Source organism: Methylobacterium oryzisoli, from assembly GCF_046557895.1.
Taxonomy (GTDB): Bacteria; Pseudomonadota; Alphaproteobacteria; order Rhizobiales; family Beijerinckiaceae; genus Methylobacterium; species Methylobacterium oryzisoli.
Window position 1 is genome coordinate 1 of sequence record NZ_JBKIBX010000007.1, and the last position, 113,542, is coordinate 113,542.

At 71.2% G+C, this 113,542-nt stretch carries 84 protein-coding genes and 2 tRNA genes; 59 read left to right on the forward strand and 27 right to left on the reverse strand.

The features are described 5' to 3' along the window. Nucleotides 1–302: 302 nt before the first annotated feature. From ACKUB9_RS08910 to ACKUB9_RS08920, 3 genes are read left to right on the forward strand one after another with little or no spacing between them, the layout of a single operon-like run. The gene (locus tag ACKUB9_RS08910; protein ID WP_407520891.1) at nucleotides 303–2,540 is read left to right on the forward strand and encodes a type I secretion system permease/ATPase; all 2,238 of its coding nucleotides are present in this window, start codon (nucleotides 303–305) and stop codon (nucleotides 2,538–2,540) included. A 5-nt stretch (nucleotides 2,541–2,545) separates the two neighbouring features. Beyond that, a complete protein-coding gene (locus ACKUB9_RS08915) occupies nucleotides 2,546–4,111 on the forward strand; it encodes an HlyD family type I secretion periplasmic adaptor subunit (RefSeq protein ID WP_407521228.1) in 1,566 nt (521 codons plus the stop codon). 37 nt (nucleotides 4,112–4,148) lie between these two features. After that, nucleotides 4,149–5,387 carry a glycosyltransferase family 4 protein gene (locus tag ACKUB9_RS08920; protein ID WP_407520893.1) on the forward strand — a complete coding sequence of 413 codons (1,239 nt, stop codon included), beginning with the start codon at nucleotides 4,149–4,151 and terminating at the stop codon, nucleotides 5,385–5,387. A gap of 61 nt (nucleotides 5,388–5,448) precedes the next feature. Here ACKUB9_RS08920 and ACKUB9_RS08925 read toward each other — a convergent pair whose 3' ends face one another. Then, nucleotides 5,449–5,781, reverse strand: a complete 333-nt coding sequence (locus ACKUB9_RS08925; protein ID WP_407520895.1) for a hypothetical protein — start codon at nucleotides 5,779–5,781, stop codon at nucleotides 5,449–5,451. 284 nt (nucleotides 5,782–6,065) lie between these two features. Here ACKUB9_RS08925 and ACKUB9_RS08930 point away from each other — a divergent pair, with 284 nt between their 5' ends. From ACKUB9_RS08930 to uraH, 9 genes are all read left to right on the forward strand, one after another. Further along, nucleotides 6,066–6,467 carry an NUDIX domain-containing protein gene (locus ACKUB9_RS08930; protein ID WP_407520897.1) on the forward strand — a complete coding sequence of 134 codons (402 nt, stop codon included), beginning with the start codon at nucleotides 6,066–6,068 and terminating at the stop codon, nucleotides 6,465–6,467. Nucleotides 6,468–6,728: 261 nt separating this feature from the next. After that, the gene (locus ACKUB9_RS08935; RefSeq protein ID WP_407520899.1) at nucleotides 6,729–7,214 is read left to right on the forward strand and encodes a Ros/MucR family transcriptional regulator; all 486 of its coding nucleotides are present in this window, start codon (nucleotides 6,729–6,731) and stop codon (nucleotides 7,212–7,214) included. Nucleotides 7,215–7,563: 349 nt separating this feature from the next. After that, a complete protein-coding gene (locus ACKUB9_RS08940; RefSeq protein WP_407521230.1) occupies nucleotides 7,564–8,250 on the forward strand; it encodes a winged helix-turn-helix domain-containing protein in 687 nt (228 codons plus the stop codon). Nucleotides 8,251–8,276: 26 nt separating this feature from the next. Continuing rightward, nucleotides 8,277–9,665 (forward strand): sensor histidine kinase, encoded by a 1,389-nt coding sequence (locus ACKUB9_RS08945; RefSeq protein WP_407521232.1) that lies wholly within the window; start codon nucleotides 8,277–8,279, stop codon nucleotides 9,663–9,665. Between the two features lie 100 nt (nucleotides 9,666–9,765). After that, nucleotides 9,766–12,705 (forward strand): bifunctional [glutamine synthetase] adenylyltransferase/[glutamine synthetase]-adenylyl-L-tyrosine phosphorylase, encoded by a 2,940-nt coding sequence (locus ACKUB9_RS08950; RefSeq protein ID WP_407520901.1) that lies wholly within the window; start codon nucleotides 9,766–9,768, stop codon nucleotides 12,703–12,705. 246 nt (nucleotides 12,706–12,951) lie between these two features. Next, on the forward strand, nucleotides 12,952–13,227 hold the full coding sequence (locus ACKUB9_RS08955; protein WP_407520903.1) for a hypothetical protein: 276 nt from the start codon (nucleotides 12,952–12,954) through the stop codon (nucleotides 13,225–13,227). Between the two features lie 229 nt (nucleotides 13,228–13,456). Continuing rightward, entirely contained in the window at nucleotides 13,457–14,857 is a 1,401-nt protein-coding gene (locus ACKUB9_RS08960) for a nucleobase:cation symporter-2 family protein (RefSeq protein WP_407520905.1), read from the forward strand. 33 nt (nucleotides 14,858–14,890) lie between these two features. Beyond that, a complete protein-coding gene (gene pucL, locus ACKUB9_RS08965; protein ID WP_407520907.1) occupies nucleotides 14,891–15,727 on the forward strand; it encodes a factor-independent urate hydroxylase in 837 nt (278 codons plus the stop codon). After that, entirely contained in the window at nucleotides 15,724–16,554 is an 831-nt protein-coding gene (uraH, locus tag ACKUB9_RS08970) for a hydroxyisourate hydrolase (protein WP_407520909.1), read from the forward strand. The genes pucL and uraH overlap by 4 nt, the downstream gene beginning before the upstream one ends. A 60-nt stretch (nucleotides 16,555–16,614) precedes the next feature. On the opposite strand, the gene trhA is transcribed toward uraH, so the two are convergent. Together trhA and ACKUB9_RS08980 are read right to left on the reverse strand one after the other, a co-directional pair. Beyond that, nucleotides 16,615–17,313, reverse strand: a complete 699-nt coding sequence (gene trhA, locus ACKUB9_RS08975) for a PAQR family membrane homeostasis protein TrhA (RefSeq protein ID WP_407520911.1) — start codon at nucleotides 17,311–17,313, stop codon at nucleotides 16,615–16,617. A gap of 107 nt (nucleotides 17,314–17,420) precedes the next feature. Beyond that, nucleotides 17,421–18,497: a COX15/CtaA family protein gene (locus ACKUB9_RS08980; RefSeq protein ID WP_407520913.1), complete on the reverse strand. Its 1,077-nt coding sequence runs from the start codon at nucleotides 18,495–18,497 to the stop codon at nucleotides 17,421–17,423. Nucleotides 18,498–18,688: 191 nt separating this feature from the next. Here ACKUB9_RS08980 and ACKUB9_RS08985 point away from each other — a divergent pair, with 191 nt between their 5' ends. Further along, the gene (locus tag ACKUB9_RS08985) at nucleotides 18,689–18,904 is read left to right on the forward strand and encodes a DUF2842 domain-containing protein (protein WP_407520915.1); all 216 of its coding nucleotides are present in this window, start codon (nucleotides 18,689–18,691) and stop codon (nucleotides 18,902–18,904) included. A gap of 109 nt (nucleotides 18,905–19,013) precedes the next feature. After that, nucleotides 19,014–19,373 (forward strand): hypothetical protein, encoded by a 360-nt coding sequence (locus tag ACKUB9_RS08990; RefSeq protein WP_407520917.1) that lies wholly within the window; start codon nucleotides 19,014–19,016, stop codon nucleotides 19,371–19,373. Nucleotides 19,374–19,382: 9 nt separating this feature from the next. Here the strand turns inward: ACKUB9_RS08990 and ACKUB9_RS08995 are convergent, their stop codons facing one another. Further along, nucleotides 19,383–20,435 carry a polysaccharide deacetylase family protein gene (locus ACKUB9_RS08995; protein WP_407520919.1) on the reverse strand — a complete coding sequence of 351 codons (1,053 nt, stop codon included), beginning with the start codon at nucleotides 20,433–20,435 and terminating at the stop codon, nucleotides 19,383–19,385. A 180-nt stretch (nucleotides 20,436–20,615) separates the two neighbouring features. Here ACKUB9_RS08995 and ACKUB9_RS09000 point away from each other — a divergent pair, with 180 nt between their 5' ends. Then, nucleotides 20,616–21,812, forward strand: coding sequence for a GNAT family N-acetyltransferase (locus tag ACKUB9_RS09000; protein ID WP_407520921.1), 1,197 nt, complete (start codon nucleotides 20,616–20,618; stop codon nucleotides 21,810–21,812). An 18-nt stretch (nucleotides 21,813–21,830) separates the two neighbouring features. On the opposite strand, the gene ACKUB9_RS09005 is transcribed toward ACKUB9_RS09000, so the two are convergent. Next, a complete protein-coding gene (locus tag ACKUB9_RS09005; protein WP_407520923.1) occupies nucleotides 21,831–24,215 on the reverse strand; it encodes a GumC family protein in 2,385 nt (794 codons plus the stop codon). A 181-nt stretch (nucleotides 24,216–24,396) separates the two neighbouring features. On the opposite strand from ACKUB9_RS09005, the gene ACKUB9_RS09010 reads away from it, so the two are divergent. Next, the gene (locus ACKUB9_RS09010; RefSeq protein ID WP_407520925.1) at nucleotides 24,397–24,969 is read left to right on the forward strand and encodes a polysaccharide biosynthesis/export family protein; all 573 of its coding nucleotides are present in this window, start codon (nucleotides 24,397–24,399) and stop codon (nucleotides 24,967–24,969) included. 48 nt (nucleotides 24,970–25,017) lie between these two features. On the opposite strand, the gene mdeB is transcribed toward ACKUB9_RS09010, so the two are convergent. The 7 genes from mdeB to ispG all read right to left on the reverse strand — a co-directional run bounded on the left by mdeB (nucleotide 25,018) and on the right by ispG (nucleotide 35,295). Continuing rightward, nucleotides 25,018–27,708, reverse strand: a complete 2,691-nt coding sequence (mdeB, locus tag ACKUB9_RS09015) for an alpha-ketoglutarate dehydrogenase (RefSeq protein ID WP_407520927.1) — start codon at nucleotides 27,706–27,708, stop codon at nucleotides 25,018–25,020. 277 nt (nucleotides 27,709–27,985) lie between these two features. After that, on the reverse strand, nucleotides 27,986–29,176 hold the full coding sequence (locus tag ACKUB9_RS09020) for a patatin-like phospholipase family protein (RefSeq protein WP_407520929.1): 1,191 nt from the start codon (nucleotides 29,174–29,176) through the stop codon (nucleotides 27,986–27,988). A 138-nt stretch (nucleotides 29,177–29,314) separates the two neighbouring features. Beyond that, nucleotides 29,315–29,620, reverse strand: coding sequence for a hypothetical protein (locus ACKUB9_RS09025; RefSeq protein ID WP_407520931.1), 306 nt, complete (start codon nucleotides 29,618–29,620; stop codon nucleotides 29,315–29,317). A 140-nt stretch (nucleotides 29,621–29,760) separates the two neighbouring features. Further along, the gene (locus ACKUB9_RS09030) at nucleotides 29,761–30,690 is read right to left on the reverse strand and encodes a prephenate/arogenate dehydrogenase family protein (RefSeq protein ID WP_407520933.1); all 930 of its coding nucleotides are present in this window, start codon (nucleotides 30,688–30,690) and stop codon (nucleotides 29,761–29,763) included. Further along, a complete protein-coding gene (hisC, locus tag ACKUB9_RS09035; protein WP_407520935.1) occupies nucleotides 30,683–31,795 on the reverse strand; it encodes a histidinol-phosphate transaminase in 1,113 nt (370 codons plus the stop codon). Before hisC ends, ACKUB9_RS09030 begins: the two co-directional genes overlap by 8 nt. 68 nt (nucleotides 31,796–31,863) lie before the next feature. Continuing rightward, nucleotides 31,864–33,834, reverse strand: a complete 1,971-nt coding sequence (locus ACKUB9_RS09040; protein ID WP_407520937.1) for a potassium transporter Kup — start codon at nucleotides 33,832–33,834, stop codon at nucleotides 31,864–31,866. Between the two features lie 171 nt (nucleotides 33,835–34,005). Continuing rightward, nucleotides 34,006–35,295 carry a flavodoxin-dependent (E)-4-hydroxy-3-methylbut-2-enyl-diphosphate synthase gene (ispG, locus tag ACKUB9_RS09045; RefSeq protein ID WP_407520939.1) on the reverse strand — a complete coding sequence of 430 codons (1,290 nt, stop codon included), beginning with the start codon at nucleotides 35,293–35,295 and terminating at the stop codon, nucleotides 34,006–34,008. A gap of 269 nt (nucleotides 35,296–35,564) precedes the next feature. Here ispG and ACKUB9_RS09050 point away from each other — a divergent pair, with 269 nt between their 5' ends. Beyond that, a complete protein-coding gene (locus tag ACKUB9_RS09050) occupies nucleotides 35,565–36,662 on the forward strand; it encodes a patatin-like phospholipase family protein (RefSeq protein WP_407521234.1) in 1,098 nt (365 codons plus the stop codon). A gap of 319 nt (nucleotides 36,663–36,981) precedes the next feature. Beyond that, nucleotides 36,982–38,022 (forward strand): class I SAM-dependent methyltransferase, encoded by a 1,041-nt coding sequence (locus ACKUB9_RS09055; protein WP_407520941.1) that lies wholly within the window; start codon nucleotides 36,982–36,984, stop codon nucleotides 38,020–38,022. Between the two features lie 310 nt (nucleotides 38,023–38,332). On the opposite strand, the gene ACKUB9_RS09060 is transcribed toward ACKUB9_RS09055, so the two are convergent. Both ACKUB9_RS09060 and ACKUB9_RS09065 read right to left on the reverse strand, forming a co-directional pair. Then, nucleotides 38,333–39,007 carry a class I SAM-dependent methyltransferase gene (locus ACKUB9_RS09060; RefSeq protein ID WP_407520943.1) on the reverse strand — a complete coding sequence of 225 codons (675 nt, stop codon included), beginning with the start codon at nucleotides 39,005–39,007 and terminating at the stop codon, nucleotides 38,333–38,335. Further along, on the reverse strand, nucleotides 39,004–40,140 hold the full coding sequence (locus tag ACKUB9_RS09065) for a glycosyltransferase (protein ID WP_407520945.1): 1,137 nt from the start codon (nucleotides 40,138–40,140) through the stop codon (nucleotides 39,004–39,006). Before ACKUB9_RS09065 ends, ACKUB9_RS09060 begins: the two co-directional genes overlap by 4 nt. A gap of 160 nt (nucleotides 40,141–40,300) precedes the next feature. Between ACKUB9_RS09065 and ACKUB9_RS09070 the strand changes: the two genes are divergently transcribed. After that, entirely contained in the window at nucleotides 40,301–41,476 is a 1,176-nt protein-coding gene (locus ACKUB9_RS09070) for a DNA topoisomerase IB (protein ID WP_407520947.1), read from the forward strand. A gap of 173 nt (nucleotides 41,477–41,649) precedes the next feature. Here the strand turns inward: ACKUB9_RS09070 and ACKUB9_RS09075 are convergent, their stop codons facing one another. After that, nucleotides 41,650–42,327, reverse strand: coding sequence for a response regulator transcription factor (locus tag ACKUB9_RS09075; protein ID WP_407520949.1), 678 nt, complete (start codon nucleotides 42,325–42,327; stop codon nucleotides 41,650–41,652). A 357-nt stretch (nucleotides 42,328–42,684) separates the two neighbouring features. Continuing rightward, nucleotides 42,685–43,587, reverse strand: a complete 903-nt coding sequence (locus ACKUB9_RS09080) for a GGDEF domain-containing protein (protein ID WP_407521236.1) — start codon at nucleotides 43,585–43,587, stop codon at nucleotides 42,685–42,687. 341 nt (nucleotides 43,588–43,928) lie between these two features. Here ACKUB9_RS09080 and ACKUB9_RS09085 point away from each other — a divergent pair, with 341 nt between their 5' ends. Then, nucleotides 43,929–44,108 (forward strand): hypothetical protein, encoded by a 180-nt coding sequence (locus tag ACKUB9_RS09085; RefSeq protein WP_407520951.1) that lies wholly within the window; start codon nucleotides 43,929–43,931, stop codon nucleotides 44,106–44,108. Between the two features lie 124 nt (nucleotides 44,109–44,232). On the opposite strand, the gene ACKUB9_RS09090 is transcribed toward ACKUB9_RS09085, so the two are convergent. The 3 genes from ACKUB9_RS09090 to ACKUB9_RS09100 all read right to left on the reverse strand — a co-directional run bounded on the left by ACKUB9_RS09090 (nucleotide 44,233) and on the right by ACKUB9_RS09100 (nucleotide 47,537). Next, nucleotides 44,233–46,170: an autotransporter domain-containing protein gene (locus ACKUB9_RS09090; protein WP_407520953.1), complete on the reverse strand. Its 1,938-nt coding sequence runs from the start codon at nucleotides 46,168–46,170 to the stop codon at nucleotides 44,233–44,235. A 108-nt stretch (nucleotides 46,171–46,278) separates the two neighbouring features. Next, entirely contained in the window at nucleotides 46,279–47,166 is an 888-nt protein-coding gene (locus ACKUB9_RS09095; protein ID WP_407520955.1) for a helix-turn-helix transcriptional regulator, read from the reverse strand. A gap of 295 nt (nucleotides 47,167–47,461) precedes the next feature. After that, nucleotides 47,462–47,537 (reverse strand) — tRNA-Val (locus tag ACKUB9_RS09100). A gap of 150 nt (nucleotides 47,538–47,687) precedes the next feature. On the opposite strand from ACKUB9_RS09100, the gene ACKUB9_RS09105 reads away from it, so the two are divergent. The 25 genes from ACKUB9_RS09105 (at nucleotide 47,688) to ACKUB9_RS09225 (ending at nucleotide 72,734) form a co-directional block, all read left to right on the forward strand. Beyond that, nucleotides 47,688–47,764 (forward strand) — tRNA-Asp (locus tag ACKUB9_RS09105). A gap of 74 nt (nucleotides 47,765–47,838) precedes the next feature. Beyond that, nucleotides 47,839–48,324: a CAP domain-containing protein gene (locus ACKUB9_RS09110; protein WP_407520957.1), complete on the forward strand. Its 486-nt coding sequence runs from the start codon at nucleotides 47,839–47,841 to the stop codon at nucleotides 48,322–48,324. A 291-nt stretch (nucleotides 48,325–48,615) separates the two neighbouring features. Further along, nucleotides 48,616–48,981 (forward strand): NADH-quinone oxidoreductase subunit A, encoded by a 366-nt coding sequence (locus ACKUB9_RS09115; protein WP_407520959.1) that lies wholly within the window; start codon nucleotides 48,616–48,618, stop codon nucleotides 48,979–48,981. A gap of 41 nt (nucleotides 48,982–49,022) precedes the next feature. Next, nucleotides 49,023–49,610, forward strand: coding sequence for a NuoB/complex I 20 kDa subunit family protein (locus ACKUB9_RS09120; protein WP_407520961.1), 588 nt, complete (start codon nucleotides 49,023–49,025; stop codon nucleotides 49,608–49,610). A gap of 10 nt (nucleotides 49,611–49,620) precedes the next feature. After that, nucleotides 49,621–50,271, forward strand: coding sequence for an NADH-quinone oxidoreductase subunit C (locus tag ACKUB9_RS09125; RefSeq protein ID WP_407520963.1), 651 nt, complete (start codon nucleotides 49,621–49,623; stop codon nucleotides 50,269–50,271). Nucleotides 50,272–50,278: 7 nt separating this feature from the next. Beyond that, nucleotides 50,279–50,716 carry a GFA family protein gene (locus tag ACKUB9_RS09130; RefSeq protein WP_407520965.1) on the forward strand — a complete coding sequence of 146 codons (438 nt, stop codon included), beginning with the start codon at nucleotides 50,279–50,281 and terminating at the stop codon, nucleotides 50,714–50,716. After that, entirely contained in the window at nucleotides 50,713–51,903 is a 1,191-nt protein-coding gene (locus ACKUB9_RS09135) for an NADH-quinone oxidoreductase subunit D (protein WP_407520967.1), read from the forward strand. Before ACKUB9_RS09130 ends, ACKUB9_RS09135 begins: the two co-directional genes overlap by 4 nt. 34 nt (nucleotides 51,904–51,937) lie before the next feature. Then, nucleotides 51,938–53,056 carry an NADH-quinone oxidoreductase subunit NuoE gene (gene nuoE / locus ACKUB9_RS09140; RefSeq protein ID WP_407520969.1) on the forward strand — a complete coding sequence of 373 codons (1,119 nt, stop codon included), beginning with the start codon at nucleotides 51,938–51,940 and terminating at the stop codon, nucleotides 53,054–53,056. Between the two features lie 9 nt (nucleotides 53,057–53,065). After that, on the forward strand, nucleotides 53,066–54,367 hold the full coding sequence (gene nuoF, locus ACKUB9_RS09145; protein ID WP_407520971.1) for an NADH-quinone oxidoreductase subunit NuoF: 1,302 nt from the start codon (nucleotides 53,066–53,068) through the stop codon (nucleotides 54,365–54,367). Between the two features lie 5 nt (nucleotides 54,368–54,372). Next, nucleotides 54,373–54,582 carry a hypothetical protein gene (locus tag ACKUB9_RS09150; RefSeq protein WP_407520973.1) on the forward strand — a complete coding sequence of 70 codons (210 nt, stop codon included), beginning with the start codon at nucleotides 54,373–54,375 and terminating at the stop codon, nucleotides 54,580–54,582. Between the two features lie 9 nt (nucleotides 54,583–54,591). Then, on the forward strand, nucleotides 54,592–56,673 hold the full coding sequence (gene nuoG, locus ACKUB9_RS09155) for an NADH-quinone oxidoreductase subunit NuoG (protein WP_407520975.1): 2,082 nt from the start codon (nucleotides 54,592–54,594) through the stop codon (nucleotides 56,671–56,673). 10 nt (nucleotides 56,674–56,683) lie between these two features. Beyond that, a complete protein-coding gene (nuoH, locus tag ACKUB9_RS09160; RefSeq protein WP_407520977.1) occupies nucleotides 56,684–57,706 on the forward strand; it encodes an NADH-quinone oxidoreductase subunit NuoH in 1,023 nt (340 codons plus the stop codon). 22 nt (nucleotides 57,707–57,728) lie between these two features. Beyond that, nucleotides 57,729–58,217: an NADH-quinone oxidoreductase subunit NuoI gene (gene nuoI, locus ACKUB9_RS09165; RefSeq protein WP_407520979.1), complete on the forward strand. Its 489-nt coding sequence runs from the start codon at nucleotides 57,729–57,731 to the stop codon at nucleotides 58,215–58,217. A gap of 225 nt (nucleotides 58,218–58,442) precedes the next feature. Then, nucleotides 58,443–59,063 carry an NADH-quinone oxidoreductase subunit J gene (locus tag ACKUB9_RS09170; protein ID WP_407520981.1) on the forward strand — a complete coding sequence of 207 codons (621 nt, stop codon included), beginning with the start codon at nucleotides 58,443–58,445 and terminating at the stop codon, nucleotides 59,061–59,063. A gap of 283 nt (nucleotides 59,064–59,346) precedes the next feature. Then, nucleotides 59,347–59,652, forward strand: a complete 306-nt coding sequence (gene nuoK, locus ACKUB9_RS09175) for an NADH-quinone oxidoreductase subunit NuoK (RefSeq protein ID WP_238240218.1) — start codon at nucleotides 59,347–59,349, stop codon at nucleotides 59,650–59,652. 63 nt (nucleotides 59,653–59,715) lie between these two features. Beyond that, nucleotides 59,716–61,854, forward strand: a complete 2,139-nt coding sequence (gene nuoL / locus ACKUB9_RS09180; protein ID WP_407520984.1) for an NADH-quinone oxidoreductase subunit L — start codon at nucleotides 59,716–59,718, stop codon at nucleotides 61,852–61,854. A 40-nt stretch (nucleotides 61,855–61,894) separates the two neighbouring features. Further along, entirely contained in the window at nucleotides 61,895–63,415 is a 1,521-nt protein-coding gene (locus tag ACKUB9_RS09185) for an NADH-quinone oxidoreductase subunit M (RefSeq protein ID WP_407520985.1), read from the forward strand. 10 nt (nucleotides 63,416–63,425) lie between these two features. Beyond that, nucleotides 63,426–64,874, forward strand: coding sequence for an NADH-quinone oxidoreductase subunit NuoN (nuoN, locus tag ACKUB9_RS09190; protein WP_407520987.1), 1,449 nt, complete (start codon nucleotides 63,426–63,428; stop codon nucleotides 64,872–64,874). Between the two features lie 8 nt (nucleotides 64,875–64,882). Next, nucleotides 64,883–65,677 carry a biotin--[acetyl-CoA-carboxylase] ligase gene (locus tag ACKUB9_RS09195; protein ID WP_407520989.1) on the forward strand — a complete coding sequence of 265 codons (795 nt, stop codon included), beginning with the start codon at nucleotides 64,883–64,885 and terminating at the stop codon, nucleotides 65,675–65,677. Nucleotides 65,678–65,849: 172 nt separating this feature from the next. Continuing rightward, nucleotides 65,850–67,523 (forward strand): ribonuclease J, encoded by a 1,674-nt coding sequence (locus ACKUB9_RS09200; protein ID WP_407520992.1) that lies wholly within the window; start codon nucleotides 65,850–65,852, stop codon nucleotides 67,521–67,523. 136 nt (nucleotides 67,524–67,659) lie between these two features. Then, complete coding sequence (gene mce, locus ACKUB9_RS09205) at nucleotides 67,660–68,064, forward strand: methylmalonyl-CoA epimerase (protein ID WP_407520994.1); 405 nt, start codon at nucleotides 67,660–67,662, stop codon at nucleotides 68,062–68,064. A 74-nt stretch (nucleotides 68,065–68,138) separates the two neighbouring features. After that, nucleotides 68,139–68,405, forward strand: coding sequence for a DUF1467 family protein (locus ACKUB9_RS09210; protein WP_407521238.1), 267 nt, complete (start codon nucleotides 68,139–68,141; stop codon nucleotides 68,403–68,405). A gap of 546 nt (nucleotides 68,406–68,951) precedes the next feature. Continuing rightward, nucleotides 68,952–70,286 (forward strand): proline--tRNA ligase, encoded by a 1,335-nt coding sequence (gene proS, locus ACKUB9_RS09215; RefSeq protein WP_407520996.1) that lies wholly within the window; start codon nucleotides 68,952–68,954, stop codon nucleotides 70,284–70,286. A 328-nt stretch (nucleotides 70,287–70,614) separates the two neighbouring features. Next, on the forward strand, nucleotides 70,615–71,898 hold the full coding sequence (locus ACKUB9_RS09220; protein WP_407520998.1) for a lipoprotein-releasing ABC transporter permease subunit: 1,284 nt from the start codon (nucleotides 70,615–70,617) through the stop codon (nucleotides 71,896–71,898). Nucleotides 71,899–72,029: 131 nt separating this feature from the next. Then, nucleotides 72,030–72,734, forward strand: coding sequence for an ABC transporter ATP-binding protein (locus ACKUB9_RS09225; RefSeq protein WP_407521000.1), 705 nt, complete (start codon nucleotides 72,030–72,032; stop codon nucleotides 72,732–72,734). A 35-nt stretch (nucleotides 72,735–72,769) separates the two neighbouring features. Here the strand turns inward: ACKUB9_RS09225 and ACKUB9_RS09230 are convergent, their stop codons facing one another. The 3 genes from ACKUB9_RS09230 to ACKUB9_RS09240 all read right to left on the reverse strand — a co-directional run bounded on the left by ACKUB9_RS09230 (nucleotide 72,770) and on the right by ACKUB9_RS09240 (nucleotide 75,671). Further along, entirely contained in the window at nucleotides 72,770–73,957 is a 1,188-nt protein-coding gene (locus ACKUB9_RS09230; RefSeq protein ID WP_407521002.1) for an ABC transporter permease, read from the reverse strand. 19 nt (nucleotides 73,958–73,976) lie between these two features. Then, nucleotides 73,977–74,435, reverse strand: a complete 459-nt coding sequence (locus tag ACKUB9_RS09235; protein WP_407521004.1) for a DUF4112 domain-containing protein — start codon at nucleotides 74,433–74,435, stop codon at nucleotides 73,977–73,979. Nucleotides 74,436–74,516: 81 nt separating this feature from the next. Beyond that, nucleotides 74,517–75,671 (reverse strand): aminotransferase, encoded by a 1,155-nt coding sequence (locus ACKUB9_RS09240; RefSeq protein ID WP_407521006.1) that lies wholly within the window; start codon nucleotides 75,669–75,671, stop codon nucleotides 74,517–74,519. Between the two features lie 320 nt (nucleotides 75,672–75,991). Here ACKUB9_RS09240 and ACKUB9_RS09245 point away from each other — a divergent pair, with 320 nt between their 5' ends. From ACKUB9_RS09245 to ACKUB9_RS09265, 5 genes are all read left to right on the forward strand, one after another. Beyond that, nucleotides 75,992–76,147, forward strand: a complete 156-nt coding sequence (locus ACKUB9_RS09245; protein WP_407521008.1) for a hypothetical protein — start codon at nucleotides 75,992–75,994, stop codon at nucleotides 76,145–76,147. 259 nt (nucleotides 76,148–76,406) lie between these two features. After that, the gene (locus ACKUB9_RS09250) at nucleotides 76,407–77,756 is read left to right on the forward strand and encodes an MdtA/MuxA family multidrug efflux RND transporter periplasmic adaptor subunit (protein WP_407521010.1); all 1,350 of its coding nucleotides are present in this window, start codon (nucleotides 76,407–76,409) and stop codon (nucleotides 77,754–77,756) included. A gap of 121 nt (nucleotides 77,757–77,877) precedes the next feature. Beyond that, nucleotides 77,878–80,997 (forward strand): MdtB/MuxB family multidrug efflux RND transporter permease subunit, encoded by a 3,120-nt coding sequence (locus ACKUB9_RS09255; protein ID WP_407521012.1) that lies wholly within the window; start codon nucleotides 77,878–77,880, stop codon nucleotides 80,995–80,997. 409 nt (nucleotides 80,998–81,406) lie between these two features. Continuing rightward, on the forward strand, nucleotides 81,407–84,688 hold the full coding sequence (locus tag ACKUB9_RS09260; protein WP_407521014.1) for an efflux RND transporter permease subunit: 3,282 nt from the start codon (nucleotides 81,407–81,409) through the stop codon (nucleotides 84,686–84,688). After that, nucleotides 84,685–86,184: an efflux transporter outer membrane subunit gene (locus ACKUB9_RS09265; protein ID WP_407521016.1), complete on the forward strand. Its 1,500-nt coding sequence runs from the start codon at nucleotides 84,685–84,687 to the stop codon at nucleotides 86,182–86,184. The genes ACKUB9_RS09260 and ACKUB9_RS09265 overlap by 4 nt, the downstream gene beginning before the upstream one ends. Nucleotides 86,185–86,322: 138 nt before the next feature. Here ACKUB9_RS09265 and ACKUB9_RS09270 read toward each other — a convergent pair whose 3' ends face one another. From ACKUB9_RS09270 to ACKUB9_RS09290, 5 genes are all read right to left on the reverse strand, one after another. Then, nucleotides 86,323–87,075: a proteasome-type protease gene (locus ACKUB9_RS09270; protein WP_407521018.1), complete on the reverse strand. Its 753-nt coding sequence runs from the start codon at nucleotides 87,073–87,075 to the stop codon at nucleotides 86,323–86,325. Nucleotides 87,076–87,190: 115 nt separating this feature from the next. Beyond that, on the reverse strand, nucleotides 87,191–87,337 hold the full coding sequence (locus tag ACKUB9_RS09275; protein WP_407521020.1) for a hypothetical protein: 147 nt from the start codon (nucleotides 87,335–87,337) through the stop codon (nucleotides 87,191–87,193). Between the two features lie 145 nt (nucleotides 87,338–87,482). Further along, the gene (locus ACKUB9_RS09280; protein ID WP_407521022.1) at nucleotides 87,483–88,322 is read right to left on the reverse strand and encodes a transglutaminase family protein; all 840 of its coding nucleotides are present in this window, start codon (nucleotides 88,320–88,322) and stop codon (nucleotides 87,483–87,485) included. Nucleotides 88,323–88,398: 76 nt separating this feature from the next. Beyond that, nucleotides 88,399–89,343 carry an alpha-E domain-containing protein gene (locus ACKUB9_RS09285; RefSeq protein WP_407521024.1) on the reverse strand — a complete coding sequence of 315 codons (945 nt, stop codon included), beginning with the start codon at nucleotides 89,341–89,343 and terminating at the stop codon, nucleotides 88,399–88,401. A 57-nt stretch (nucleotides 89,344–89,400) separates the two neighbouring features. Continuing rightward, nucleotides 89,401–90,840 carry a circularly permuted type 2 ATP-grasp protein gene (locus ACKUB9_RS09290; protein WP_407521026.1) on the reverse strand — a complete coding sequence of 480 codons (1,440 nt, stop codon included), beginning with the start codon at nucleotides 90,838–90,840 and terminating at the stop codon, nucleotides 89,401–89,403. A 233-nt stretch (nucleotides 90,841–91,073) separates the two neighbouring features. Between ACKUB9_RS09290 and glgX the strand changes: the two genes are divergently transcribed. The 9 genes from glgX to ACKUB9_RS09335 all read left to right on the forward strand — a co-directional run bounded on the left by glgX (nucleotide 91,074) and on the right by ACKUB9_RS09335 (nucleotide 113,496). Next, a complete protein-coding gene (gene glgX / locus ACKUB9_RS09295; RefSeq protein WP_407521028.1) occupies nucleotides 91,074–93,182 on the forward strand; it encodes a glycogen debranching protein GlgX in 2,109 nt (702 codons plus the stop codon). 188 nt (nucleotides 93,183–93,370) lie between these two features. After that, nucleotides 93,371–95,185 carry a malto-oligosyltrehalose trehalohydrolase gene (gene treZ, locus ACKUB9_RS09300; protein WP_407521030.1) on the forward strand — a complete coding sequence of 605 codons (1,815 nt, stop codon included), beginning with the start codon at nucleotides 93,371–93,373 and terminating at the stop codon, nucleotides 95,183–95,185. Next, entirely contained in the window at nucleotides 95,185–100,080 is a 4,896-nt protein-coding gene (locus ACKUB9_RS09305; RefSeq protein WP_407521240.1) for a malto-oligosyltrehalose synthase, read from the forward strand. Before treZ ends, ACKUB9_RS09305 begins: the two co-directional genes overlap by 1 nt. Before the next feature lie 175 nt (nucleotides 100,081–100,255). After that, the gene (locus ACKUB9_RS09310; protein WP_407521032.1) at nucleotides 100,256–103,633 is read left to right on the forward strand and encodes a maltotransferase domain-containing protein; all 3,378 of its coding nucleotides are present in this window, start codon (nucleotides 100,256–100,258) and stop codon (nucleotides 103,631–103,633) included. A 162-nt stretch (nucleotides 103,634–103,795) separates the two neighbouring features. Next, nucleotides 103,796–107,065, forward strand: coding sequence for a maltose alpha-D-glucosyltransferase (gene treS, locus ACKUB9_RS09315; protein ID WP_407521034.1), 3,270 nt, complete (start codon nucleotides 103,796–103,798; stop codon nucleotides 107,063–107,065). Then, nucleotides 107,062–109,380 (forward strand): 1,4-alpha-glucan branching protein GlgB, encoded by a 2,319-nt coding sequence (glgB, locus tag ACKUB9_RS09320; RefSeq protein ID WP_407521036.1) that lies wholly within the window; start codon nucleotides 107,062–107,064, stop codon nucleotides 109,378–109,380. The genes treS and glgB overlap by 4 nt, the downstream gene beginning before the upstream one ends. 482 nt (nucleotides 109,381–109,862) lie before the next feature. Further along, on the forward strand, nucleotides 109,863–111,071 hold the full coding sequence (locus ACKUB9_RS09325) for a pyridoxal phosphate-dependent aminotransferase (protein ID WP_407521038.1): 1,209 nt from the start codon (nucleotides 109,863–109,865) through the stop codon (nucleotides 111,069–111,071). Between the two features lie 101 nt (nucleotides 111,072–111,172). After that, on the forward strand, nucleotides 111,173–112,300 hold the full coding sequence (locus ACKUB9_RS09330; RefSeq protein WP_410823106.1) for an ATP-binding protein: 1,128 nt from the start codon (nucleotides 111,173–111,175) through the stop codon (nucleotides 112,298–112,300). Nucleotides 112,301–112,509: 209 nt separating this feature from the next. Then, on the forward strand, nucleotides 112,510–113,496 hold the full coding sequence (locus tag ACKUB9_RS09335) for a TIM44-like domain-containing protein (RefSeq protein WP_407521042.1): 987 nt from the start codon (nucleotides 112,510–112,512) through the stop codon (nucleotides 113,494–113,496). Nucleotides 113,497–113,542 lie beyond the last annotated feature (46 nt).

Genomic DNA, 113,542 nt, shown 5'->3' on the forward strand with positions numbered 1-113,542 from the left:
TGTCCCCGCAACCAGACACTAGACCTACCAGAAAACCCCCGGCGCCACGCGCACGGGGGTTTCTGGCGTTCGAGCCTTGCGCGTGAGCCCGCCCGGGCGCCGATACTAGCCCGGTGTCGCAACGCCCGCCGCGCCCACACCGTCGATGCTGCATTTTATTGCCCCGAATGCGAGAGGGGAGGGGACGGGTTCACACCGGCGCCATGTTCTCTGGCATAGTGCGTGAGAACACAGCCACAGCGACACAACGTCTGGTACGGTCCGGTACCGATTCGGACGTGCCGGAACGAAGGAGATACTTGATGGCGGGTCAGGCCGCGGTTTCGACCGAGAGGAACCCCGCAGGCGAGCGCCCGGCCGGTCCCGCCCCGGGGGCCGCGACCGGTCCGTCTCCGGGCGCCACCCCGGATTCGGGTCTCGCCGCGCTCGCCCTCGTCGCCTCGTTCCATCACGTCGCCTGCGAGGCCGGCCAGATCCGGCACGAACTCGGCCTCGGCGTTCAGCCCGCCGGCGCCCGCGACATCGTGCGCGGCGCGCGCCAGATCAAGCTCAAGGCGCGCCTGCTCGAGAAGCAAAAACCCGAACGCCTCGAAAACATCCCGCTCCCGGCCATCCTCGAACTGGAAGGCGGACGCTTCGTCCTCCTCGGCCGTCGTCTCGACGACGGCAAGTACCGGATCATCGACGCCGCCGCCCGCGCGGCCGAGCACATCCCGGCCGCCGACGTGGTCGCCCGCTGGACCGGCACCATCATCCTGGTCGCCCGGCGCGCCAGCATCCAGAAGGTCATCAGCGATTTCGGCCTGACGTGGTTCGCGCCCTCGATCTGGCGCTACCGCCGGCCGCTCGCCACGGTGCTGATCGCCTCGTTCTTCATCCAGATCTGCGCGCTCATCACCCCGATCTTCTTCCAGATCACCATCGACAAGGTGCTCACGCACCGGGGCTACTCGACCCTGACCCTGGTGGCCATCGGGCTCGTGGTGCTGGGCCTGTTCCACGTCGTGCTCCAGCACCTGCGCACCTACATCCTCACCCACACGACGAGCCGCATCGACGTCGAACTCGGCGCCCGCCTGTTCGAGCACCTGATGCGCCTGCCGCTGGGCTACTTCGAGACCCGGCCCGCCGGCCAGACCGTGGCGCGCGTCCGCGAACTGGAGACGATCCGCAGCTTCCTCACCGGTCAGGCGCTGACCTCGGCCATCGACATACCCTTCACGCTGCTCTTCATCGTCATCCTGTACTTCTACTCGCCGACCCTCGGCCTGATCGTCACGCTCTCGATCCCCTGCTACATCCTCGTCGCCGTGATGCTGCGGCCGATCCTGCGCGAGCAGACGCTGGAAAAGTTCAACCGCTCCGCCCTGTCGAACCAGTTCCTGATCGAATCGGTGGTGGGCATCCACACCATCAAGGCCCTGGCCGTCGAGCCGACCCTGCGCGTGCAGTGGGAGGAGCGGCTCGCCGCCTACGTCAAGACCTCGTTCGTCAGCGGCATCCTGGCCAGCATCGGCCAGAACGCGATCCAGTACATCAACAAGGTCACCACCGCCCTGGTCCTGTTCTTCGGCGCCTACGCGGTGATGAACGGCGACATGACGGTGGGCAGCCTGATCGCCTTCAACATGATCATGGGCCAGGTCACCGGCCCCATCCTGCGCCTGTCGCAGCTCTGGCAGGACTTCCAGCAGGTGAAGGTGTCGATCGAGCGGCTCGGCGACGTGCTGAACTGCCCGCCCGAGACCCGCGCGATGGCCCAGGCGCACCTGCCGCCCGCCAAGGGCCAGATCACCGTGCGCAACGCCGTCTTCCGCTACCAGCCCGGCACGCCCGAGGTGCTCAAGGACGTCTCGATCGACATCCCGGCCGGACAGGTGCTCGGCATCGTCGGCCCCTCGGGCTCCGGCAAGTCGACCTTCACCAAGCTGCTCCAACGCCTCTACGTGCCCGAGAAGGGCCAGATCCTCATCGACGGCATCGACATCGCCCAGGTCGATCCGGCGTGGCTGCGCCGCCAGATCGGCGTGGTGCTGCAGGAGAACCTGCTCTTCAACAAGACGGTGTTCGAGAACATCGCGCTCGCGAGCCCCGGCATGTCCCGCGCGCAGGTGATCCAGGTGGCCCGCCTCGCGGGGGCCGACGAGTTCATCAACCGCCTGCCCCTGGGCTACGACACCCAGATCGAGGAACGCGGTGCCAACCTGTCGGGCGGGCAGCGCCAGCGCCTCGCCATCGCGCGGGCCCTCGCCACCAACCCCCGCATCCTGATCCTCGACGAGGCGACCTCGGCCCTCGACTACGAGAGCGAGCGCATCATCCAGGAGAACATGAAGCACATCGTGCGCGGCCGCACCGTGGTGATCATCGCCCACCGCCTCGCGGCGGTGCGCACCTGCGACCGCATCATCGCCCTCCAGGACGGGCGCATCGTCGAGGACGGCACGCACCGCGAGTTGCTGGAGCGGCCCACTTCGCTCTACGGGCGGCTCTGGCGCATGCAATCCGACCACGGATCCGAACAGGGAGAGGCCGCGTGAGCGCCATGCCCGAGAACCTTCCGGCGGCCCCGGCCGGCGGCGCCTCGCCCCCCGCGACCACGGCGGCCAAGCCGCCCGCCCCGCGGTCGAGCCGCCTGCCGGCCCTGCGCCCCCGGGCCCTGTCCGAGCGGGTGCGCAGCTTCGCCAACAACCGCGAGAACCAGGAATTCCTTCCCGCCCACTTGGAGATCCTGGACACGCCGCCCTCGCCCTACGCGATGGTGTTCACCTGGACGATCTGCCTGATGTTCGCCGCCGCCCTCGGCTGGAGCGTGCTGGCCAAGCTCGACATCCACGCGGTCGCCTCCGGCCGCATCCAGCCGAGCGGCCGCTCGAAGGTCGTCCAGCCCTTCGAGACCGGGAAGGTCCAGGCGGTCTTCGCCTCGAACGGCCTGCGGGTGAAGGAGGGCGACGTCCTGATCGAGATGGAGCCCACCGAGGCCGAGGCCGACCTCGCCGCTCGCCGCGGCGACCTCGCCGCCCTGGAGGCGCAGATCGCCCGGCGCCTCGCCACCATTGACGCCGTGCAGCAGAGCAGCCCCAAAGGCACCCTCAAGAGCGCGACCGCGGTCACGCCCGACTATCCCGACGGTATCCCGCCCGCGATCCGGGCACGCGAACAGGCCGCGATGATCGCCGACATCGGCCAGTACGTCACCACGCGCGACGCGCTGGTGGCCCAGCTCGCCGAGAAGGAGGCGACCCAGAAGCGCTTCGCCGCGAGCATCGAGGCCCGCGAGCGCCTGCGCGCGGTGCTCAAGGAGCGCGCCGACATGCGCGAGACCCTGGTCTCGAAGGCGGCCGGCACCCGCGCGGCGGTGATCGACGCCCTTCAGCAGGTGGAGCAGGTCGCCGCCGATCTCGCCTACGACCGCGGGCAGCTCGTGGAGGCGCTGGCGGCCGCGAAGTCCCTGGAGCGGCGCGTCGAGCAGCTCACGAGCGAGACCGTCGCCAAGCAGCACCAGTCGCTCACCGAGGCGGCCCAGAAGCGCGACGCCCTGCGCCAGGACGTGATCAAGGCCGCCCTGAAGCGCGATCGCCTGCGCCTCACCGCGCCCATCTCCGGCACCGTGCAGCAGCTCGCCGTCACCACCCTCGGCCAGGTCGTCACCGCCGGCCAGCCGCTGCTGATCATCGTCCCGACCGACGGGCCGATCGAGGTCGAAGCCCTGGTGCAGAACAAGGACATCGGCTTCATCGTCCCGGGCCAGGACGCGGTGGTGAAGGTCGACGCCTTCCCGTTCACCCGCTACGGCTCGATCGAGGGCAAGGTGCTCCGCGTCTCGCGGGACGCCATCGACGACAAGGACGCCAGCGGCTCGACCGACAGCCTCTCGCTCGCCCGCGGCCAGAGCCTCGCGCCCGTGAGCGGCACGCCCCGCACCCAGAACCTCGTCTTCCCGGTGACGATCGAACTGTCGCGCCCGACCATCGAGGCGGACGGCAAGTCCGTCCCGCTCACCCCCGGCATGACGACCACCGTCGAGATCCGCACCGGCTCGCGCCGGGCGATCGACTACGTGCTGTCGCCGGTGGTGGAGACCGCCTCGACGGCGGGACACGAGCGCTGAGGCGCCCGCCGGCCGGCGGCGCCCGAGCGAGGCCTCCATGCGGGTCCTGTTCGTCCACCAGAACTTTCCCGGGCAGTACCGGCACGTGGCGCCCGCCCTCGCGGCCCGGCCCGGGTACGAGGTCGTGGCGCTCGGCATCAACCCGGCGCCGCCCCTGCCCGGGGTGCGCCACCTCCGCTATCCCGTCGAGGGCCGCTCGACCCCGGACACCCACGGCCTCGCCCGGGACTTCGAGACCAAGGTGCTGCGGGGCGAGGCCGCCGCCCGCGCGGCCCTGCGGCTGCGGGCCGAGGGCTTCGTCCCCGACGTGATCTGCGGCCATCCGGGCTGGGGCGAGACGCTGTTTCTCAAGGACGTCTGGCCGGACGCCAAGCTCCTGAGCTTCGTGGAATTCGCCTACAGCGCGCGCGGCGCCGATGTCGGCTTCGACCCGGAATTTCCGGGCAGCGGCGGCGACGAGGCGGCCTTCGCGGTGCGGGTGCGCAACGCCGCCCACTACCTCGCCTTCGAGGCCTCCGACTGGCTGGTCACCCCGACCGCCTGGCAGGCGAGCCGGATCCCGGCCCCCTTCCGCACCCGCGTCAGCATCATCCACGACGGCATCGACACCGAGGCCGTGCGGCCGAACCCGCAGGCGCGCATCACCCTCGACCGCGACGGCAGCTCCTTCGGCCCCGGCGACGAGATCGTCACCTTCGTCAACCGCAACCTCGAACCCTATCGGGGCTACCACAGCTTCATGCGGGCCCTGCCGGAGATCCTGCGCCGGCGGCCCCGCGCCCGCGCGGTGATCGTCGGGGGCAACGAGGTGAGCTACGGCGCCCGGGCGCCCGGCGGACGCTCCTGGCGCGAGATCTTCCTGGAGGAGGTTCGGGGCGACCTCGACCTCGCGCGCGTGCATTTCGTGGGCAAGGTGCCGTACGCCACCTATCTCTCCCTGCTGCAGGTCTCCGCCGTCCACGTCTACCTGACCTACCCGTTCGTGCTGTCGTGGTCGCTTCTCGAGGCGATGGCGGCCGGATGCGCGATCGTCGGATCGGCGACGCCGCCGGTCGAGGAGGTGATCCGCGACGGCGAGAACGGGATCCTGGTCGACTTCTTCTCGCCCCCCGCCATCGCCCAGGCGGTGATCGGCCTCCTGGCCGATCCGGCCGCGGGCGAGCCCCTGCGCCGCGCCGCCCGCCACAGTGCGCAGGGCTACGACCTCAGGCGCGTCTGCCTGCCGCGGCACCTGCGCCTGATCGAGGATCTGGCGGCAGGCCGCATCCCGGCCTGATCCCGCAGGCCGTCACCGGCCTGATCTGGCGCTCCGGCCGAAGGGCGGCCTCACGGCCGGATCACAGCCATGTCCGGGCATCGATCCAGGCGGGGTCGAGGGCCGGTTCCTCCATCTCGGCCGCCGCGGCCGGCGCCTCGTCGCCGCGCACCAGCACGGTGGCCTCGTCGTGGTCGACGTCGCGCAGCTGCTCGGCCAGGAGCTGGAGGTAGCTCGCCGCCGCGGAGGCGCCGAACAAGGCGGCGAACCGCTCGTGCGCGACGCTCGCCATCGTCTCGACCACCGCCTGCGGGGGCGAGCCGCGCTCCACGGCCGCGTCGAGCACCGCCCGCCACGCCTGGGCGAGCTGCTCGCGGAGCTCCAGCGTGTCGTCGAGACCAGGGGGCTCTTGCATCGCGACGGCGTTCCTCAGCCGTAGGTCCTCGCCGGGCGGCGCGGGCGGCAGCTTCGATGGGCGATCCCGCCCTGTCAATTCGCGGCCGCCGAGCCCCGCGCGAGGCGGGCGGGCCTCACGCGACCCTGTCCGACGCTCGGCTTCCCTTCCGCGGGTGCGGCGGTCGATGTCCTGACGATCTCACTGCCTTCCGATCCGTGCCGGGTGGAATACCCTGTGCCGGGACCGGCGGTTCCATCATGGCGGCCGAATGGCCATCGGCATCGTGCGAAAGGTGGAGGCTCGTGGCTGAAGTCGTAGGTGCCATCCTCATTGACGGCGGCAACATCCTGCTCGGACTCCGAGCCCCGCACAAATCGTTCGCCGGGTGCTGGGACGTGATCGGCGGGCATGTCGAACCGGGGGAAACGCCGTGGTCCGCCCTTCGCCGCGAGCTGTCGGAAGAACTCGGGATCGAATGCAGGGAAGGTCGGCGCATCGCGACCGTGATGCTTCCGTGCGCCGGCCGGCCGACGGTGGTCCTGCACATCTATGCCGTTCGGTCATGGCTCGGGGAGCCTTCCGTGCGGAACGACGAACATGCGGCCATCGGATGGTTCACGCTCCAGGAGGCATGCGCTCTCCATCTGGCAAGCTCCCACTACCGGAGGCTCTTCGCGTCGCTGCGCGAGCCGGAGCCCCGGTGAGGCCGCAGCCATTCCGCGCCGGGCATCCTGCCGCCCTCCGCCGGAGCCGTACGCCCTCACCCGATCCTCGCGCGGATCGCCGCCTCGCCCGACGCCGGCTTCCCCCCTCCGAATGCGCCGTTACCTTGCGGTATGACGCACCGTTAACACAGTTCGCGACGCAAACTGCCCATACGATATAAATAGTTTTCACGGGCCGGATGACTGTGTTAACTCGAAAAAGACCCTAGGGAAGCAGGTGCCGATAAGGGCAGTGTCAGCATGAATCCGAGCCATCCGAAGGCCGTCCGCTTGGTGGAACTCACCGCCGACATCGCCACGGCCTATCTCAGCCACAACCACGTCCAGAGCAGCGACATCCCCAAGGTTCTGACGGAGATCCATGCGGCTCTCCAGGGTGCGCTGCACGAGCGTCCCGTCGGTCCGCCCGCTCACGTCAGGGCGACCCCGGCGGAGATTCGCCGCTCGATCACCCACGAGGTTCTGATCAGCTTCGAGGACGGCAAGCCTTACAAGACGCTGCGCCGCCATCTCGCGCGCCTCGGCCTCACCCCGGAGGCCTACCGCCAGAAATGGGGCCTGCCGCACGATTATCCGATGACCTCGGCCGACTACTCCAAGCGCCGCTCCGACCTCGCCCGCGCGTTGACGCTCGGTCTGCCCCTCGACCAGGCCGGCTCGGCCAGGCACGAGCGCCAAGCGGCCCCGGAGGCGGCCCCGGAGGAGGCGACGGCGGCCAGTGAGTGAGCGGGCCGCCACGGCCCGCCCTATTACCGAAGGTTCATGCTCCGGAGACGCGGGCGTAAGCCGCGCAGGCCCATAACCGACCCGTCGCCGGATGCGGCGCCGGGTCTCTCGTCCCCCGAGACCCGGACGATGCTCCGGCCCCACAGGCCGATCCGCCGGGTCCATATCGTCGCCCCCCAAGACGATCCGGCGGCATCTGCTGCGGCAGGTCGGGCCGTTCGTTGCCCGGCCTGCCGTCCATCGCACCCGACGTGCCGCACGCCGCGCCCCCGGCCGGCACGTCGGGTCATGGTGGTCCGGGATCTGGCGGCCCGGGACACGGGCGGCGGTGTGATCTAGTATGGCCGAGATGCGTCTGCTCATCATCGAGGACGACCGCGAGGCCGCCTCCTACCTGTCCAAGGCCTTCCGGGAAGCCGGCCACGTGGCGGACCTCGCCGCGGACGGGCTCGACGGCTACGCGCTCGCCCGCGAGGGCGCCTACGACGTGCTGGTCGTCGACCGGATGCTGCCGAAGCTCGACGGCCTGTCGCTGATCCGCTCCCTGCGCGAGCAGGGCGTGGAGACGCCGGTCCTGATCCTCTCGGCCCTCGGCCAGGTGGACGACCGGGTCAAGGGCCTGCGGGCGGGCGGCGACGACTACCTGCCGAAGCCCTACGCCTTCTCCGAACTGCTCGCGCGCGCCGAGGTGCTCTCGCGCCGCCGGGGCGGCGCGGCCGCCGAGCCGACCGCCTACCGGGTCGGCGACCTCGAACTGGACCGGCTCTCCCACCGCGTCACCCGCGGCGGGCAGGAGATCGTCCTCCAGCCGCGCGAGTTCCGGCTGCTCGAATACCTCATGCGGCACGCCGGTCAGGTCGTCACCCGCACGATGCTGCTCGAACACGTCTGGGACTACCACTTCGATCCCCAGACCAACGTCATCGACGTGCACGTCTCGCGCCTGCGCGCGAAGGTCGACAAGGGCTTCGAGCGGCCGATGATCCACACCGTGCGGGGCGCCGGCTACATGGTCCGGGCCGGCGGCGAGGCGTGACCGCGCCGCCCGCCCCGCGCGAGGGCATGCTCGCGCGGCTCGGCACGCTCGTTCGCACCACGGCCTTCAAGCTCTCGCTCGCCTACCTCATCGTCTTCGCCGCCGTCGCGTTCTTCGCCCTCGGCTACGTCGCCTGGAACGCCCGGCAGGTCCTCGACGACCAGATCGTCTCGACCATCGAGGCGGAGATCAACGGCCTCTCCGACCAGTACGCGGCGGGCGGGATCCGGCGCCTCGTCAGTGTGGTCGAGCGGCGCTCGCGCGAGCCCGGCGCCTCGCTCTACCTCGTCACCACGCCCGCGGGCGAGCACGTCACGGGCAACGTCGAGACGCTGCCGCCGGGCCTGCTCAAGGAGCCCGGCCAGACCGAGACCGCCTACGGCCGCGGCACCGACGGCGAGCGCCTCGACCACCGCGCGATCGTGCGCATCTTCACCCTGCCGGGGGGCTTCCGCCTGCTGGTCGGGCGCGACGTCGAGGAGCGCGACCGGCTGCGGGCGGTGATCGCGCGGGCCTTCGTGTGGTCGCTGCTGCTGGTGGTGGGGCTCGGCTTCCTCGGCGGCCTGTTCATCGCCAAGCGGGTGCTCACCCGGGTCGACGCCATGACCGACATCACCCGGGAGATCATGGCGGGCGACCTCGACGGGCGCCTCGCGCTCGCCGGCACGGGCGACGAACTCGACCGCCTCGCCCAGAACCTCAACGCCATGCTCGACCGCATCGGCGAGCTGATGCGCGGCCTGCGCGAGGTCTCGGACAACATCGCCCACGACCTCAAGACCCCGCTGACGCGCCTGCGCAACAAGGCCGACGAGGCCCTGCGCCAGACCAGCGACCCGGAGGCCCTGCGGGCGGCCCTGGAGGCCAATATCGAGGAGAGCGACAACCTGATCCGGGTGTTCAACGCGCTCCTGATGATCGCGCGGCTGGAGGCCGGCAGCGCCGGCGACACCCTCGCCGATTTCGATGCCGGGACGGTCGCCCTGGAGGTGGCGGACCTCTACGAGGCGGTGGCCGAGGAGCGCGGCGTGGTCCTGCGCACCGCCGTCGACCGGGGCCTCACCCTGCACGGCAGCCGCGAGCTGATCGGCCAGGCCTTGGCCAACCTCATCGACAACGCGCTCAAGTACGGGGCCGGGGCGGCCGACCCCGTCGTGACCGTCGAGGGACGGCGGGAGGGCGAGACGGTCGTGCTCGCGGTGGCCGACCGGGGCGAGGGTATTCCGGCGGCGGATCGCGCCCGGGTGCTCGGCCGGTTCGTGCGCCTGGAGACCGCCCGCTCCCGGCCGGGCTTCGGTCTCGGCCTCAGCCTCGTCAACGGCGTGGCGCGCCTCCACCACGGCACGCTGCTGCTCGACGACAACGGCCCGGGCCTGCGCGCCACCCTGCGGCTGCCCGCGGCGCGGGCGGGGTAGGGGCTTCCGCCGGCGGCGGGCGAAGGGGGGCTCTGCCGCGTCCCCCGCCCTTGCCCCGGACCGCGTCATCCGCGAGGGTCGCCGGCCCGGAGGCCCAACGATGACGACACACCTCCTCGACGCCCTCGTGGCCGCCCCGCACCTCGCCGATGCGGACAAGGCCCGCGACCGGCTCGGCGACCTCCTGGCGCTTCTCGATGATGCGCCGGAGGCCGCTCCGCTCGCGGCGGCGCTGCGGACCGACTCGCCCGCCCGCGCCCTCGTCCTCGGCCTGGCCGACCACTCGCCCTTCCTGTGGGGCGTCATCCTCCGCGAGCCCGCCCGCCTCGTGCAGCTGATGGAGCGCCCGGCGGACGCGTCGCACGCCGCCCTGGCCGCCGCCCAGCGCGGCGCGGGCGCCCCCGGCACCCCGCGCGAGGCGGTCGCCACGGCGCTGCGCCGCAACCGCGCCGAGCACGCGCTCCTCGTGGCGCTCGCCGATCTCGGCGGGGTCTGGTCGCTGGAGGAGGTGACGGGCGCGCTCTCCGCCTTCGCGGATGCCTCCGTCAACGCCGCCCTCGATGCCGCCCTGCACGAGGCCGCCGCGAGCGGCCGCTTCCGGCCCGCCGACCCGGCCGACCCGCAGGCGGGGTCGGGCCTCATCGTGCTCGGCATGGGCAAGCTCGGGGCGGACGAGCTGAACTATTCGAGCGACATCGACCTCATCGTGTTCTTCGACGCCGAGGCCGCCCCCCTGCGCGAGGGCGTCGAGGCCACGCCCTTCTTCAGCCGCCTCGCGCAGAACGTGGGCCGGCTGCTCCAGGAGCGCACCGCGGACGGCTACGTCCACCGGGTCGATTACCGCCTGCGGCCGGATCCCGGCGCGACGCCCACCGCCGTCTCGCTCGCCTCGGCCTATTCCTACTACGAGACCGTGGGCCAGAACTGGGAGCGTGCCGCCTTCATCAAGGCCCGCCCGGTGGCCGGCGACCGGCCGCGCGCCGAGGCCTTCCTCGCCGAGCTGCGCCCCTTCGTCTGGCGCAAGTACTTCGACTTCGCCTCGATCGCCGACGTGCACGCGATGAAGCGCCAGATCCACGCGGTGCGCGGGCACGGCGCCATCGCGGTGGCGGGCCACGACATCAAGCTCGGGCGCGGCGGCATCCGCGAGGTGGAGTTCTTCGTCCAGACGCAGCAGCTCGTCTTCGGCGGGCGCCGCCCGTCCCTGCGCGGGCGCCGGACCCTGGAGATGCTGCCGGCCCTGCACGACGAGAACTGGATCACGCCGGAGGCGCGCGACGAGCTGGCGGAGGCCTACCGCTTCCTGCGCACCGTCGAGCACCGGCTGCAGATGGTGGCCGACGAGCAGACGCAGCGCCTGCCCGAGGAGCCGCAGCGCCTCGACCGCTTCGCCCGGTTCTGCGGCTACCGCGACGCGGCGGCCTTCGGCGAGGCCTTGGTAGACCAAGCGACCCGCGTGCAGGCGCATTACGCGCTGCTGTTCGAGGCCGGACCGGATCTCTCGGCGGAGGTGGGCGACCTCGTCTTCACCGGCGTCGAGGACGATCCGGCAACGCTCGCCACCCTGCGGCGCCTCGGCTTCCGCAACCCGGAACTGGCGATCGAGACGGTGCGCGGCTGGCATTTCGGGCGCCGCCCGGCGGTGACGAGCGCCCGCGCCCGCGAGGTCGTCACCGAACTCGTGCCGGCCCTGATCCAGGCGCTCGCCGGCACCGCCGACCCGGACGGGGCGCTCGCCGCCCTCGACCGCGCCTTCGGGCGGATGCCGGCCGCGGTGGAACTCCTGACCATCCTGCGCTCGCACGACCGGCTGCGGCTGCTGTTCGCCGATCTCCTCGGCACGGCGCCCCGCCTCGCCGACACGGTGGCGTTCAGCCCGCACGTCCTCGACGCGGTGATCGACCCGGCCTTCGGCGAGCCGGTCACGGACGAGGCCGCCCTGCATGCCCAGGTGCGCCACCTGATCGGCCGGACCGCCGACTACGAGGAATTCCTCGACCGCACCCGCGATGCCGCCCGCCAGCTGCGCTTCGTCACCGGCGCGCGGCTCCTCTCGGGCATCCTGCCGCCCGCGGGCGCCGGCCGGGCCTATGCGGGCATCGCGCAGGCCGCCGTCGCCGAGACCCTGCACGCCGTGAGCGAGGCCTTCGCGGCCGAGCACGGCCGGATCCCGGGCGGCCGCGTGGCGGTGCTCGGGCTCGGGCGGCTCGGCTCGCGCCAGCTCACCGCCGATTCCGACCTCGACCTCGTGGTGCTGTACGATTTCGACCCGGAGAACCGCGAGAGCGACGGACGCCGCCCGCTCGACGCCGCCGTCTACCACAACCGCCTCACCCAGCGCCTCGTCGCGGCCCTCACCGTGCCGACCCGGCGCGGGCGCCTCTACGAGGTCGACCTGCGCCTGCGTCCCGGGGGCGGCCAGGGACCGATCGCCGGGCAGTGGCAGCGCTTCCTGCCCTACCAGCGCGAGGAGGCGGACCTGTGGGAGCACATGGCGCTCACCCGCGCGCGGGCGCTGGCGGGCGATCCCTCGCTCACGGCCGAGGCGACCGAGGCGGTGGCGGCGATCGTCGCTCGCCCGCGCGACCCCGCCATCGTGGCCCGGGAGGTGCGGGAGATGCGCGCGCTCGTCGCCCGCGAGAAGCGCGACGGCGGTCCGCTCGACCTCAAGCTGTCGCCGGGCGGGCTCCTCGACCTCGACTTCCTGGCGCAGGCCCTGGTCCTCACCCACGCGGCGGCGCATCCCGGCCTGATCGGGCTCGACGCACCGGCGGTGCTCACCGAGGCCGGCGATCTCGGCCTGCTCGATCCCGGCGATGCGGCGGCGCTCGGGGCCGCCTACCGGCTCCTCGACGACGTGCACCAGTGGCAGCGCCTGATGGTGGAAGGTCCCTTCGAGAAGGGCGCGGCTCCGGCGACCCGCGCGCGCCTCGCGGCGGCGGCCGGCCTGCCGGACGAGGCCGCCCTGCTGACGCGGCTGGCCGAGATGCGGGCGGAGGCGAGGGGGGCGTTCGACCGGCTCCTCGCGGAGCGCCTCTGACCGAACCGGCCCGTCCCGAGGGAGAGAATGCGGTCCTCCACCGTGGCGTCGATCGCCGCGGTGAAGGAGGATCGGGGGCAGAACCGGGCGAGGGCCGCCCGCCGCCGAGCAACACCCCGCACCGAAACGCCGCCTTCGCCGCCGCTTCCGTTTCGTCATCGTGCCGGACTGTGCCATTCTCGGCCGGCAACCTCATTCGCCGTCGCCCGATCCTGGCGGGCGGCTCACGGGCAATCGCGGGACCCCATGCGACGTCAGCCGGCAGCGACGAGCCACGAGGACCGAACCGCCTCCGAGGCCGGGCCTGCCGACGCCCAGATCGGACCGACGCTGATCGGGGCCGCGATCGTCGCGGCGCTCGTCGAGGCGCGCCTCGTCGACGCCGAGCGGGTCGCGGCCTTCGCGGAGATCTTCGCCTCGGCCGGTCCCGGCGCCCAGCCGATGGCCGCCGAACAGCTCCACGGCTTCGCCGCGCTGGTGCGGACGGTCGCCCGCATGCCCGTCGATACCGGCCGGACCTGAGGGCGGTCCGGGAGCGCTTCCCCGATACCACGGCGCCGAAGGGACGAACGGATCGGGGGTGACGGCCCGCACGTCGGCCCTCCTGATCTCGCACGACCCTGGGGCCGGAGCCGGCGGTCGTCTTGCGCCGCGGGCCGCGCCGCCGCACGCTGGCATGCGACTTGCCGGTTCGGGGCCGGGCGCAGGCGGTGAGCCGCCCAGGGCGGGATCGCGACACGAGATCTTCGGCATGACGACGCAGCCCATCCATCCGGTCGATGAGCGCCTGCCCCTGGCCAAGCTCCTGCCGCTCGGCCTGCAGCACGTGCTCGTGATGTATGCCGGCGCCGTGGCGGTGCCGCTGATCATCGGTCGCGCGCTCGGTCTCAAGCCCGATGAGGTGGCCTTCCTGATCAGCGCCGACCTGTTCGCCTGCGGCCTCGCCACGCTGGTTCAGTGCGTCGGTGGTCCGGGCGTGGGCATCCGCCTGCCGGTGATGATGGGCGTCACCTTCGCGGCGGTCGGGCCGATGCTGTCGATGGCCGCCGCGCCGGAGGTCGGGCTGCTCGGCATCTACGGCTCGGTGATCGCCGCGGGCGCGTTCGGGCTCGTCGTCGCGCCGTTCGTCAGCCGCCTGCTGCCGCTCTTTCCGCCCGTCGTCACCGGCACCATCATCCTGGTGATTGGCATCTCGCTGATGCGGGTGGGCATCAACTGGGCCGGCGGCGGCCTGCCGACGGTCACGCGCGTCGTCGACGGCGTGCCGGGCAGCTTCCCCAACCCGCATTACGGCCAGCTCGCCGGCCTCGGCATCGCGCTGTTCGTCCTTCTCGTCATCCTGGCGCTGATCAAGCGGGGCCGCGGCTTCGTGGCCAACGTGGCGGTGCTGCTCGGCATCGTGGCGGGCTCGGTCCTGGCGGCGCTCCTCGGCCTGATGCCGTTCGACCGGGTGGCGCGCGCGCCCTGGTTCGATCTCGTGCTGCCCTTCCACTTCGGCATGCCGCAATTCCACCTCGTGCCGATCCTCACCATGTGCGTGGTGATGGTCGTGGTGATGATCGAGTCGCTCGGCATGTTCCTGGCGCTCGGCGACATCACCGCAAGACCCGTCGGCCAGGCCGACCTCGCCCGCGGCCTGCGGGCGGACGGGCTGGGCACGCTGATCGGCGGGATCTTCAACACCTTCCCGTACACGTCCTTCTCGCAGAATGTCGGGCTCGTGGGCGTCACGGGCGTGCGCTCGCGCTACGTCACGGCGGTCGGCGGCCTGATCATGCTGGGGCTCGGCCTCCTGCCCAAGATGGCCGCACTGGTCGAATCCGTGCCGCAGGTGGTGCTGGGCGGCGCGGGGCTAGTGATGTTCGGCATGGTGGCGGCCACGGGCGTGCGCATCCTCGCGGCGGTCGATTTCCGCACCAACACCAAGAACCTGTTCGTGGTGGCGGTGTCGGTCGGGTTCGGGATGATCCCGCTCGTCGCCCCGACCTTCTTCCGCAATCTGCCCCACGCGCTGCACCCGCTGCTCGAATCGGGCATCCTGCTCGCGGCTATCGTGGCCGTGCTGCTGAACGCCTTCTACAACGGGGTGGGCAGCGCCGAAGGAGCGAGCCGCGAGGCCTCGGTGGCTGCGGCCGCGGCCGAGCACGTCTGATCGTCCGGGACCCCCTGCCAGGATGCTTGCGCCATGACCCTCCTGCACAAGACCTACGGCAAGGGGCGCGTCCGGGTGATGCGCGTCCACCGCGAGGGCGCGCGCCACGAGGTGCGCGAACTGACCGTCCAGGCGATGCTCACCGGCGGCTTCGACCCGGCCTTCACCCGCGCCGACAACTCCACCACGGTCTCGACCGACACGGTCAAGAACGTCGTCAACATCGTGGCCCGCGAGAGCATCGCGCTGCCGACCGAAGATTTTTGCCGCGCCGTCGCGCAGCGTCTCCTCGACGCCTACCCGATGGTCGAGACCGCCACCGTGACGGCGCACGAGACCAAGTGGGCGCGCCTCGCGGTCGACGGCACGCCCCACCCGCACGCCTTCACGCTCGACGGCAACGGCCGCGCCACCGCCACCGTGCGGATGAGCCGGGAAACCATGCGGATCGAGTCCGGGGTCGCGGGCTTCACCTTCCTCAAGACCACCGCGTCGGGCTGGGCGAACTACGTGAAGGACCCCTACACGACGATCCGCGAGACCGACGACCGGCTGGCCGCCACCAGCATGGAGGCCTCCTGGCTGTGGGCGCGCCCGCCCGCCGACTACCCGGCCGCGAATGCCCGGATCCTCGGCGAGATGCTGCGGGTCTTCGCCACCACCTACAGCCACAGCATCCAGGACAGCCTCTACCGGATGGGGCAGGCGGCGCTGGCGGCGGTGCCGGAGATCGAGACGGTCAGCATGGCCTGCCCGAACAAGCACTACCTCCTCGTCGACCTCGCGCCCTTCGGCCTCGACAACCCCAACCAGGTCTTCGTGGCGACCGACGAGCCGCACGGGCAGATCGAGTGCACGGTCGGGCGATGAGCGCCCGCACCAGCCTTGCCGCCCTCAACGCGGCGCCGCCCGGCCTCTTCGCGGCCTTCGCGGCCGACCTGTTCGCGGGCGCCGCCTGGGTCGGAGAGCGGGCCGCCGCGGCACGGCCCTTCGCCACCCTCGCGGCCCTGCACGAGGGGCTGATGGCGGCCGCGACCGCCGCCGCCCCGGCGGAGCGGCGCGCCCTGATCGGCGGCTTCCCGGACGTCGCGGCCGAAGCGGCCGGACTGACGGACGAGGAGGCCGCGGCGCTCGCGCGATCCGCCGCCGCCTACCGGGCGCGGCACGGCTTCCCCTGCCTCATCTGCACCGCCCGCCACGGCCCCGAGGCGATCCTGGCCGCCGTCGCGGCGCGCCTCGCCGGTCCGCCCGAGGCGGAGGAGGCGGCGGCGCTCCGGGAGATCGGCCACATCACGCGCCTGCGCCTCCTCGACCGGGTCGAGGGGCCGGGCGCGCCGCCCGCCGCGGGCCGCCTCTCCACCCACGTGCTCGACACCCATGCGGGCCGGCCGGCCGCGGGCGTGGCGCTGCGCCTCTTCGCGCTCGACCGCGCGGGGCGCAGGCTGCTCGAAGCCCGCACCACCAACCCGGACGGGCGCACCGACGCCCCGCTCCTGCACGGCGCGCCGCTGCGGACGGGGCGCTACGAGATCGAGTTCGATCTCGGCCCCTATTTCCGCGCCCGGGTCGATGCCGGCATCGCCACCCTCTTTCTCGACACCGTGCCGGTGCGCTTCGGCATCGACGAGCCGGAGGGCCACTACCACGTGGCGCTGATCGCCACGCCCTGGAGCTACACGGTCTATCGCGGCAGTTGAGCGGCGGATCCGCCTAGAGCAGGCTTCACGTGTCAACCTGATCGAAGCCTGCTCTAGGTCTCACGCCACCGCGTCGACGACGCTGCTCCACACCGCCCCGTAATGGCAGGCCGCCGCGGCGAGCACGAAGGCGTGCCAGATCGCGTTCTGGAACGGCAGCCGGTGCCAGACGTGGAAGATCACGCCCACCGTGTAGAAGAACCCGCCCGCGCAGAGCAGCCACAGGGCCGGCTCCGAGAGCAGCGCGATCACGTGCTCGTAGGCCGCCACGCCGCTCCAGCCGAGGGCGAGATAGAGCAGGATCGCGAGGCGGTCGAACCGCCCCGGCAGGGCGACCTTCGTGGCCGCGCCCGCCACCGCCACGATCCAGATGCCGGCGAGCAGCGCCCAGGCCACCGTGCCGGTGCCGACCAGGGCGACGAGGGGTGTGTAGGTGCCGGCGATCATCAGGAAGATGGTGGCGTGGTCGGCCCGGCGCAGGCGCCACTTCAGGCGCCCGACCGGCCACATGTTGTAGGCGGCCGAGACGCTCAGCATCGCGACGAGGCCCGCCGCGTAGACCGCCACCGCCACCTGGCCGGACAGGGCGAGCGGCAGCAGCGCCGTGGTGATCACCAGGGCCAGCGCGCCGATGACGGCGAACGCGACGCCGACGACGTGCACCACCCCGTCCGCCAGGAGCTCGCGCGGGGTATAGACCCAGCGCACGGCCGGCGGTCGCCCGTCGTCGCACTCCGGTTCTCCGGTCAAGGCCTCCATGCAGCCCCCTTCGCAGGTCCCCTGCCGCGATCCCGTGCGGCCCGTCGGCGCCTCGGGACGGCTCAGTTCACCACCGAATCCCCGTGGGGTCACGGGGCTCCGGCCGGTCATGCACGGGAGAGCGTAGCGAGCCGCGCATGAACGACAGCCATACCGAGCACCAGCATGGCGGCGAGCTGGTGGGCGAGGCCGGCCCAGAGGGGCACCACCAGCAGCAGCGTGACGATGCCGAGCCCGGCCTGCGCGGCCACGAGGCCCAGCACCACGCCGGCCCGGCGGGACGCGCGGGTGCCCGGGGCCATGCGGCGCGCGTCGATCAGGTGGACGAGCGCGACGGCGAGGAGCAGGTAGGCCACCAGCCGGTGGTTGAGCTGCACCAGGGCGACGTTGTCGACGAAGTTCTCGATCCACGGCGTGACCGCGAACAGGCCCGAGAGCGGCGGGATCAGCCCCCCGTCCATCAGCGGCCAGGTGTTGTAGGTCAGTCCCGCCTTCGAGCCAGCCACGAGGCCGCCCAACGCGATCTGCAGCAGCACGAGGCCGGCGAGCGCCGCGGCGGTGACCCGCAGGCGGCGCGGCAGCCGCTCGTCGGCCGTCCGATCGAGCCCGGTCGCGAGCCAGACGAGGCCGGCATAGATCAGGCTCGCCAGGGTCAGGTGGAGCATCAGCTTGAGCGGCGCGACCGCGGTCATGCCCGGCTGGAGCCCCGAGGCCACCATGATCCAGCCCACCGCCCCCTGCAGGCCGCCGAGCAGCCCGAGCCCGAGCAGGCCGAGTCCGAGCCGCCGGTCGAGCCGGCCCGTCCACCAGAACCAGACGAGGGGCAGGAAGAAGACGAGGCCGAGCAGCCGCCCGAGGAAGCGGTGGCCCCATTCCCAGCCGTAGATCACCTGGAACTCGCCGAGCGACATGCCCTTGTTGAGGAGTTCGTATTGAGGCGTCGCCCGGTACTTGGCGAATTCCTGCTCCCAGGCCGCGGCCGAGAGGGGCGGGATGGCGCCCGTGACGGGTTTCCACTCGGTGATCGAGAGGCCGGAGCCGGTGAGCCGGGTCGCCCCGCCCACCGCCACCATCGCCACCACCAGGGCGGCGACCACGAAGAGCCAGCGGCGGACCGCGCGCCGCGCGCTGGGCGCGGCCGTGGCGGGCGGGGCGGCGGGCGTGCTGAGAACGGCGCTGGTCATGCGCGCGGGTCTAAGGGGCGGGTGGCCGGCCGCGCAACGCCCGCCGGTGCCGCACCGGCCGCGCTCCTGTACCGCACCCCGCCGCACGCGCGGCGATTGCGGCCCGCCCGCCCCTCGCGTAGGCGGGCGGCCACTCCCATGTCCGTCCGCTTGTCCGTCCCCTTGTCCGTCCCTTGGCCCGGAGACCCGCGATGCGCCGCCGCACCCGCTCGCTGATCGGGACGATCGTGATGATCGTCTTCGTGATGATCTACGCGCCGCTGGCGATGGCGCTCGCCGACAGCCGCATCGCCCAGACGCCGCCGATCGTGCAGTCGATCCTCTACGCGATCCTCGGCATCGCCTGGATTCTCCCCCTGATGCCGCTGATCCGGTGGATGACGCGGCCGGATACCGACGCGGCCTGACGCGACGGCCGGCTTTTCGCCCAACTTATCGCGCACAAGCTTCGGCGGCGCTCCGGATACGGGCGCATCCCTCCCGTTCTCCGCTCCCGCCCAAGGCAGCTTCAGGCTCATGCGCCACGCGCTCGCGATCTTCCTTTTTCTCGGCCCGCTCGCGGGCAGCGCGCTGGCCCAAGCCACGCCCCGTTCGGTGGGCGACTGCGAACGGATCCGCGGCGATCTCGCCTACAACCAGTGCCTCGCACTGTTCGGCCCGGCGGCCCGGGTGAAGGGCGCGACGGCCTACGCGGCCCCCGACACCGCCCTGCGCCTTCCCGAGATGCCGGGGGCCGCGATGCCCGAGGCCGAGCCCGCCCCCACCGCCTCGCGCGGCAGGGGCCGCCACGGGCGGCGCGCCTATCGCGATCGCCAGAGCGCCAGCTTCTCGATCATCGCGGGCGGCGAGCGCCGCTCCTACCGCCGCCGGCGCTGAGCCCGGCCGTCACGCCACGTTGAGCCGCCGGCCGCGGTTCCAGGCGAGGAACGGCACCCCCGAGAGCAGCGCCCGCAGGGCGGCGTCGGTCTGGAAGCAGCCGTTGACCGAGACCCGCGGCAGCGCGTGCAGGTGGTCGCGGTGGGCGGGAAACAGGTGGCCCGGACGGGTGGTCACGGCGGTGCGGTAGCCCGCCTCGCGCGCGAGCGCGAAGTCCCGCGGGCCGGCCGAGGTCGGATCTCCCACCGGATAGGAAAAATGCAGCGGGGCCGTGCCGAGCCGCTCGGCGATGCGCGTGCGCGATTCCGTGATCTCCCGCCGCGCCGTCCAGGCGTCGTGCTTGGCGAGCATCGGATGAGTCAGCGTGTGGGCGCCGATGCTGAGATCGGGATCCTCCGCGGCGGCGCGCAGCTCGTCCCAGGTCAGGCACAGGCCGCGGGTGAGCGCCCGCGCGTCGACGCCCGCCTCTCCGGCGAGGCGGGCGACGGCCGCGCGCAGAGCCGGCTCCGGACCGGCGCGCAACACCCCGTAGACGGCCGCGAAGGCCGCGCTCTTGCCCTCCGGGTCCGTGGCCGGCAGGTCGATTCCGGCTTCCGGCAGCCGCACCCGGTGTAGACGCCCGATCGCCCGTTCGAGTTCGATCCACCACAGCCGGCCGGTGCCCTCGGCGTAGTCCGCGGTGACGAACAGGGTCCAGGGCGCCCGATGGCGCACGAGCACCGGACGGGCGTGATCGAGGTTGTCGCGGTAGCCGTCGTCGAAGGTGAGGACCGCGAAGGAGCGCCCGCCCGCCGTCGCGAGGCGCTCGGGCACCGCATCGAGGGCGATCAGGTCGAAGCCGAGGCGCCGCAGCGTCGCCAGCACGTGGTCGAGGAAGGCCGGAGTGATCGAGAGCAGGCGGTTCGGCGCGTAGGCCCCGGCGGGCGGCGCCTCCGGCTCGACCCGGTGGAAGGTGAGGATGACGCCCCGGCCCCGGGTCGCGGGTGCCAGCCAGCGGTCGGCCCGCATCGCCGCGATGGCCGAGAACCCGGCGTGAAACAGACGGTGGCGCGCGTCCAGCATGCCCGCAGACTAGACTGCCGTCCCTCAAGACTTCCTTACGATGGGAGTCAGTTACCATACCGTCAGGATGCAGCATGGCGACGGCGCCGGTTGGACTATCGTGTCCCGGCGGGGCGGTGCCGGCCGCGCGCGGCGGGTGCCGCGCGGGCGCAGCAACCGTGGGTTAAGGACCGGGATCCGATGTCGGGAGCGGCGGTGAACGTGATGGGGGTCGGTCCCGCCGTCGGACGGCAGCCAGCGTTGTTCAGGGTGGAGGTCTTCACCGCGCTCGAGGCTGCCGAGCCGGTGTGGCGCGAGCTGGAGGCCGGCCGCGACGCGGTGATGAGTCCCTACCAGCGCTTCGACTGGGTGTCGGCCTACATGGCGACGCTCGGCCGGGCCGAGGGCGAGAGCCCGCTGATCGCGGTCCTGCGGGACGCGACCGGGCGCCCGCGCCTGCTGCTGCCGCTCGCGGTCGCGCGCCGCGGCCTCGTGCGCGTCGCGCGCGGCATCGGCGGCCGGCACGCCAACGTCCACCTGCCGCTCTTTGCCTCGCGCGAGGCTGCGCTCGCCGCGCCCGCCGCGGTGACGCAGGCGCTGCGCGACCTCGGCCGGGCGCACGGCCTCGACGTGTTCGTGTTCGCCAACCAGCCCCTGCGCTGGGACGAGTGCCCCAACCCCGTGGCGGCCGGCGGCCGCCCCGCGCCGAGCGACGCCTACGGGGCGCAGCTCGGCACGGACGCGGAAGCGACCATCAAGCGCCTGTTCAGCGGGGAGGCCCGGCGCAAGCTGCGGCAGAAGGAAAAGTGGCTCGCCGCCGCCCACGGCCCCCTCGACCACCGGGTCGCCACGGGCGGGCCGGAGGCGGAGGCGACCGTCGCCGCCTACCTGACCCAGAAGGCGGCCCGCTTCGCGCAGCTCGGCCTCGCCGATCCCTTCGCGGAGCCGGCGGCCCGCGCCTTCCTGGCCGAGGCCACGCGCCCGGATGCCCGGGTGCTCGAATGCCACGCCCTCGCGGCGCGCGAGAGCGGCCGGATCTTCGCCACCTTCATCGGGGTGGCCGATGCCCGCCGCTTCAGCGGCATGCTGACCTCGTTCGACGCGGACCCGCCGGTCGCCCGCTGCAGCCCCGGCGACCTGCTGCTGCACGCCCTGGTGCGCCACCAGATCGCGCAGGGGCGCTCCGCCTTCGATCTCGGCGTCGGCGAAGCGCGCTACAAGACGAATGTCTGCGACGACACCATCGCGCTGGTCGGCCGCACCCTGCCGGTGACGGTGCGCGGCCACCTCTACGCGCTCGGCGCCGGCGGGATCGCGGGCGCGAAGCGGCGCATCAAGCGCAACCGGCACCTGCACCAGCTCGCCGGCCGCCTGCGCGCCGCGCGCGCCGGGGCGTGAGGGCGAGACGATCCCCGGTCACGCCGAGCGGCGCAGCGGATAGGCCGGCATCGCCACGGGGGGCGGTCCCTCCTCGCGTGCCACGATCACGTCGGGCGCGCCCGCCGCCTCGGCGACCTCGAACAGCCCTACGAGGCCGGCATCGTCCGGGTCGGCGTTCGAGGCGATCACCACCGCGTCCATCCAGGCCGCCGCGAGGCCGACCAGCGATCGCGTGTCCGGGTGCGGGCCGTCGTTGAGGCAGCACAGGATCCAGTCGTAGGCTTGGCCGAGCGCATCGAGGGCGATGCCGAGGCCCTGGCGCTCCTCGAGCAGCAGGGCGGGCTCGCCGTAACCGCGGCCGATCAGGTGCAGCCGCGAACCGGCCTCGCGCCGCAGCGCCTCGCCGAACGCGGCCTCGCCGGCCACGATGTCGGTGAGGCCCGGGTGGTCGTCCCCTCGGTCCAGGCGCACGATCACGGCCCGGCTGTCGCGGGCGAGCGTGCGCCCGAGGGCGGTCGAGAGCGTGTCGAGCTCCTCCTCCGCGCCGGTGCCGACCACCAGGATCCGCCGCCCGCCGCCGGCGGTCTCGATGGCGGAGATCCGCGCGATCAGCGCGTCGAAGGCGTAGCGCTCCGCGGCCCCGGCGAGGCTGGCGGGCAGCAGGATGTCCTGCGGCGCGACGGGATCCAGTGCCGCTGCGGGCAGTGCAGGCGACGCGGCAGGCGTCTCTGCGGTCGTCTCGGCGGGCGTCTCGACCGCGCCGGAATCGTTCGCCGTCGCGGCCGGAGCGATGTCCGCCACCGGCTCGGCGTGCTCGGCGACCGGGCGCAGGCCCGGGTGGGTCGCATTCAGGCCGCGCTCGGATGGCGGCTGCGCGTCGTCGAGATCCCGCGGCCGCGCCGGCCAGCGGCGGCCGTCGCGGTCGTCCGGCCCGCCCGCGATGAGGCTGCGCGCCAGCACCCAGCCCGCGGCGAGCAGGAAGACCAGCACGGTGGCGCAGGCCACGATCGGCAGCTTCTTGGGGAAGGAGGGCAGGTCCGGCACCACGGCGCGCGAGACCACGCGGGCATCGGCCGGGGCCGCGCTCTCGGCATCGCGCGCGGCGGCCTCGCGGTAGCGGGCGAGGTAGGATTCGAGCTGCTCGCGCTGCACCTTGGCCTCGCGCTCCAGCGCCCGCAGCTGCACCTCGCTCGTGTTGCCCTTGGCCACCACGTCGCGCTGCCCGTCCACGGCGGCCTGCAGCGTCTCCACGCGGCTCCCGGCGATGCGCGCATCGTTCTCCAGGGTGCGGACCGTGCGGTCGGCGGCGGCGCGGATCTGGCCTTCGAGGTCGCCGAGCTGCGCGTTCAGCTCCTTGATCCGCGGGTGCTGCGGCAGGAGCGTGCGGGTCTCCAGGGCGAGCTGCGCCCGCAGGGTGATGCGCTGCTCCACGAGGCGGCGGATCAGCTCGTTGTTGGCGACGTCGGGGATCTCGAAGGCGCGGCCGTCCTTGATCAGGTCGCGGATCAGCTTCGCCTTGGCGGCCGCATCGGCCTGCGCGGCGCGGGCCTGGGTGAGCTGCGTCGAGAGTTCGGTGAGCTGCTGGGTGCCGATCGGCTGGCTCGTCCCGGTGCCGGAGAGGCCGCCGATCAGCCCGTTCCTGGCCCGGAAGGCCTCGACCTTCGCCTCGGCCTCCGCGACGCGGCCGCGCAGGGCCTCGATGTTGGTGCCGAGCCAGGACGAGGCGAACCGCGCCGTGTCGACCTTCGCGGCGGCGAGCGAGGAGAGGTAGAGCTCCGCGATGGTGTTGGCGGCCCGCGCCGCCAGTTCGGGATCGCGCGCCCGGAACTCGATCGTCAGGATGCGCGACTTGCCGGCCGGATAGACCAGCAGGTTCTTGAAGTAGTTGTCGAGGACGCGGTCCTCGGCGTCGCGCTCCAGGGGGTTCCGGACGAGCCCGAGCAGCGCCAGGACCTGATCCAGGGGATCGGGGCCGTCGATCAGCGGGTTGAACTCGCGGTTGCCGACGAGGCCGAGCCGCTTGATCGCCTCGCGGGCGAGGTCGCGCGACATCACGACCTGCACCTGGCTCGCCACCGCCTGCTCGTCGATCGGCTGGGGCACGTCGCCCCGCTCCTGCTGCAGGCGGGTCAACCCGCCGTCTCGGGTCTCGAGGAGCAGCTTGGACTCGGCCGTGTAGCGCGGGTGGACGAGCTGCACGAAGGCGACCGACAGGACGAGGGCCGCGAGCGTGGGCAAGGCGACGGCGAGCCAGCGCCGCCGGAGCAGGCGGCCGACATCGCCGAGCACGATTCCCTCCCGGCTCGGAAAGTCCTGCCGGGCCGGACGGTCTTGCCCGGCCGGACGGTCGTGCGCGGCGGACCCCGCGGCGGATGGGGGCAGGGAGCCGGGCGTTTCGGCAACGGGGGCGACGCGGAGCATGAGGGCCGTCTGCGATCGAGGGGCCAAAGTCCCGGGATCACACCTCATTAAGATTGCCGGGCGGTAAAGATCGCCCGGCTCGCCGACGCTTCGAAGTCGAACATCGTCGGGGGCCACGTCAGCTTTCGTTAACCACGCCGGCCTAAACCTTCCGGGTAGCGGATCCGACTGGCCGGACACGATGAATCGACGTCTTCTCCTCACAGGTCTTGCGAGCACACTGGCGCTCGGCGGCTGCCTGCGGCCGGATTATCGGACCGCCTACCTCGACGCGACCGGCACGGGCTCGATCGGGGGACAGTACCCGCTCGCGGCCGGCGACCGGCTGCGGGTGATCGTGTTCGGACAGGACAACCTGTCGAACCTCTACGCGGTGGACGGGGCCGGGCGGATCATCATGCCGCTGATCGGTCCGGTGAGGGTCGGCGGCGACACCACGCTGCAGGCGGCCCGCGCCATCGAGGGGCGCCTGCGCAACGGCTACGTGCGCGAGCCCCACGTCACGGTGGAGATCGAGGTCTACCGGCCCTTCTTCATCCTGGGCGAGGTGACGACCTCGGGCCAGTACCCATACGTCAACGGCATGACGGTCGAGACCGCGGTGGCGATCGCCGCGGGCTTCGGCCCGCGCGCCGCCCGCGACTACGCGGTGGTGACGCGCGAGAGCCCGAACGGCCTCGTCTCGGGGATCGTGCCGATGACCTACCCGGTGCGCCCGGGCGACACCATCGTGATCAAGGAACGCTGGTTCTGAGCCGCGCCCGCGCGGGTGCGCGGGCGTCGACGTGTCGGACGCGCGGCGTCACACCGTCCAGGGCGCGGGCGCGTCGGCGGCGAGGCCGTAGCGGGCGACCGCCTCGGCCACCTGCGCGCGCGCGATCGTGCCCGCATCGGCGAGCGCCGAGAGCGCCGCCACCACGATGTGCTGGCGGTCGACCTCGAAGAAGCGGCGCAGGCGGCTGCGGGTGTCGCTGCGGCCGAAGCCGTCCGTGCCGAGCGCCACGAAGCGGCCCTCGACATGGGGAGCGATCAGCTGCGGGTAGGCGCGCACGTAGTCGGTGGCGGCCACCACCGGCGCGGAGCCGGGCAGCAGCTCCGCCACGTGGCTGCGCCGCGCCGGCACGCCCGGGTTCAGCCGGGCCTCGCGCTCGGCCGCCTGCGCGTCGCGGGCGAGTTCGCTGAAGCTCGTGGCGCTGAACACCGCGGCGCCCACGCCCCATTCCTCCGCGAGCATCCGGGCGGCGTGGATCACCTCCGGCAGGATCGCCCCGGAGCCGAGCAGGCGCACCGACTCGCCCTCCCCGAAGGATCCGACCCGGTAGAGGCCGCGCACGATGCCCTCGGCCGCCCCCGCCGGCATCGAGGGCTGGGCGTAGGTCTCGTTCATGGCGGTGACGTAGTAGAACTCGTCCTCGCCCTCGGTCATCATCCGGCGCGCGCCGTGATCGAGGATCACCGCCATCTCGTAGGCGAAGGCGGGATCGTAGGCGCGGCAGTTCGGGATCGTGGCGGCCACGAGGTGGCTCGACCCGTCCTGGTGCTGCAGGCCCTCGCCGCCGAGCGTGGTGCGGCCCGCCGTGGCGCCGATGAGGAAGCCCCGCGCCCGCTGGTCGGCCGCCGCCCAGATCAGGTCGCCGACCCGCTGGAAGCCGAACATCGAGTAGTAGATGTAGAAGGGCAGCATCGCCAGCCCGTGCACGCTGTAGGCCGTCGCCGCCGCGACCCAGGACGAGATCGCGCCCGCCTCCGTGATGCCTTCCTCCAGGAGCTGGCCGTCCCGCGCCTCCTTGTAGAACAGCATCGAGCCGGCATCCTCCGGCTCGTAGAGCTGCCCCACCGGCGAGTAGATGCCGACCTGCCGAAAGAGGTTCGCCATGCCGAAGGTGCGCGCCTCGTCGGCGACGATCGGCACGACGCGCGGCCCCAGCTCCTTGTGCCGCAGGAGGCCGCCGAGCAGCCGCACCGCCGCGGTGGTGGTCGACATCTCCTTGCCGTCGGCGTCGAGCGCGAAGCCCGCATAGGCGGCGAGGTCCGGCACCGCCACGGGCGGGCCGGTGCGGCGGCGCTTGGGCAGATATCCGCCGAGCCCCGCGCGCCGCTCGCGCAGGTAGCGCAGCTCGCGGCTCTCCTCCGGCGGCCGGTAGAAGTCGAGGCGCTCGACCTCGGCATCCGAGAGCGGCAGGGCGAAGCGATCGCGAAAGGCCTTGAGCGCGTCGGTGTCGAGTTTTTTCGCCTGGTGGGCGGTCATGCGCGACTCGCCCGCCCCGCCCATGCCGTAGCCCTTCTTGGTCTTGGCCAGGATCACGGTCGGGCGGCCCTGCGTCGCCTTGGCGGCGGCGAAGGCCGCGTAGAGCTTGCGGAAGTCGTGGCCGCCGCGCTTGAGCCGGTCCACGTCCGCGTCGGACATGTGCGAGACCAGCGCCTTCACCTCCTCGTCCTCGCCGAAGAAGTGGGCGAGGTTGTAGGCGCCGTCCTTGGCGCCGAGCGTCTGGTACTTGCCGTCGACGGTGGCGGCGAAGCGGCGCAGCAGGGCGTGGTTGGTGTCGCGGGCGAAGATCGCGTCCCACTCCGAGCCCCACAGCACCTTGATCACGTGCCAGCCGGCGCCGCGGAAGACGCTCTCCAGCTCCTGGATGATCTGGCCGTTGCCGCGCACCGGCCCGTCGAGGCGCTGCAGGTTGCAGTTGATCACGAAGGTGAGGTTGTCGAGCTTTTCCCGCGCCGCGAGCGTGAGCGCGCCCACCGATTCCGGCTCGTCCATCTCGCCGTCGCCGAAGACGCCCCAGACGTGCCGGTCCGCCGTGTCGGCGAGGCCGCGGTCGCGGAGGTAGCGCATGAAGCGCGCCTGGTAGATCGCGTTGATCGGCCCGATCCCCATCGAGCCGGTGGGCACCTGCCAAAAGTCCGGCATCAGCCAGGGATGCGGGTAGGAGCAGAGGCCCTGGCCGGCGATCTCCTGGCGGTAATGCGTCAGGTGCTCCTCCGAGAGGCGCCCCTCCAGGAAGGCGCGGGCGTAGACGCCGGGCGCGGAATGGGGCTGGAAGAAGACGAGGTCGGAGCCCGCCCCGGTCTCGTCGCCGGCCTTGAAGAAGTGGTTGAAGCCGAGTTCGAAGATCTCGGCCGCCGAGGCGTAGCTCGCCACGTGGCCGCCGAGTTCGCCGTAGGCCATGTTCGCCCGCACCACCATCGCGAGCGCGTTCCAGCGCATGATCGAGGTGAGCCGCTCCTCGGTGGCGAGGTCGCCGGGGTAGGGGGGCTGCTTCTCCAGCGGGATGGTGTTGCGGTAGGGCGAGTAGGGCGGGGCCTCGTCCACGAGGCCGATGGCCTTGGCCTTCTCCTCCAGCCGATCGAGGAGGAAGCGCGCCCGCTCCGGGCCGGCATGGCGCACGACGGATTCGAGCGAGGCGAGCCAGTCGGCGGTCTCGCCCGGATCCGCGTCGGCGACGCCGCGCGGCCCGGTGATCGGCGTGGTCGGCTTCGCGCTGGCGCTCATCGGCTCTCCTCCCGGGCGGCTCGTCTCGTCCGCTGCCGAGACATCGCCCGCCAGGGGGGCTTTCGCAAGCGCGCCTCAGCAGACTTGCGTTGGCAGGCCAACGCTTCGCCCGCTTAGATTCTTGTTTTGCCGCAGGTTTTTGTCGCAGAACCGGCGGCCACTTTTGCGAAACCTGCTTAGAGCAATTTCCGACGAAGTGGATGCCGGTTCGTCGCAGAAAATGCGACAAATCAAAGACTTAGAGCAGCGCCCGGTCGCAACGCGATCGGGCGCTGCTCTAGCGCCCCTCCGCCCGCGCCTCCTGCATGACGCCGTCGCGCGGCAGCGCGGTCTCCCACAGCGCGCCCGCGCGGGCCTTGGCGTAGCCGTCGTCGAACAGCCGGCGCATGTAGGCGGTGTCGAAGCCCTGCTGGGCCGCGACCTCCGGGATGCCGCGGTCGATGTAGGTGAGGTTGAAGCCGATGCCGTTGCGGCGCGCGAAGGCGAGCGTGCTCGCCAGCGTGTTGCGGGCGCGGGTGCGCCCCACCGTCGAGAGGGTGCGCGAGGCGATCGCGAAGGTGCGGTTCCGGACGAGGTCGAAGCTCGGCTCGATGCGGCCGTTGATGATCACGAAGATGTTCGGCCGGCCCCGGCTGCGCACCACGCGCCCGTCCTGGGCCAGGAAGGCCTCCGGCAGGGTGAAGACGGGCGTGGCCACCGCGCCGTCCACATGCATCTCCTGGAAGGCGCGGTTGCCGGCCTGGGCGTCGATGAGCATCGGCGGGAAGACCGCCGGCACGCTCGCCGAGGCGGTGAGCACGTCGCGGAACAGCGCGACGGCGTTCGGCTGCCCGCTCGTCGCGATGGCGCCCATGTCCCAGATCACGGCGCGCTGCGAATCGAGGTTCGTGGTGACGACGAGGAGGCGGCGGCCCTTGCGGTGCTCCTCGGCGATCTGGGCCACGAGGTCGGGGGTCACGTAGCGCCCGACGAGGTCGCGCAGGCGCTGGTCGGCGAAGAGGCCGTCGCCGACCAGGATGTTGAGGGGGTTGGGCGATTCCACCAGGGTCGAGGCGATGCCGCTGGTGTAGATCTCCCGCAGGGTCGGATCGTAGGCCGGCCCCAGGAAGGCGAAGGGCGCGATCAGCGCGCCGGTCGAGACGCCCGAGACCAGGGTGAAGACGGGGCGCCGCCCGGTCTCGCTCCAGCCGTTCAGCACGCCCGCCCCGTAGGCCCCGTCGCCGCCGCCCCCCGAGAGGGCGAGATACGTGAAGGGCTCGCGCTGCGCGACCGCCTGTGCGCTCACGGGGGCGAAGGCCGAGGCCGGCGCATCGGCCCAATAGCGGATCGTCGGCTCCTGCCCGGGCACCGTGGCCACGGCCGCCTCGGCGGCCGTGTACGGCGTGCGCGGGATCGAGGAGCAGGCCGCGACCTGCGCGGCCACCAGCGCGGCGAGCAGCCCGCGCACCCATTGCGAACGATGAGACACGGGAACTCCGCCGTCGATGTCGCTGCGCCACCCGTGCCGTATCCTCCGACAGCGGCGGGCTTATGGCAACGCTTATGGCAAAGCTTGAGAGGGAAAAGAGTTCCCTGTGGGATGCGCGCGACGGGGATGAATCGCGGATCAGGCTTGGTCCGGATCACCGCCCTCGTCATCGAGGCGCGCGACGATCCGCAGGATGTTCGACTGCCCGTCGAGGATCTTGTTCTCCATAAGGACGAGGTCGGAGCGGATGACGGAGACATCCCGGTTCAGCGCGCCCGTATCCTGGCGCAGGCTCGTGAACCCTTCGTCCATCCGCATGGCGAGGCGGTTCACCAGCTCGATGATGCGGCCCTGCCGCTCGACGAGTTCCATCATCTCGCGGCGCATGCCCTGGAGCTGGCGCAGCGCAACAGTGTTCTGCGGGATCGACGCCTCGAAGCTCATCGGCCGTCCACCTGCGCCGAACCACCGCCCGGCCCGGCGATGATGCCGCAAGCCTCGCGCGCGGTCACCGCCTTTGTCCTTCGCGGGACTTGCATCCTTCGCGGGACTCATGGCCTTCGCGGGACTCGGCGATGACGCGCTCAGCCCGGTGCCTTCGGACCCCGCCGCCCGAAATCCGGCTCCGCCGTCTCCTGGCCCATCGCCACGATGCCGCGGCGGATGGCGCGGGTGCGGCTGAAGAGGGCGTGCAGGGCCTCGCCGTCGTCCCAGCGGATCGCCCGCGCCAGCGCGGCCAGATCCTCGTTGAAGCGTCCGAGCATCTCCAGCACCGCGTCCTTGTTGGTGAGGAAGACGTCGCGCCACATGGTGGGATCGGAGGCGGCGATGCGGGTGAAGTCGCGAAAGCCGCCGGCCGAGAACTTGATCACCTCGGATTGCGTCACGGTCTCGAGGTCCGCCGCCGTGCCCACGATGTTGTAGGCGATCAGGTGCGGCACGTGGCTGGTGATGGCGAGCACGAGGTCGTGGTGGGCGGGCGTCATGGTCTCGACCACGGAGCCCAGTCCCTCCCAGAAGGCCCGCACCCGCGCCACCGCCTGCGGGTCCGTGCCCTCGGGCGGCGTGAGGATGCACCAGCGGCCCTGAAACAGGGTCGCGAAGCCGGCATCCGGCCCCGATTGCTCGGTGCCGGCGACGGGGTGGGCCGGCACGAAGGCGGCGTGGGCGGGCAGGTGCGGGGCGACCGCCGCCACCACCGCGCCCTTGACCGAGCCGACATCCGAGACGATCGCGCCGGCCTTCAGGGCGCCGGCCATCGCGGCGGCGACCGCGCCGACGGCGCCCACCGGCACGCACAGGATCACGAGGTCGGCCCCCGCGACCCCGGCCGCGACGTCGTCGGTCGCCTCGTCGGCGATCCCGAGCGCGCGCACGCGCTCCAGCACGCCCGCGTCCCGGTCGATCGCCACGATGGTCCGGGCCAGGCCGTTCGCCCGGGCGGCGCGGGCGATCGAGGAGCCGATCAGCCCGAGCCCGACGATGGCGAGGCGATCGACGGCGCGCTCAGGCATCCGCGCGTCCCTTCACGAACTCCGCCAGCGCCGCGACCACCGCCTCGTTCGCCTCCGCGCTGCCGATCGTCATGCGCAGGGCGTTCGGCAGCCCGTAGGCGCCGACGCGGCGCAGGATCAGGCCGCGGGCGGTCAGGAAGGCGTCGGCCTCCGCGGCCCCGCGGCCCGGCGCGTCGGGGAAGTGGATCAACACGAAGTTGCCGACGCTCGGCGTCACGGTGAGCCCGAGGTCGGTCAGGGCCCGGGTGACCTTCGGCAGCCACGCCTCGTTGTGGGCGACCGCCGCCGCGATGTGGCCGTCGTCCGCCATCGCCGCGGCGCCCGCCGCGATCGCGGCCGCGCTGACGTTGAAGGGACCGCGGATACGGTTGACCGCGTCCACCACGGCGGGCGGTCCCACCATCCAACCGATGCGCAGGGCCGCCAGCCCGTACGCCTTCGAGAAGGTGCGGGTCATCACGACGTTCTCGGATTCGGCCACGAGTTCGAGGCCGGCCGCGTAGTCGTTGCGCCGGACGTACTCGGCATAGGCCGCGTCGAGGACGAGGAGCACGTTGCCCGGCAGCCCCGCGTGCAGCCGGCGCACCTCGTCGAAGGGCAGGTAGGTGCCGGTGGGGTTGTTCGGGTTGGCGAGGTAGACGAGGCGCGTGCGCGGGCTCACCGCGGAAAGGATCGCGTCGACATCCGCCGTGTGGTCGCGCTCGGAGGCGACGACCGGCGTGCCGCCCGCCGCCAGGATGGCGATGCGGTAGACCAGGAACCCGTACTGCGAGTAGAGGCCCTCCTCGCCCGGCCCGAGATACGCGTAGGTGAGCAGCGACAGGAGCTCGTCCGAGCCCGCGCCGCAGACGATCCGCTCGGGATCGAGGCCGTACTTGGCGGCGATGGCCCGGCGCAGGGCCGCGGCGCTCCCATCCGGGTAGAGTTCGAGCCCGGCCGCCCCCTCGTGCACCGCCGCGATCGCGGCCGGGCTCGGCCCGAGCGGCGTCTCGTTCGAGGAGAGCTTGTGCAGCTTCACGCCGGCCGGCGCCGCGCTCTTGCCCGGCACGTAGGCCTCGATGTCGAGAACGCCGGGACGCGGGACGGGACGGAGGGCGGCGGACATGACGGGACTCGGCTGCGCTTCGTGGACGCCGCCCGTCTAGAGCATGTCGCCCCCCGAGGGGAAGCCCGTCAGACCGTGACCTGCGTGCCCACCTCCACCACGCGCCCGGTCGGGATCTGGAAGAAGTCCGTCGCGTCGTTGGCGTTGCGCGCCAGCGTGATGAAGATGCGGTCCTGCCACAGCGGCATGCCGGACTGCGCCGCCGGGCGGATCGAGCGGCGCGACAGGAAGAACGACGTCGCCATGATGTCGAACTTGAAGCCCTGCTTGCGCAGCAGCGCCAGCCCCCGCGGGATGTTCGGCGATTCCATGTAGCCGAACTTCATCACCACCTTCCAGAAATGCGGCCCCAGCGGCTCGATGGAGATGCGGTCGGCATCCTTCAGGCGCGGCAGGTCGATGGTGCGCACGGTGAGCACGACGTTCTTCTCGTGCAGCACCTTGTTGTGCTTGAGGTTGTGCAGGAGGGCGGCGGGCGCGGTCTCGGGATCGCTGGTCAGGAAGACCGCCGTGCCGCGGACGTGGTGGGGCGGGCTTTTTTCCAGCATCGCCACGAGTTCGGACAGCGGCACGTCGGTCTTGCGGGTCTTGTTGAACAGGATGGTGACGCCCCGCACCCAGGTCCACATCAGCACCACGAGGCCGCCCGCCAGCAGCAGGGGCACGTAGCCGCCCTCGAACACCTTGATCAGGTTCGAGACGAGGAACATCAGCTCGACCGCGATGAAGGGCAGCATCACGGCGCCGGCCGCGATCGGCGACCACTTCCAGAACCGCCACAGCACCAGGAACGAGAGGCTCGCGGTGATCAGCATCGTGCCGGTGACGGCGATGCCGTAGGCCGAGGCGAGGCCGCTGGAGGAGCGAAAGACCAGCACCAGCACCACCACGCCGACCATCAGCAGGGTGTTGATCTGCGGCAGGTAGATCTGGCCCGAATGGGATTCGGAGGTGTGGCGGATCTCGAGCCGCGGCAGCAGGCCGAGCTGCACCGCCTGGCGCGAGAGCGAGAACGCTCCGGTGATCACCGCTTGGCTGGCGATCACGGTGGCGGCGGTGGCGAGCAGCACCATCGGCAGCAGCGCCCATTCGGGCACGAGCTGGAAGAACGGGTCCTTCGTGTCGGGATAGGCGAGGACGAGCGCCGCCTGGCCGAGATAGTTGAGCGAGAGCGCCGGGCCGACGATGCAGATCCAGGCGGCCTGGATCGGTCGGCGGCCGAAATGGCCGAGATCGGCGAACAGTGCCTCGGCCCCGGTCACCGCCAGGAAGACCGCGCCGAGCACGATCAGCGCGCCGCTGCCGTGGCTGAGCAGGTATTCGAGCGCGTACCAGGGATTGAGCGCGAGCAGCACGTCCGGCCGACGCAGGATGTGCGGCAGGGCCGCCACCGCCATGGCCAGGAACCACACCACGGTGATCGGGCCGAAGAAGCTCGCCATCCGTCCCGTGCCCCGGCTCTGGACCAGGAAAAGCGGCACGATGATCGCGATGGTGATCGGCAGCACGTAATGCTCGAAGGCCGGGGTGACGAGCTTCAGGCCCTCCACCGCCGAGAGCACCGAGATCGCCGGCGTGATGACGGCGTCCCCGTAAAAGAGGGCCGCGCCGAGCAGGCCGAGGCTGAACACCGTGCGCGAGCCGCCGAGCGCCTTGCGGGCGAGCGCCATGAGCGAAAGGATCCCGCCCTCGCCCTTGTTGTCCATGTGCAGGAGCAGGAGCACGTACTTGATCGTGACGATCAGGATCAGCGCCCAGAGCAGCAGCGAGACGGTGCCCAGCACCTCGTGCACCGTGAGCATCCCGTCGGCCCGCCCGGGGGCCAGCGCCTCCCGGAAGGCGTAGAGCGGGCTGGTGCCGATGTCGCCGTAGACGACGCCGACCGAGCCGAGGAAGAGCGTCCAGAACTTGGCTTGGCCGTGACCGTGGCCCTCGGGCTCGTCGACCGACCCGGCGGGCGTCGGCGGCCCGCCGCTCGGCGGGGTGAGCGTTTCGGGCGGGGTGGTGCTCCCGCTCGTGGGTACGGCAGATTGGGTCATGGGCAATCAGGATTGCGCCTCGCCGGAGGCGCGGGTGCCGCCGAGAGAGCTGCGGGGGCGTTCGGCGGCACCGGATCGCGCCGGCCCGGCCGGCTGCGATTGTGGCGAAATCTTAGCATGCGGGCCGGGGCGTGCAAGGCGGCGCGCCCCTGACCTTTGGGAAAGCGGCCCCTACTCGGCGGCCGTGCGGCGGTCCTGGCCGAAGCGGCGCTCGATGTAGTCGATGACGATGGCCTCGAAGTCCTTGGCGAGCGTCGCCCCGCGCAGCGTCATCGCCTTCTTGCCGTCGATGAAGACCGGCGCGGTGGGTGTCTCGCCCGTGCCGGGCAGCGAGATGCCGATGTCGGCGTGCTTCGATTCGCCCGGCCCATTCACGATGCAGCCCATCACGGCGACGTTCAGGCCCTCGACCCCCGGATAGGTCTTGCGCCACTCCGGCATCGAGGTGGAGATCCAGTTCTGGATGTCGCGGGCGAGTTCCTGGAAGACCGTGGAGGTGGTGCGCCCGCAGCCGGGGCAGGCGGCCACCAGCGGCACGAAGGTGCGGAAGCCCATCGTCTGCAGCAGCTCCTGGGCGGCCTTCACCTCCACGGTGCGGTCGCCCCCGGGCTCGGGCGTCAGCGAGTAGCGGATCGTGTCGCCGATCCCCTCCTGAAGCAGCACGCCCATCGCCGCCGAGGCCGCGACCACGCCCTTGGTGCCCATGCCGGCCTCGGTGAGGCCGAGATGGATGGCGTAGTCCGCGCGGCGCGCCACCTCGCGGTAGACGGCGATCAGGTCCTGCACCGCCGAGACCTTGGCGGAGAGCACGATGCGGTCCTTGGGCAGGCCGATCTCCACGGCGCGGTCGGCCGAGAGCAGCGCGGAGCGCACCATCGCCTCGCGCATCACCGCGCGGGCGTCGAGCGGCCGCGGGGCGCGGGCGTTCTCGTCCATCATGTGGGTGAGGAGCGCCTCGTCCAGCGAGCCCCAGTTCGCACCGATGCGCACCGCCTTGCCGTAGCGCGCCGCCGTCTCGACGATGGTGCCGAACTGGAGGTCCTTCTTCTCCTTGAAGCCGACGTTGCCCGGGTTGATCCGGTACTTCGCCAGCGCCTCGGCGCAGGCCGGATGATCGGCCAGCAGCTTGTGGCCGATGTAGTGGAAGTCGCCCACCAGCGGCACGGGGACGCCGATGCGGTCCAGGCGCTCGCGGATCTTGGGCACCGCCGCGGCGGCCTCGTCCCGGTCCACCGTGATGCGCACGATCTCGGAGCCCGCGCGGGCGAGCGCCGAGACCTGCGCCACGGTGGCGTCGATATCCGCCGTGTCGGTGTTGGTCATCGACTGCACGACGATGGGCGCGCCGCCGCCGATCGTGACGGCGCCCTCGCCCTCGCCGATGCGCACGCCGACGGTGCCGTGCCGGGCTGCCGGGCCGGCGATCTCGGGGGCGGCAGCGGGTGCGTCCATGGTCTGCATCGGGGTCCTTCGCGGCGGCCGGTTCCGGGTCCGGCACCAAACGTTTAGCTGATCCTGCGCGCGGGCGACGTCAAGTCTGTGACGCACCGCACGGCCGGACCGGCGCGCAGCATCGGCTCCGAAGATGAACGGAGCGTGCCGGTGCGGCGTCGGGCGCTTCATGGCCCATCCGCTCCGGCCTGTCGAGGCGCGGTGCCGCATCCGGGGTTGCGTGGAATGTGCACCGCACCATCTCATCTTGCAATGCAGCAACCAGCGTGGCGGACGCGATGGACGGACGAAATGACGGCCTCTCCGCAGCCGAGGGGCAGCCGGTGGCGGTCGAATCGGGTGGGCGGCCCCGCCCGGCCCGCGGTCTCGCGGGGCCACGGGCCGAGAAGGCGGTGGCGCTCGCCCTGCAGGGCGGGGGGGCGCACGGCGCCTTCACCTGGGGCGTGCTCGACGCGCTGATCGAGGACGGGCGCCTCGCCTTCGAGGCGATCACCGGGGCGAGCGCGGGCGCCATGAACGCCGTGGTGATGACCCACGGCTGGCTGAAGGGCGGTCCGGACGGCGCGCGCGCCCAGCTCGAAGCCTTCTGGCGCGGGGTCAGCCTCGACGGCGACCTGACCGAGACGCAGCAGAGCGTGTTCGACGGCGTGCTGCGCTTCTGGAAGCGCACGCCGGTGGGCGAGTTCTGGAAGGCGGTGGCGAGCCCCTACTCGGCCAACCCCCTCAACATCAACCCGCTCAAGCGCGCGCTGGAGGAGACGGTCGATTTCGCGGCGCTCCGCGCGGCGGACACCGCGCCGCTGTTCATCTCGGCCACCAACGTCTGGACCGGCAAGATCGCGGTGTTCGAGGGGCGGGACCTGACGCCCGACCACGTCATGGCGTCGGCCTGCCTGCCCACCGTCTTCCAGGCGGTGGAGATCGACGGCGTGCCCTACTGGGACGGCGGCTACCTCGGCAACCCGCCGCTCTATCCGCTCTATCACGGGGCCGAGACCCGCGACATTCTGCTCGTGCAGATCAACCCGGTGGAGCGGCGCGAGACGCCGCGCACGCCCGAGGCGATCCGAGACCGGCTGAACGAGATCACCTTCAACGGCAACCTGCTGCGCGAGTTGCGCGCCATCGACTTCATGCGGGAACTGATCGAGGAGGGCGCCCTCACGCCGGACGAGTACCGGCCGGTGCGGCTGCACCGCATCGACGGCACCGGCGGGCTCGACGATTACGGCGCCGCGACCAAGCTCAAGCCGCAATGGCCCTTCCTGCAGAGCCTGCGCGACGCGGGCCGGGCGGCCGGGCAGGCGTGGCTGGCCCGGCACTTCGACGCCGTCGGGCGCGAGGGCACGCTCGACCTGCGGGCGATGTATGGGTGAGAGGGAACCCTGGAGAGCATGGGTCGGGCAAGCGCGCCGAGCCCACTTCCCGGCGAGATTCCCGGGCGTCGTTCTGTCCGTTCGCCCTCTCGCGCGGCATGGTCCGACACCGCCGCGCGCTTGTGCTGACGCGTTCTCCTCCCCACCAGCATCTGGGCGCAGCATGGTTCGTATGAACGGATCGGGGCAAAGACGCTCCAGCATGAGAGGTAGCAGATAGGGCGCATGCAGTCGGCCTTCAGGTGAGTTGCCCTATCCGTTGTCTTGACGATAAGGCCTCGATTCAGCCCTCGGATGCCGACTGGAGAGCAGCGCAGCCATGTCATATGCCATCCACAGCACGCCAACGAATATCGTTGATCACGAAGCGCTTTCGCAGCTTGTAGCGCAATGCTCTGATCCGGGCGTGCGCGCCGTGCTGGTGGGGTTCGGAGAAACTGCCAAGCATGTTATCAATTTGTGCCGCGACAATGTTGTTGCAGTTTATGATCCGAATCCCATCTTCAGGGGGGTTCATTTTCGCGGCATTCCGGTTGTAGATCTTGATCGAAAATTTGATGCCAATCTTATTCTTTCTTGCGAGTATCGTCACAATTACGGATATCTTGGGGATGTTGTGCGTCTCTATGGTTACATGAGATGGTTCTATCCTTCGCGACTTCTTTACAAGCAGACATCGGAAATCAATGTATTCGAGCAGGAGACATTATATCATGAAGTTTTTCGAAACGAGGACGAAGCCCCCGCCTCGATGATGGCAAAGGAGAAGATCCATTTCACGATGGAACTTCTCCGCCTTGGCCTAACATTTCCGGGTGACGTAATAGAATTTGGAACATGGCAAGGAGGAAGTGCTTGGTACTTCGCACGGGCGCTTAACTACTTAAAGGAATTTCGCAAATTTCATTTGGTCGACCTCTTTGAGACTCATCAGCCTGATCCCACTGCGACTATGTGCACTGATGAGATACGCGCGAGAATTACGCGGGAATATGCCAATACGGAGCTCTATGTTGGCCTCGTTTGGGATAGTGCTATCCACGAGCGCATCGGGTCGCAGCAATTTTGCTTTGCGCACGTCGATCTTGGCTATGAGGAGGTTGGCCTGGACTACCTCTGGCAGCGCCTCGCTCCTGGCGCGCCGATGGTGCTCGACAATTACGGACACCTTGCTGCGCCGACGTGGCGCTGGGACGACTTCTTCGCCGCGCGCGGCACACGTGTGACGCGACTTCCCTGGTCGGAGCAAGGCCTCGTCTTCAAACGGCCTGCGGACGCGCAGGCCGGGGAGCGCCACGAAAGCGATGGCCGGAGCCCAGGCTGGGCGGATCGGGCTCGAGCCTTGCTCGGGAAGGGATGAGAGGAGGCGCCGCGCGAGGCCTTCGGCCACTGCAGTGCTTCAACAGGCAGCTGAAGATGTCGCGTTCACGACATGCTCGACGCGCAGCGGGATGCTGGGCGCAGGGACGACGTCCTGCTGAGGGCAATTGGCCCGCACCAGATCAGGCGCCGGATCGGTAATGATCTCGACGAGTTCGTCGAGCGTGGCGGCCTCCGCGTGCAGGCCGGGATGAGATCTGCGCCCGGCTGCCGTTCCCCGAGAGTTCGGCGCTCCGACGCAGATTGCGGTACCGGACGCTTCCATCCGATGCGCTGCGGCCGACGACGCTCTACACGCAGTCCGGCGCCGCGAACCGCCACACCCCCGTGCGCTTGATCTCCGCATCCTCCAGCGCCCGCGTCACCGGCACCGCGTAGGTGGCGAGGTTGTCCAGGCGCTCCTTCGGCAGGTAGGCCCGGCCGGGATCGCCGATCAGCACCCGGGCGCCGCGGGCGTGCAGCGCCTGGAGCCAGTCGGCAACCCGGGCGGCGAGGTCGCGCTCGTAGAAGATGTCGGCGGCGAGCACGCAGTCCCAGCCCTCGTCGCGGCCGATCAGGTCCTCGCCCCTCGGCGCGACGCGGTCCGCGACGCCGTTCTGCGCGGCGTTGAGGCGGATCGCCGCGAGCGCGAAGGGGTCGAGGTCGCTCGCCACCACCGCGGCGGCCCCCGCCCGCGCCGCCGCCACCGCGACGAGGCCGGAGCCCGAGGCGAAATCGAGCACGCGGGCGCCCGCGACGGTCTCGGGCCGGTCGAGGACGTAGCGCGCCAGCGCCTGCCCGCCCGCCCAGGCGAAGGCCCAGAAGGGCGGCGGCAATCCCATCTCGCCCAGTTCCTCCTCGGTGCGGCTCCACAATTCGGTGGCCTCGTCGGCGACCATCAGGCCGATCTCCGGCGCGTGCGGCACCGGGCGCAGCCGGGTGTGGGCGCGGATGAAGGCCGCGGGGTCGCGCGCGGAGGCGCTCACGCCAGCAGGTCCGCGTGGACGCGCGCCACCGCGGCGGCGACCGCCGCCTCGGTGAAGCCACCCTCAAGAATCCTGAGGCGGGCCGCCGCGCCCATCGCGGCGAGGCGGGCCGGGTCGGCGGCGAGATCCGCCATCGCCCGGGCGAGCGCCGCCGGGTCGTCGGAGGGCACCACGCGGCCCTCGATCCCGTCGCGCACGAGCGTGCGGCAGCCCGGCACGTCGGTGGTGAGGAGGGCCCGGCCGCAGGCGGCGGCCTCCAGCAGGGCACGCGGCAGGCCCTCGCCGCCGCGCGAGGGCAGGCAGGCGGCCTGCGCCGCCGCGAGCGCGCCCGCCACGTCCGCGGTCGCCCCGTGCCACGTCACCCCGTCGCGCGACCAGTCCCGCAGGGTCGCCTCGGGGATCGCGCGCCGGTTCGACGGGTCGGGGGCGCCGTGGAGGGCGAGGTCGACCGAAACACCCTGCGCGCGGGCGAGGCGCACGGCCTCGACCGCGGTGTCGACGCCCTTCGACCACAGCATCCGGGCGACGAGGGCGATGCGCAGCGGCGGCAGCGGCGGCAGCGGCGCGGGCACCCACACGGCGGGGTCGATCCCGGCCCCGCCCACCACGGTGACGCGGGTCTCCGCCGGATCGAGGCCGAGGAGCGCGGCATCGTCCGGGTTCTCGAACAGGTAGCGGGTCTGGGCGGTCTCCAGCGGGCCGCGGATCAGGCGGCGCAGGGCGGCGCGCGCCACGCGCCCGCCGCGATCCTGCCGGGCGCCGACGAGGCCGAGACCCGTGAGCGCGTAGACCCGCCGCGGAATGCCGGCGAGCGCGGCGGCCGCGCCCCCGACCAGGATGCCGCGCAGCGCGATGCAATGGACGAGGTCGGCCCGCAGGGCCTTGAGGATCGCGGCGAGCTGCCCGGTGGCGTAGCCGGCGCTCATCGGGTTGAGGCTCGACCGCTCGGCCTCCAGCGCCACCACGCGGGCGCCCGTCGCCGCGATGGCCTCCCGGTGCGCGCGCACCCGCGTCACCACCGCGACCGCGTGGCCGGCCGCCACGGCGGCGCGGGCCATCGGCAGGAAGTGGGAGGCGAAGAACCAATCCTCCGTGACGACGAACGCGATGGTCTTCTGCCCGGGCTGCGCCACGCCGGTCTCCTCTGCGGTCCCACGGTTCCCTCAACACCATTTCGGGCCCGCGTTCCACGGGGCGGGCGCGAGAAACGCCGGCGGGCCGCGCCGGAACCCGCCCCGGCAGCTTCCGGTTGAGGGACACCGGCCGTGCGTGCGCCGGGAGAGGTCAGTGCCGATGCTGTCGGAGCCCGAGAAGGCCGAGAACGTTGCCGAGCCCCGCGTCGAGATCCGCGATGCCGCCCGCGAGGCGGGCCTGCGCTACGTGAGCGACGAGGAGCCCGGCTACCGGCGCAAGCGCAGCGGCCGGGGCTTCCGATACCTCGACGCGTCCGGCAAGGCGGTGACCGACCAGGCGGTGCTCGACCGTATCCGCGGCCTCGCGATCCCGCCCGCCTACACGGACGTGTGGATCTGCCGTTACGCCAACGGGCACATCCAGGCCACCGGCCGCGACGACAAGGGCCGCAAGCAGTACCGCTACCACCCGGATTTCCGGGAGGCGCGCGAGAGCACCAAGTTCGTCCACATGCTGGACTTCGCGGAGGCGCTGCCGGCCCTGCGCCGCACGGTGCAGGAGCACATGGGCCGCCGCGGCCTGCCGCGCGAGAAGGTGCTGGCGACGTTGGTCCACCTCTTGGAGGCCACGCTGATCCGGGTCGGCAACGACGATTACGCGCGCCAGAACCGCAGCTACGGCCTCACCACGCTACGCGATCCCCACGTGCAGGTGGAGGGCGCGGACCTGAAGTTCCGGTTCAAGGGCAAGAGCGGCAAGGTCTGGCAGCTCTCGCTGCGCGACCGGCGCGTGGCCAAGATCGTCAAGGCCTGCCAGGACCTGCCCGGACAGGAACTCTTCCAGTACCTCGACGAGGAGGGCGTGCAGCGCGACGTCACCTCGGCCAACGTGAACGCCTACCTGCGCGAGATCTCCGGCCGCGACATCACGGCCAAGGATTTCCGCACGTGGTCGGGCACGGTTCTGGCCGCACTGGCCCTGCGCGAGTTCGAGGCCGTCGACAGCGAGGCCGCGGCCAAGAAGAACGTCCGGGCCGCCATCGAGCGGGTGGCCGAGCGGCTCGGCAACACCCCGACGATCTGCCGCAAGTGCTACATCCACCCGGAGATCCTGGACTGCTACCTCGCGGGCGAGCTGCTGCTGCAGGTGCGCGAGGAGGTGCAGGCGGAGCTGCGCGACGAGATCAGCCGCCTGCGGCCGGAGGAGACGGCCGTGCTCGCGCTGCTGCACGCGCGCCTCGCCGCGGAGAAGGAGCCGGCACGCCCGGCCAAGGAGACCGGACGCAGCCGCAAGTCCGGCGGCGAGCGGCCGGCACGGGTGCGCCGCGCCGCCTGACCGAATCGCGTCGCCCGTTGGGCGAGCCGCGGGACGGCTTCATCGTTCACTGGGAGTCGGGTCCGGTCCATGCGGGTCGGTCCCGGCTCCCGCGCGGGCGGGACGAGGCCGGCGCGGCAGCCTGAGCGGTATCGGGCTGCGCGGCCGGCGGGGCTCGCGTCCACCGCCCTCAGTCAATGCGGCGTCGCCGCGTGGCCGGCAAGGCGGAGGCCCCGCGCCCCGCCGCCCGAGCGTTGCGCGGTCGCATCGCCCTCGTAGACCGGGGCGAGACCCATCTGCCGCGCGAGCTGGACCAGATCCTTGAGGCGGCCGGTCTTGGTCTTGCGGCGCAGGTTGAGGCGGTGCGTCTCGACCGTGCGCACGCTCACCGTGAGGCGGCGGGCCACCTCCTTGTTGCTGAATCCCGCGCTGAGGAAGCGCAGCACCTCCGCCTCGCGGGGGGTGAGCCCGAGATCCGCCGCCGCGTCCGTCCCGGCCTGCACGCCGCCCTGGAGCGCAGCGCCGCCGGCCAGCGCCAGGATCGCCGCGCAGACGTCGCGCGGGGCCGCCGAGCGGGCCACGAAGGCGTCGGCGCCGGCCTGGGCGAGGTCGATCAGGGCCTGGGCGTCCGCAGCCAGGAAGGCGACCAGCACCTTGAGGCCCGGATGGCGCTCCCGCAGGGCCGCCACCGCTGCGGCGCCGCGTTCCGGCGTGAACACCAGGGCCACGCCCTCCAGGGCCGCGCCGCCCGGGCCGCGCAGGTCGTCCTCCCCGACCGTGCGGAGCGCGGGTGTGTGCTCCAAGGTGGCCCGGAATACCGCCCCGAGATCCGGGGGCTCGTCGATGATCAGCACTCTGACGGCGTCACTCATGCCGTTGCCTCCGTCCCGGCGCGGCACACGCGCCCTGGTTGACGGAGTGTGAGGATCAAGCCGCGTTCCAACCGCAGCCGTGCCATCCCGGGAGCCCGCTGGCTGGTGAGCTAAGTCACCACGTCGCAAAGAAAATTTTCGCCAGCTGATCGGGCGTGGCATGGGCCGGCGCGCCGGTCCGGAGGGTCAACGCTGCGCCGGGTGCGAGACTCGCACTGGTTGCAGGGTCAGACCCGTGCCGGAACGGGACGGCCGCGACCGGCACGCCATGCTCCTGATCCGGAGGATCCGATGCCTCATCGAGCGCACGCGCCGCGCGCTCGCGCCGAGCCGGCGCCCGCCTCGGGGCAGGGCGTGCTACCCGGCCCGGGCCAGGATGAGGTCGGTGGCGGCGGATACCACGCGGTCGCGCCCCCCCGCCTTCGCCTCGTAGAGGGCGATGTCGGCCCGCTTGAGCAGGCTGCCGACGGTCTCGCCTTCCGACCACGTGCTGACGCCGAAGCTGCAGGTGAGCGTCACCGGGCCGCGCGTGCCCCGCAGGCGGATCTGCGCGCAGCGCAGGCGCAGCCCGTTGGCGACCTTCTCGGCCTCCTCCAGCGTGCGCCCCGGCAGGGCGATCGCGAACTCCTCGCCGCCCGTGCGCCCGACCGCCGCGTCGGGAGTCTCGGCCAGGAGGCGGGAGATGCCCTGGATGGCCGTGTCGCCGACGTCGTGTCCGTGCTCGTCGTTGATGCGCTTGAAGTGATCGACGTCGGCGACCACCAGCGAGAGGCGTCCGTGGTCGCCGGCCCGGTCCGCCATCTCGGTGATGCGCTGCAGGAAGGCACGGCGGTTGAGCAGGCCCGAGAGCGCGTCGGTCTCGGCGAGGCGGATCAGCTCGCGCTGCATCTCGGTCATGCGCTCGGCGGCGCGCAGGCGCGCGTAGAGCTCCTCGGCACCCGGCGGCTTGTCGATGAAATCGTCCGAGCCGCTGTCCAGCGCCTCGGCGAGGTTCCGGGCGTTGCGGGCCGACGACATGGCGATGATGTAGAGCGGGCGGTGCGCCTCCGCGAGGAGGCGGGCCGACCAGCACAGCTCCAGACCGCTCATCGGGCGCACTTCCAGGCTGGTGATCAGGGCGGTCACCGAGACGTTGGCCGTGACGAAGTCGAGGGCCTCGCGCGAATCCGTGAAGGTGTCCACCACGTGCCCGCGCGGCACGAGGAGGGAGCTGATCACTTTCAGGACGACGCGGCTCGGGTCGACGACGACGATGTGCATGACGGCCTCGGACAGGAGCCCGGTCGGGCACCCGGTGCCGGTCATCCGGCCCGGGAACATCTTCCATGCGGCCATCCTCCCGCGCGCCGCTTAACACCGTCTCAAGAGCGCGCACCGGCGGTCCCGCTGGGGATTCGGCCGACAGCGCTTGGTGGCCGTTGGAGCCGCACGAGTTCGCGGCTGCATCGCCAGTCCCGGCCCGCGATTCGTGAGTCTCGGGCGTGAATCCTGGGGATGATTCGCGCTGCTGCGGCCTCGATCAACAAGATGTTGCGAGTTCGCCAGAGTCTCGGTGCCGCGATGCTCTACCATGCCGCACCATGAAGACCATGGAGGCGGCTATGGAATTCTTCATCGAGGAAGAGCGGAGGGGCCAGTGGGGGTGGCGTCTGCTCGGCCGGACCGGCTCGACCTTGTTCCGGTCCGACAACACCTTTGCGTCGCCGCTCCAGGCCAGGGCTGCCGCGATGGCGTTCGCGCGTTCGGTGATCGAGGCGGCCCGCCGGGCGGCCTCGGGGTAGGGGCCGCGTTCGACGGCCGCCCCTGCCACGGCGCCCGCCGTGGCACGACCGAGCGGTGGCGGTGACGGTCGCGAAGGAGGCCCGGCTGCGGGGAGCCGGGCCGGTGTGATCGGGGCGGCCGGAATCAGAACCGGTATCTCAGCCCGGCGCTGACCGTGTGGTCGTCGCCTCCCGTCCGGGCGAAGCTGGTCGACCCGGTCAGGATGCCGCTGAGGCCGTTGCCGAGATCCAGATCGAGCCCGCCGGCCACGCGGCCGTACACGTCGTCACCGCGCCTGCCGGTCTGGGTCCGGATCAGCAGGGTGGGGGCGTAGGTCTGGAACGACCCGACCGTCCGCACGCCGTCCAGAAAATCATGCTGCGCCGTGACGTTCAGGAACGGGCTGATCAAGCCGCCGAGGAGGGGGGCCACCGTGCGGATCTGGATGCCGCCGCCGGCCGTCAGGCCTTCCAGATCCTGGCGCCGGGTGCCGATGGTCAGGAGCGCGTCACCCCGTTCCCGGTAGGGATCGACGCTCACGTTGGCGTAGGCCACCTCGCCGACCGGACCGGCCTTGAACGTGCCGAAGTCGAACAGGTAGCCGACGCGCGCCGCCACCGTGACGGTGTCGCCGCTGGGCGACGCGGTCAGCCGGTCGTTGAGCACGCCCGGCCGGCTGAGGCCGTAGGTGTTGCCGCCGTAGGTCACGGCGGCGTCGGCGAAGACGTTGGGGAACGACAGCGAGGCGAAGCCGGCGCCCTGGAAGCTGTCCATGTCGATCCGGCCGTTGCTCAGGCCGCGCAGGTCGACGCTGGTGGTCAGGTAGTTGAAGGCGGCGCCGAGCACGAGATTCGGGGTCGCTTGGTAGAGCACGCCCGCCGTGACGCCGCCGAAATCGGCCCCGAAGGGGGTGCCGACGCTGCCGGTTCCGGCCCGGTTCTGGGCGGTGCGGTCGATGCCCACGTAGGTGCCGAGGGCGAACACGGAGAACGGGCTGCCGGGCTGGATCGGGATCGTCACGGGCGAGGGCGCGCGGCTCGGCAGGTCCGCCGTGAAGGCGGACGGCACCGACAGGGCCATGTTGCGCCGCCGCTCGGCGCTGAGGAAATCGATGAGGGTCGAGGAGAAGGCGAGGCCGGCGGCCTGGCCCAGATCCGCCTGCGGCCCGAGGGTCAGGGGCGCGTTGAGCTGGTTGGCGATGAACTGCGCGATGTAAGTGTTGGTGCGGCCGGTGAGGTGCACACCGTCCACGGAGATGTACCGGTTCTCGGCCGCCCCGCCGTTCAGGTAGCCGATCGGCGCGCAGGCCGGATCGGCGCTGCAATTGCCCGTGGCCGCCTGCGGGCTGTAGCCGAACGCGGTCGGGTCGGCGCGGAAGCGGTTCAGGAGGCTGTCGACGTCGAAGTAGTGCACGTTGACGCCGCTCGCCGCGATCGGGGCGAGCAGGGTCGGCAGCTGCGCGTTGAAGGACGCCGCGAGATCGCGGTTGTTGCCCCGGAAGGTCTGCTGATTGAGCACGAGGAGTTCGCGGGCGCCGAGGCCGACGAGCCGGTTCAGCGCCGTGACGTTGTTGGCCAGGATGGCCGACACCGCGTCGGCCCGCGCCTGTGCGCTCGCGGCGACCGGAATGGAGGTCAGGTCGTTGTAGCCGATCCAGAGCAGGCCGATGTCGCGCGGGCCGAAGCGGCCGGTGCGCGCCGTGAACTGGTCGATCTGGTCGGGGACGCCCCAGGGAAAGGCCGGCGAGGCGAAGGGGTTGGGCGGCAGCGGGGTCGAGCGCGAGCCGCCGACCGCGTAATCGTTGGCGGCCACGTACGGCGCGCCGATGAGGGCGGGCAGGGCCTCGTAGTAGGTCGGTGCGTTCGACCAGCGGCCGCCCTCGTACAGGCGCGTGCCGCGCTGCGCGTCGAGGCTTCCGGTCGGACTGTAGCCGTTCGTCTCGCGCGGAATCCGCCCGTTGTCGGTGAGGCTGTCACCGAATCCGAACAGACCGGAGTAATAGCCCGATTGCGCCCAGCTGCTGCCGGTGCCGAACGCGAACAGACTTGCCGAGAGCAGGAGCGCCTTGGTTGCCGATTTCATCCCTAGTCCCCGTTCTTTTGGAGACTGACGGATTTAACTGGCTCGCGGGCGACTCGCTTTTCGGAACGGGAACGGATGTTGAAATCCGGAACGCGTCGATGGCCGCGATCAGCGCGAGCGTGTCCGTCTGTGGCGAAAATGCGACGGCGGGACCCCGAGGACTTTCCTGAAGGTGGCCGACATCTGGCTGTGGTCTGTGAAGCCCGACGCCTGGGCGACCTCGCTCAGCGGGAGGTCGCCCCTCTCGATCAGGGATCGTGCCAGAGCCACCCGGCGCTCGATGATGAAGCGATGGGGCGAGAGCCCCGTCGAGACCCGAAAGGCATGGCAGAAGTACCGCGTGCTGATGCCGAGTGCCGACGCCAGATCGACGAGGCTCGGCCGCGCCGTCAGGCGGGCATCGATCAGATCGATGACCAGGCTCAGCTGTGCACGGGACAACCCGCCTCGCGATCTGCCGGCGTCGAAGGCTGGCGACGGCACGCGCAGCGCGTGCTGAACGATGGCCAGCACGACGGTCTGCAGGAAGACCGAACCGTTCGGGCTCCCTCGGCGCAGGTCGGCGGCGATGCAGCCGAGCAAGTTCTGAATGATCGTATCCGTCGCGTCCGGATCCCGCTGATAGGCGAAATGGCGTTTCAGGACCGTCTCCGCGCCCATGTCGCGCGCGAAGGCGGCGGCGACGAAGCCCGGGGAGACGATGAGGTGCTGGCCGCGTCCGCGCCCCTCCCAGGCGCCGCTCAGATGGTCGCCGGGTGCGCTGATCGCGGCGCTGGGCGGGACGGGCCGAAAGGACGCCTTCGGTGATCCGAGGCGTTGGCGGAGGGAGTCGAGATGGGAGGCGACGTGCAGGCGCGCCGTGACCACGTCCCACGTCCCGCCCGGGCCGTATTCCAGTTCGCGGAACTCCCATTCCGGTTCCTCGTGGCGCAGCTGGACCACCGGGGGAGTCGCGAAACGATCCCAGGCGTCCGCAGGGCGGACGATGCTCGCCATGAAGGTGCCCTCCCGAGGAATGACCTTGTCGTTATGTCGGGCCGGCCCGGTTCGGATCCCGCAGGCGGCCACCGTGCGGTCCCTGGCTGCGCCGGACGCCGGCGAGGGCCGGGAGCGACGGCGATTCCGGTATCGCCCGTCGGCCGATGCAGCGCGCGCCCCGGTTCGCCTGCGAGACCGGCTGCGACGCGGTAACCCGTGGCGCCTCCGGCAGGCCGGGTCGGAGGGCGTCCGGGTCGTTTCCGGGAGGCTGGGACCGAGGTCCGGCGGGAATCCGCCAAGGCCTCGCAGAACTTGGTGGGCGGTGACGGGCTCGAACCGCCGACCCTCTCGGTGTAAACGAGATGCTCTACCAACTGAGCTAACCGCCCGCGGGCCGTATGCGTAAGGGCGCACTTCCGGGAGCGCAAGAGCCGGGGCGAAGGCGGTCGCCCGGGGTTTCGCATTTGCGCTCCGAGCCTGCTTGACAGGGTAGGGCCGGCCCCATACACCGCCGCCATCGCAGCAACGCGATGCGCCACGCGGGCGTAGCTCAGTTGGTTAGAGTGCCGGCCTGTCACGCCGGAGGTCGCGGGTTCGAGCCCCGTCGCCCGCGCCATCATCCCGAAATCTTCACAATCTGCATCTTAAGCGAGGCCGGCCCGATCGTCCGCGGGTCCCGGATCACGACTCATGCCGCGCCTGCGCCTCGCCCTCCTCGCCGTCAGCCTGACCCTCGCCGGATGCAGCGGTTCGGCTTTGCTGCCCGCGCCCGATGCGGTGACGAGCCCCGTCATCCTCGACGAGGCCGCCGCGGCCGCCGCGATCTCGCGCTACCGGGCGAGCCACGGTCTGGGGCCGGTGGTGATCGACTCCTCGCTGATCCGCGCTGCCTCGCTGCAGGCGCAGGCCAATGCCAGGTCCGGCCGGCTCTCGCACGAGGCCGCCGGCAGCTTCGACGCGCGGCTCGCCCGGGCCGGCTTTGCGGGGCGCTACGCGGCCGAGAATCTCAGCGCCGGCTCGACCACCTTCGACGATGTGCTGCGCCGCTGGCAGGCCTCGCCCGAGCACAACCGCAACATGCTGATGCCGAAGGTCCGCCGGATCGGCATCGCCCGCGTCGACGCGCCGGACACCCGCTACAAACGCTACTGGGCGCTGATCCTGTCGGATTCCTGATCCCAGTTCCGAGACCCGCGACCTCGCCCGTGCGGCCAAATCGACCCGGAAGGGGAGGGGGCTGCGACGAAACTCGCCATCCGGGCGGGCCTTCGCCCGGTTGTGACCGGGCGCCGGGCGTCTATCTAGGTGGGAGCGTTCGCGGTTTGTGCGGTGCGAACGCCCCTTGTTTCGGCATACCCGCTCGTTTAAGCCTCGCGCCAATCTCCGGGCCTTGGAACCGTTCCGAATGACGGGCCGAGCCGGCCGGGCCGCGTGCCTGCGCCGCCCCACGACCATTGAGGGCTCTCGATGAACGGTCTCCTCGCGGACTACCTGCCCCTCGTGATCTTCATCGGCGTGTCGGTGGTGATCGCGCTGGCGCTGCTCGTCGCACCCTTCCTCGTCGCCTACAACAGCCCCGATCCGGAAAAACTGTCGGCCTACGAGTGCGGCTTCAACGCCTTCGACGACGCGCGCATGAAGTTCGACGTGCGCTTCTACCTCGTCGCCATCCTGTTCATCATCTTCGACCTCGAGGTCGCGTTCCTGTTTCCCTGGGCGATCACGTTCGGGGACCTCGGCTGGTTCGGCTTCTGGTCGATGATGATCTTCCTCGGCGTACTGACGGTCGGCTTCGTCTACGAGTGGCGCAAGGGCGCCCTCGAATGGGACTGACGCGCCGCCGCCCCGCCGCCTCCTGAAGAGATCCGGACCCCATGGCCCTCGACACCCCGCTCTCCCGCGCCCCCGCGATCGCACCCGCCCCGAAGGGCATCCTCGATCCGGCGACCGGCCTGCCGGTGGGCGCCACCGATCCGACCTTCCTGTCGATCAGCGACGAACTGGCCGATCGCGGCTTCCTGCTCACCACTGCGGACGACCTCATCACCTGGGCGCGCACCGGCTCGCTCATGTGGATGACCTTCGGCCTCGCCTGCTGCGCGGTCGAGATGATGCAGATGTCGATGCCGCGCTACGACGCCGAGCGCTTCGGCTTCGCGCCGCGCGCCTCACCGCGCCAGTCGGACGTGATGATCGTCGCCGGCACGCTCACCAACAAGATGGCGCCCGCGCTGCGCAAGGTCTACGACCAGATGCCGGAGCCGCGCTACGTCATCTCGATGGGCTCCTGCGCCAACGGCGGCGGCTACTACCACTACTCCTACTCGGTGGTGCGTGGCTGCGACCGCGTGGTGCCGGTGGACATCTACGTGCCGGGTTGCCCGCCGAGCGCCGAGGCGCTGCTCTACGGCGTGCTGCTGCTGCAGAAGAAGATCCGCCGGACCGGCACGATCGAGCGCTGAAGGCGAACCGATGACCAACGGCATCACGATCCGGCCCCACACCGAGGCCGCGCACGGTCCCGGGGCGCTTCAGGCCCTGAGCGACCGGCTGGCCGAGGCGCTCGGCCCGGCGTTGACCGACCGGGTGATCGCCTTCGACGAGCTGACGCTGATCGTCGAGCCCGGCGAGATCGTGCGGGTGCTCACCCACCTGCGCGACGAGCCGTCCTGCGCCTTCCGCTCCTTCATCGACATCTGCGGGGCGGATTACCCGGGCCGGGCCAAGCGCTTCGACGTCGTCTACCACCTGCTCTCGCTGCGCCATAACCAGCGCATCCGCGTGAAGGTGCAGACCGACGAGGCGACCCCGGTGCCGTCCGTGATCCCGGTCTTCCCGGCGGCCAACTGGTACGAGCGCGAAACCTACGACCTCTACGGGATTCTGTTCTCGGGCCATCCGGACCTGCGCCGGCTGCTCACCGATTACGGCTTCGAGGGCCACCCCCTGCGCAAGGACTTCCCCCTCACCGGCTTCGTCGAGGTCCGCTACGACCAGGACGAGGCGCGGGTGGTCTACGAGCCGGTCAAGCTCACGCAGGAGTTCCGCAACTTCGACTTCCTCTCGCCCTGGGAGGGCACGGATTACGTGCTGCCCGGCGACGAGAAGGCGAAGGGAGCGTGAGTCGGCCATGACTGCGCCCGACGCCCTGTCCGGACGGTGCCTCTGCGGCGCGGTGCGTTTCACCGTGCAGCCCAAGCATAGGGAGATGGACGTCTGCCACTGCGGCATGTGCCGCCGCTGGTCGGGCGGGGCGCTGATGTCGGTGGAATGCGTGCCCGGCATCACCATCGACGATGAGGCGAAGCTCGGGCTCTACGGCTCCTCCGACCACGGTGAGCGGGGATTCTGCCGGATCTGCGGCAGCTCCCTGTTCTGGCGCATGCGCGACGGCTCGCTCCTGACCGTCTCGGCCCAGGCGTTCGACGACCCCGCGCAGTTCACCTTCGCCACCGAGATCTTCATCGACGACAAGCCCCCGAACTACGCTTTCGCGGGTTCCACCGTGAAGAAGACCGGCGCCGAGATCGCCGCCATGTTCCCCGGGCTGACGGAACCCTCCGCATGACCGAGCACTCCATCCGCAACTTCTCGATCAATTTCGGGCCGCAGCACCCGGCAGCGCACGGCGTGCTGCGCCTCGTGCTGGAACTCGACGGCGAGATCGTCGAGCGGGTCGACCCGCATATCGGGCTCCTGCACCGCGGCACCGAGAAGCTGATCGAGTACAAGACCTACCTGCAGACCACGCCCTACTTCGACCGGCTCGACTACGTCGCGCCGATGAACCAGGAGCACGCCTTCTGCCTCGCGGTGGAAAAACTGCTCGGGATCGAGGTGCCGCGGCGCGCCAAGCTGATCCGCACCCTGTTCTGCGAGATCGGGCGGCTGCTCTCGCACCTCCTCAACGTGACCACGCAGGCGATGGACGTCGGCGCGCTCACGCCCCCGCTCTGGGGGTTCGAGGAGCGCGAGAAGCTGATGATCTTCTACGAGCGCGCGAGCGGCGCGCGGCTCCACGCCAATTATTTCCGGCCGGGCGGCGTCCACCAGGACCTGCCGCCGGGCCTCCTCGACGACATCGAGGCGTTCTGCGACCCGTTCCTGAAGGTGGTCGACGACCTCGACAGCCTCGTGATGGGCAACCGCATCTTCAAGCAGCGCAACGTCGACATCGGCATCGTCAGCGTGGACGAGGCGATGGCCTGGGGCTTCTCGGGCGTGATGGTGCGCGGCTCCGGCCTCCCGTGGGACCTGCGCAAGGCGCAGCCCTACGAGGCCTACGAGGAGATGGAGTTCGACATCCCGGTGGGGAAGAACGGCGACACCTACGATCGCCAGGTCATCCGCATGGAGGAGATGCGCCAGTCCGTGCGCATCATGAAGCAGTGCCTCGCCAAGCTGCGCGAGCCGGCCGGCCAGGGCCCGATCGCCACGCAGGACGGCAAGGTGGCGCCGCCCTCCCGGCGCGAGATGAAGCGCTCGATGGAGGCGCTCATCCACCACTTCAAGCTCTACACCGAAGGCTTCCACGTGCCGGCGGGCGAGGTCTACGCCGCCGTCGAAGCGCCCAAGGGCGAGTTCGGCGTCTACCTGGTCGCGGACGGCACCAACAAGCCGTACCGCTGCAAGATCCGCGCGCCGGGCTTCGCGCACCTGCAGGCGATGGACTGGATGTGCCGCGGGCACATGCTGGCGGACGTGTCGTGCATCCTGGGCACCCTCGACATCGTGTTCGGCGAGGTGGACCGGTGAGACGGGCGACGAGCGGCTGAAGAGAACTGACACGATGGCAAACCGCAGACTGGCGTCCGCCGAGCAGCAGCCCGCGAACTTCGCGTTCACGCCTGAGAACGCCGAATGGGCCAAGGGCCAGATCGCCAAGTACCCCGAGGGCCGGCAGGCCTCGGCCGTGATCCCGCTCCTGTGGAAGGCTCAGGAGCAGCACGGCGGCTGGCTGCCTCGAGCCGCGATCGAGGCGGTCGCCGACCAGCTCGGCATGCCGCACATCCGCGTGCTGGAGGTCGCGACCTTCTACACGATGTTCGCCCTGGAGCCGGTCGGCCGCTACTGGATCCAGGTCTGCGGCACGGTGCCCTGCGACGTGTGCGGGGCGCGTGAGCTCAAGCAGATGCTGCACGAGCGCCTCGGCCCCCCCGGCCACGTCGATCCGACCGGCACCTTCTCGTGGCTGGAGGTCGAGTGCCTGGGCGCCTGCTGCAACGCCCCGATGGCGCAGATCAACCAAGATTACTACGAGGACCTGACCCCCGAATCCCTCGGCCGGCTCATGGATGACCTCGCGGCGGGCCGGCCGGTGAAGGTGGGCTCGCAGGTCGGGCGCACCTCGTCCGAGCCGCAGGGCGACCTGACGACCCTCACCGACGAGACGCTGTTCGACGGCTCGCGCATCGGCGCGTGGCGCAAGCGCTTCGAGGCGGAGGGGCTGCACGAGGAGGGCGCCGAGCTGCAGGCCAAGGCCGACGCCGTGGCGGCGGACGCCGCGGCCAAGCCCAAGGCCGCCAAGCCCGATTCCGGCCGCGCGACCGAGAGCCCGGCCGCTGCCGCCCCGGCGCAGCGCGCCGCCGACGGCAAGGCGCCGGTGGAGCCCGCCGAGGCGAAGGGGCAGGCCGCGCCCGAGCGCAGCACGGTCGCCGAGCCTCGCAGCGGCCCGGAGGCGCAGCCCGGGCCGCAGAGCGGTCGCTCCTACACCGAGACGCCCTCGAAGCCCGAGGAGGGCCGGCCCGTCGCCGAGACCAAGGGCTCGACCGAGGAGGCCGGCGCCGAGCCGATCGCGGGCGGGCGCACGGACGGCGCGCAGGCCAAGCCGGTCGGCGCGGATCCCGGTGACAAGGGACCGCCCGGCCCGGGATCCAAGGGTTCCTCCAAAACTTCCTCGAACCGGTAGGACGACGCCATGCTCTCCGACCAGGATCGCATCTTCACGAACCTCTACGGGCTCCACTCGCCCGGCCTCGACGGCGCCCGCAAGCGCGGCGCCTGGGACGGCACCAAGTTCCTGCTGGAACAGGGCCGCGACTGGATCATCGAGGAGATGAAGAAGTCCGGCCTGCGCGGCCGCGGCGGCGCCGGCTTCTCCACCGGCCTCAAGTGGTCGTTCATGCCCAAGAAGTCGGACGGGCGGCCGCACTACCTCGTGGTCAACGCCGACGAGTCCGAGCCCGGCACCTGCAAGGACCGGGAGATCATGCGGCACGACCCGCATCTCCTGATCGAGGGCTGCCTGCTCGCCTCCTTCGCGATGGGGGCGCACGCCGCCTACATCTACATCCGCGGCGAGTACGTGGCCGAGAAGCACGCGCTCCAGCGCGCCGTGGACGAGGCCTACGAGGCGCGCCTGATCGGCCAGGACAATGTCCACGGCTACCCGTTCGACCTCTACGTCCACCACGGCGCGGGCGCCTACATCTGCGGCGAGGAGACGGCGCTGCTGGAGAGCCTGGAGGGCAAGAAGGGGATGCCGCGGCTGAAGCCGCCCTTCCCGGCCAATATGGGCCTCTACGGCTGCCCGACGACGGTGAACAACGTCGAGTCGATCGCGGTGGCGGGCACCATCCTGCGCCGGGGCGCGGAGTGGTTCGCCGGCATCGGCCGCCCGAACAACACCGGCACCAAGCTGTTCTGCGTCTCCGGCCACGTGAACCGGCCCTGCAACGTCGAGGAGGCGCTCGGCATCCCGTTCCGCGAGCTGATCGACCGCCATTGCGGGGGCATCCGCGGCGGCTGGGACAACCTGCTCTGCGTCATCCCGGGCGGCTCGTCCGTGCCGCTGGTGCCCGCCGCGCAGATCATCGACGCGCCGATGGACTTCGACACCCTGCGCGGGCTGCAATCGGGCCTCGGCACCGCGGCCGTGATGGTGCTCGACAAGTCCACCGACATCGTCGCGGCCATCGCCCGCATCTCGTACTTCTACAAGCACGAATCCTGCGGCCAGTGCACGCCCTGCCGGGAGGGCACCGGCTGGATGTGGCGCGTGATGCTGCGCATGGCCGAGGGCCGGGCGCAGAAGCGCGAGATCGACATGCTGCTCGACGTCACCAAGCAGATCGAGGGGCACACGATCTGCGCGCTCGGCGACGCCGCGGCGTGGCCGATCCAGGGCCTCATCCGCCACTTCCGCCCCGAGATCGAGAAGCGCATCGACCGCTACAGCGCCAACCCGCACAGTGACCCCGTGCCGATGGCGGCGGAGTAGCGACGATGACCGATCAGCCGGTCAACCTGACGCTCGTGTTCCTGCGTCGGATCGACGAGAAGGTCGACCGGCTGATCGATGACGTGCGCGAATTGAAGGGGCGTGTCGCCGCCGTCGGGGAGAACCTCGTCGGGGTCCACCGCCGCATCGACAGACTTGAACTGCGGATCGACCGGATCGAGCGCCGCCTCGATCTCGCCGACGCCCACCCTTGAGATGAAGCCATGACCAAGATCGTCGTCGACGGCACCGAGGTCGATGTCCCGCCGGACTACACGCTGCTGCAGGCCTGCGAGGCGGCGGGCGCGGAGATCCCGCGCTTCTGCTTCCACGAGCGGCTGTCGATCGCCGGCAATTGCCGCATGTGCCTCGTGGAGCTGAAAGGGGCGCCCAAGCCCGTGGCGTCCTGCGCCTGGGGCGTGCGCGACTGCCGGCCGGGGCCGAACGGCGAGCCGCCGCAGGTCTCGACCAAGTCCGCGCTGACCAAGAAGGCGCGCGAGGGGGTGATGGAGTTCCTCCTCATCAACCACCCGCTCGATTGCCCGATCTGCGACCAGGGCGGCCATTGCGACCTGCAGGACCAGGCGATGGCCTACGGGGTCGACTCGACCCGCTACGGCGAGAACAAGCGCGCGGTCGAGGACAAGTACATCGGCCCGCTGGTGCGCACGGCGATGAACCGGTGCATCCACTGCACCCGCTGCGTGCGCTTCCTCGCCGAGGTGGCGGGCGTGCCGGATCTCGGCGCCATCGGGCGCGGCGAGGACATGGAGATCACCTCCTACCTCGAACAGGCGATGGCCTCGGAGCTGCAGGGCAACGTCGCGGACCTCTGTCCGGTCGGCGCCCTGGTGCACAAGCCGCAATCCTACAACGTGCGGCCCTGGGAGCTGGCGAAGACCGAATCCGTCGACGTGATGGACGCGGTCGGCTGCGCCATCCGGGTCGACACCCGCGGCCGCGAGGTGATGCAGATCGAGCCCCGGGTGAACGAGACGATCAACGAGGAGTGGATCTCCGACAAGACCCGCCACGTGGTGGACGGGCTGCGGCTCCAGCGCCTCGACCGGCCGTACCTGCGCGAGAACGGCCGCCTGCGGCCGGCCTCCTGGGCGGAGGCCTTCGGGGTGATCGCGGGCAAGCTCAAGGGTGCGAACCCCGAGCGCGTCGGCGCCATCGTCGGCGACCTCGCGGGCGTCGAGGAGATCTACGCGCTGAAGCGCCTGATGAATGCGCTCGGCGTCCGCAACCTCGATTGCCGCCAGGACGGCGCCGCGATCGACCCCGCCTGGGGCCGGGCCGCCTACACCTTCAACCCGACCATCGCCGGCATCGAGCAGGCGGACGCGATCCTCCTCGTCGGCGCCAACCCGCGCACCGAGGCCTCGCTCCTCAACGTGCGGATCCGCAAGCGCTGGCGCATGGCGCCGCTCGCTGTCGGGCTGATCGGCGAGGCGACCGACCTCACCTATCCGCACACCTATCTGGGCGCCGGCCCCGAGACCCTGGCGGACCTCGCCGCGGGCCGGCACAGCTTCGCCGAGGTGCTGCGGGATGCCTCGCACCCGCTCGTCGTCGTCGGCCCCGGCGCGCTCGCGCGGCCGGACGGCGCGGCGATCCTGGCGGCGGCGGCCAAGTACGCGCAGGACCTCGGCGCGGTGAAGGACGGCTGGACCGGCTTCGCGGTGCTGCACGCGGCGGCCTCGCGGGTCGGCGCCCTCGATCTCGGCTTCGTGCCGGGAGAGGGCGGCCTCGACGTCGCGGCGATGACCGCGCCGGGCGCGCTCGACGTGCTCTACAACCTCGGCGCCGACGAGGTGGAGATCGGCCCCGGCGCCTTCGTGATCTACCAGGGCACCCACGGCGACAAGGGCGCGCATCGGGCGGACGTGATCCTGCCGGGCGCGGCCTACACGGAAAAGTCCGCCACCTTCGTGAACACCGAGGGGCGGGTGCAACTCGCCAACCGCGCGAGTTTCCCGCCGGGCGACGCCCGCGAGGATTGGGCGGTCCTGCGCGCTCTCTCCGAGCCGCTCGGCCAGCGCCTGCCCTTCGACTCGCTGGCGCAGCTCCGCCGCGCCCTCTACGCCGATCACCCGCACTTCGCGGGCATCGATCAGGTGGCCGGGACGGAGGCGGGCGCGGCCGTGGCGGCGCTGGCGGGTCTGGGCGGGGAGCCCGCGCGCGAGCCCTTCCGCAGCCCGGTCATCGACTTCTACCTCACCAACCCGATCGCCCGCGCCTCGCGCGTGCTGGCGGAGTGCTCCGGCATCGCCCGCGAGCGCGTGCTGCAGGCCGCGGAGTAGGACCCGCCCCATGAGCCTCACCGACATCCTGCTGACGGTCGGCCTCGTCGCGCTGAAGAGCGTGGTGCTGCTGGTCGCGCTCCTCGTCTTCATCGCCTACGCGCTGCTCGCCGACCGCAAGATCTGGGCGGCGGTGCAGCTGCGGCGCGGCCCGAACGTCGTCGGGCCGTGGGGCCTGTTTCAGTCCTTCGCCGACCTCCTGAAGTTCGTCATCAAGGAGCCGGTGATCCCGGCGGGCGCCAACAAGAGCATCTACCTGCTGGCGCCCTTCGTGTTCGCGGTACTGGCGCTCTCGGCCTGGGCGGTGATCCCGCTCGCGGACGGCTGGGCCATCGCCGACATCAACGTCGGCATCACCTACATCTTCGCGATCTCGTCGCTCGGCGTGTACGGCGTGATTATGGGCGGCTGGGCGTCGAACTCGAAATACGCCTTCCTGGGCGCGCTCCGCTCCGCCGCCCAGATGGTCTCCTACGAGGTCTCGCTCGGCTTTGTGATCATCACCGTGCTGATGTGCGCCGGCTCCCTGAACCTGTCGCAGATCGTGCGCGCGCAGGACACCGCGCTCGGCCTCTTCGGCTGGTACTGGCTCTGGCTCTTCCCGATGTTCGCGGTTTTTTTCGTCTCGGCGCTCGCCGAGACGAACCGGCCGCCCTTCGACCTGCCGGAGGCCGAATCCGAGCTCGTGGCGGGCTACATGGTCGAGTATTCCTCGACCCCCTACCTGCTGTTCATGCTCGGCGAGTACGTGGCGATCATCACCATGTGCGCGCTCGGCACGATCCTGTTCATGGGCGGCTGGCTCTCGCCGATCCCGTTCGCGCCCTTCACCTGGGTGCCGGGCGTGATCTGGTTCACCCTCAAGGCGAGCTTCCTGTTCTTCCTCATCGCCATGGTGAAGGCGATGGTGCCGCGCTACCGCTACGACCAGCTCATGCGCCTGGGATGGAAGGTGTTTCTGCCCCTGTCCCTGATCATGGTCTTCGTCGTCGCGCTCGTCCTGAAATTGACCGGCCTCGCGCCGGTCTCCTGACACACCGAACGGAGATTGAGCGATGAGGCTCGATCAGGTCGCCCGCAGCCTGCTGTTGAAGGAATTCGTGACGGGGTTCGCCCTCGCCATGCGCTATTTCTTCAAGCCCAAGGCGACGATCAACTACCCCTTCGAGATGGGCCACCGCTCGCCGCGCTTCCGCGGCGAGCACGCGCTGCGCCGGTATCCCAACGGCGAGGAGCGCTGCATCGCCTGCAAGCTCTGCGAGGCCATCTGCCCCGCGCAGGCCATCACCATCGAGGCCGGCCCGCGCCGCAACGACGGCACGCGCCGCACCACCCGCTACGACATCGACATGGTGAAGTGCATCTACTGCGGCATGTGCCAGGAGGCCTGCCCGGTGGACGCCATCGTGGAGGGGCCGAACTTCGAGTTCTCGGTCGAGACCCGCGAGGAGCTGCTCTACGACAAGCAGAAACTGCTCGCGAACGGCGACCGCTGGGAGCGCGAGATCGCCCGCAACATCGCGGCGGACGCGCCGTACCGGTGAGGGGGCGAGTAGCGAATGGCGAGTAGGGGGCGTTGCGGGTGGCCGCGCCGTCGAAGACGTCCTGAACCCCTCTATTCGCTGCTCGCTACTCCCTATTCGCGGGCCGCGGAGCGGCCCCCCGTTGTGCACCGCAGGGGCGGGTTCTATAGACGGGCCGCCGGGACCCCGGTGGCCGGACGTCGGCACCAGGCAGGAGGCCGCCGAGAGGCGGCGTGAGTTCAGCGCATGACCGCAGCCGCCGCCTTCTTCTACCTCTTCGCCGCGATCACGGTGGCCTCGGGCTTCATGGTGATCGCCTCGCGCAACCCCGTCACCTCGGTGCTGTTCCTGATCCTCGCCTTCGTGAACGCGGCCGGCCTGTTCGTGCTTATGGGCGCCGAGTTCCTGGCGATGATCCTCGTCGTCGTCTACGTCGGCGCGGTGGCGGTGCTCTTTCTGTTCGTGGTGATGATGCTCGACGTCGATTTCGCCGAGCTGCGCCAGGGCTTCCAGGAATACCTGCCGGTGGGCGGCCTGATCGGCGCCGTCTTCCTGGTCGAGCTGCTGCTGGTGGTCGGCTCCTGGGCGATCGACCCGGGCCTCGTGCAGGCCCCGCTGGCGACCGCGCCGAGCGGGGAGCGGATGACGAACACGCAGGCGCTCGGGCTCGTCCTCTACACGAACTACTTCTTCTTCTTCCAGGTCGCCGGGCTGATCCTGCTCGTCGCGATGATCGGCGCGATCGTCCTGACGCTGCGCGACCGGCCGGGCGTCAAGCGCCAGGACATCGCGGTGCAGAACGCCCGCACCCAGGACATGGCGGTCGAGCTGCGCAAGGTGCCGAACCGTCAGGGCGTCGAAGTGTGACGGAACGCGAAAGGATGTGACGCGGGGAACCCCTCTCCCGTGCGGGAGAGGGGCAGGGGTGAGGGTCCCGGGAGGGAGCCGCAGTGAAGCGCGGAGGGTTGTGAGGGGAGCGGAACGGATCAGCTTCAAACACTGACCGTTGTGCTGGCAGCGGCAGCGTCCCGCCTTCTTGCTGCACCCTCCCGGGACCCTCACCCCTACCCCTCTCCCGCACGGGAGAGGGGATCCCGCGCCATGATGGATGCACGCTGATTGAGGCGGCCGCGACGCGGCCGAGAGGCAGATGATCGGTTTGAGCCACTACCTGACGGTCGCCGCGATCCTGTTCACGCTCGGCGTGCTCGGCATCTTCATCAACCGCAAGAACGTCATCGTGATCCTGATGTGCGTCGAGCTGATCCTGCTCGCCGTGAACATCAACCTCGTGGCGTTCTCGACCCATCTCGGCGACATCGTCGGGCAGGTCTTCGCCCTGTTCGTGCTGACCGTGGCGGCGGCGGAAGCCGCGATCGGCCTCGCCATCCTGGTGGTGTTCTTCCGCAACCGCGGCTCCATCGCGGTCGAGGACGTCAGCATGATGAAGGGCTGAACGCGCCCTTCGCCGAGAGACCCATTCCCGCGCCACCCGCCGCGCCGAGGCCGGACACCGAGCATGTACCACGCGATCGTCTTCCTGCCCCTCATCGGCTCGCTCATCGCCGGCCTCTTCGGCCGCCGCATCGGCGCGAGGGCGAGCGAGGTGATCACCACCTCGATCCTGTTCTTCGCCGCCCTCCTGTCCTGGGTAGCCTTCTTCGAGGTGACCGGCGGGGCGGGCCACGGGGCGACGCGGATCCAGGTCGCACACTGGTTCTCGGCCGGCGACCTCGTGGTGGACTGGGCCTTCCGGGCCGACACGCTCACCGTGGTGATGCTCGTCGTCGTCACCACCGTGTCGTCGCTCGTGCACCTCTACTCGATGGGCTACATGGAGGAGGATCCGCACCGGCCGCGGTTCTTCGCCTACCTGTCGCTGTTCACCTTCGCCATGCTGATGCTGGTGACGGCCGACAACCTCGTGCAGATGTTCTTCGGCTGGGAGGGCGTCGGCCTCGCCTCCTACCTGCTGATCGGCTTCTGGTACGAGAAACCCTCGGCCAACGCCGCGGCGATGAAGGCCTTCATCGTCAACCGCGTCGGCGATTTCGGCTTCTCCCTCGGCATCTTCCTGGTCTTCGTGCTGTTCGGCTCGGTGGCCTTCGACGGCATCTTCCCGCGCGTCGCCGAACTCAAGGACGCGCATTTCCATTTCCTGGGCACCGACTGGCACGCGCTGACGCTCGCCTGCCTGCTGCTGTTCATGGGCGCCATGGGCAAGTCGGCGCAGTTCCTGCTGCACACCTGGCTCCCCGACGCGATGGAGGGCCCGACCCCGGTCTCGGCCCTGATCCACGCGGCCACCATGGTGACGGCCGGCGTGTTCATGGTCGCCCGACTGTCGCCGCTGTTCGAGGCGGCGCCCGCGGCGCTCACCGTCGTCACGATCATCGGCGGCATCACGGCCTTCTTCGCCGCCACCATCGGCCTCGTGCAGAACGACATCAAGCGCGTCATCGCCTACTCGACCTGCTCGCAGCTCGGCTACATGTTCGTCGCGCTCGGCGTCGGGGCCTACGCGGCGGGCGTCTTCCACCTCTTCACCCACGCCTTCTTCAAGGCGCTGCTCTTCCTCGGGGCCGGCTCGGTCATCCACGCGATGCACCACGAGCAGGACATGCGGAACATGGGGGCGCTGCGCCGCTACATCCCCTTCACCAGCCTGATGATGACCGTCGGGACGCTGGCGCTGATCGGCTTCCCGTTCACGGCCGGCTACTACTCGAAGGACGCCATCATCGAGGCGGCCTACATGTCGACCCGGCCGGGCCACGTGCTGGCCTTCCTGGCCACCGTCATCGCGGCCTTCTTCACCTCGTTCTACTCCTGGCGCCTGTTCTTCCTCACCTTCGAGGGGCCGGCGCGCTGGGGCGGCCATCACGGCCATGATGCGGCCCATGGCGCGACCCATGACCCGGTGCACGCCCCGGTCCACGCTTCGGCCCACGCGGCTCACGCCGCCGCCGAGGCGGATGGCGCGCCGGGCCACCACGAGGGCGTCGCCCACGACGACAAGGGCCACGACCTCGAACCCGCCCACCACGCGGCGCACGCGCACCACGACGATCACCACGACCACACGCCCCACGAGAGCCCGCGGGTGATGACCATCCCGCTCGCCGTGCTGGCCCTCGGCGCGCTCTTCGCCGGCCTCGTGTTCAAGAACCGCTTCATCGGCGAGGGCATGGACGCGTTCTGGAAGGGCGCGCTGGCGCACGGCCCCGACAACCACATCATGCACGACATCCACAACGTGCCCGGCTGGGTGGCGCTGTCGCCCTTCGTGATGCTGGTGCTCGGCTTCCTCCTCGCCTACTGGATGTACATCCGCCGGCCGGAGCTGCCGAACCAGCTCGCCACGAGCCAGCCGCTGCTCTACCGCTTCCTGCTCAACAAGTGGTACTTCGACGAGATCTACGACGCGCTCTTCGTCCGTCCGGCCAAGGGCTTCGGCAAGTTCCTCTGGACGGTCGGCGACGGGCGGGTGATCGACGGCATGGGTCCGAACGGGATCGCCGCCCGCGTCGTCGACGTCACCCGCGGCGTCGTGCGGCTCCAGACCGGCTACGTCTACCACTACGCCTTCGTGATGCTGATCGGCGTCGCTGCCCTGGTGAGCTGGTACCTGCTGACCGGCGTCGGAGGCGGCCACTGATGCCGCTCCTCCTCGCACAGAATGACCGGAGACGCGTCTGATGCTCGGCCTCGGGATCCTCTCCGGCCTCCTCATCCTGCCGCTCGTCGGCGCCGCCTTCATCCTCACCCTGCAGGGCGACGAGGAATCGGTGCGGCGCAACGCCCGCTGGGCGGCGCTCGCCGCCACCGTGGCGACCTTCCTGCTCTCGCTCGTCGCCTGGAGCCGCTACGATTCCTCGACCTCGGCCTTCCAGCTCCTGGAGAGCCACGCGTGGCTCACCGAGACGATCCGGTTCAAGCTCGGCGTGGACGGCTTCTCGATGCCGCTCCTGCTGCTCACCACTTTCCTGATGCCGTTCTGCATCGCCGCCTCCTGGCACTCGATCGAGCACCGGGTGAAGGAGTACTTCGTCGCCTTCCTGGTCCTCGAGACCACGATGATCGGCGTGTTCTGCGCGCTCGACCTCGTGCTGTTCTACCTGTTCTTCGAGGCCGGCCTGATCCCGATGTTCCTGATCATCGGCATCTGGGGTGGCAAGCGGCGGATCTACGCCTCGTTCAAGTTCTTCCTCTACACCCTGCTCGGCTCGGTGCTGATGCTGCTCGCCATCATGGCGATGTACTGGTACGCCGGCACCACCGACATCCCAACCCTGCTCACCAAGCGCTTCCCGGCGCACATGCAGACCTGGCTGTGGCTGGCCTTCTTCGCCTCCTTCGCGGTGAAGATGCCGATGTGGCCGGTCCACACCTGGCTCCCCGACGCGCACGTCGAGGCGCCGACCGCGGGCTCGGTGATCCTGGCCGGCATCCTCCTGAAGATGGGCGGCTACGGCTTCATCCGGGTCTCGCTGCCGATGTTCCCGGACGCCTCGCACGACTTCGCCCCGCTCGTCTACGCGCTCTCGGTGGTGGCGATCATCTACACCTCGCTGGTCGCGCTGGTGCAGACCGACATCAAGAAGCTGATCGCCTACTCGTCCGTCGCCCATATGGGCTTCGTGACGCTCGGCCTCTTCACCATGACCGAGCAGGGCATCCAGGGCGCGCTCTTCCTGATGATCTCGCACGGCATCGTCTCGGGGGCGCTGTTCCTGTGCGTCGGCGTGGTCTACGACCGGATGCACACCCGCGAGATCGCGGCCTATGGCGGCCTCGTGAACCGGATGCCGCTCTACGCGGTGGCCATGATGGTGTTCACCATGGCCAATGTCGGCCTGCCCGGCACCTCCGGCTTCGTCGGCGAGTTCCTGGCCATGCTCGGGGCCTTCAAGGCCAACCCGATGGTGTCGTTCTTCTCGGTGTTCGGCATCATCCTGTCGGCGGCCTACGCGCTGTGGCTGTTCGCCCGGGTGATCTACGGCAAGCTCGACAAGCCCGAGCTTCAGGGGATCACCGACCTCGACCGCCGGGAGATCGCGATCCTCGCGCCGCTAGTGGTGCTGACGATCTATTACGGCATCCACCCGAGCCCGATCCTCGACGTCTTCGCCCCCTCCACGGAGGCGCTGATGCAGGGGGTTCGCGCCGCCCTCTCCACGACCCAGACCGCCGCCGCGGCCCTGCCGGTCGCGCACTAGAGAACCCGCGATGAACGCCGCCCAGATCGTCATGCCCGCCCTCGGGCCAGCCCTGCCGGAACTGATCCTCACGGTCGGCGTCCTAGTGCTGATCCTCTACGGCGCCTTCAAGGGCGAGCGCTCCACCGAGGGCGTCACCGTCGGCGCCCTGATCGTGCTGATCGTCGCGCTGTTCGCGGTGGTCAGCCAGCCGTTCGGTGCCAAGGTCACGACCCTCAACGGCTCCTTCATCGTTGACGGCTTCGCCCGGGTGATGAAGGCGCTGGTGCTGCTCGGCTCGATCGCGGCGCTGCTGCTCGCCCGCGACCTGTTTGAGCGCGAGCGCATCGCCCGGTTCGAGTACCCGATCCTGATCGTGCTCTCGTCGATCGGCATGCTGATCATGGCCTCGGCCAACGACCTGATCGGGCTCTATCTCGGCCTCGAACTGCAGTCGCTCGCCGCCTACGTCATCGCCTCCTTCCACCGCGACGACGTGCGCTCGACGGAGGCCGGCCTGAAGTACTTCGTGCTCGGCGCGCTGTCGTCCGGCATGCTGCTCTACGGCGCCTCGCTGGTCTACGGCTTCACCGGCCACGTCTCCTTCCCGGGGATCGTGACGGCGTTGCGCGAGACCCAGGTCGGCCTCGGCGTGGTGCTCGGCATCGTGTTCGTGGCCGCGGGCGTCGCCTTCAAGCTCGCGGCGGTGCCCTTCCACATGTGGACGCCGGACGTCTACGAGGGGGCGCCGACCCCCGTCACCGCCTTCTTCGCCTCCGCGCCGAAGATGGCCGCGATGGCGATGGCGGTGCGCGTGTTCGTCGGCGCCTTCCCGGGCGTGATCGACGAGTGGCGCCAGATCATCGTCTTCGTCGCCATCGCGTCGATGGCGCTCGGCTCCTTCGCGGCGATCGGCCAGCGCAACATCAAGCGCCTGATGGCCTATTCGTCGATCGCGAACGTCGGCTACGCGCTGATCGGGCTCGCGGCCGGCACGCAGGAGGGCGTGCGCGGGGTCGTCGTCTACATGGCGATCTACCTCGCCATGACGCTCGGCGCCTTCGCGGTGATCCTCGGCCTACGCCGCGGCAACCGGATGTTCGACACCATCGACGATCTCTCCGGGCTCTCGCGCACCCATCCCTGGCTGGCCTTCTGCCTGGCCGCGATGATGTTCTCGCTCGCCGGCATCCCGCCGCTCGCCGGGTTCTTCGCGAAGTTCTACGTCTTCGCGGCGGCCATCCAGGCGGGCCTCGTCGCGCTCGCGGTGATCGGCGTGGTGACGAGCGTGATCGGCTCCTACTACTACCTGCGCATCGTCAAGGTGATGTACTTCGACGAGGCGCAGCCGGCCTACGAGCCGCTGGCGCCGGGCCTGCGCATCGTGCTCGCCGCGTCGAGCGTCGTGGTGATCCTGATGGGCCTCGTTCCGGCCCCGCTGGTCGCGATCGCGGGCGCCGCCGCGCGCTCGCTGTTCTGACGCCCTGCATGGCTTATGCCCTCGACTCCGCGGCCGAGGCCGCGGGGTACAGCCTGGAGGTCCACGACAGTCTCGGCTCCACGAGCACGCTGGCGATGGAGCACGCCCGGGCCGGGCTGGCGGCACCCCGCTGGGTGGTGACCCGGCGCCAGACGGCCGGCCGCGGCCGGCGCGGCAGCGCCTGGACCTCGCCGGAGGGCAACCTCGCCGTGAGCCTCGCCTGGCCGGTACCGGCCGGCCTGCCGCCCGAGCGGGTCGCCACCCTCAGCTTCGTGGCGGGCGTGAGCCTGGAGCGGGCGCTCCGGCAGGCCTGCGGTCCGTCGCCCGATCCGGCGGCGGAGTTCCGCCTCAAATGGCCGAACGACGTGCTGGCGGGCGGCGCCAAGCTCGCCGGGATCCTGCTCGAATACGAGGCGGGGCGGCACGGGGCCGCGCTGGTGATCGGGTTCGGCGTCAACGTCGCGGCCGCGCCCGAGGGCCTGCCCTACCGGGCGACGGCGCTCGCGGCGCTCGGCCGTCCGGCGGATGCGCCCGGCCTGTTCCGTCGGCTCACCGGAACCTGGCTGGCCGCGATCCGGCTCTGGGACGAGGGCCGGGGCTTTCCGGCGATCCGCGCGGCGTGGCTCGCGGCGGCGGCGGGTCTCGGCGGGCCGGTGACGGTGGAGGCGGGCGACACCCGCCTGACCGGCACCTTCGAGACGATCGATGCCGGCGGGCGCCTCGTGCTGCGCCTCGGCGACGGCTCGGTGCGGACCGTGTCGGCCGGCGCCGTGCATGTCGGTTCGACCGCGACTGCGGTGTGACCGGCGCGCCGGAGCGGCGCCCTCCGGGGCGGCGACGGCGCGACCCAGACGAGACAGGCGGCGGCCCTGAGGGCCGTCCGCAGGACCAGACCTGACGGCGCCGTGACCGTGACGGCAAAGGCCGTTTTCCCCCAGAGGGCCGCGACGGCGGCCCATGAGGTGTTGTGCGTCCATGACCACGAAAGGAGAAGAGCTCGTCTTCCTGCCGCTCGGCGGCGTCGGCGAGATCGGAATGAACGCGGCGCTCTACGGCTTCGGCCCGCCCGGCGCCCGCAAATGGATCATGGTCGATTGCGGCATGGGCTTCGCCAGCGAGGAGCACATGCCGGGCGTCGACCTGATGTACCCGGACCTGAGCTTCATCGAGAACGAGCGCCAGAACCTGCTCGGCATCCTGATCACGCACGGGCACGAGGACCATATCGGGGCGCTGGCCGAGCTGTGGCCCCGGCTCAAGGTGCCGGTCTACGCCACCAGGTTCACCAAGAGCCTGATCGAGACCCGGCGCCTCTCCGAGCCCGGCGCGCCCAAGATCGACCTGCGCGAGGTGCGTCCGAGCGAGCGGCTGACCTTCGGCCCGTTCGAGGTCGAGTACGTGCCGGTCGCCCACTCGATCCCGGAATCGCACGCGCTCGCCATCCGCACCGCGCACGGCCTCGTGCTGCACACGGGCGACTGGAAGCTCGACGACGGCCCGGTCGTCGGCAACGTCACCTCCGAAGAGGTCTTCGCACGGCTGGGCGAGGAGGGCGTGCTCGCGCTGATCTGCGACTCGACCAACGTCACCCGCGAGGGCCGCTCGCCGAGCGAAACGGACGTGGCGGCGCACCTCGCCGAATTGATCCGCTCCGCCCCCCACCGGGTGGCGGTGACGACCTTCGCGTCGAACGTCGCTCGCATCCGCGCGGTGGCGGATGCCGCGCAGGCCTGCGGGCGCGAGATGGTGGCGGTCGGCCGCGCCATGGACCGGGTGATCGACGTCGCGCGCGAGTGCGGCTACCTCGACGGCCTGCCCGACTTCCGCGAGCCGCAGGCCTACGGCTACCTGCCGCGCGACAAGGTGGTGGCGCTGCTCACCGGCTCGCAGGGCGAGCCGCGCGCGGCGCTGTCCCGCATCTCCCGCAACGACCATCCGGAGATCGCCCTCTCGCCCGGCGACCGGGTGATCTTCTCCTCGCGGGCGATCCCCGGCAACGAGCGGGAGGTCGGCGCGATCATCAACGACCTGATCGAGGCCGGCATCGAGGTCATCACCGACCGCACCGAACTCGTGCACGTCTCCGGCCACCCGCGCCGCGACGAACTCGCCGCGATGTACCGCTGGACCAAGCCGCGGATCGCGGTGCCGGTGCACGGCGAGCCGCTGCACTTGGCCGAGCACGCCACCTTCGCCCGCAAGCAGGGCGTGGAGCAGGTGATGAAGGCGCGCAACGGCACCCTGATCCGTCTCGCCCCCGGCACGCCGGAGATCGTGGACCACGTGCAGCGCGGGCGCCTCTACAAGGACGGCTTCGTGCTGATCGGCGAGAAGGACCGGGCGATCCCGGAGCGCCGCAAGCTCGCCTTCACGGGCATCATCTCGGTGGCGATCGCGGTGGACCAGCACGGCGGCATGAAGGGCGAACCCGCCATCGACCTGATGGGCCTGCCCACCTACGGCCGCAAGGGCGAGCCGATCATCGACGTCGTGGAGGAGGCGATCGAGCGCACCTTCGACGGGCTCTCGCGCCAGAAGCGCCGCGACTCGGAGGCGGTCGAGAACGCCGTCGATCGCGCCATCCGCTCCGCCGTGAACGAGGTCTGGGGCAAGAAGCCCGCCTGCCACGTGCTGGTCGTCGAGGTGTGAGGCCGCCGCCGGCCCCCGCTCCGCGGGGGTCGCCCCGCCCGGCGGGGGCCAGCCCGGATCGGACCATCGGCCGGGTGGCCCGTCGCGCCGATCGTGTAGAACGGGGCTGCGCATCACAACGAGGAGCCAGGGACCCATGATCGGCCGGTTGAACCACGTCGCCATCGCGGTGAAGGATCTGGAGGCCGCGGCCCGGACCTACCGGGACATGCTCGGCGCCACCCTCTCGGCCCCGCTGCCCCAGCCCGAGCATGGGGTGACGGTGATCTTCGTCGAACTCCCCAACAGCAAGATCGAACTCCTGGAGCCGCTCGGCGCCGATTCGCCGATCACCGCCTTCCTGGAGCGCAACCCGGGCGGGGGCATCCACCACGTCTGCTACGAGGTGGACGACATCCTGGCGGCCCGCGACCACCTCAAGGGCGAGGGCGCGCGCATCCTCGGCTCGGGCGAGCCGCGCATCGGCGCGCACGGCAAGCCGGTGCTCTTCCTGCACCCCAAGGACTTCCTGGGCACCCTGGTCGAGCTGGAGCAGGCCTGAGACCCGTGCCGCACCGCCTCATCGCCACCGCCACCGCCTCGATCCCGCGCACGCTCGCGGCCTGCACCCTCGCGATGCTGCCGGCCCTGCTCGTGGCGACACGGGGCTTCGGCCTCACGTGGTTCGGGGCGGCGGCCCTGTACTTCGTGGTGTGGTGGACGCTGCTCTTCGCGGTGCTGCCCTTCCGGGCCAGGGACGATGGGACGCAGCCCTTCGTGCCCGGGCAGGATCCGGGCGCGCCGCCGCTCCCCCAGATGCGCCGCAAGGCGCTCTGGACCACTCTGATCTCGAACGTGGTGTTCGTGGCGGCGGTGGCGGCCTTCCCGCTCGCAGGCCTGTAGCCGGCATATAAAACCGGCCCCCGGCCCCGTCGCCGCCCTCATTGACGCCCCTTGGGGCAGCGGCTCCGCTTCCGTTGCGGCGGCGTCCGAAGATGTCTTCGACGCCCGCGCAAGCAGCCAATAAAAAAGCAAGGCTCGGAAGCCTTGCTCAAAATGCTTCTGGATGTTGTGTCAGCCTTGAAATTGGTCTTGCGCCGCACTCGGCGATTGGGCTGAACCTTCCTCCCGAGACTCGGACCTTGCGCGGCAGCTCATGGGGGCCGCCTGCGCACCATCGCGATGCCGCTTATAGGAATAAGAATTCGCATTGTCACCTGCCTGCGAGCCGGTTGATGCGATTTTTTGCATGGCTCGGCGAAATTCCGTCTCCGGGCACTCTTTTCCGCCAGCCCGGCCTGCACGGGTGCGTCCCCGCATCGGCGCCCAGCCCGATCCGGCTGCGCGCTCCGGCTTGTCTTTTGCCGGGGCAATGTGTTGTGTGCCCGGGCGAGTCGCCACGCCGGCCTCGCCCCCGCAGCACGCTTCTCCCTGGCGTCAAGGTCCCGCATGCGCCTCAGCCGATACTTCCTGCCCACCCTGCGCGAGACGCCCAAGGAAGCCGAGATCGTCTCGCACCGGCTGATGCTGCGCGCCGGCATGATCCGGCAGGAATCCTCCGGCATCTACGCGTGGCTGCCGCTCGGCCTGCGCGTCCTCAACCGGGTCTGCGCGGTGATCCGCGCCGAGCAGGACCGCAGCGGCGCCGTCGAGATCCTGATGCCGACGATCCAGTCGGCCGAGCTCTGGCGCGAGTCGGGGCGCTACGACGCCTACGGCAAGGAGATGCTGCGCCTGCGCGACCGGCACGAGCGCGAGATGCTGTTCGGGCCGACCAACGAGGAGATGGTGACGGAGATCTTCCGCGCCGCCATCCGCTCCTACAAGGACCTGCCGAAGAACCTCTACCAGATCCAGTGGAAGTTCCGCGACGAGGTGCGCCCGCGCTTCGGCACCATGCGCTCGCGCGAGTTTTTGATGAAGGACGCCTACTCCTTCGACCTCGACCAGGCCGGCGCCCGGCACGCCTACAACAAGATGTTCGTGGCTTACTTGCGCACCTTCGCGCGGCTCGGCCTCAAGGCGATCCCGATGCGGGCCGAGACCGGGCCGATCGGCGGCGATCTCAGCCACGAGTTCATCATCCTGGCCCAGACCGGCGAGAGCGAGGTCTTCTGCGACCGCGCCTACCTCGACTTCCCGGTGCCGGCCGCGGGCACCGATTTCGACGACGTGGCGGGGCTCCAGGGCATCGTCGACCACTGGACCTCGCGCTACGCCGCCACCTCCGAGATGCACGACGCGGACGCGTTCGCGGCGGTGCCGGAGGCCGAGCGGATGGCTGCGCGCGGCATCGAGGTCGGCCACATCTTCTACTTCGGCACCAAGTACTCCGAGCCGATGGGCGCCCGCGTCACCGGGCCGGACGGCCAGGAGCGCCCGGTGCATATGGGCTCCTACGGCATCGGGCCGAGCCGCCTCGTCGCGGCGATCATCGAGGCGAGCCACGACGAGGCGGGCATCATCTGGCCCGATCCGGTCGCGCCCTTCGACGTCGCCCTCCTCAACCTGAAGACCGGCGACGCGGCCACCGACGCGGCCTGCGCGTCGATCCAGAACGACCTCGAAGCCGCCGGCCTCGCGTTGCTGTACGACGACCGCGACGAGCGCCCGGGCGCCAAGTTCGCCAGCGCCGACCTGATCGGCCTGCCCTGGCAGGTCATCGTCGGACCGAAGGGTCTCGCCGAAGGCAAGGTCGAGCTGAAGCGGCGGGCCACCGGCGAGCGCGAGAGCGTGGCGCCCCAGGACCTGGCGAGCCGCCTGCGGCAGGGGAGGGCGGGGTGAGCGCCGCGGGGGCTCGGTCGGGCCTGAGGCTCCGCCAGGTGAGGCGCGGGACGGAGGTCCCCTCTCCCGTGCGGGAGAGGGGCAGGGGTGAGGGTCCCGGGAGGGTGCAGCAAGACGTCTCGACGCTGCCGCTACCAGCACTGAGGGTGGTTGCTGGTCATGAACCCTTCCGCTCCCCTCACAGCGCTTTCCGCTTCACTGCGGCCTCACCTGGACCCTCATCCCTACCCTTCTCCCGCACGGGAGAAGGGATCCCGCGTCTCCTGGAGAGACGGTCGGGATGGGGCCGTATGCCCGCGCTCTCGCCCGCGCCCCGGAGAACTCCGCGATGATCCAGGCTCTCCGCGACCGCCTCGCCGGCCCGCGGACCGGCACTGCGCCCTTCGCGCCCTTCGAGTGGACGATCGCGGGCCGCTACCTGCGCACGCGCCGCAAGGAGGGCTTCGTCTCGGCCATCGCCCTCTTTTCCTTCCTCGGCATCATGCTCGGCGTCGCGACGCTGATCATCGTGCTGTCGGTGATGAGCGGGTTCCGCAAGGAGCTGCTCTCCAAGATCGTCGGCATCAACGGCCACATCTTCGTGGCGCCGATCGACAAGCCGCTCACCGATTTCTCCGATCTCACCGACCGGCTCTCCAAGGTGGCGGGGGTGACCCTGGCGCTGCCCCTGGTGGAGGGGCAGGCCTTCGCCTCCTCGCCCTACGGCGGGTCCGGCGTGCTGGTGCGCGGCGTGCGGCCGGAGGACCTGCGCCGGATCCCGGCGGTGGCGGGCAACATCCGGGGCGGGTCCCTCGACACGTTCGACGCGAACGGGGGGGTGGCGATCGGCCGGCGCCTCGCCGAGTCGCTCGGCCTGCAGGCCGGGGACACGATCACGCTCGCCACGCCCAAGGGCGCGACCACGCCCTTCGGCACCGCCCCGCGCATCAAGGGCTACACGGTGGCGGCGGTGTTCGAGATCGGCATGTCGGAGTTCGACGCGAGCTTCGTCTACATGCCGCTCACGGAGGCGCAGGGGTTCTTCAACCGCGACGGCGACGTCTCGGTGATCGAGGTCTTCGTCGACGACGCCGACGCGGTCGGCGAGGCGCGCGGCGCCCTCGAACTCGCCGCCGAGCGGCCGGTGCTGCTCACCGACTGGCGCCAGCGCAACCGCACCTTCTTCTCCGCCCTGGAGGTGGAGCGCAACGTCATGTTCATCATCCTGACGCTGATCGTGCTGGTGGCGGCGCTCAACATCGTGTCGAGCCTGATCATGCTGGTGAAGGACAAGTCGAGCGACATCGCGATCCTGCGCACCATGGGGGCCACCCGGGGCACGATCATGCGGGTCTTCCTCATCACGGGAGCGTCGATCGGCTTCGCCGGGACCCTGGTGGGCTGCCTGCTCGGCCTCGTGTTCGCGGCCAACATCACGCTGATCCAGCGCACGCTGCTGCCGGGCGTGTGGGATCCCACCGTGCGCTTCCTCTCGGAGATCCCCTCGGAGATTAACCCGGGGGAGGTGATGACGGTGGTGCTGATGTCGCTGGTGCTGTCGCTCCTCGCCACCCTCTACCCGTCCTGGCGCGCCGCCCGGCTCGACCCGGTGCAGGCCCTGCGCTACGGCTGAGGCCGGTCCCTTTCCCTTCGAACGCGCGGCGGTCCCTGCCGCGATGGTGTGCTGCGTCAGATGCCCTTCGATGCCCTCGTCCCCGCCGACCTCCCGCCGCGCGCCCGCGCGCCGCACGGGTGAGGAGAGGCATGGACGCGTCCCAGCCCCAGCAGCCGGTCCCGGCCCTCTTCCTCGCCCGCGTCGAGCGCCGCTACCCCCAGGCGGAGGGCAGCCTCGACATCCTGCGCGGCGCTGACCTCGCGATCTGGCCCGGCGAGATCGTGGCGCTCGTCGCGCCCTCCGGCACCGGCAAGTCGACGCTCCTGCACGTGGCGGGACTCCTGGAGCGGCCGGACGGCGGCGAGGTTTACGTGGGCGGCCAGCCCAGCGCCCGCATGGACGACGCCGCCCGCACGCGGATGCGCCGCGAGGAGATGGGCTTCGTCTACCAGGCCCACCACCTGCTGCCGGAGTTTTCCGCCCTGGAGAACGTGGTGCTGCCTCAGCTCATCCGCGGGCTCGCCGCCGCAGAGGCCCGCTCGCGGGCGGCCGAACTCCTGACCTTCCTCGGCCTCAAGGACCGCCTGTCGCATCGCCCGGCCGAGCTGTCGGGCGGCGAGCAGCAGCGCGTCGCCATCGCGCGCGCGGTCGCCAACGGGCCGCGCCTGCTGCTGGCCGACGAGCCCACCGGCAACCTCGACCCGCAGACCGCCTCGCACGTCTTCGCCATCCTGGTGTCGCTGGTGCGGGCCTCGGGCGTCGCGGCGCTGATCGCCACCCACAATTTCGACCTCGCCGCCCGCATGGACCGGCGGGTGACCATCCGCGACGGGCTGGTGGTGCAGGTGGCCTGAGGGTCCGACCGGACCGCACGGCCCGAGGGAACCCCTCAGGCGAAGGTCTTGCGCGGGTCGAACGCGTCGCGCACCGCCTCGCCGGCGAAGATCAGCAGGCTCAGCATCACGGCGATCACCGCGAAGCCGGTGAGGCCGAGCCAGGGCGCCTGCAGGTTCGCCTTGCCCTGCGCCAGCAGCTCGCCCAGCGAGGGCGAGCCGGGGGGCAGCCCGAAGCCGAGGAAGTCGAGCGAGGTGAGGGTGGTGATCGAGCCGTTCAGCACGAACGGCAGGAAGGTCAGCGTCGCCACCATGGCGTTCGGCAGCAGGTGCTTGAACATGATGCGGGCGTTCGAGAGGCCGAGCGCCCGGGCGGCCCGCACGTACTCGAAGTTGCGCGCCCGCAGGAACTCGGCCCGCACCACCCCGACGAGGGAGACCCAGGAGAAGAGCAGCAGGATCCCGAGCAGCACGAAGAAGCTCGGGGTGATGATCGACGAGATGATGATCAGGAGGTAGAGCGACGGGATCGCGGTCCAGATCTCGATCACCCGCTGGAAGGCGAGGTCGATCCAGCCGCCGAAATAGCCCTGCACCGCGCCGGCCAGCACCCCGATCACCGAGGAGATGATCGCGAGCGTGAGCCCGAACAGCACCGAGAGGCGGAAGCCGTAGATCAGCCGGGCCGCCACGTCGCGGCCCTGGTCGTCGGTGCCGAGCCAGTTCCACTCGATGGCGCGGCAGGTCGACCCGCCCACCTTCTCGGCGCTCGCCCGGCACTGCGCGTCGGTGAGCATCCAGGTCGGGGGCGCGGGGGCCGGCACCGGCAGGTCGAGGTTGTGGGTGTCGTAGGAGAAGCGGATCGGCGGCCACAGCGCCCAGCCGTTCTCCGCGAGCTCCTTGCGGATCACCGGGTCGCGGTAATCCGTGCGCGCCAGGAAGCCGCCGAACTTCTCCTCCGGGTAGTCCACGAAGACCGGCATCAGGATCTCGCCCTTGTAGGAGACGAGGATCGGCCGGTCGTTGGCGATGAACTCCGCGAAGAGGCTGACGACGAACAGCGCCAGGAAGAGCAGGAACGACCAGTAGCCGCGCCGGTTCGCCCGGAAGTTGGCGAGCCGGCGCCGGTTGAGCGGCGAGAGGCGCCGCGTGCCGACCCCAGGCAGCGGCAACGCCACGGGCGCGGCGGCCGGCGAGGTGAGCGGGACCGCGTCGTATTCGGGGGGCGGCGGACGCTCGTTCATGCCGCCGCCCCGTACGCGATCAGCCGACCCGCGTCGCCGTGACGTCGATCACCGAGGGCTTCAGCTTGCCGCTGCGCTCCAGGTGGCGGCGCAGCAGCTGCACGTTGCGGCGGTTGGCCTTGAAGGCCGCGTCGAACAGGTCGCCCACGAGCGGCACCACGCCCACCACGCCGTCGATCGCCGTGTTGGCGATCATCCGGCCGAGCAGCCAGCGCGGCACGCCCAGCCGGCGGGCCTCCCAGATGATGTAGGAGGAGATGGCCGTCGAGACGGCGTCGCCCACCACCGGCAGCAGGCCCATCACCGCGTCGAGGCCGACCCGGCGGTTGATGCCCGGGATCACGAAGGCGGTGTCGAGGATGTGCGCCATCAGCTCCAGGCGCGCGAGCGTCTGCTCGACGTCGCTCGCCTCCGGGCGCGCGGTCCGGAAGGGCGGGGCCTCGCCGAAGCGGCCGCCGGCCGTCTGGGTGAAGTCCATCGTGGGGCTCCGAAGCGGATGCGGGGTGCTCATGCGTCAGCATGTGGCCCCGGCTCCCCCGGCCTGCAAGACGGGGGCGCATCACGCCGCCGCCCGGGTGAGCCCGCTCAGGCGGTCGAGCGCCGCGTCCAGGGTCTCGTCGCGCTTGGCGAAGCAGAACCGCACCACGTGCCGCACCGGATCCTGCGCGTAGAAGGCGCTCACCGGGATCGCCGCGACCCCGTGGCGGCGCACCAGCCGGTCGCAGAAGGCGACGTCGTCGTCGTAGCCCAGCGGCGCGATGTCGACGTTCAGGAAGTAGGTGCCTGCCGCGGGCAGCACCGTGAAGCCGAGGTCCGACAGGCCCGCCGCGAAGCGGTCGCGCGCCCGGGCAAACCCCGCCCGCATCCCCTCGAAATAGGCGTCGTCCTTGGCCAGCCCGTAGGCCACCGCCGCCTGGAGGTTCGGCGGCGTCGTGAAGGTGAGGAACTGGTGGGCCTTGGCCAGGACCCGCATCAGCGGCGGGGCGGCGAGCACGAAGCCGACCTTCCAGCCCGTGAGCGAAAAGATCTTGCCCGCCGAGCCGACCTTGATGGTCCGCTCGCGCATGCCGGGCAGCGCCATCAGCGGCCGGTGTCGGCGCCCGTCGAACACCACGTGCTCCCAGACCTCGTCGCAGAGCGCCACCGCGTCGAAGCGGCGGCAGAAGGCGGCCAGGAGCGCCAGATCCTCGTCGGGGAAGACCGTGGCGGCCGGGTTGAGCGGGTTGTTGAACAGCACCACCCGGGTGCGGGGGGAGAAAGCCTGGGCGAGCGCCGCCTCGGTGAGGCGGAAGTGCGGCGGCGTCAGCGTCACGAAACGCGGCACGCCGCCCGCCCGGCGCACCAGCGGCAGGTAGGCGTCGTAGAGCGGCGCGAACAGCACCACCTCGTCGCCGGGCTCGATCAGGGCCATCAGGGCGCCCGCCAGCGCCTCGGTGGCGCCCGAGGTCACCATCACCTCCGCCTCCGGATCGACCGCGAGGTCCTGCCAGTGCGCGTAATGCGCGGCGACGGCGTGGCGCAGCTCCGGCAGACCCATCATCGGCGGGTACTGGTTCCAGCCGTGGATCACCGCCTCGGCCGCCTTGGCCCGCACGTCCTCCGGCCCGGGATCGTCCGGAAAACCCTGGCCGAGATTCACCGCGCCGGTCTCGCGGGCGAGAGCGGACATCACCTCGAACACGGTGGTGGGCAGGTCGGCGAAGATCGGGTTCATGGAGCGGCGGCTGTCTCGTCTGGAGCCCGGGGACAAGCGGCTTTTCGCTAGCACGCGGACGGCAGGTGCGAAACCGCACACCGGCCGCAGCGTGTGAAGTGACGATTGTTGACATTCATCACTCGTCGGATAGCTTCCTGGCCATGCGGTCGGGCTGGCCGCGGGCACCGATCCGGAACTCCGCCCCCTCGTTCCGGATCGGCACCCAAGGCCAGCCCGGCCGTACTGCGTTACGGCGCCTCCGGCGCCCGGCTCGGGCGCTTGCCGCCGGACGGCGTTTCCGGCACCACGACGAACGCTTTCGTCTCCCGCCAGCCCCAATGTCCCTGCGCGCCTGCCTCCTCGTCGGATTGCTCACCGGTCTTCTGGGCGTCGGCCTGCGCCTCGCCCTGCCGGTGACGCCGGTCGATGCGAGCTACCGCGACGTGCTGGCCTTCTACCGGGCGCTCGGCGAGCGCTGGGAGGGACGGCCCTGATCGCGCCGGACTCTCCCCTCACGCGGCTGCGGCGGCGCGGATCGGCCGCTTAGCGCCGCGGCATCGCGTCCCGTGCGGGATCCCCGCGCCGCGTCGGCGAGTGTTCAGCAATCAAGAGGCAACATGCAGGCCGTACTGGCGTCGCATTGCCATGGCGGATGCGGTGAGATGGCGTGCTGCGCCGGCGGCCCGAACGGGCCATGACGGACGGGGTTGAGCAGCGCGGGGACGAACGGGTGCCGTGCGCCGGATTGACGAGATGAACGAGCTGTCGCCTATCAGGACCGATGAGGCCGTCGAGACGGGGCCGCGCCGCCGCCGCTCCCGCTTCGTCTGGCTGGTCCTGCTGCTCGCGCTCGCGGCGGCCGGCGCCTGGGGCTATCGCACCTACCTGCCGGACGGCTTCACATTCGGGCCGAAGCAGGCGGCGAAGCCCGAGACGAGCCGCCGCGGCGCCCGGCGGGCCGCCGGGGGCGAGGGGCCGCAGGCGGTCGGCGTCGCCACGGTGGCGGCCGGCGACATGCCGGTGGTGCTCACCGGGCTCGGCACCGTGACGCCACTCGCCACCGTGACGGTGCGCTCGCAGGTGAGCGGCTACCTCACGGAGATCGGCTTTCGCGAGGGGCAGCACGTCAAGAAGGGCGATTTCCTGGCCCAGATCGACGTGCGCCCCTACGAGGCGCTGCTCGCCCAGTACCAGGGCCAGCTCCAGCGCGACCAGGCGCTGCTGCAGAACGCCCGGCTCGACCTCGCCCGCTACCAGACCCTGAACCGCCAGGATTCGATCTCGAAGCAGAACGTCGACACCCAGGCCGCCACGGTCAAGCAGTACGAGGGCATCGTCGCCTCCGATCAGGCGCAGATCGACCAGCAGCGGCTCAACATCCAGTACGGCCGCATCACCTCGCCGGTGGAGGGGCGGGTCGGCCTGCGCCAGATCGATCAGGGCAACTACGTCACCGCGGCCTCGACCGGGATCGTGGTGGTGACGCAGCTCCAGCCGATCTCGGTGCTGTTCACCCTGCCGGAGGACGTGCTGGCGCGGGTGATGGACCGCCTGCGGGCGGGTGCGACGCTGCCGGTGCGCATCTTCGACCGCAGCGACACCGCCGAGATCGCCGTCGGCACCCTTGACACGGTTGACAACCAGATCGACGTGACGACCGGCACGGTGCGGCTGCGCGCCCTGTTTCCCAACAAGGACGAGCGGCTGTTTCCCAACCAATTCGTCAACGCCAAGCTCCTCGTGAACACGGTGACGAACGCCCCGATCGTGCCGGCCGCGGCGGTGCTGCGCGGCACGCCCGGCACCTTCGTGTACCTGCTCGGCCCGGACAACAAGGTCAGCGTCCGCCCGATCACCACGGGCGAGACGGACGGCAGCCGCACGGTGGTGACCTCCGGCCTCGCGACCGGCGACCGGGTGGTGGTCGACGGGACCGACCGCCTGCGCGACGGGGCCGAGGTGCGCGTCACCGGCGAGGGCGAGCCGCGGGCTCCCGCCGCCGAGCCGGCGGCGGCGCCATCCCCGCGCGCCGAGGCCGAGCCGACCCCCGCCGCCCCGCCCGAGGGCGAACGGCCGCGCCGCCGCCGGCCGCAGACCCCGTGAGGGGCGCCGTGCGAGCCCCCACCGCCTCTCCTGACACCCGCGGGGAACCCCTCTCCCGTGCGGGAGAGGGGTTCCCCGCGCCAGGTCCGGTGGGCGTGGCGCTGGATCGGTGGTGCCTGCCATGAACCCGTCGCGCCTGTTCATCCTGCGGCCGGTCGCCACCACGCTCCTGATGCTGGCGATCCTGCTCACCGGCATCCTGTCCTACTTCAACCTGCCGCTCTCGGCGCTGCCGGCCGTCGACTACCCGACGATCCAGGTCCAGACCTTCTATCCCGGCGCCAGCCCCGAGGTGATGACCTCGGCGGTGACGGCGCCGCTGGAGCGGCAGTTCGGGCAGCTCGCCAACCTCAACCAGATGACCTCGCAATCCTCGGCGGGCGCCTCGGTCATCACCCTGCAGTTCAACCTCGACCTCTCCCTCGACGTGGCCACGCAGGAGGTGCAGGCGGCGATCAACGCGGCCGGCAACCTGCTGCCGAGCGACCTGCCGGCCCCGCCCGTCTACGCCAAGGTCAATCCGGCCGATGCGCCGATCCTGACGCTCGCGCTCACCTCCAAGACGCTGGCGCTCACCCAGGTGCGCGACCTCGCCGAGACCCGCCTCGCGCAAAAAATCAGCCAGGTGTCGGGCGTCGGCCTCGTCACGATGGCGGGCGGCCAGCGCCCGGCCGTGCGGGTGCGCTTCAACGCCAGCGCGCTCGCGGGCTACGGCCTCAACATCGACGACCTGCGCACCACCATCGCCAACCTGAACGTCAACACCCCGAAGGGCACCATCGACGGGCCGACCCAGTCCTTCACCATCAACGCCAACGACCAGATCCGCGACCCGGCCGCCTACCGGGACGCGATCATCGCCTACCGCAACGGCGCGCCCGTGCGGCTCTCGGCGGTCGCCGACGTGATCGACGGGGCGGAGAACACCAAGCTCGGCGCCTGGATGGACACCACGCCCGCCGTCATCCTCAACATCCAGCGCCAGCCGGGCGCCAACGTCATCGCGGTGGTCGACCGCATCAAGGCCCTGCTGCCGCAGCTCCAGGCGACGCTGCCCGCCGCCATCCAGGTCACCCCGCTCACCGACCGCACCGTGACCATCCGGGCCTCGGTGCACGACGTGCAGGTCGAACTGCTGCTCGCCGTCGCGCTCGTGGTGGGGGTGATCTTCGTCTTCCTGCGCTCGCTGCCCGCGACCCTGATCCCGAGCCTGTCGGTGCCGCTCTCCCTCGTGGGCGCCCTCGCGGTGATGGACCTGTGGGACTTCTCCCTCGACAATCTGTCGCTGATGGCGCTGACCATCGCCACCGGCTTCGTGGTCGACGACGCCATCGTGGTGATCGAGAACATCGCCCGCCACGTGGAGGAGGGGGAGACGCCGCTGGAGGCCGCCCTGAAGGGCAGCCGGGAGATCGGCTTCACCATCATCTCGCTCACGGTCTCGCTGCTCGCGGTGCTGATCCCGCTCCTGTTCATGGGCGAGGTGGTCGGGCGGCTCTTCCACGAATTCGCCATCACGCTCGCGGCGACCATCGTGATCTCAGGCGTCGTGTCCCTGACCCTGGTGCCGATGCTCTGCGCCCGGCTCCTGCGCCACGAGCCCGCCCGCACCCGGCGGGAGGGCTGGCTCGCCGCCGCGGGCCGGCGCCTGATGGAGGGCGGGATCGCGTTCTACGGCTGGACGCTGCGCGGGGTGCTGCGCGCGCAGACCCTCACCCTGCTGGTGGCGGTCGGCACCCTGGTGCTCACCGGCTACCTCTACGTGGCGATCCCGAAGGGCTTCTTCCCCGTGCAGGACACGGGCGTGATCCAGGGCGTGTCGCAGGCCGACCAGACCGTCTCCTACGCGGCGATGGCCGAGCGCCAGCAGCGCCTCGCCGAGGAGATCCTGAAGGATCCGGACGTGGTGAGCCTGTCGTCCTTCATCGGCGTCGACGGCCAGAACGTGACGCTCAATTCCGGGCGCTTCCTCATCAACCTGCGCCCGCGCGAGGAGCGCACGCAATCGGCGAGCGACATCATCCGGCGCATCTCGGCCCGCACCGCGGCGGTGCCGGGCATCACCCTCTACATGCAGCCGGTGCAGGACCTCACCATCGACACGGCGGTGAGCCCGACGCAGTACCAGTTCATCCTGGAGAACCCGGATCCCGCCGCCTTCGACGCCTGGGTGCCGCGCCTCACTGACCGGCTGCGCCGGATCCCCGACCTCGCCGACGTGGCGAGCGACCGGCAGGCGGACGGTCTGGCGGCCTACATCACCATCGATAGGGCGACGGCGGGCCGCTACGGCATCACGCCGGCCTCCGTCGACAACGCCCTCTACGACGCCTTCGGGCAGCGCATCATCTCGACCATCTTCACCCAGTCGAACCAGTACCGGGTGATCCTGGAGGCCGATCCCGACCTGCACCGCTCCCTGCGTTCACTGGACCGGATCTACCTGCCCTCCGCGACGGCGCAGAACGGGCAGGTGCCCCTCTCGGCCATCGCCCAGGTGAGCGAGCGGCGCGCCCCGCTCCTCATCAGCCATCTCGGCCAGTTCCCCGCCACCACGATCTCGTTCAACCTCGCGCCCGGGGCCTCGCTGGGGCCGGCCGTGGCGGCGATCCAGGCGGCCAAGGCCGAGATCGGCCTGCCCGAGAGCTTCCAGCTCGTCTTCCAGGGCTCCGCGCTCGCCTTCGAGGCCTCGCTCGCCAACACGCTCTTCCTCGTGCTCGCCGCGATCGTCACGGTCTACATCGTGCTCGGCGTGCTCTACGAGAGCTTCATCCACCCGATCACGATCCTCTCGACGCTGCCCTCCGCCGGCATCGGCGCGCTCGCCGGCCTGATGCTCTTTGGGCACGACCTCGACATCATCGGCATCATCGGCATCGTGCTGCTGATCGGCATCGTGAAGAAGAACGCCATCATGATGATCGACTTCGCGCTCCAGGCGGAGCGCGAGGAGGGCATGAGCCCGCGCGAGGCGATCTACCAGGCCTGCCTCCTGCGCTTCCGCCCGATCCTGATGACGACCTTCGCGGCCCTGTTCGCGGCGGTGCCGATGATCTTCGGCACCGGCACCGGCTCGGAGCTGCGCCAGCCGCTCGGCGTCTCGATCGCGGGCGGCCTGATCGTCAGCCAGGTGCTGACCCTCTACACGACCCCGGTGATCTACCTCGCCTTCGACCGCCTCGCCCGCCGCCTGAGCGGCCGGCGCCGCGGCGGACTCGCCCGCGGCGAGGCGGTGCCGTGAGCGCCGCCGGCCGACAGGGCAAGCGCGGGATCCCCTCTCCCGTGCGGGAGAGGGGTAGGGGTGAGGGTCCCGGGAGGGTGCAGCAAGGATCCGGAACGTTGCCGCTACCAGCACAACGTTCACCGATTAGCCCTGAACCGTTCCGCTCCCCTCACCACCCTCTGCGCTTCACTGCGGCTCCCTCCCGGGACCCTCATCCCTGCCCTTCTCCCGCACGGGAGAAGGGTTCCCCGCGCTTCGTGCTTGAACCTGAAGCGTTCCGCTCCCCTCACCACCCTCAGCACCTCACTGCGGCCCCACCTGGACCCTCATCCCTGCCCTTCTCCCGCCCGGGAGAAGGGTTCCCCGCGCCATGGTTCGGGGCGCACCGGCTCGCTCGGGCGAGCGGTCGACCTGCGGGTGAGGTTCCATGAACCTCTCCGCCCCCTTCATCCTGCGCCCCGTCGCGACCACGCTGCTCACCCTCGGCGTGCTGCTGGCCGGCCTGTTCGCCTTCGTGCGGCTGCCGGTGGCGCCGCTGCCGCAGGTCGACTTCCCGACCATCCTCGTCCAGGCGCAGATGGCGGGCGCGAGCCCCGAGACGATGGCCGCGACGGTGGCCGCCCCCCTGGAGCGGCGCCTCGGCCAGATCGCCGACGTCGACCAGATGACCTCCACGAGCTCCACCGGCCAGACCCGGATCGTGCTGGTCTTCGGCCTCAACCGCGACATCAACGGCGCGGCCCGCGACGTCCAGGCGGCCATCAACGCCGCGCGCGCCGACCTGCCGGCGGCGCTGCGCCAAAACCCGACCTACCGCAAGTTCAACCCGGCCGACGCGCCGATCCTGATCATCGGCCTCACCTCGAAGACGCTGAGTCCCGGCGCCCTCTACGACAGCGCCGCCACCGTGCTGCAGCAAAAACTCTCGCAGCTCGAAGGCATCGGCAACGTCGAGGCGAGCGGCTCGTCGCTGCCGGCCGTGCGGGTCGAACTCGAACCCGGCGCGCTCTTCCACTACGGCATCGGGCTCGAAGGCATCCGCGCCGCCATCGCGGGGGCCAACGCGAACTCGCCCAAGGGGGCGATCGAGACCGACGCGCGGCGCTACCAGCTCTACGCCAACGACCAGGGCCGGGTGGCGGCCGATTACCGCGACATCGTGGTGGCCTACCGCAACGGCGCGGCGGTGCGGCTGCGCGACGTCGGCAAGGTGGTCGACGGGGTCGAGGACCGGCGCAACCTCGGCCTCGTCAATGGCCAGCCGGGCGTGCTGCTCATCGTCTACAAGCAGCCGGGCGGCAACGTGGTCGAGACGGTCGACCGCCTCAAGGCGGCGCTGCCGCAGATCAAGGCGGCGCTGCCGGGCGACATCGACCTCGTGGTCACGGGCGACCGCAGCCTCACCATCCGGGCCTCGCTGGCGGAGGCCGAGCGCACGCTGCTGATCTCGGTCGGCCTCGTGATCCTGGTGGTCTTCGTCTTCCTGCGCTCGGCCCGCGCGACGCTGATCCCGGCCGTGGCGGTGCCGATCTCGCTCGTGGGCACCTTCGCGGCGATGTATCTGTGCGACTACAGCCTCGACAACATCTCGCTGATGGCGCTCATCATCGCGGCGGGCTTCGTGGTCGACGACGCCATCGTGGTCCTGGAGAACATCCAGCGCCACATCGAGGACGGCAAGCCGCGGCTGGAGGCGGCGCTGCTCGGCGCCCGGGAGGTCGGCTTCACGGTGCTGTCGATGAGCCTGTCGCTCGTCGCGGTCTTTCTGCCGATCCTGCTCATGGGCGGCATCGTCGGGCGCTTCTTCCGGGAATTCGCCGTGGTGCTGTCGCTGGCGATCCTGATCTCGCTCGTCCTGTCGCTCACCACCACGCCGATGATGTGCGCGCGCCTCCTCGCGCCGGAGCCGCACGGGCGGCGCCCGAACATCCTGGCGCGCGGCCTGGAGGCCGGCTTTGACGGCATCCTGGCCTTCTACCGCCGCACCCTCGCCTGGGCGCTGCGCCACGGGGCCGTGGTGATGCTGGTGCTGTTCGCCACGGTCGGGCTCAACGTCTACCTCTACGTGATCGTGCCCAAGGGCTTCTTCCCGCAGCAGGATGCCGGCCAGATGATCGGCGGCGTCCAGGCGGACCAGCGCATCTCCTTCCAGGCGATGAGCGCCAAGCTGAAGGAGGCGACCGAGATCGTCCGGGCCGACCCGGCGGTGGAGAGCGTGGTGGGCTTCACGGGCGGGCGCGGCACCAACTCGGCGAACGTCTTCGTCAGCCTCAAGCCGCTGGGCCAGCGCGACCCGATCACCGCCGTGATGGCGCGCCTGCGCCCGAAGCTCGCCGGCATCCCGGGGGCGCGGCTCTACCTGTTCGCGCGCCAGGACTTCGCCGTCGGCGGGCGCCAGAGTTTCTCGCAGTACCAGTACACACTGCAGGGCGACACCGCCGAGGAGCTCTACACCTGGGCGCCGAAGCTCGTGGAGGCGATGCAGAAGGACCAGACCTTCGCGGACGTCACCTCCGACCAGCAGCAGGGCGGGCTGGAGAGCCGCCTCGTGATCGACCGGCCGACCGCCTACCGGTACGGGCTCACCCCGGACCTGATCGACAACACCCTCTACGACGCGTTCGGCCAGCGGGCCGTCTCGACCATCTACAACGCGCTCAACCAGTACCGCGTGGTGATGGAGATCGCGCCGCGCTACCTCGGCAACCCCGAGACCCTCAAGCAGATCTACGTCTCGACCTCGGGCGCGCGGGCGCGCGGCTCGGCCTCCACCAACGCGGTCGCCGGCACGGTGGCGGGCGCGCAGGCGGCCCAGGCCGACCCGGCCGCCGCCGCGACCGCCATCGCCACCGATTCGGCCCGCAACGCCTCCACCAACGCCATCGCGGGGCGGGCGGGGGCCTCCTCGGCGGCGGCGGTGAGCAGCGCCAAGGAGACGATGGTGCCGCTCTCGGCCTTCTCGCGCTTCGAGACCGGCACCGCCCCGGTGCAGGTGAGCCACCAGGGCCTGTTCGTCGCCACCACCGTCTCGTTCAACCTGCCCCCCGGCAAGACCCTGGGCGACGCCACGGCGGCGATCGAGCGGCTCATGCGCGACCTGCGCATGCCGGCCACCATCCACGGCGAGTTCGGCGGCATCGCCAAGACCTTCCAGGCCTCGTCCTCGCGCCAGCCGCTCCTGATCCTGGCCGCGCTGCTGGCCGTCTACGCGGTGCTCGGCATCCTGTACGAGAGCTACGTCCACCCGGTGACGATCCTCTCGACGCTGCCGTCGGCGGGCATCGGCGCCGTGCTCGCCCTGATGCTGGCCGGGGAGGAATTCGGCGTCATCGCGATGATCGGCATCTTCCTGCTCATCGGCATCGTGAAGAAGAACGCCATCATGATGATCGACTTCGCGCTCGACGCGCAGCGCAGCCGGGGCCTCTCCCCCCGCGAGGCGATCACCGAGGCCTGCCTCTTGCGCTTCCGCCCGATCCTGATGACAACGCTCGCGGCGCTGCTCGGGGCTCTGCCGCTGATTCTCGACGGCGGCGAGGGGTCGGAGCTGCGCCGTCCGCTCGGCATCGCCATCGTGGGCGGCCTCACCGTGAGCCAAGTGCTGACCCTCTACACCACCCCCGTCGTCTACCTCGTGCTGGACCGCCTGCGCCTGCGGCTGCGCCGCCGCCGGTCCGGCGGGGCCGTGCCGCTGCCGGCGGGCGAATGAGGGAGGCCCGCGTGCGGTGGGTCCGCCTCGGCGCGGCCGGGCTGGTGCCGGTGTGGCTCGCCGGCTGCCTCGTCGGCCCCGACTACTCGCGGCCCTCGGTCGAGACGCCGCTCGCCTTCAAGGAGGGCGGCGCGCCCGCCACCGCGATGCCGGGGCGGAACTGGCGACCGGCGCGGCCCCGCGACGAGGCCGACCGCGGCGACTGGTGGCGCGTCTTCCGCGATCCCGGCCTCGACCGGCTGATCCGCCTCGTGGACGTCGACAACCAGAACCTGCGCGCGGCGGTGGCGGCCTACCGGCAGGCCCGCGCCCTGGTGCAGGAATCCCGCGCCCAGCTCTTCCCCACGGTGATCGGCGCGCCGAGCATCAGCCGCTCGCGCAACCTCGGGGTCGAGCGCACGACGCTCACGCTGCAGGGCTCGGCGACCTGGGAGCTCGACCTGTTCGGCCGCATCCGCCGCGGCATCGAGAGCGACGTCGCCGCCGCCCAGGCGAGCGCGGCCGACCTCGCGGCGGTGCGTCTCGCCAACCAGGCCGAACTCGCCAGCGCCTATTTCCAGCTCCGCTTCCAGGATTCGCTCCAGCGCCTGCTCGACCAGACGGTGCAGGCCTACCAGCGCTCGCTCGCCATCACGGAAAATCAGTACAATGCGGGCGTCGCCGCCCGCTCGGACGTGATCACGGCGCAGACCCAGCTCCAGACCACGCAGGCCCAGGCCATCGCGGTGGGGCTCCAGCGCGCCACCCTGGAGCACGCCATCGCGACCCTGATCGGGCGTCCGCCCGCCGAGCTCTCGCTGCCGCGCGCGAGCCTCAGCCCCCGCCCGCCCGCCGTGCCGGTGAGCCTGCCCTCCGACCTCTTGGAGCGGCGCCCCGACATCGCCCAGGCCGAGCGCGCCGTGCAGGCGCAGAGCGAGCAGATCGGCGTCGCGGTGGCGGCCTTCTACCCCACGGTCACGCTCTCAGCGAACGGCGGCATCACGGGCGATCCGGCGCGCAATTTTTTCTCGGCCGCCAACACCTTCTGGTCGGTGGCGGCGAACGGCAGCCAGGCGCTCTTTGACGGCGGCGCCCGCGCGGCGGTGCTGCAGGCGGCGCGCGCAGGCTACGACGCCAACGTCGCCACCTACCGGCAGACGGTGCTGACCGCCTTCCAAGAGGTGGAGAACGGGCTCTCGGGACAGCGCATCCTCGCCCGCCAGGCCGGCGCGCAGGATCTCGCCGTGCAATCCGCCCGCCGCGCGGTCGAGATCGCGCTGAACGAGTACCGCGCCGGCACCCAGAACTACACCACGGTGGTCACCGCCCAGGCGCTCGCGCTCAACAACGAGGTCTCGGCGCTGCAGATCCTGCTCAACCGCTTCACCAACGCGGTCTCGCTGATCCGCGCCATCGGCGGCGGCTGGGACGTGCGCTCGCTGCCGAGCGGGGACGAACTGAAGCAGTTCCGCCCCCTGCCGATCGACACCGGGCAGGCGCTGCGCACGGACGAGTAGCGTCCTTCGCGACCGGTCATGGACAGGCGCGGGGACGCCTTCTGTGCGGGAGAGGGGATCCCGCGTGTCACCCCCTGCCGTCTTGGATCGGTCGGACGTCACGCTCCAAGGCGCCACGAGGAGACCCGATCTCGCGCGTCAGGCCGAGTCCGGCGGACCGTAGGGCGGGCGCGGGATCGCCCGGTGGGCGGCGCGCAGGGCCGCCGACCAGCGCTCGCGCAGGTCGTGGAAGTAGGGCTCGCCCGCCTCGATCCGGTGCACCACCTCGGTGTGGCAGGTGCCGCGGCGGACCACCACGAGGTCGATCGGCAGGCCGACGCCGAGATTCGAGCGCATGGTCGAATCGATCGAGATCAGCCCGACCTTGAGCGCGTCGTAGATCTCGGTCCGGAAGGTCACGGCGCGATCAAGGATCGGCTTGCCGTACTTGTGCTCGCCGATCTGCAGGAAGGGCGCGTCCTGGGTGCAGGCGATGAAGTTGCCGGCCGAGTAGATCATGTAGAGGCGCATCGGCCCGTCGCCGATCTGGCCGCCGAACAGGAACGACACCTCGAAGCGCAGCTGCGCCGCCTCGAACCCCTCGCGCTCGATCGCCCGCACGCGGCGGATCGCCCGGCCGATGAGCTGGGCGGCCCGGAACATGGTCGGCGCCTCGTAGAGGGTTTCGAGGGCGCCCGTCTCGGGGTTCTCGACGCCCTCCGACAGCATGCTCACGACGGATTGCGTCACCGACAGGTTGCCCGCGGAGGCGAGCGCCATCACGCGCTCGCCGGGCACCGCGAACAGGTGCAGCTTGCGGAAGGTCGAGATGTCGTCGAGACCCGCGTTGGTGCGGGTGTCGGCGATCATGACGAGGCCGTCCTCGACTAGGATCCCGACGCAGTAGGTCATCGCGTGGCGCTCCCCTCGGGTCCCTCGCCGGACGACGCGTCCGCTTACCCTGGCGCAACTGGTGGGGCCGGTCCAGACGAAAGCGCGGCAGGCCGGCGCGGACCCGCCGTCCGGCTCAGCGATCGAGGCCGAGGAAGCGCAGCGCGCGTTCCACGAACCGGCGGCCCGACGTCTCGACCGAATCGGCGAAGACCGCGCCCGCGATGACGGAGGCCGTCATGGTGAGCAGGTGGGCGAACGAGAAGTCGAACGGGATGGCCATGGTCGTGCGGGGGTTCGGTCCGGAGCGCGATGCGCACGAAGAGTCGGGGCGCGTCCCTGTCCTTGACGTTAACCCGACGCGTCATCAAGGGCGGCCGGATCGATTTGGCGGGGCCGTCGCATTCACGCCACGGCGCGGGCCGGCCTCAGGTCTGCGACTGGGCCTGCGCCTGCGCGCGCACGTCGTCGACCGTCACCCGCACCCGCATGGTCTCGGTGCCCCCGCCGATCCGGCTGCCGCGCACAGGCGCGGCGTCGAGGTAGTCGAGGCCGACCGCGACCCGCAGGTGCGCCGCGGTGGCCGAGATGCCGAAGCAGGGATCGAAGCCGACCCAGCCGAGATCGGGCACCAGCCCCTCGACCCAGGCGTGCCCGGCCTCCTGCGCGGAGGCGCCCTCGCGGTAAAAATAGCCCGAGACGTAGCGCACCGGGATCTCCACGTGCCGGGCGGCGGCGATGAAGATGTGGGCGAGGTCCTGGCCGACGCCCTCGCGCAGCGCGAAGGCCTGCGCGGCGGTGCTGTGCGCGTCCGTGGGACCGCCGGGGGAGAAGTGCACCTCGCGGTGGATCGCGTCCACGAGCCGGTGCAGGCGCTCCAGCACGTCGGCGGCGGTCCCGCCCGTCACCTCGTCCGCGAAGCTGCGGATCGCCTCGTCGGCGACGGCGAAGCGCGACTCGCGCAGGTAGAACGGATCGGGCAGGCGCTCGACCGCGCCCCGCACCACCCCGTGCGTGTCGCTGGTCTCGACCTCGCCGGTCACCCGGACCACCAGCGCCTCCTCCGGGCCGTCGGCGCTGAACACGTGCACGACGTTGCCGAACCCGTCCTCCCGGCGGGCGAGGCGCCCGTCGACGGTCGGCTCGATGCGCCAGGAGCGCACGTGCTGGCCGTCATGGTCGCGCGGCGTCAGGCGCAGCATCTGGATCAGGCCGCGGGCCGGCGACTCGTACTGGTAGGCCGTCTCGTGAACGACGCGGATGCGCATGGGATTCCGTGAGGAAGGAGCGGGGAGGAGGCGTCGTCGGCAGATGCGCCGTCAGGCCCGCGCGGGGGCGCTGCGGTCAGACGAGGTACTGCTCGGCGATCGCCCCTCCCAGGCGGTTGTTGTCCTGGATGAAGCCCTGGATGAACTCGTGCAGGCCGCCCGCGAACACCGCCTCCACGGAGGTGCTGTCGAGGCGGCTCAGCATGTTGCTGGCCAGCCGCTGGCTCGGCCCGCGGCGCCCGTAGGCGTCGGCGATCAGGTCGAGATGGCGCACCAGCATCTCGTAGCAGTTGGTGAGCGAGCGCGGCATCTGGCGGTTGAGGATCAGCAGGTCGGCCACCAGCCAGGGCTTGATGCTCTCGCGGTAGACCCAGTGATAGGCTGTGAGCGCCGAGACCTCGCGCAGGATCGTGGTCCACTGGAAGTAGTCGAGGCTGCCGCCCACCCGCTCCGTCTCGGGCAGCAGCACGTGGTACTTCACGTCGAGGATGCGGGCGGTGTTGTCGGCCCGCTCGATCGCGATGCCGAGCCGGGTGAACCAGTAGGCGTCGTTGCGCAGCATGGTGCGGTAGGCCGAGCCGTCGAAGGCCAGCGACACCCCCTTCACCCAGTCGAGGAAGCGGGCGAATTCCTCGCGCGTGAAATCGCGGCCCTCGTAGGAGCGCAGGGTCAGCCACGCCTCGTTGATCGCCTCCCACATCTCGACCGTGAGCGCGGTGCGCACGCTGCGGGCGTTCTCGCGGGCGGTCTGCAGGCAGCTGCGGATCGAGGAGGGATTGTGCGGGCTGAAGGCGAGGAAGTCCCGCACCGTGTGCTCGTTGACGCTGTCGTAGAGCGGCCGAAACAGCTCGGCGCTGCCCGCCGAGGCGAGCGCCGATTCCCACTCGTTGGTCTCCCCGCCGCCGTAGCTGGCCGGCAGGGCGGTGAGGCGCAAAGCCGCGTCGAGGATGCGGGCGATGAAATCCGCCCGCTCGGTGTAGCGCGAGAGCCAGTAGAGGTTGTCGGCGGTCCGGGAGAGCATGCTGACGCGACTTCGAACGGAGGGCGGGGCAGGGCGGGACGTGCGGCGGTCGGCGCGTCAGGCGTCGAGCACCCAGGTGTCCTTGGTGCCGCCGCCCTGGCTCGAATTCACCACGAGGGAGCCCTCCTTGAGGGCGACCCGCGTGAGGCCCCCCGGCACGATCCGGATCTCGTCGGCGCCCGAGAGCACGAAGGGCCGCAGGTCCACGTGGCGCGGGGCGACGCCGGAGGCCACGAAGGTCGGGCAGGTGGAGAGCGCCAGCGTCGGCTGGGCGATGAACCCGTCCGGCGCGTGCCGCAGCTTGCGCCCGAATTCTTCGATCTCGCGCTTGGTGGCGTGCGGCCCCACCAGCATGCCGTAGCCGCCCGAGCCGTTGACCTCCTTGACCACGAGCTCGCCGAGATGGGCCAGCACGTAGGAAAGCGCGTCCTTCTCGCGGCAGCGCCAGGTCGGCACGTTGTGCAGGATCGGCTCCTCGCCGGTGAAGAAGCGCACGATCTCCGGCATGTAGCTGTAGACCGCCTTGTCGTCGGCAATGCCGGTGCCGACCGCGTTGGCCAGCGTCACGCTCCCGCTCTGGTAGGCGCTCATCAGGCCGGGCACGCCGAGCACCGAATCGGGCCGGAAGACCAGCGGATCGAGGAAGTCGTCGTCGATGCGCCGGTAGATCACGTCGACGCGCCGCGGCCCCTCGGTGGTCCGCATGTAGACGACGTCGTCCCGGGTGAAGAGGTCGGAGGCCTCCACCAGCTCGACGCCGAGCTTGTCGGCCAGGAAGGAGTGCTCGTAGAAGGCCGAGTTGAAGCGGCCGGGGGTGAGGAGCACCACCGTCGGGTCGCGGGCGGCGCTCATCGGCGCGAGGCTGCGCAGGGTGGCCAGCAGCGCGTCCGGGTAATCCTCCACCGGCGAGACCCGGTGCTTGCTGAAGAGTTCGGGGAAGAGGCGCAGCATCACCTCCCGGTTCTCCAGCATGTAGGAGACGCCGGACGGCGTGCGGGCGTTGTCCTCCAGCACGAAGAACTGGTCCTCGCCGGTGCGCACGATGTCGATGCCGGCGACGTGGACGTACTTGCCGTGCGGCACCTCGAAGTCCCGCATCTCCAGCCGGTAATGCGGGTTGCGGTAGACGAGATCGCCCGGGATCACCCCGGCCTTGATGCATTCCTGCGCGCCGTAGACGTCGGCCAGGAAGAGGTTCAGGGCCGTGACGCGCTGCTTGAGGCCGCGCTCCAGGAAACCCCATTCCGGCTTCGTCAGCACCCGCGGGATGATGTCGAACGGGATCAGCCGCTCGGTCGATTCGTTGTCGCCGTAGACCGCGAAGGTGATGCCGATGCGCCGGAAGAACAGTTCGGCTTGACTGCGCCGCGTGTTGAAATGTTCGACCGGCGTCGAGTCGAGCCAATGCTTCAGGGCCGCGTAGGCCCCGCGGATCTCGGCCTGATCCGTTCCGCTCTCCCGGATCCCGTTCATTTCATCGAACGCGCTGAGCGGCATGGGCGTCCCTCTTGTTGACCCGAAGCTAGACGCAAGACAGGGGCCAAGGCAAAGGAAATGCGTCAGCCCCGCTCCAGGTTCACGCCGCCTCTCCCTGCGTGAGTCGGGATGCTCCGGGGCGCGGGCGGGGGCTGCACAATCAACAGGCAATATCGGCACCATTCGACCGGCGCACCGGCCCGGCAGCCGCCGGAGGCTTGACCGGAGGCCGCTGCCGCCCCGATGAAGGCGGCATGATCGCCCTCGACGACGGCCTGCCGGCGCCGCTCGGCGCCCATTTCGACGGGCGCGGGGTGAACTTCGCGCTCTTCTCCTCCCACGCCACGGCGGTGGACCTCTGCCTGTTCGATCCGACCGGGCGCCACCAGACCGACGTGATCCGCCTGCCGCGGCGCACCGACGACGTCTGGCACGGCTACCTCGCCGGGATGCTGCCGGGGCGGCTCTACGGCTACCGGGTGCACGGCCCCTGGGAGCCGGCGAGCGGCCACCGCTTCAACCCGCACAAGCTCTCCCTCGATCCCTATGCGCGCGAACTCGCCGGGCGGGTGCGCTGGCACGATGCGGTCTATGCCTACCGGCGGGGGCTGCACCGGGCCGACCACATCGACCGGCGCGACAGCGCCGGGATGGTGCCCAAGGGCGTGGTGACGGCGCCCGATGCCAAACCCGGCGACGATCCGCCCCTGCGCCGCCCGGCCGTCGACAGCGTGATCTACGAGGCGCACGTCAAGGCGCTCACCCAGACGCATCCCGGCGTGCCGCTGCCCTGGCGCGGCAGCTACGCGGCGCTCGGCCACCCGGCGATCGTCGACCACCTCGTCTCGCTCGGCGTCACGGCCCTCGAACTCCTGCCGATCCAGGCCTTCGTGGACGACCGCTTCCTGGTCGAGCGGGGCCTGTCGAATTTCTGGGGCTACTCGCCCCTGAATTACTTCGCCCCCGAGCCGCGCTACCTCGGGCCGGCGGGCATCCCTGGCCTCAAGGCGGCCATCCGGCACCTGCACGCGGCCGGCATCGAGGTGCTGCTCGACGTCGTCTACAATCACACCTGCGAGGCGGATCACCTGGGGCCGAGCCTGTCGTTCCGCGGCATCGACAACGCCAGCTACTACAAGCTGAGGCCCGACGACCCTGGGCGCGACCTCGACTGCACGGGCTGCGGCAACACCCTCGACGTCGCCCATCCGCGGGTGATGCAGATGGTGCTCGATTCCCTGCGCCACTGGGTCGAGGCGTACGGGATCGACGGCTTCCGCTTCGACCTCGCGTCGAGCCTCGCGCGCAGCCCCCACGACTTCACGCCCCGCGCCGCCGTGCTGCAGGCGATGGCGCAGGACCCTCTCCTGTCGCGGGTCAAGCTGATCGCCGAGCCCTGGGACGTCGGCATGGGCGGCTACCAGCTCGGCGGCTTCCCGGTGGGCTGGAGCGACTGGAACGACCAGTTCCGCGACGCCGCCCGCGGCTTCTGGCGCGGCGACGACGGCACGCTGCCGCGCCTCACGCAGGGCCTCACCGGCTCGCGCGAGACCTTCTCGCCCTCCGGCCGCGGCCCGGGCGCCAGCGTCAACTTCATCACCTCGCACGACGGCTACACGCTCGCCGACGTGGTCGCCTACGAGCACAAGCACAACGAGGCGAACGGCGAGGAGAACCGCGACGGCCACGGCCACAACGTCTCGGCCAATTACGGCGTCGAGGGGCCGACCGACGATCCCGCGATCCTGGCCGTCCGGGCGCGCCAGAAGCGCAACATGCTGGCCACGATCGTGCTCGCGCAGGGCGTGCCGATGCTGCTGATGGGCGACGAGCGCTCGCGCAGCCAGCGCGGCAACAACAACGCCTACTGCCAGGACAACGCGATCTCCTGGGTGGATTGGGACGACGACGGGGGCGATCCGGCGCTCACCGCCTTCCTGCGCAACCTGCTGTCGCTCCGCCGCGACCACCGGGCGCTGCGCCGGCGCAAGTTCCTCACCGGCGAGAAGGTGACGGGCGCGGGCCTCAAGGACGTGCACTGGCTCTCGCCCTGCGGGGCCGAGATGGACGACGCCGCCTGGGCGGACGGCGCCCGGCGCGCCTTCGGCATGCAGGTCGGCAACGACGCGCCCGACGGCAAGCGCCTGCTGCTGCTGGCCAACGCCGCTCCCGAGCCGGTGGCCTTCCAGCTGGCGCGGGTGGTCGGCGGGCCCTGGACGCCGCTCTTCGACACCACCGCCCCGGACGGCCGTCCCCGGGAGCGCGAGATCCTGCGCGCCGGCGGCACCGTGGCGCTGCCGGGCCGCAGCCTGTTCGTCTACGGGCGCCCATTGGCGCGGCCGGCGCGCAGCCAGGGCGCGTGATCGCGCCCCGGGCGGCGGGGATCAGGTTGCCTTCGACGGGTTGCCGTGGGGAAGCGCTGCCTTAGGTGGCGCTGCGAGCGGGGGCGGGCACGGAACCGGCGAAAGCTCGGCGGATTGCCCCCGAAAGGGACGCTCCTGCGCCCGAACCCCAACCCGATGCGCAACCCGATGCGAAGGAAACCGGACCGATGCGGCGCGCGCACAGCATGCCATTCGGCGCTCAGGTCGAACAGGAGGGCGTGCGCTTCGCCCTCTGGGCCCCGACCGCCCGCGACGTCGCGCTCGTCCTCGACGGCCAGGATCATCCGATGCCGGCGGCGGAGGGCGGCTGGCGCCGGCTGACCGTCCCGGCGCGGCACGGGTCCCGCTACGGCTTCCGCATCGACGGCGACCTCGTGGTGCCGGACCCCGCCTCGCGCTTCCAGCCGGAGGATGTTTCGGGCCTGAGCGAGGTCGTCGATCCGCGCGCCTTCGCCTGGAGCGACGGCTCCTGGCGCGGGCGGGCCTGGGAGGAGGCGGTGATCTACGAGGCGCATGTCGGGACGGCGACGCCGGAGGGCACCTATGCGGGCCTTGCCGCCAAGCTCGACGCGCTGCGCGACCTCGGCGTCACGGCGATCGAACTCCTGCCCCTCGCGGACTTCAAGGGAACCCGCAACTGGGGCTACGACGGCGTGCTGCCCTACGCCCCCGATTCCGCCTACGGCACGCCCGACGACCTCAAGCGCCTGATCGACCACGCCCACGCGCTCGGGCTGATGGTGTTCATCGACGTCGTCTACAATCACTTCGGCCCGGCCGGGAACTACCTGCACGGCTACGCCAAGACCTTCTTCACCGAGCGCCACCAGACCCCCTGGGGGGCCGGCATCAACTTCGACGGGCGCGAGAGCGGGCGCGTCGTGCGGGACTACTTCCTGCACAACGCCCTCTACTGGCTGGAGGAGTTCCACGTCGACGGCCTGCGCTTCGACGCCGTCCACGCGATCCTGGACGATTCCGACACCCACTTCCTGGCCGAACTCTCGGCGCGCATCCGCGACACGGTGCCGGACCGGGAGGTGCACCTGATGCTCGAGAACGAGGCGAACCAGGCGCGCTGGCTGGAACGGCAGGACGGCAAGGCGACCGGCCACACCGCGCAATGGGCGGACGACACGCATCACGGCTGGCACGTGCTGCTCACCGGCGAGGATGCGGGCTACTACGAGAGCTTCGCCGACAGGCCGGTCGCGCACCTCGCCCGCAGCCTCGCGGAGGGCTTCGCCTACCAGGGCGAGCCGTTCCCCACCCTCGACAACCACCCGCGCGGCGAGCCCTCCGGCCACCTGCCGCCCTCGGCCTTCGTCACCTTCCTGCAGAACCACGATCAGGTCGGCAACCGGGCGATGGGCGAGCGGCTGAGCCACCTCGCCGATCCGCAGCGCCTCGCGCTCGCCCGCGCGGGCCTGCTGCTCGCCCCCCAGATCCCGATGCTGTGGATGGGCGAGGAATGGTCGGCCTCGGCCCCGTTCCTGTTCTTCGTCGATTTCGCGCCGGACGAGGAGCTGAACAAGGCGGTGCGCGAGGGCCGCCGCCGGGAGTTCTGCAGCTTCGCGGCCTTCGCGGACGACGAGAAGGCGAAGGCGATCCCCGATCCGACCGCGGAGGCGACCTTCCTGCGCTCGAAGATCGACTGGTCCGAGTGCGAGCGCTCGCCCCACCGCGAGGTGCTGGCCGACACCCGGCACCTGCTCGACGTGCGGCGGGCGGAGGTGGTGCCGCTCACCAAGTCCGCCTGGCTCGGCGGCAAGGCCGACCTGCCGCGGCCGGACGTGATCGACGTGACGTGGCGCTTCGCGGCCGGGACGCTGCGCTTCGTCGTCAACGTGGGGGACGAGCCCTACGGGCTGCCGATGCCGGCCGGCCGCGTGATCTGGATCTCCGACACCGCGACCTGCCGGGAGACCGGCGCGGTCGTGCTTCAACCCTGGTCCGGCCTGTTCGCGAAAGAGGTGGCATGATGGCGGTGTCCGAGGAACTCGTCGCGCGGCTCGCCGACGCGGCGGGGGTGGCCGCCGATTACGTCGATGCCTTCGGTGAACGGGTGGACACGCCGCTCGCCGTGCGGGCCGGGATGCTGGCGGCCCTGGGGCTGCCGGCCGAAACGGACGCGCAGGCGCAGGACAGCCTCGCGCGCGTCATGGCGTTGCGCGGCAACCTCGTGCCGCCGCTGATCCCGGTGGAGGCCCGCCGCGCCACCCGCGTGCCCCTGCGGGGCGGGGCCGGCACCCTGAACTGGCACCTCGTGGAGGAGCGTGGCGGCGTCCGCGACGGGCGCGCCATCGTCGCGGCGGGCGACGACGGGTTCGACCTGCCGCCGCTCACGCCCGGCTACCACACCCTCGTGGTGACGTTGGGCACGCGGCGCGCGGAGGCGACCGTGATCGCCGCGCCGAAGCGCTGCTGGCGCCCGCGCGCCCTCGGCGACGAGGGCGCGCGCGACTGGGGCCTCGCGGTCCAGCTCTACGGCCTGCGCTCGAAGGCGAATCTGGGCATCGGCACCTACGCGGATGCGGGCCGCGCCGCCGCCGATGCGGGGGCGCGCGGCGCGGCCTTCCTGGGCCTGAGCCCAGTCCACGCGCTCTTCCCCACCGATCGCCAGAAGGTCTCGCCCTACTCGCCCTCCTCGCGGCTCTTCCTCGAAACCCTCTACGTCGATCCGCAGGCGGTGCCGGGCTTCTCCGGCAGCGCCGCCGAGGAAAAGCTCCGTTCCCTGCGGCCGCAGGTGGAGCGCCTGCGCGACGCCGCCCTCGTCGACCATGCCGGGGTGTGGGAGGTGCTGGGGCCGGTCCTCGATGCGCTGTGGCAGGCGAGCCGCGCCCGGGCCGGGCAGGATCCCGACTTCCTCGCCTTCCGGGTGGAGGGGGGCGAGAATCTGGAAGCGCACGCCACCTTCGACGCGCTCTCCGAGCATTTCCGGGGTCAGGGCGCCCACTGGGTCGGCGAGTGGCCGGAGGCCTACCGCCGCAACGGCACGCCGGAGGTCGCGGCCTTCGCGCAGGCGCATGCGGAGCGGGTGGCCTATCACGCGTGGCTGCAGTTCATCGCCGACCGCCAGCTTGGCGAGGCGGCGTCGCGGGCGGGCGGCATGCGGATCGGGCTCTACCGCGACCTCGCGGTCGGCGCGGACCGGGCCGGCTCGGAGGTGTGGTCGCATCCCGAGCGTTTTTCGGGCTCGCTGTCGATCGGCGCGCCCCCGGACCTGCTGGCGCCCAACGGCCAGGATTGGGGCCTGCCGCCCTTCGATCCCCTGGAACTCGAACGCGATGGCCTCGCGGCCTTCCGGGCGCTGGTCCAGGCCAACATGCGCCACGCCGGCGCGATCCGCATCGACCACGCTTTCCAGCTCGCGCGCCTCTACCTGATCCCGCTGGGGCAGGGGGCGAAGGCGGGCGCCTACGTGGCGATGCCCTTCGAGCCGATGCTCGCCGTGCTGCGGCTGGAGAGCCACCGGGCGCGCTGCCTCGTGATCGCCGAAGACCTCGGCACGGCGCCCGAGGGTTTTTCGGACGCGCTGATGCAGGCCGGCATCCTGAGCTACCGCATCCTCGCCTTCGAGCGCGGGGAGGGCGGCAGCTTCAAGCGCCCGAGCGCCTATCCGCGCGACGCGCTCTGCGCCATCACCACCCACGACCTGCCGACCTTCGTGGGCTGGTGGCGCAGCGTCGACACCGACCTGCGCCAGTCGCTCGGCCTCTACGACGGGGCGCGGGCGGAGGCCGAGCGCGCCGAGCGGGTGCACGAGCGCCGCCGCCTCACCGAGGCGCTCTACGCCGAGGGCCTGCACCCGGGCACCGAGCCGCCCGACCAGCCGCCCTTCGACGCGGCGGCCCGCTACCTCGCCCGCGCGCCCTCGATCCTGACCGCCGTGCAGTACGAGGACGTGCTCGGCGAGGTGAGCCAGGCGAACATGCCCGGCATCACCGACGGCTACCCGAACTGGCGGCGCAAGCTCGACCGCGACCTCGACGCCATCGCGGCCCCTGGCGGGCCGCTCGCGAAGGCGGCCGCCTCGCTGGCCTCGGAGGATCGCGGGCCGCGCTCGGGCGCCGCGCGCCTCGCCTCGGAGCCGCCGCGGGCGACCTACCGGCTGCAATTCCACGAGAAATTCACCTTCGACGACGCGATCGCGATCGTGCCGTACCTCGCGCGCCTGGGGATCAGCCACGTCTACGCCTCGCCGATCCAGAAGGCCCGGCCCGGCTCGACGCACGGCTACGACATCGTCGACCACCGGGAGATCAACCCGGAACTCGGCGGCGAGGAGGCCTTCGCGCGCTTCAGCGACGCGCTCAAGCGCCACGGGCTGAAGCTTCTCCTCGACATCGTGCCCAACCACATGGGGGTCGGCGGCGCCGACAACCCGTGGTGGCTCTCGGTGCTCGAATGGGGCCCGCTCTCGCCCGCCTCCGAGGCCTTCGACATCGACTGGGAGCGGCTCGGCGCGAACAACAAGCTCGTGGTGCCCTTCCTGGGCGACCGCTACGGCGAGGCGCTGGAGAAGGGCAACCTGACGCTCGCCTTCGAACCGCAGGAGGGCGGGTTCGCGGTCTGGCACTACGAGCACAAGTTCCCGATCTGCCCGCTGAGCTACCCGATCGTCCTCGACCGGGCGCTCGCGGCCCTGCCGGAGGTGGGGGACGCCGACTCGGCGGAGGTGCTGTCGATCTCCGAGCGCCTGCGCCGCATGGGCGAGGAGACGAGCCCGGAGCGCCTCGCGGCCTTCCCGGGCGAGGCGGACGGGCTCAAGCAGCGCCTCGCCGAGGCGGTCGCCCGCTCGCCCGAACTCACGGCGGCGATCGAGCGGGCGGTGGCGCTCGTCAACGGCTTCAAGGGTCACCCCGACAGCTTCGGCGCGCTCCACCGCATCCTCGAAGCGCAATCCTACCGGCTCGCCCATTGGCGGGTGGCGGCGAGCGACATCAACTACCGCCGCTTCTTCGACGTGAACTCGCTCGCCGGCCTCCGGGTCGAGCGCGAGGCCGTGTTCGAGGGCGCGCACGCGATGCTCTTTCGCCAGATCCGCGCGGGGCGGATCGACGGCCTGCGCATCGATCACATCGACGGCCTCGCGGACCCGGCCGGCTACGTGCGGGCGCTCCAGAGCGCGGTGGGGCCGGGCTTCTACATCGTGGTGGAGAAGATCCTGGAGCCGGGCGAGCGCCTGCGCTCCTGGCCGGTGGCCGGCACCACCGGCTACGACGTGCTCAACCAGATCGACGGCCTGTTCGTGGACCAGGGCCGGCGCAAGGCCGTGCAGGCGCTCTACGCGGAGGCCACCGGGGTGGACGAGCCCTACGGCCTGATGCTGCGCCACGTGAAGGCGGAGATCCTGGAGACGAGCTTCGCCAGCGAACTGGAGGTGCTGACCTCGGACCTCAAGCGCGTGGCCGATGCCGACCGGCGCACCCGCGATTTTTCGGTCAACGCCCTGCGGCAGGCGCTCATCGAGATCGTCGCGCGCTTCCCGGTCTACCGCAGCTACATGCCCCAGGACCTCGACGAGGGCGAACTCGAAGAGGAGGACGTGCGGCTGATCGAGGGCGCGGTGCGCAAGGCCAAGCGCCACTCGCGCCTGCCCGACCGCTCGGTGCACGACTTCGCGCAGGGCGTGCTGCTCGGGCGGATCGACACCGATTCCCCGGGCCGGCCCTCGCCCGAGATCGTCCGGCGCGTGCGCCGCCGCTTCCAGCAGCTCACCGGCCCGGTGATGGCCAAGAGCCTGGAGGACACGCTTTTTTACCGCTTCGTCGAACTCCTCGCCCTCAACGAGGTCGGGGGCGATCCGGGCGAGTACGGCCTCTCGGCAGAACATTTCCACGCGCTCCAGGCCGCGCGCGCCCGCGACTGGCCGAACGCGCAGATCACCACCGCCACGCACGACACCAAGCGCGGCGAGGATGCCCGCACGCGGCTCCTCGCGCTCTCGGCGATGCCTGAGCAGTGGGGCGAGGCCTGGGCGCGCTTCCGGGAGATCGCCGAGCCCCACCTCACCGAACTCGACGGCGAGGCGGCGCCGGACGCCAACGACCAGTGGATGTTCTTCCAGGCGATCCTGGGGGCGTGGCCGCTCGAACTCCTTGGGCCGGAGACCGACGGCGAGGCGGCGGCGGATTTTCGCCGCCGGCTCGGCGCCTACGCCGAAAAGGCCCTGCGCGAGAGCAAGCGCCGGTCGAGCTGGGTCAACGTGGACGAGGCCTACGAGGCCGCCGTGGCGCGGCTGTTCGATGCCCTGATCGCGCCGGGCTCGGCGTTCCTCGCGGCCTTCCGGCCCCTGGCGCAGCAGCTCGCCGAGGCCGGCATGGTGACGGGGCTCGCCCGCACCGCCCTCAAGTGCACGCTGCCCGGCCTGCCCGACACCTACCAGGGCACCGAGTTCTGGGACTTTTCCTTCGTCGATCCCGACAACCGCCGGCCGGTCGATTACGAGGCCCGCGCGCGGGCGCTGGAGGCGGGCGGCGACATCGAGGCGATGCTGGCGCATTGGCCGGACGGGCGGATCAAGCAGGCGCTGCTCGCGCGCCTCCTCGCCGACCGGGCGGCGCATCCGGGATTTTACGCGGATGCCGATTACCACCCGCTGCCGGCCGAGGGGCCACAGGCGGAGGGCGTGCTCGCCTTCCTGCGCAGCGAGGCGGACGGCGACCGCGCGCTCCTCGTGGCCGTGCCCCGGCAGGGCCGGGCGGTGCAGGGCCTCGCGGAGGGCTTCGCCGGCACGGCGCTGCCCGTGCCGGAGGGCAGCCGCTGGCGCGATCTCGTCACCGGCGAGGAACTTGGAGCGGAGGGCGGGCGTCTTCCGCTCGACCGCCTCTTCGGGAGGCTGCCCCTCGCCGTTCTGCGTCGCACATCCGTTTGAGGCCCGAAGGATCACGCCGCGCAGGCGGCCTCGATCAAGCGCCGACGCGGCCGCCGCCTCGGCGGCGCGAGCGGCGCGGACACGAGACCCTGAGCCGGACCGCCCAGGCGGTCCGACTTCCGGGAGCCCGGCGCCGGGCGACGAGACACGACAGCATGCAGGCAGGACAGGTCCGATGAACGTACCTCGCACCAGCACCAACCCCGCCGAGCGCGCCGTGACGCCGCTGCCCGCGACGCTGGCGCCCCTCGCGGTAGGGCCGCGGATCTACAACCTCTTCCCGCTCCTCGTCGGACGGGTCGCGGACTGGACCGCGGAACTGCCGCGCATCGCCGCGATGGGCTTCGACTGGGTCTACCTCAACCCGTTCCACCAGACCGGCGGCTCGCGCTCGCTCTACGCCGTGGCCGACCCGGACCGGCTCGACGAGCGATTCCGCGATCCCGGCGGCGTTTCCGACGACGAGCAGATCCGGGGGTTCGTCGCGGCGGCGGCCGAGGCGGGCCTCAAGGTCATGACGGACCTCGTGGTGAACCACGCGGCCAATGACGGGCGGCTCGTCGGCGAGCACCCCGACTTCTTCCTGCGCGACGCGGACGGCCGCCCGGTCAGCCCGGCCGCGGTCGATCCCGACGATCCGACCAAGGTGACGGTCTGGGGCGACCTCGCGGAGTTCGACTACCACGCCGAGGGGCCGCGCGCGGCGCTCACCGCGTTCTGGGACGCCTACATCGCCCGCCTTCAGGCGCTCGGCGTGGCGGGCTTCCGCTGCGACGCCGCCTACAAGGTGCCGCCCGAGGTCTGGCGCGCGCTGATCGGGCGCGCCAAGGAGCGCGACCACGCGGCCCTCTTCGCCGCCGAGACGCTGGGCTGCACCTTCGAGGAGGCGCGGGCCACCGCGGGCGCGGGCTTCGACTACCTGTTCAACAGCTTCGCGTGGTGGGACCTCAAGGCGTCCTGGGCGCTGGAGCAGTACGAGCGGCTGCGCACCATCGCGCCCTCGATCGCCTTCCCGGAGAACCACGACATGCCCCGCCTCGCCGCCGGGGTGGCGGGCGATGCGGGCATCGTCGCGGCCGCGCTCAAGCGGCGCTACGCGCTCGCCGCCTTCTTCTCGGCGGGCGTGCTGATGCCGATCGGCTACGAATGGGGCTACCGGCGCCCGCTGCACGTGGTGGAGTCCAGCCCGGACACCCGGGAGACTGACAGCGGTATCGACATCTCGCCCTTCATCGCGGCGGTGAACCGGCTGCGGGCCGACCTGCCGGCGGCCAATGTCGAGGGCGCGCAGTGGCGGCTCTCGGCGCCGGACGCGCCCTACGTGGCGCTGCTGCGGCTCGATACCGGCCATCCGGGCTCGGCCGAGCACGCGGTCATCGTGCTGTTCAATCCCGGCGACGCGCCCGTCGCGGTGGATCCCGGCCCCCTCATCGCCCGCACGGGCGGCGAACTCGGGCCCTTCGAGGACATGACGCCCGAGGTCGCCCCCCTGCCGTTCCGGGCCGACCACTCGGTCGACCTCATGCCCGGCGCGGTCCACATCCTGGCGGCCCGGCGCATCGCCGCCGCCCAGCCGCGGCGGCGGCGGGCCGCCGAGCCGACCGGCAAGGGCCGGGTGATCATCGAGGCGGTGACCCCGGAGATCGACGGCGGCCGCTCGGCGGTCAAGCGCATCGTCGGCGAGCGGCTGCGGGTCGAGGCCGACATCTTCACGGACGGGCACGAGGTCATCAACGCGGCGGTGCTCTCGCGCGTGGCGGGCGAGAGCGAGTGGCGCCGCGACCCGATGGTGTTCATCGACAACGATCGCTGGGGCGGGGCCTTCCCGCTCGCGCGCAACGCCCGCTACGAGTACACGGTGGAAGCGTGGCGCGACGATTTCTCGTCCTGGCTGCGCGGCCTGGAGAAGAAGCGCGCGGCGGGCATCGACGTGCGGCTCGAAACCATCGAGGGCGTGGCCCTCGTCAAGCGCGCGGCCGACCTCGCGGAGGGCAGCGACGCGCAGGCGCTGAGCGGTCTCGTGACGGCCCTCGCGGCCGACGAGGCGGGGTCGGGCGCGCAGCTCCGCCGCATCATCGAGCATCAGCGGATCATCCACCGCAACTCGGAGCGGGTGAACCTGTCGCGCTACCCCGTCACGCTCGAAGTCTTCGCCGACCGGCTCGCGGCCCGGTTCTCGGCCTGGTATGAGATCTTCCCGCGCTCGCAATCGGGCGATCCGAACCGCCACGGCACCTTCGACGACGTGATCGCGCGGATGCCCGAGATCCGGGAACTCGGCTTCGACGTGCTCTACTTCACGCCGATCCACCCGATCGGCCGCAAGAACCGCAAGGGCAAGAACAACTCGCTCAAGGCCCGCGAGGGCGATGTCGGCTCCGTCTACGCGGTGGGGGCGGACGAGGGAGGCCACGAGGCGGTCCACCCGGATCTCGGCACGCTCGACGATTTCCGCCGGCTCGTGGCGGCGAGCCACGCCCACGGCATGGAGGTGGCGCTCGACTTCGCGATCCAGTGCTCGCCCGACCACCCCTGGATCAAGCAGCACCCCGAATGGTTCGACTGGCGGCCCGACGGCAGCATCAAGTACGCCGAGAACCCGCCCAAGAAGTACGAGGACATCGTCAACGTCGATTTTTACCGCGAGGGCAGCTTCCCGTCCCTGTGGCTGGAGCTGCGCGACGTGGTGATGGGCTGGGTCGAACTCGGCGTGCGCATCTTCCGGGTCGACAACCCGCACACCAAGCCGATTCCGTTCTGGGACTGGATGATCCGGGACATCAACGACCGCTACCCGGACGTGCTCTTTCTGGCCGAGGCCTTCACCCGGCCCAAGATGATGAAGAAGCTCGCCAAGGCCGGCTTCCAGCAGAGCTACACCTACTTCACGTGGCGCAACACCAAGAGCGAGCTGGCGAGCTATTCGGAGGAGCTGGCCGGCGAGATGGGCGAGTACTACCGGCCGAATTTCTTCGCTAACACGCCGGACATCAACCCGTTCTACCTCCAGACCAGCGGCCGGCCCGGCTTCATCGTGCGCGGCACGCTCGCCGCCACACTGTCGAGCGTCTACGGCATCTACAACGGCTTCGAACTCTGCGAGGGCACGCCGATCCCCGGCAAGGAGGAATACCTCGACTCGGAGAAGTACGAGCTGAAGGCCTGGGACTACGACCGGCCCGGCAACATCCGCGACCACATCATCAAGCTCAACCGCATCCGGCGCGAGAACCCGGCCCTGTGGGACTTCCGAAACATCCGCTTCACGCCGGCCGGGAACGACCAGATCCTGGCCTACGTGCGGATGACGGAAGGGCGCGACAACGTCGTGTTCGTGATGGTCAACCTCGACCCGAAGAACCGGCAGGAATGCACCTACGAGGTGCCGCTGTGGGAGTTCGGCCTGCCCGACCACGGGGCGGTGGAGGTCGAGGACCTGCTGCTCGGCTACCGCTTCCAGCTGCGCGGCAAGACCCATCGCATCGCCCTCGATCCCGCCGAGCGCTCGGTCGTGATCTGGCGCCTCAGCCGGCCCGACCGGGTTGCGGTCTGAGGCCACGCGTGGCAGCACGGCACCCGATCCGGTCCGGCCCGTCGCCGGGCCGAACACAACCGCTGTCTTCCCGAACCCTCCTCCGGCGCAGCGCGTTCATGCGGAACACCGCGTGGTCTCGGGCCCGCCGCTCGGAAACCGATCGAACGAGGCTCTGACGCGATGATCGATCGCAGCGATCCGCAATGGTACCGTGACGCCATCATCTACCAAGTCCACGTCAAGTCCTTCTTCGACGCGAACAATGACGGCATCGGCGACTTCGACGGGCTGACCGCGAAGCTGGACTACATCCGCGACCTCGGCGTCACGGCGATCTGGGTGATGCCGTTCTATCCCTCGCCGCTGCGCGATGACGGCTACGACATCGCCGATTACCGCGGCATCAACCCGTCCTACGGGACGATGCGCGAGTTCCGCCGCTTCGTGCGCGAGGCGCATGACCGCGGCCTGCGGGTCATCACCGAGCTCGTCATCAACCACACCTCGGACCAGCATCCCTGGTTCCAGCGCGCCCGCAACGCCCCCAAGGGCTCGAAGTGGCGCGACTTCTACGTCTGGTCGGACACCGACGAGAGGTACAGCGACACGCGCATCATCTTCCTCGACACCGAGGCCTCGAACTGGACCTGGGACCCGGTCGCCAAGGCGTATTTCTGGCACCGCTTCTACTCGCACCAGCCCGACCTGAACTTCGACAACCCGCGGGTGCTCGAAGCGGTGATCGAGGTGATGCGCTACTGGCTCGACATGGGCGTCGACGGCCTGCGGCTTGACGCGATCCCCTACCTGATCGAGCGCGAGAACACGAACTGCGAGAATCTCTCCGAGACCCACGACGTCATCAAGAAGATCCGCGCCGCCCTCGACGAGGGCTATCCCGACCGCATGCTGCTGGCCGAGGCCAACCAGTGGCCGGAGGAGACCGCGCAGTACTTCGGCGACGGGGACGAATGCCACATGGCGTTCCACTTCCCGCTGATGCCGCGCATGTACATGGCGATCGCGCAGGAGGACCGGCACCCAATCACCGACATCATGCGGCAGACGCCGGAGATCCCGGACGGCTGCCAGTGGGCGATCTTCCTGCGCAACCACGACGAGCTGACGCTCGAGATGGTGACCGACAAGGAGCGCGACTACCTCTGGACCTTCTACGCCGCCGACCGGCGCGCCCGCATCAACCTCGGCATCCGCCGCCGCCTCGCGCCGCTCCTGGAGAACGATCGGCGCAAGATCGAGTTGATGAAGTTTCTGCTGCTGTCGATGCCCGGCACGCCGGTGCTCTACTACGGCGACGAGATCGGGATGGGTGACAACATCTACCTGGGCGACCGCGATGGGGTGCGCACCCCGATGCAGTGGTCGCCCGACCGGAACGGCGGGTTCTCCCGGGCCGATCCGGCGCGCCTGTTCCTGCCCACCATCCAAGACCCGATCTACGGCTTCGACGCGGTCAACGTCGAGGCGCACAGCCGCGCGCAGACGAGCCTGCTCAACTGGACGCGGCGGATGATCGCCATCCGCAACAACCGCCGCTCGCTCGGGCGGGGCATCCTGCGCTTCCTCTACCCGGACAACCGCAAGGTGCTGGCGTGGCTGCGCGAGTTCGACGACGAGCGGGTGCTGTGCGTCGCCAACCTCTCGCGCGCGCCGCAGGCGGTGCAGCTCGACCTGTCGGACTTCCGCACCGCCGTGCCGGTGGAGCTGACCGGCGGCACCTCCTTCCCGCCGATAGGCGACTTGCCCTACCTCCTGACGCTGCCCGCCTACGGCTTCTACTGGTTCCACCTCGAACCCGCCCAGGCGAGCGCGGCCGGCCCCCGGCACGAGCCGCCGGAGCTCTTCACCCTCGTGCTCACGGGCGGCGTCGAGACCCTGATGCGGGGCCGCGAGCGCGAGGCCTTCGAGCGCACCATCGCGCCCCAGTTCATCCGCTCGCGCCGCTGGTTCGGGGCCAAGGGCTCGCGCATGCGCGGCGTCGAGGTGGTGGATTTCGCCGCGCTTCGCACCCGCGACGGCAAGGACGGGTTCCTGCTGCCCCGCATCGCCGTCACCCTGGCGAGCGGCGAGCGCCAGGACTACTTCGTGCCGCTGGCGGTGGATGAGGGCCGCGAGGACGAGGCGCTGCTCGGCCACGCGGTCGCCCGCGTGCGCCGCGGCCCGCGCATGGGCCTCCTGTACGGGGCCGCCTCGTCGGCCGAGTTCGCGATGACGCTCGTCGACGGCATCCGCCGCGGGCTCGATCTGCCCTCGGAGAACGGCCGTCTGGAGTTCCGGGCGACGTCCCAGTTCGATCCCGAGCTCGACCTCGATCCGGCCGACATCCGCCGCCTCTCGGCGGAGCAGAGCAACACCTCGATCGCCTTCGGCTCGCGGCTGATGCTGAAGCTGCTGCGCCGGCTCCAGCCCGGGGCGCATCCGGAGGTGGAGGTCGGGCGCTTCCTCACCGAGACGGCGGATTTCCGCAACACGCCCGCGCTGCTGGGCACCATCGAGCACGTGGCGCCGGACGGCACCCGCACGGCGCTCGCCCTGCTGCAGGCCTTCGTGCGCAACCAGGGCGACGCGTGGAGCCTGATGCGCGAGTACCTGCGCCGCGACCTCGACACCATCGTGCTGGTGCCCGAGAGCGAGGCCCCGGTCCCCGAGGAGGTCTTCGCCACCCACCTGCGCTGGGCGAGCCTGCTCGGCCAGCGCACCGCGGAGATGCACCGCGCCTTCGCGATGGAGACGGACGATCCGGCCTTCGCGGCCGAGCCCTTCACGGCCGACGACCTCGCGATCCTGGTGGCCGACACCCGGGCACAGGCCGAGAAGGCGCTGCGCGGAGCGGCCGGCGTCGGGGCCGGCGCCTCCGAGAGCGCCCGGGAGGCGGCGGCGGCGATCCTCGCCGCCAAGGGCGAGATCGACGCGGCGATCACCCGGCTCGGGCGGCGCGAGCCGGTCGGCGCCTTCAAGACCCGCGTCCACGGCGACTACCATCTCGGCCAGGTGCTCGCCTCGCAGGACGACCTCATCATCGTCGATTTCGAGGGCGAGCCGTCCCGTCCAGTGGACGAGCGGCGGGCGAAGTCGACCCCGCTGCGCGACGTGGCGGGCGTGCTGCGCTCCTTCGCCTACGGCGGCGAGACGGTGACGCGGGAACTCGTCGGACGCTTCGCCGAGGCGGCCGACCGGACTACGACCGCGGTCGCCGCGTGGCGCGCCATGATCACCGCGGCCTTCCTCGAAGCCTACGGCACGGCGGTGCGGGGCAGCCGCGCGGGCGTGGTCGACGACGCCACGCACGAGCGGCTCCTGCGCCTCTGCCTGCTGAACAAGGCGCTCTACGAGGTCGATTACGAAGCCAACAACCGCCCGGACTGGATCGAGATTCCCGCCCGCGGCGTGCTCTCCCTGCTCGAAGACATGCGAAAGGTGCCTGAATGACGGACGAGACCAGCGCCCGCACGCCGGCCCCTCCGACGCGCGCCGCCCCGCTGCGGGCGGCCACCAGCGCGGCGATCTCGGAATCGCCGTCCTCGCGTCCCGCCCGCGTCACCACGCAGGCGCGGCAGGCCGGCCTCCATCCCGACGCCATCGAGGCGGTCATGGCCGCCAACCACGGCGATCCGTTCGCTGTGCTGGGGCCGCACGAGGTCGCGCCCGGCCAGTGGGAGGTGCGGGCGGTGCTGCCGGAGGCCCGCGCCGCCACGGTGCTGGTCGGGGAGACCCGCATCGACATGGAGCGTCGCCACCCGGCGGGCTTCTTCGTCGGCGCCTTCGCCCATCAGGGCCGGCCGGATTACCGCCTCGCGGTCGAGGGCTGGGACAACGCCGAGCGCGTGCGCCGCGACCCCTACGAGTTCGGGGCGACGCTGGAGCAGCTCGAGATCCAGCTCCTGCGCGACGTCGGCAACGACGCGGTGCAGCGGGTGCTCGGCGCGCAGGCGGTCACGATCGGCGGCATCGCGGGCTTCCGCTTCGCCGTCTGGGCGCCGAACGCCCGGCGCGTGAGCATCGTCGGCGACTTCAACGACTGGGACGGGCGGCGCCACCCGATGCGCCTGTGGCAGGACGGCGGGGTGTGGGAACTCTTCATCCCGGACCTGCCGAAGGGAGGGCACTACAAGTTCGAGATCCGCGGTCCGGACGGCTCGCTCCTGCCGCTCAAGGCCGATCCGGTCGCCTTCGCGACCCAGCAGCCGCCCGAGACGGCCTCGCGCCTCAACGGCCGGCCCGCGCCGCGCTGGCGCGACGATGCCTGGATGCGAGATCGCGGCAAGGCCGACCACCGCCACAGCCCGATCAGCGTCTACGAGGTCCATCTCGGATCCTGGGCGCGGGTGCCGGAGGAGGGGAACCGCTACCTGACCTACCGGGAAATGGCCGAGCGCCTGATCCCCTACGTCAAGGAGATGGGTTTCACCCATATCGAGCTCCTGCCGATCACCGAGCATCCGTTCGACGGGTCGTGGGGCTACCAGCCGGTCTCGCTGTTCGCGCCGACGAGCCGCTTCGGCTCCCCCGACGACTTCGCCGAGTTCGTCAACGCCGCGCACGAGGCCGGCATCGGCCTGCTGCTCGACTGGGTGCCGGGCCACTTCCCCCTCGACGCCCACGGGCTCGGCCAGTTCGACGGCACGCACCTCTACGAGCACGCCGACCCGCGCCAGGGCTTCCACCAGGATTGGGGCACCTACATCTACAATTTCGGACGCACCGAGGTCTCGGCGTTCCTGGCCGCCAACGCCCGGTTCTGGCTGGAGGAGTACCACCTCGACGGCCTGCGCGTGGATGCGGTCGCCTCAATGCTCTACCTCGACTACTCGCGCCGGGCGGGCGAGTGGATCCCCAATCAGTACGGCGGCAACGAGAACCTCGACGCCATCAACTTCCTGCGCCGCACCAACGAGGCGACCTACAGCCACGCCCCCGGCACCATGACGGTGGCGGAGGAATCGACCTCATGGCCGGGCGTCTCGCACCCGACCTATACCGGCGGCCTCGGCTTCGGCTTCAAGTGGAACATGGGGTGGATGCACGACACGCTGCAGTTCATCTCCAAGGACCCGGTCCACCGCCGCTACCACCACCATGACCTGACCTTCGGGCTGCTCTACGCCTTCTCGGAAAACTTCATCCTGCCGCTCTCCCACGACGAGGTCGTGCACGGGAAGGGCTCGCTGCTCGGCAAGATGCCGGGCGACCGCTGGCAAAAGTTCGCCAACCTGCGCGCCTATTTCGGCTTCATGTGGGGGCACCCGGGCAAGAAGCTCCTGTTCATGGGCGGCGAGTTCGGCCAGGAGCGGGAGTGGAACCACAACCAGAGCCTGGACTGGCACCTGCTGGAGGACCGCTTCCACGCGGGCCTGAAGGATCTGGTGCGCGACCTCAACCGGCTCTACGTCGGGACGCCCGCCCTGCACGCCCGCGACACGGAAGCCGGCGGCTTCCAGTGGCTGGTGGCGGACGATGCCGACAACAACGTCATCGCCTGGGCGCGCAAGGGCCGAAGCGAGGGCGAGATCGCGATCGTGGTCTCGAACTTCACCCCGATCCCGCGCCACGGCTACCGCATCGGCGTGCCCGCACCCGGTTTTTACCGCGAGGCGATCAACACCGACGCGGAAGCCTACGGCGGCGGCAACGTCGGCAATTACGGGGGCGTCGAGGCCTCCTGCGAGGCCTCGCACGGGCAGTCCTGCTCGCTCACCCTGTCGCTGCCGCCCCTCGGCACGCTGATCCTCGTGCGCGAGGGCTGAGCCGGGGAGGTGGCGCGGAGGTAATCGGAAGGGGCGCGGGCAGCACCGGAACTCCTCTCCCGTGCGGGCTTGCGGATTCACACTTAGGGCCGTGCGCGGTCTCCTCTCCCCGCGCGCGGGGAGAGGGCTTCGGACCCCTTGTCGGGTCCGAAGCGAGGCGGCAGCCGAGGGTGAGGGGGCGCTTCCGGAAAAGCCTCATCCGGCACCGCCCCCTCACCGTCGCGTTTGGCCCTATCGGGCCAACACGGGCTCGCTGCTTGCACGACGAGGTGCAAGCAGCCCTCTCCCCGCAAGCGGGGAGAGGGGGAGACTCGCCCCTCACGCGGCGATGTGTGAATGCGGTAGCCCGTGCGGGAGAGGGGATCCCGCGTCCCTGACGGGATCCGTCATGACGGCCGGCGCCGCGCCCTTGGCTCAAGGGGGTTGAGTCCCGGGCGCTGGCCGGGCAAGGCTCTCCCTCTCACCCACGCGCCGAGCCTTCCATGATCGCGACGACGATGCCGCCCATCAACCCGGTCGCGGACGGGGTCCTGCCGAGCGGGATCGGCGAGGTCATCGCCTACGGGGCCGGGCGGCCGGGGCTGATCCCGCTCTGGGTCGGAGAGGGCGACAGGCCGACCCCGGACTTCATCGGCGAGGCGGCGGCGCGCGCCCTGCGGGATGGCCACACCTTCTACACCGACATGCTCGGCATCCCGGCCCTGCGCCAGGAGATCGCCGCCTACATCGACCGGCTCTACGGCGGGTCACCGGAGCCCGACCGGTTCTTCGTGACGGTCGGGGGCATGCAGGCCTTCCAGATCGCGCTCGCGATCGCCGCGTGGCCCGGCGACGAGATCGTGATCCCGACCCCGATCTGGCCGAATTTCTTCGGCGCCATCGCGGCCCACGGCGCCCGGTCGGTGACGGTGCCGATTCGCTTCGACCCCGGGTCCGGCTGGTCCCTCGATGTCGCGCGCCTCGCTGCGGCGGTCACGCCCCGCACGCGCGCCCTCGTGATCAACTCGCCCGCCAACCCCACCGGCTGGACCGCGAGCCGCGACGACCTGCGGGCGCTGCTGGCCATCGCGCGGCGGCACGACCTCTGGATCATCGCCGACGAGATCTACGGCCGCTTCAGCTTCGATCCGGCCCACGCGGAACTCGGCCGCGCCCCGTCCTTCCGCGACGTCTGGGAGCCGGAGGACCGCGACCGGGTGCTGTTCGTCCAGACTTTTTCGAAGAACTGGGCGATGACCGGCTGGCGCCTCGGCTGGCTGGAGGGACCGCCCGCCCTCGGCCGCATCGTCGCCGGGCTGGTCCTGTACGGCACCTCCGGCATCGCCACCTTCCTCCAGCACGCCGCCGTCACGGCCCTGCGCGAGGGCGAGCCCCTGGTGCGGGCGCAGATCGCGCAGGCCCGCGAGGGCCGCCGCCTGCTCTGCGAGGGCCTGGGAGGCCTGCCCGGGGTCGCGCTGCCGCCGCCCGCGGGCGCCTTCTACGCCTTCCCGCAGGTCGCCACCGAGCCGGACGCGCGCCGGCTCGCCCTGCGGCTGGTCGACGAGGCCAATGTCGGGGTGGCTCCCGGCACCGCCTTCGGCCCGGGGGGAGAGGGCTTCCTGCGCCTGTGCTTCGCCCGCTCCGCCGCCGATCTTCAGGAAGCGGTGCATCGTCTCGCACCGGTGCTGGCCAGGCCGGGCGCGGGGCCGTAAGATCGGCCTACGTCCGGAACGGGCGGCCAAGGCTGCAAGTCTCTGGGATGTTGCGTGATCATGCGGCGGACCGGGCCTTCGCCGCCACCAGGGAACTGCCCGTGTCGGATGTGCTCGCGCCCGACGCCGCGCCCGTCGAGGTGCGATCGGCGCTTCTGATCCCGGCGCTCGCGGCCTCGCCGCTGCCCGCCGTGCTGACCGGCCCCGACGACGCGATCCTGTTCGCCAACCCGGCGGCGGCCGCCTGCCTCGACGAGCCGCCGGAGGCTCTGGCCGGGCGGAGCCTCGCGGCGTTCGCGGCCGAGCCCGAGGCGGTCGTCGCCCTGCGCCAGGCCCTGGCCGCACCGGGCGCGCACCGGGCCGAGGTGCTGCTGCGCCGCCGCGACGGGGCGACGCTCTGGGCCGGCCTGCATCTCGGCGCCCCGGCGGCGGGGGGCCGTCTCGTGCAATGGACCGACACGTCGCGCGCCCACGATCTCGAATCCGCCCTGGGGCAGGCCCAGCGCCGCGAGGCCCTGGGCCAGCTCACCAACGGCGTCGCGCACGAATTCAACAACCTGCTGCAGATCCTCGTCGGCTACGTCGACGGGCTCAAGCGTCGGCTCGGCGAGCATCCCGACGCCTTCGTGCAGCGCGCCCTGGTGCGGGCGACGGAGGCGGCCGAGCGCGCCACCGGGCTGACGCGCCACCTCCTGGCCTTCTCGCGCAAGCACCGGCCCGAGCCGCGCCCCACCGACCTCAATGCCCTGATCGAAAACTTCGCCGAGCGCGCGCGGGCGATCCTGGGGCCGGCCGCCGCCCTCGACCTCGAACTCGACCCGGACCTCCGGCCCGCCTGCCTCGACCCGATCCAGACCGAGCTGATCCTGCACATCGTCCTCACCAACGCCCGGGAGGCGATGCCGGAGGGGGGGCGCGTCGCGATCTCGACCGCCAACCACGGCAGCGAGGGGGTGTCGACGGACGGCACGCTCGGGCGGCACGTGGTGCTGACGGTGGCCGATACCGGAACCGGCATGCCGCCGGAGGTGCTGGCGCGGGCGCTCGAACCCTTCTTCACCACGCGCGAGCCCGGGCGGGGCACCGGCCTCGCCATCCTCCACGCGCTGATGAAGCGGCAGAGCGGAACGGTCGCCCTGCGCAGCACGCCCGGGGAGGGCACCCTGCTGCGCCTCTCCTTCCCGGCGGCCGAGCCGCCGCGCACCCGCCGCGCGCCGCCGGACATCTGATCTTACGAAGATCTCCCCTGCCGTAATCCGTCGAAACGCAAAAATTTTGCCTCTGGCGCGCAGGCTGTTCCTCGGGGAATCTGCCCCCGCCAGGGATGAGAGATTCCGGAACGGCGGCGTCGCTCATCCTTCTTTTGCCAGGACCGTACCCCCATATGTCGGGAGGGCGGTCGGCGCCCCCTGTAGACTGCGTGAGGCGAATTGAACCGATGATGACCACCTTCACCCGCGGTCGCCGTGCGGCGGCGGCCTTCGGTCTCGCGGCCGTGCTAGCCGTGGCGGCGACGGCTGGCGAGGCGCGTCCCGGCGGCTCGTCGAGCATGGGCTCGCGCGGCTCGCGCACCTACTCGCAGCCGGCGCCGACCACCACGGCCCCCGGCACGGCGGCGCCGATGCAGCGCTCCCAGGCTCAACCCGGCCCGGGCATGAACAATCCCGGCTTCAACCAGGCGGCGCCGCAGCGCCGCTTCGGCGGCGGCTTCTTCGCGGGCCTGCTCGGTGCGGGCCTGCTCGGCGCGCTGATCGGCGGCGGCTTCTTCGGCGGCCTCGGCGGCATCGCGTCCTTCCTGGGCCTGCTGCTGCAGGTGGCGCTGATCGGCGGCCTGATCTTCCTCGCGGTGCGCTTCTTCCGGCGGCGTCAGCCGCAGCCCGCCATGGCCGGCGCCTACGCGCGCAGCGGTCCGGCCGCGGGCCCGGGCGGCCCCGGTCCGCTGGCCGGTGGCCTCGGCGGTGGTGCGCTTGGCGGTTCGCTTGGCGGCGCGGCCGGTCCGCGGCCGGTGAACCCGGCTCAGCGCGACGAGGTCGGCATCGGCCCGGCCGATTACGAAGCCTTCGAGCGCACGCTCGGTCAGGTGCAGCTCGCCTATGGCAACGAGGACGTGGCGGCCCTCCAGCGGGTCGCGACGCCCGAGATGGTCGGCTACTTCACCGAGGAGTTGCAGACCAACGCCTCGCGCGGCCTGATCAACCGCATCTCCGACGTCAAGCTCCAGCAGGGCGACCTGTCGGAGTCCTGGCGCGAGGGCCCGGTCGACTACGCCACCGTGGCGATGCGCTACACCCTGCGCGACGTCACGCTGGAGCGCAGCTCCGGCCGGGTGGTGCGCAGCGGCGATCCCGAGGCGGTCGAGGTCTGGACCTTCCGCCGCGACCGCGGCGGTCCGTGGGTCGTCTCGGCGATCCAGCAGACCCGCTGACGCGCGGCGCAGCACCGAAACCTCGTCGAGCGGCGGCCTCCCGGCC

What these genes read in the sequence shown, in the direction of transcription:
- ACKUB9_RS08910 (WP_407520891.1), top strand. Translation starts at nt 303, where the DNA reads ATGGCGGGTCAGGCCGCGGTTTCGACCGAGAGGAACCCCGCAGGCGAG.
- ACKUB9_RS08915 (WP_407521228.1), top strand. Translation starts at nt 2,546, where the DNA reads ATGCCCGAGAACCTTCCGGCGGCCCCGGCCGGCGGCGCCTCGCCCCCC.
- ACKUB9_RS08920 (WP_407520893.1), top strand. Translation starts at nt 4,149, where the DNA reads ATGCGGGTCCTGTTCGTCCACCAGAACTTTCCCGGGCAGTACCGGCAC.
- ACKUB9_RS08925 (WP_407520895.1), bottom strand. Translation starts at nt 5,781, where the DNA reads ATGCAAGAGCCCCCTGGTCTCGACGACACGCTGGAGCTCCGCGAGCAG.
- ACKUB9_RS08935 (WP_407520899.1), top strand. Translation starts at nt 6,729, where the DNA reads ATGAATCCGAGCCATCCGAAGGCCGTCCGCTTGGTGGAACTCACCGCC.
- ACKUB9_RS08940 (WP_407521230.1), top strand. Translation starts at nt 7,564, where the DNA reads ATGCGTCTGCTCATCATCGAGGACGACCGCGAGGCCGCCTCCTACCTG.
- ACKUB9_RS08945 (WP_407521232.1), top strand. Translation starts at nt 8,277, where the DNA reads ATGCTCGCGCGGCTCGGCACGCTCGTTCGCACCACGGCCTTCAAGCTC.
- ACKUB9_RS08950 (WP_407520901.1), top strand. Translation starts at nt 9,766, where the DNA reads ATGACGACACACCTCCTCGACGCCCTCGTGGCCGCCCCGCACCTCGCC.
- ACKUB9_RS08955 (WP_407520903.1), top strand. Translation starts at nt 12,952, where the DNA reads ATGCGACGTCAGCCGGCAGCGACGAGCCACGAGGACCGAACCGCCTCC.
- ACKUB9_RS08960 (WP_407520905.1), top strand. Translation starts at nt 13,457, where the DNA reads ATGACGACGCAGCCCATCCATCCGGTCGATGAGCGCCTGCCCCTGGCC.
- pucL (WP_407520907.1), top strand. Translation starts at nt 14,891, where the DNA reads ATGACCCTCCTGCACAAGACCTACGGCAAGGGGCGCGTCCGGGTGATG.
- uraH (WP_407520909.1), top strand. Translation starts at nt 15,724, where the DNA reads ATGAGCGCCCGCACCAGCCTTGCCGCCCTCAACGCGGCGCCGCCCGGC.
- trhA (WP_407520911.1), bottom strand. Translation starts at nt 17,313, where the DNA reads ATGGAGGCCTTGACCGGAGAACCGGAGTGCGACGACGGGCGACCGCCG.
- ACKUB9_RS08980 (WP_407520913.1), bottom strand. Translation starts at nt 18,497, where the DNA reads ATGACCAGCGCCGTTCTCAGCACGCCCGCCGCCCCGCCCGCCACGGCC.
- ACKUB9_RS08985 (WP_407520915.1), top strand. Translation starts at nt 18,689, where the DNA reads ATGCGCCGCCGCACCCGCTCGCTGATCGGGACGATCGTGATGATCGTC.
- ACKUB9_RS08990 (WP_407520917.1), top strand. Translation starts at nt 19,014, where the DNA reads ATGCGCCACGCGCTCGCGATCTTCCTTTTTCTCGGCCCGCTCGCGGGC.
- ACKUB9_RS08995 (WP_407520919.1), bottom strand. Translation starts at nt 20,435, where the DNA reads ATGCTGGACGCGCGCCACCGTCTGTTTCACGCCGGGTTCTCGGCCATC.
- ACKUB9_RS09000 (WP_407520921.1), top strand. Translation starts at nt 20,616, where the DNA reads ATGTCGGGAGCGGCGGTGAACGTGATGGGGGTCGGTCCCGCCGTCGGA.
- ACKUB9_RS09005 (WP_407520923.1), bottom strand. Translation starts at nt 24,215, where the DNA reads ATGCTCCGCGTCGCCCCCGTTGCCGAAACGCCCGGCTCCCTGCCCCCA.
- ACKUB9_RS09010 (WP_407520925.1), top strand. Translation starts at nt 24,397, where the DNA reads ATGAATCGACGTCTTCTCCTCACAGGTCTTGCGAGCACACTGGCGCTC.
- mdeB (WP_407520927.1), bottom strand. Translation starts at nt 27,708, where the DNA reads ATGAGCGCCAGCGCGAAGCCGACCACGCCGATCACCGGGCCGCGCGGC.
- ACKUB9_RS09025 (WP_407520931.1), bottom strand. Translation starts at nt 29,620, where the DNA reads ATGAGCTTCGAGGCGTCGATCCCGCAGAACACTGTTGCGCTGCGCCAG.
- ACKUB9_RS09030 (WP_407520933.1), bottom strand. Translation starts at nt 30,690, where the DNA reads ATGCCTGAGCGCGCCGTCGATCGCCTCGCCATCGTCGGGCTCGGGCTG.
- hisC (WP_407520935.1), bottom strand. Translation starts at nt 31,795, where the DNA reads ATGTCCGCCGCCCTCCGTCCCGTCCCGCGTCCCGGCGTTCTCGACATC.
- ACKUB9_RS09040 (WP_407520937.1), bottom strand. Translation starts at nt 33,834, where the DNA reads ATGACCCAATCTGCCGTACCCACGAGCGGGAGCACCACCCCGCCCGAA.
- ispG (WP_407520939.1), bottom strand. Translation starts at nt 35,295, where the DNA reads ATGCAGACCATGGACGCACCCGCTGCCGCCCCCGAGATCGCCGGCCCG.
- ACKUB9_RS09050 (WP_407521234.1), top strand. Translation starts at nt 35,565, where the DNA reads ATGGACGGACGAAATGACGGCCTCTCCGCAGCCGAGGGGCAGCCGGTG.
- ACKUB9_RS09055 (WP_407520941.1), top strand. Translation starts at nt 36,982, where the DNA reads ATGTCATATGCCATCCACAGCACGCCAACGAATATCGTTGATCACGAA.
- ACKUB9_RS09070 (WP_407520947.1), top strand. Translation starts at nt 40,301, where the DNA reads ATGCTGTCGGAGCCCGAGAAGGCCGAGAACGTTGCCGAGCCCCGCGTC.
- ACKUB9_RS09075 (WP_407520949.1), bottom strand. Translation starts at nt 42,327, where the DNA reads ATGAGTGACGCCGTCAGAGTGCTGATCATCGACGAGCCCCCGGATCTC.
- ACKUB9_RS09080 (WP_407521236.1), bottom strand. Translation starts at nt 43,587, where the DNA reads ATGCACATCGTCGTCGTCGACCCGAGCCGCGTCGTCCTGAAAGTGATC.
- ACKUB9_RS09085 (WP_407520951.1), top strand. Translation starts at nt 43,929, where the DNA reads ATGGAATTCTTCATCGAGGAAGAGCGGAGGGGCCAGTGGGGGTGGCGT.
- ACKUB9_RS09090 (WP_407520953.1), bottom strand. Translation starts at nt 46,170, where the DNA reads ATGAAATCGGCAACCAAGGCGCTCCTGCTCTCGGCAAGTCTGTTCGCG.
- ACKUB9_RS09095 (WP_407520955.1), bottom strand. Translation starts at nt 47,166, where the DNA reads ATGGCGAGCATCGTCCGCCCTGCGGACGCCTGGGATCGTTTCGCGACT.
- ACKUB9_RS09110 (WP_407520957.1), top strand. Translation starts at nt 47,839, where the DNA reads ATGCCGCGCCTGCGCCTCGCCCTCCTCGCCGTCAGCCTGACCCTCGCC.
- ACKUB9_RS09115 (WP_407520959.1), top strand. Translation starts at nt 48,616, where the DNA reads ATGAACGGTCTCCTCGCGGACTACCTGCCCCTCGTGATCTTCATCGGC.
- ACKUB9_RS09120 (WP_407520961.1), top strand. Translation starts at nt 49,023, where the DNA reads ATGGCCCTCGACACCCCGCTCTCCCGCGCCCCCGCGATCGCACCCGCC.
- ACKUB9_RS09125 (WP_407520963.1), top strand. Translation starts at nt 49,621, where the DNA reads ATGACCAACGGCATCACGATCCGGCCCCACACCGAGGCCGCGCACGGT.
- ACKUB9_RS09130 (WP_407520965.1), top strand. Translation starts at nt 50,279, where the DNA reads ATGACTGCGCCCGACGCCCTGTCCGGACGGTGCCTCTGCGGCGCGGTG.
- ACKUB9_RS09135 (WP_407520967.1), top strand. Translation starts at nt 50,713, where the DNA reads ATGACCGAGCACTCCATCCGCAACTTCTCGATCAATTTCGGGCCGCAG.
- nuoE (WP_407520969.1), top strand. Translation starts at nt 51,938, where the DNA reads ATGGCAAACCGCAGACTGGCGTCCGCCGAGCAGCAGCCCGCGAACTTC.
- nuoF (WP_407520971.1), top strand. Translation starts at nt 53,066, where the DNA reads ATGCTCTCCGACCAGGATCGCATCTTCACGAACCTCTACGGGCTCCAC.
- ACKUB9_RS09150 (WP_407520973.1), top strand. Translation starts at nt 54,373, where the DNA reads ATGACCGATCAGCCGGTCAACCTGACGCTCGTGTTCCTGCGTCGGATC.
- nuoG (WP_407520975.1), top strand. Translation starts at nt 54,592, where the DNA reads ATGACCAAGATCGTCGTCGACGGCACCGAGGTCGATGTCCCGCCGGAC.
- nuoH (WP_407520977.1), top strand. Translation starts at nt 56,684, where the DNA reads ATGAGCCTCACCGACATCCTGCTGACGGTCGGCCTCGTCGCGCTGAAG.
- nuoI (WP_407520979.1), top strand. Translation starts at nt 57,729, where the DNA reads ATGAGGCTCGATCAGGTCGCCCGCAGCCTGCTGTTGAAGGAATTCGTG.
- ACKUB9_RS09170 (WP_407520981.1), top strand. Translation starts at nt 58,443, where the DNA reads ATGACCGCAGCCGCCGCCTTCTTCTACCTCTTCGCCGCGATCACGGTG.
- nuoK (WP_238240218.1), top strand. Translation starts at nt 59,347, where the DNA reads ATGATCGGTTTGAGCCACTACCTGACGGTCGCCGCGATCCTGTTCACG.
- nuoL (WP_407520984.1), top strand. Translation starts at nt 59,716, where the DNA reads ATGTACCACGCGATCGTCTTCCTGCCCCTCATCGGCTCGCTCATCGCC.
- ACKUB9_RS09185 (WP_407520985.1), top strand. Translation starts at nt 61,895, where the DNA reads ATGCTCGGCCTCGGGATCCTCTCCGGCCTCCTCATCCTGCCGCTCGTC.
- nuoN (WP_407520987.1), top strand. Translation starts at nt 63,426, where the DNA reads ATGAACGCCGCCCAGATCGTCATGCCCGCCCTCGGGCCAGCCCTGCCG.
- ACKUB9_RS09195 (WP_407520989.1), top strand. Translation starts at nt 64,883, where the DNA reads ATGGCTTATGCCCTCGACTCCGCGGCCGAGGCCGCGGGGTACAGCCTG.
- ACKUB9_RS09200 (WP_407520992.1), top strand. Translation starts at nt 65,850, where the DNA reads ATGACCACGAAAGGAGAAGAGCTCGTCTTCCTGCCGCTCGGCGGCGTC.
- mce (WP_407520994.1), top strand. Translation starts at nt 67,660, where the DNA reads ATGATCGGCCGGTTGAACCACGTCGCCATCGCGGTGAAGGATCTGGAG.
- ACKUB9_RS09210 (WP_407521238.1), top strand. Translation starts at nt 68,139, where the DNA reads ATGCTGCCGGCCCTGCTCGTGGCGACACGGGGCTTCGGCCTCACGTGG.
- proS (WP_407520996.1), top strand. Translation starts at nt 68,952, where the DNA reads ATGCGCCTCAGCCGATACTTCCTGCCCACCCTGCGCGAGACGCCCAAG.
- ACKUB9_RS09220 (WP_407520998.1), top strand. Translation starts at nt 70,615, where the DNA reads ATGATCCAGGCTCTCCGCGACCGCCTCGCCGGCCCGCGGACCGGCACT.
- ACKUB9_RS09225 (WP_407521000.1), top strand. Translation starts at nt 72,030, where the DNA reads ATGGACGCGTCCCAGCCCCAGCAGCCGGTCCCGGCCCTCTTCCTCGCC.
- ACKUB9_RS09230 (WP_407521002.1), bottom strand. Translation starts at nt 73,957, where the DNA reads ATGAACGAGCGTCCGCCGCCCCCCGAATACGACGCGGTCCCGCTCACC.
- ACKUB9_RS09235 (WP_407521004.1), bottom strand. Translation starts at nt 74,435, where the DNA reads ATGGACTTCACCCAGACGGCCGGCGGCCGCTTCGGCGAGGCCCCGCCC.
- ACKUB9_RS09240 (WP_407521006.1), bottom strand. Translation starts at nt 75,671, where the DNA reads ATGAACCCGATCTTCGCCGACCTGCCCACCACCGTGTTCGAGGTGATG.
- ACKUB9_RS09245 (WP_407521008.1), top strand. Translation starts at nt 75,992, where the DNA reads ATGTCCCTGCGCGCCTGCCTCCTCGTCGGATTGCTCACCGGTCTTCTG.
- ACKUB9_RS09250 (WP_407521010.1), top strand. Translation starts at nt 76,407, where the DNA reads ATGAACGAGCTGTCGCCTATCAGGACCGATGAGGCCGTCGAGACGGGG.
- ACKUB9_RS09255 (WP_407521012.1), top strand. Translation starts at nt 77,878, where the DNA reads ATGAACCCGTCGCGCCTGTTCATCCTGCGGCCGGTCGCCACCACGCTC.
- ACKUB9_RS09260 (WP_407521014.1), top strand. Translation starts at nt 81,407, where the DNA reads ATGAACCTCTCCGCCCCCTTCATCCTGCGCCCCGTCGCGACCACGCTG.
- ACKUB9_RS09265 (WP_407521016.1), top strand. Translation starts at nt 84,685, where the DNA reads ATGAGGGAGGCCCGCGTGCGGTGGGTCCGCCTCGGCGCGGCCGGGCTG.
- ACKUB9_RS09270 (WP_407521018.1), bottom strand. Translation starts at nt 87,075, where the DNA reads ATGACCTACTGCGTCGGGATCCTAGTCGAGGACGGCCTCGTCATGATC.
- ACKUB9_RS09275 (WP_407521020.1), bottom strand. Translation starts at nt 87,337, where the DNA reads ATGGCCATCCCGTTCGACTTCTCGTTCGCCCACCTGCTCACCATGACG.
- ACKUB9_RS09280 (WP_407521022.1), bottom strand. Translation starts at nt 88,322, where the DNA reads ATGCGCATCCGCGTCGTTCACGAGACGGCCTACCAGTACGAGTCGCCG.
- ACKUB9_RS09285 (WP_407521024.1), bottom strand. Translation starts at nt 89,343, where the DNA reads ATGCTCTCCCGGACCGCCGACAACCTCTACTGGCTCTCGCGCTACACC.
- ACKUB9_RS09290 (WP_407521026.1), bottom strand. Translation starts at nt 90,840, where the DNA reads ATGCCGCTCAGCGCGTTCGATGAAATGAACGGGATCCGGGAGAGCGGA.
- glgX (WP_407521028.1), top strand. Translation starts at nt 91,074, where the DNA reads ATGATCGCCCTCGACGACGGCCTGCCGGCGCCGCTCGGCGCCCATTTC.
- treZ (WP_407521030.1), top strand. Translation starts at nt 93,371, where the DNA reads ATGCGGCGCGCGCACAGCATGCCATTCGGCGCTCAGGTCGAACAGGAG.
- ACKUB9_RS09305 (WP_407521240.1), top strand. Translation starts at nt 95,185, where the DNA reads ATGGCGGTGTCCGAGGAACTCGTCGCGCGGCTCGCCGACGCGGCGGGG.
- ACKUB9_RS09310 (WP_407521032.1), top strand. Translation starts at nt 100,256, where the DNA reads ATGAACGTACCTCGCACCAGCACCAACCCCGCCGAGCGCGCCGTGACG.
- treS (WP_407521034.1), top strand. Translation starts at nt 103,796, where the DNA reads ATGATCGATCGCAGCGATCCGCAATGGTACCGTGACGCCATCATCTAC.
- glgB (WP_407521036.1), top strand. Translation starts at nt 107,062, where the DNA reads ATGACGGACGAGACCAGCGCCCGCACGCCGGCCCCTCCGACGCGCGCC.
- ACKUB9_RS09325 (WP_407521038.1), top strand. Translation starts at nt 109,863, where the DNA reads ATGATCGCGACGACGATGCCGCCCATCAACCCGGTCGCGGACGGGGTC.
- ACKUB9_RS09335 (WP_407521042.1), top strand. Translation starts at nt 112,510, where the DNA reads ATGATGACCACCTTCACCCGCGGTCGCCGTGCGGCGGCGGCCTTCGGT.